The following is a 115343-nucleotide window of genomic DNA, read 5'->3' on the forward strand; positions in this document are numbered from 1 at the left end:
ATCTCTTCTTCAGAACATGCTAGTACTCGGTGTGGATCAATCATCCTCAGAAAAAGAGGACAAGCCTCAGATCGTGAATGCCGTCACCCTGCTGGTATCACCACAACAGGGAAAGATTCTTACTCTGGCTGGAAAAGCAGGTGATTTAACGCTACTGCTCAGAAATGAGGCTGACGTCTCACTTTCCACTGATGGCAACCTGAGTACCTCTGATATCGACAAGATGGGGAAAAAAGCATCCTTAGCCAAATCCGGAAAAGGAACCGGTAATTATACCAACGTTCAAGTGATTCGTGGCCTTAGCACCAGGAACTATACGGTGAAACTGGCTACTCCGGTCAAAACTCCAACAAGCAATAATCCTGGGACTGTACAACAGGAAAGGGGTGGAAAATGATGACACCAACGACTGAAAAACATGGAACCAAAACAATAACCAGTTGTTTGCTACTTCTGATTTTTGCCTTGGTCGCTCTTCCGGCCAATGCCGCTGATGGGTTCAGCCTTGATCTTAATGATGCGATGAAAGCAGGCGAGTTGAATCTGGCGGTTGGAAAATCAAAGGTCATCAACTCACCTGTACATATCAAGGAGATTGTTATCGGCAGTGCTTCTATTGCTGATGTGAAACTACTAAACTCCAGAAAGGTACTGATTGTGGGTAAAGCCGCGGGGTATACAAACGTGGCATTCCGTGACCGCAACAAAAACCTGATCGCCCTGCTGGACGTCACTGTGGGTTACGATATTGAAGCAGTAAAATTCAAACTGCATCAACTGCTCCCTCATGAGAAGGACATTCAAGTGCGCAACGTGAATGGCTTGGTGATCCTATCAGGTAAAGTCAGCAATGCGCTGGCCATGGACACGGCGCTGGTTGTTGCCAGAAGCTTTGCACCGACCGGCGTAACTAATCTCCTGCAGGTAGATGGTAATGGCCAGCAGGTGATGCTGGAGGTGCGTATTGCCGAAGTTGAAAGGACCTCCCTCAAACAACTGGGTGTTAACGGAACACTTACCGGTAACATCGGCCCAACCAACCTTTCAAGTGCCCTCAATGGTGCTGTAGCCAATGCATTCGGAAGCCTTGGTGTGGTTTACCGTGGTCTTAACCTGACACTGTCAGCACTGGAGACTCAGGGATTGGCAAAGGTTCTGGCTGAACCGAACCTTGTAGCCCTTTCCGGTCATGAAGGAAGCTTCCTTGTTGGTGGTGAATTCCCCATAGACGTTGCTCAATCCGGCGCCGTTGCGGGAGCGATCACGGTTGAATACAAAGAGTTTGGTGTAGGTCTTAAATTTACACCAACTGTACTTGACAGCACCAAGATCAATCTGGAGTTGCAGGCTGAGGTCTCCTCTATCGCAGCTGCAGCAACATTGTCCAACGCCCCGACCCTGAGAACACGTCGTGCAAGCACTACGGTTGAAGTGGCGGATGGCCAAAGCTTCGCCATTGCTGGGCTGATCCAGAACGATGTGAACAATAACATCGATAAGGTTCCCGGCCTTGGTGACGTGCCAGTACTAGGTGCATTGTTCAGAAGCACCGACTTCCAGCGCAATGAAACCGAGCTGGTTATCATGATCACTCCACGTTTGGTTAAACCGATGGCTGCAGGGCCTGTCGCACTGCCGACAGATAACTTTGTACAGCCAAGTGATGTTGACCAGTACTTGATGGGTCGCCTGCAGGGTACGTCTGAACAGGCGCCTGCTGCTGAAGCTGCTCCATCAGGGCGAGCTTCTGAAGCCGCCCCAGGTGGCGTAGACGGTGCATTCGGTCACCAGTTATAAAAGGAGTCTTATTATGGCAATCAAACAATTATTTCTGATTACCGCCGCAATGGCTCTATTAGTTGCTGGCTGTGCACACACCGGGCCCGAGCCCATGCAGAGTGACTTTGGCAATTCAGTAAAAACGAATATTGCCAGACAGACCATCAATCCTGATGCAGGAAGAGAGCAGATGCCTCCCGCCACTCTGGATGGGCAGGCGGCTGAGAAGGCACTTCAAGCGACTCGGGAGAGTGCAGCTGAAGCATCCACCGAGAGCCTCCTTGATGACGTAGCACAATAGAGAACAGCCTATAAGGAGACTGATAATGTGCATGCAATCCAATAAAGAACGTGGCGCAGTACTTGTCATGGCCGCAATTTTCAGCGTGGTCCTTATTGGAATTGCTGCACTGGCTGTTGATGTGGGGCGTCTGTTTGTCCTCCATAGCGAAATGCATAATGCCGCTGATGCTGCTGCACTTGCTGGTGCAGCAGAACTGGATGGACAACCAGGGGCACAAGCAAGAGCCAGGGCAGCCGCCAGAACACTTTTATCCCATCAGGGAAGCTTTGCAACTAATCAAGAACTCCTTAACGACGCGACAGCCCTGCCAGACAGTGCAATCACATTTTACTGCGCCATCGGCAGTGAATACGACTTCGAATCAGGCGTGGCCTGTGCAGAAGATGCAGATCCTGCAGGCAGTCAATATTTCCCTGCTTCCGGGGATGCCGACTCCCACTACGTCAAGGTCACCTTGCAGAGTGATGATGCTGACACTTTCTACGTGATCGACCTCTTCTTCTTTCCCGTGCTCAGCCTGCTCCCCACTGTTGACGCCACACTCACGGCTTCTGCCCATGCCGAAGCCATTGCCGGCAAGCATGACATGATCTGCAACTACCCTCCCCTGATGATCTGTGATCCCTTTGAATTTAGTGGCGGATTTAAGAACGTCATGGTTCCAGGCCATATGATCCAGCTTAAACTGCAACAAAGTGGTGTCTGGTGGGCCCCTGGCGACTTCGGATTCCTCCAAACCTCAACAGGCCCTGGTGCAATGAATCTGGCCGATTACATCGCCGATGAACAACTTACGGGCTGCACCCCTGCAATTGTCACCTCAGAACCTGGTGGCAACACCGGCCCCACCACAAGGGCGATCAGCACCCGCTTCGATGAATATATCAACACATCCCATTACGACTGGCCCGAATACCCTCCAGCTCCGGTTGTCATCGACTACCCGCGTGATGCGGTCATCGTCGACAGGATTGGTGATGGCAACTGGGATAGAGCCACTTACTGGGCCAATTTCCACGCCAGCCAAGGGCATGGTGCCATGCCTGGCACTGAGACCCTCGAAGACGGCACCACCTTTGACTTTGCGAGTGCAACCAGGTGGCAGGTCTACAACTGGGAGATCGAGCAGACGCTGGCAGGCACTGATAGGCTGCCCTGCTATCATGGTTATCCATTCCTAGATAAATTTGGCAACCCTACCGGCGACACTCTGGACTGCACGGCAGATGACCCATCAGCATCGATTCCCTCAGATGCGAGGGTATGGATCGATGGAAGCATTTATAAATTAGATGATCATCATGGGCCCGTCGTGGACGGCAAACCTGATCCGACCCACCTGAATGCGGGTGCTTACCCGCCACCACGATCCATTCCAAAACGGCGCGAACTTCATATTGCCACCCTCAGCTGCGATGCACTTGGCATGAAGGGTAAGATGACAGTGCCCGTCACAACACCAGACGGCTTCGCCAAGATCTTCCTTACCGAACACACCGTGGGCCCACCAAGTGCGGATCTGACCGGTGAATATATCGGTTGGTCGAAAAACACGGATTCGGACTACTATGTTGAAATCCAACTCTACGAATGATCGCCGGCACGATCGCAGTCGCGGTGCCGTGATGGTGGAATTTGCCATCATTATGCCGTTTCTTATCCTGCTGTTTCTGGGTGTCACTGAGCTCGGTCGCTCTCTCTATCAGCAGAATATTCTGACACAGGCTGTTCAGGCCGGTGCCCGCTACATGACCAGAGCACAGGGTGTCATAGATACTGATGCCTGCGCTGCTGGTGCTGCGGTATGCTGCGTAACAGATGCGACTGCATGGGGTGCTGCTGAAGCCAAAGCAAAAGAGTTGGTCGTCTACGGCAACCAGGCTGCGGCTGCAGGCAATGAAATACTTCCCAACCTGACCACAAGCGACATCACCATTACCATCGCAGAGGACCCAAATGCAGCTTCGATTGACGCATGTGTTATCACAGTGAGCGCAGATGTTGATTTTGTAGGGATATTCGGATCTGAATATACCATCCCTCCTATCCCGTTTGTTGGTAGCCCCATCATAGGAGGAATCGATCTGTTAACACTGGGTGCCACCACGCAAGAGAGGTACATCGGTGAATAGGTTATTAATGAACAGGCCACATGAGCATGGCGCAGCGATGGTCGAAATGGCCATTGTATTAGCGATCTTTCTGGCACTGGTGTTTGCTATCCTTGAGTTCTCACTGCTGATATTTAACTGGTCTAGGGTTATCGAGAGTACACGGGCAGGCGCAAGGTATGCTATAGTAAATAGTGTAGAGACATACGGAGGATGTAATACAAATGTTGAGGCTTTATCTTGCCCTGGCACCGACTCTGTGACCTGCACACTTGATGATTCTGGTACAAATTCAGCAATCCTCACGGAGATGCGGACGAAGGTGCAACCTGGAGTGCTAACAGGAGGCTCTGTACCCCCAGGCAATGTAGAGATTACCTATGCCTGTGCTGAAGAGACAGAGCTTACTGAACGCGTTAACCCCCTACTGCGGGTAACAGTAACGGTTAGCGGCATTCAGTACCCCTTTGTTGTGCCGGGGCTACTGGGTATGAATGCGACTTTGGATATGCCTGACCATTCAACGACCCTTACAAGTGAAGACTTGTACACATATTCGCCGTGAATATAGTTTATAGAAAAGTTACTGAGTGAGGTAAGCTATGAACCTGAAAGTAATCGCTGAACTGATGAATGAAGAGGCCTCCGAGCAACTGAAAGCGGCTCTTTCTCACATCAAAGGTATCAGCCTGACCGTACGGTTACCAAGAATCGAGGCTGACCTGACAAGGATTGGCAAGGCTGAAATGCCTGATGTCCTGATCATCGAGATTACGGATAACTCACCGGAAGATATCGACAATATCGTGAAGGTGGTTACGTCCAATCAGGATCATATGGTTGTTTATGTCATTTATCGCGACTGTTCATCGGAAACAATGCGTCGCCTTGTCAAAGCCGGTGTAAAAGAGTTCATGCCACTGCCACTCCAAGCACAGGAACTTGCACTCAGCCTACTTGAAAACATCTCCGACAAACGCGTCAGGGTACAGGCTCACAAGGAGAGTGGTGGCGTAACAGCATTCATCAATGCCAAGGGCGGTGGCGGATCGACCCTTCTTGCAACCAATGTTGCGCACATGCTCGCCTCCGAATACAAGGTTTCAACAGCACTGATCGATTTTGACATCCAGTTTGGCACGGCCGCCATATATCTGGATCTGAATCCACGCAGCAACATTATGGATGCACTGGTCGATGTTGACCGTATTGACCCGGTATTTGTGCAAGCGTTGATGACCAAACACAAAAGCGGTCTTGATGTGCTCGCCTCACCTAGCGATATCGAACCAATCAACGGCATCATTACTATTGAGGGAGTGACCCGCCTTCTTGACGTGGTCACGGAGCTTTACGATTTTGTTATTCTCGATATTCCGCGCCTGTTCACGCCGTGGACGATTGAGGCATTGAAACATGCCAATCCAATCATGCTGGTCACTCACCACGACCTGACCACCATTCGTGATGCCAGACTTATTTTGGATGCGCTACCGAAAATGGATATTTCCACAAGCAGGGTTGAAATCATCAACAATCGTGCAATGACCAAGGTAGAAGAAACTTCCATCGATAGCCTGAAAGATACCTTGCACAAAGCTCAAATACACAGGGTACGCAATGACTACAAGACTGCCATACATGCCGAAGAGAACGGTGTGGCACTTTCAGAGATTTCCAGTCGTTCCGACTTAACAAAAGATGTTAAGGCTCTGGCGCATTATCTGGTCGAGAATCATCTTGGAAAACAGGAAAAAGAGAAAGGATTCTTAGGTTCCCTGTTTGGAAAAAAATGAGAAAAAAATGAGGTAAATGCTCATGACCACTATATCTGACTCTCCCCATGACCACTGGGATGAATATCATGCTTCCAGTGCTGATAGATCGACAGACCAGACGAAATTCCAGGCATTTAAACAGCGAGTCCACCGGCGTCTGCTGGAGAGAATGAACCTGAAAATCATTGATCAGGTCGATGAAGCCTCAGTTCGCAAACAGATTGCGCAGGAAGTTCGCGATATTATTGCAGAAGAGCCAACGCCTCTGAATGCTAAAGAACGCGCCCGCCTGGAGTCTGAAATTCAGGATGAAGTACTTGGTCTGGGCCCCTTGGAGACATTGCTGGCCGACCCCACCGTCAACGATATTCTGGTAAACACCTTTAACCAGATCTATGTCGAACGGCGAGGCATACTGGAAAGAACTGATATCCGGTTCCAGAACAATGAACACCTGCAACGCATCATCGATAAAATTGCCAGTAGTGTAGGCCGCCGAGTCGATGAATCATCTCCGATGGTTGATGCCCGTCTTGCAGATGGCTCCCGTGTCAATGCGATCATTCCCCCCGCAGCACTGGATGGCCCAATTCTCTCCATCCGTAAATTCAGCGTGGATCCCTTCCAGATCAGCGATCTGGTAGAGTTCAAGGCGATGACACCAAGAATGGCCACATTTCTGGCTGCAGCTGTGAAGGCCCGTATCAACATTCTCATCTCGGGCGGAACAGGTAGTGGTAAAACCACCCTTCTCAATGCCCTTTCCGGGTTTGTTCCTGAAAAAGAGCGAATTGTTACGATTGAAGACTCGGCCGAACTGCAACTGCAGCAGCCTCATGTTGTCAGGCTTGAGGTACGGCCACCCAATATCGAAGGCAAAGGCGAAATCACCCAGCGTGATCTAGTTCGCAACTGTCTGCGCATGCGTCCAGACCGCATCGTGGTCGGTGAGGTGCGTGGTGCCGAATCACTCGACATGCTTCAGGCCATGAATACAGGCCATGACGGATCTCTGACAACAATTCATGCCAACACCCCCAGGGATGCCCTGACAAGGCTTGAGCACATGGTAGGTATGAGTGGTGTTCCGATTCCTACCAATGTAGTACGGCAGCAGATTGCCGCTGCTATCAATCTGCTAATTTCTGCCGAACGCATGCTCGATGGCCGCCGTGTCGTTACCAGCATTCAGGAAATCACCGGTATGGAAGGCGAAATCGTCAATATGCAGGAGATATACAAGTTCGACCGTAAAACAGTGGACGAAAGTGGCCATGTAGTAGGCGAATTCAGGGCCACAGGAATCAGACCTCGAATGATCAGCAGGTTCATCGAGCGTGGCATCACCCTCAGTGATGACCTCTTTGATCCTAAATATGTTTATGAATAGGTGATAACATGATTGAATTTATCGTACCGCTAATCACATTTATCTCGATCGTATCGCTGGTAGCAGGAATATACTATTTGTGGGATATGATTGGTGAAACCGGTGCCTCGAAGGTTGAGCGAAGATTAAGAATTCTCTCAGCCGGTGGTGCGCATGGTGGCGATCTGATCAAGAGAAAACAGCTGAGTACCAACCCCGCTCTGGACAAAATCCTTCATGACATTCCCCGCGTTCATGCTATTGATCGCCTGCTCACTGAAGCAGACCTTGATCTTTCAGTGATGAAGTTCATTGGCCTGCAATTTGGCACCAGTATTATTTTCACCGCTATTCTGTACTTTAGTGCCGATCTGTTTCCTCTGCTGGTACTGATACTCGGAGTGACCGCCGGATTCATGGCCCCTTACATCTTTGTCTCAAAACGCGCCACTAAAAGACGCAAACGCTTTATTGAAATGCTGCCCGACACGCTCGACTTTATGGCTCGCAGCCTGCGCGCCGGCAATCCATATTTAGCCACACTGAAAATGGTTGCTGATGAAGTGCCCGATCCAATCGGAACAGAGTTCGGCATTGTATTCGATGAGATCAACTACGGCCTTGAGACCAAAGATGCACTGCTTAACTTCACCGATCGTATCCACTGTGAAGAGGTACAGTATTTCGCTGCAGCTGTGATTATTCAGAAGGTTACAGGTGGTAATCTGGCGGATGTACTCAATAAAATCGCAGAGGTAATGAGAGCGCGGGTTAACGCCTACCGGGAGATAGCGATTCAGGCCGCTGAGATGAAGCTCTCAGCCAATGTATTGATCGGGCTTCCGTTCTTTGTAGCAGGTGCTATCGCTCTCACCAATCCGACATATTTCGACCCTCTGTTTGAACATCCGCTTGGACAAGTAATTATCGCCCTTCAACTGTTCCTGATGGTCATCGGTTACTATGTAGTCAAACGCATGATCAGTTTCCGGGTATAGGAGAGTAAGATGAAAGAACTCACAGCAATCATCAGCTCTTTCTTCAATACAGCTAACGAGTTCACACTTCTTGGCTTGGTATTCATTGCAACGGCATTGCTCTTTTTTGGTCTTTTCACCTGGTTAATGGGCGGCATGACCCCCCTGCAGCGCCGTCTGAATGCGATTGAGCACCCTGAAGAGGTTGCTGCCCAAGAGGATCATGACCAGCGAGAGGGACGGTTTTTTGTTCGCATTGCTGAATCTGCTTCCAACATGGTGATTCCGGACCAGGGATGGGCCGACTCCGCAATGAAAATGAAACTGGTCAGAGCCGGATATTATGCTCCCAGAGCCATGCGCATCTTTATCGGCAACAAGGTCATTCTGGGGCTGCTGATTCCCGCAGTTATTATCATTGTCGCCATAATGGTCGGCTATTCACCCGCAGCAGGTAACCTTTATGTCATTATGCTGTTGGTTCTGGCCGCTATTCTGGGCTACTACCTTCCCGACTTTATTGTGATCAGAAGAATTAACAAGCGGCGGCTGGACTTTGCTGAAAGCTTCCCGGATGCCATGGATATGTTTGTCGTCTGTGTAGAGGCGGGCCTTGGGCTTGATGCTGCTATCCAGCGAGTCAGTGAGGAGCTCCGCCATAGCCATGCAGTGCTGGCAGGCGAATTCTCGGTTGTAAGTCTTGAATTGCGTTCAGGTAAAAGCCGTGAGGAAGCCCTTCGTGCTCTGGCGGAAAGAACCGGGCTTGATGAAGTGCATGAATTGGTCACCCTACTGGTTCAGGCTGATCATTTCGGCACCAGTATTGCCGAGGCGCTGAGAACACATGCAAAAGAGATGCGGCAATTGAGAATGCAGAGAGCCCGCGAACGGGCTGCCAAGCTGCCCGTTAAAATGATTTTCCCAATTATCCTGTTTATTTTCCCAGCCCTGTTCCTGGTTATTCTGGGTCCGGCATTTATCCGAATCCTTGAAGGGTTCAAAGGCATGGGCGGTGGCTGAGTCCACTATGTGAGAGGTGCATTATGTCAGTTAAATATTCCCGTCCACTAAAACAGGGGACCATGATGGTCTACTGCCTCTTACTTCTTGCAGGATGCACTACCAGCTATGCTATGCTCGACACTATCCGCCCAGTATTTCAGGTAGGTGGCGAAGCAACCCAGTCAAAAGCTGTGAACAATTATGAAAAAGGTAAGCAGTTATTTGCCGCTGGTAAATACGGCCTGGCACTGGAGGCCTTCCGCCAAGCAAATGCGGAAAGCCCAAACTCTGTCAATGCATTGAATGGAATTGCCGCCTGTTATGATCAGATTAAACGCCATGATCTTGCAACCAGCTACTACCACAAAGCATTGAACATTCAGCCGGATTCGGCAAAAACATTGAGTAATCTCGGTTACTCCTACATGATGCAGGGAAAATATGCCGACGCAGAGAAGGTTCTGCAGCTTGCACTAGTACATGATCCCAGTAACTCCCGGACTACACATAATCTAGAGATTACACATAACCGGCTAGCCGCAAATAAAGTAGAGCCAACAGTCAATGCCATCGTAATGGCTGAGCCTGCACCCGTAGCTTCTGCACCCGTAGCTTCTGCACCCGTAGCTTCTGCACCCGTAGCTTCTGCACCCGTAGCTTCTGCACCTGTAGCCGCTGCACCCGTAGCTTCTGCACCCGTAGCTTCTGCACCTGTAGCCGCTGCACCCGTAGCTTCTGCACCCGTAGCTTCTGCACCCGTAGCTTCTGCACCCGTAGCTTCTGCACCTGTAGCTTCTGCACCTGTAGCCGCTGCACCCGTAGCTTCTGCACCCGTAGCTTCTGCACCTGTAGCCGCTGCACCCGTAGCTTCTGCACCCGTAGCTTCTGCACCCGTAGCTTCTGCACCCGTAGCTCCTGCACCCGTAGCTTCTGCACCTGTAGCCGCTGCACCCGTAGCTTCTGCACCCGTAGCTCCTGCACCCGTAGCTTCTGCACCTGTAGCCGCTGCACCCGTAGCTTCTGCACCCGTAGCTCCTGCACCCGTAGCTTCTGCACCTGTAGCCGCTGCACCCGTAGCTTCTGCACCCGTAGCCGCTGCAGTACCTGCAAAAGTAGTTGAAGTAAAACCTACTCCTCAACAGCCAGTGAAGGTGGTTGTACTTTCCGTAGGTAACAGGATTGAAATCTCCAATGGTAATGGCCGCAATGGTATGGCCAAAGCACTGACCAACTTCCTGAAGAGCCGCAACGAATGGGTCTGGAAGATCAGTAACTCCCGTCCATTCAATCAGGAAAAGACCACTCTCTATTACCTGTCCGGAAGACAGATTGAAGCTGAACAGCTGGCCATTAAAGTTCCCGCCCCTGTAACCCTTAGGGAAACAGCCTCCAATAAAAACGACAGCGACCTTCGTCTCGTAATTGGTCACGATTTCATTTACAAGACTGAAAAAGAGATTCATATGATGGCCAAAGTACAGGATAAGGTTTCGATGCTTTCAGCACACTTCAGCAACGTCCTCATGCCTGCCCGCCTGGAAATCGCCAACGGTAATGGTCGTGAAGGCATGGCTCGACTAATGACAAGCGTTCTCGCTAGACATGGGCAGACCATCCGCCGGGTTACCAATGCGGATAACTTCGACTATTCATCATCAGTCATCTACTATATGCCAGAACGACGCCAGGATGCAGAGAAGATCGCGTCCATGCTTCCCGTTAAAGTGGAGATGAAAGAGATGGATATTACACACCGCAGAGTTGATATTCGCATCGTGATCGGTAAAGACCTGCTTGAAGCTGTAGATTATTTAACCCTCATCTCAACACTTGGGAATGCATAATATCAGGAACCTGTTATCTCTCCTGATCCCCTTGCTCTTAGCTGGGTTACTGTCTGGCTGCGCGTCAAATCCGGCAACTTCTCCTGCGAAACAACAGGAGCCTCTGGATAAACTTGAGCAACAGGCTGCTGCTGCTTTTGAACAGGGTAACAGCAGTGATGCTCTCTATTATTATCAGCAGGTTCTTTCTCGTTCACCGGACAATAGGCTTGCGCTGATCAGAAGTGGTCAACTTTATCTGAACAACGGTATTTACGAGCCAGCAGAAAAACATTTTGAAGAGGTGCTGAAACGAGATCCGCTTGATGTCGATGCCCTAGAAGGCGCAGCAATCAGCCAGGTTAACCTGAGAAAGTTCTCCTCGGCTAAAATACATTTTGAAAAAGTAGTCTCTCTGGATGAAAGTCGCTGGAATACATGGAATGGTTTAGGAGTCTTGGCTGACCTAGAAAGTGATTACGGTAAGGCTGTGAAATACTATCAGAAAGGATTGCAAATCCTTCCGAACTATCCGGTTCTCCTGAATAATCTCGGTTACTCGCTTATCATGGCACATCAATATTTCGAAGCGGAGAAGGTGTTGCGAAGCGCCCTTTCTCAGACCCCCTATTTCGATAATCGCCTGCGCAACAATCTTGGAATTGCGCTTGCCTGGCAGGGAAACTATCAAGAGGCTATTAACACCGTCGGTTCCATCTATAACGAGGCTATAGCATATAATAATATCGGTTATATCGCCCTGCTTAACGGGAAATATGAAACAGCTATCGAATATTTTGAGACTGCAATGAAATTAAGCCCTACCTATTACCAGCGGGCAGCAACAAACCTAGAAAAAGCTCAACAACTGTGGGCCTCGGAAGCAACCGAAACTAAATAATAGTTCATTAGAACAAACTCCAAGGGACAAAGAGCGTTGCGTTGTTGACAGAATATCATCAATGAGAAGACCCGCTAGTCATGTTACAATCTAAAAGAGAATCAGCTTAAGGTCACTGTTTGATCAGTCAGGAAAGGCGTCTGAGGCGCCTTGGAAGGAGGTTTCAAGATAATCGCCAATGATTAGGATCACCGCAATAGCTGCAATGGCGATGATCGAAACTAGGATTCCGTACTCAACAACAGTGGCACCACGTTCATTCTTATCCGAACGTTCAAATATGAAGCAAAAAATATACACATAAATCCATTGCATAGGCTGCTCCAAGCATCCATTCTAAGTATAGCAAATGAGTGTGATACTGCCAAGTCTTTAGTGCATTATGTGATTATATATAGCTGTTTATTAGCCAGTCTAATTGCCAACCTCATAGCATTTCACCGGCGCCCCTCTGTTTTTGACCTTGATCTCACCCTTGAGTTTCATAGGCACATATGCCTTACAGTATTGATAGGTCTTCTCTCCGACAACAATGCCATGTCCTTCTGACATCTGCTGCAGCCTGGAGGCAACATTCACGGTATCTCCAATTACGGTATAGTCCATCCTGTTTTTCGATCCCACATTACCCATCACCACATCACCGGTATTGATACCGATACCAATCTCAAACACAGGGTAGTTCTTCAAACGAAACTCAGACATCAGGCTTTTAACTCTGGCCTGCATGGCAACAGCCGCCTTCACGGCATTAAGAGGCCCATCTTCAGGCTCCCCAATGACACCGAAGGTAGCCATCAACTCATCGCCAATAAATTTATCGAGAATGCCTTGATGTTTAAAAATGATTTTCACCATGGCATCAAAGTATTCATTGAGCATACCGATCACATCTTCCGGAGCCATATGTTCGGAAATCGTTGTGAATGAACGGATATCGGCAAAAAACATCGTTGCTTCCTGCTTTGCATTTTGCAGGGGGATATCCTCATCGGAATTAACAATCTTCTCGATTAGGCTTTTATCCACATAACGGCTTAAGCGATTTCGGGAAACCCCCTCCTCCCTGAGCTTCTGCTGGTAACGCTCAATATCACGGGTATAGACCACCATCTGGGCTGTCATCTCCCGGAAATTTCGGGATGCCAGCTCAGAGTCCGCCAGAACCGCATTAAAATGCTGAACAATACCTACCAGTTCATCGGGTGTGTTGTCATGAATTTCAATAGCGTATTTATGTTCTGACATCGCCGCTTTACCGGTAATGTCTCGCACATTGGAAAGCTGCCTTCCAAACTTGCGAATGACTGAATAGCCAACCAGATGAGCAATCAACGCTATTAGCCCCATCAACAGTAGTTGCGGTGAAATCTCAACATCAAGGTGAAATACCAGATAGAATGCTAAAAGGTATGGAATAAAACCTATCAGACTGTAACTTGCCTGCTCAATATCTCTGAATCGAAGTGGCTTTTTTTTCTTCATCAGTTTCCAAGCTCGATTTCAGGGTTTTCAGATGGCCGCTGACGACTCTCAAATTTCATCTCGCTAATCAGGGATACGCCTATCAATGCCGCTTCAGCTTCAAACTCTGAAGGCTCAATCGAGCGCACCCATTCGACGACCACTTCACACAGCATAAACGCGTCCATTTTATCCAAGCTGGGCAGCTTGATTTGCAGATTAAGTTGTTGATCACATTTATAATGATCGGGATTATTTGTTAGGAAACCAACCCCACCACCGGAAATATCCCTTAACACACCTCGGTCACAGAATGGTTCGCATGCCTGAGAGAAGCCACTAACCTCCACCTCAAAATCAATTGGCTGGCGATCAAACCCTCTCAATTCACTGAAATTTTCATCAGGCATTTGCGATTTCGCCTCTTAGCATATCCGTCATGCGTTCATCTCCTCCATGGGGACAATCAGATTAGACACTCAATGGCTGAATAATTCAAACACCCAAGTAGCCATAGAGTTCAACAGTTTGAACAACTATGCAATCTTATCTTATCGGCCGGCGTATCCCCTGTTCGCCGATTATTAGGTCGGGAACACCCTGAAGGTTATATTTGTTATAAGGAAAACACTATCCCTGCATATAAACGCATGATTGATGGGGGGCCATCAAACTTTCATCACCCCCACCCTGCATAAAGGCTGCAGAAAAAACCTTTATGCCCGACTCCATATATTCAGTTAATATACTGTGTAATCCCCCTACATATTACAGTAATTGGAACGGTATCGCATTCATAGCCCACACCTGCAATAAGACATTGAATATGATGCTTAGCATAGAGGTCAACCTGAAATCTCCCGAAAACAAATACACTCTTTTCACTAAGGGGAAACAGGCGTAGAATATTCGCGTTCGGCGTAAGCCAATTCTGACTTGCCCAATACACATAAAAACCATAGACACTCAAAGTGCTTCGTGGACTTCAGGGAAAGTAATAATGACTAATGAGCAAAAGAAATACGTCTACTCCTTTACAGAGGGAGATGGCAAAGCGAGACAACTTTTAGGCGGTAAAGGCGCCAACCTGTGTGAGATGACACAGATTGGCCTGAACGTCCCTCCGGGCTTCACCATTACAACTGAGGCATGCCTAAGCTACCTGGGAAATAACAATACCTATCCCGATGGTCTCATGCAGGAAGTAAAGGAGCAGATGACAGCGCTTGAAAAACTGACAGGCAAGGGATTCGGCGATGCGCATAATCCTTTACTGGTATCGGTTCGCTCAGGCTCAGCCATGTCGATGCCCGGCATGATGGATACCATTCTCAATCTCGGCATGAACAGCGAGACGCTGCAGGGCGAAATCGAGCAGACTGGCGACGAGCGTTTTGCTTATGATGCCTACCGCCGGTTCATTCAGCTGTTCGGAAAAGTAGCTCTTGGCATTGAAGATGAGTACTTTGATGAACCATTCGAAGCCATCAAAAAACGCGAAGGAGTCAAAGAAGATGTTGGTCTCTCCGCTGAAAACCTGAAAGAGATTGCCACACTTTTCCTTGAGGTCGTACATGCCCAGACAGGGCGCGCCTTCCCTGAAGACCCATATGAACAACTGGACCTGGCAATTAAGGCTGTACTCGGCTCATGGTCGGGAAAACGTGCAGTGGACTACCGTCGTGAATTCAATATCACACCGGATCAGGCCAACGGTACTGCTGTAAACATCTGCACCATGGTATTCGGCAATCGCGGCGATGATTGCGCAACAGGCGTGGCCTTTACTCGCAATCCAGGCACTGGTGAAAATATCTTTTACGGTGAATATCTAGTTAATGCTCAGGGCGAAGATGTGGTTGCAGGTATTCGCACACCCAAACCGATTGCCCAGATGGCCGATGAAATGCCGGACCTCTATCGTCAGCTTGAAGAACTGCGTAGCAAACTTGAAACCCACTACTCCGAAATTCAGGATTTTGAGTTCACCATTGAGAAGGGCATTCTCTACTGCCTGCAGACCCGTAATGGCAAGATGAACACGCAGGCTATGGTTCGCACCTCGGTTGAGCTGGTAGCAGAAGGCTTGATCACCAAAGAGCAGGCCCTGATGCGTATCGCACCTGAATCACTTGAGCAGATGCTCTTCCCCCGCCTTGACCCCAACGCCAAAGTAACGGCTTTGGCAACCGGCCTCCCTGCCAGTCCGGGAGCGGCATGCGGCCACGTTGTCTTTGATGCTGATCGGGCCGTAGCACAGAAAGCCGCGCATGATCGGCCTCTGATCCTGCTGCGTGAAGAGACCAAACCGGAAGATATCCACGGCTTCTTTGTATCTGAGGCGATCCTGACCAGCCGTGGTGGCAAAACCAGCCATGCAGCAGTTGTGGCACGCGGCATGGGAAAACCGTGCGTGGCCGGTGCTGATGGCATTGAAGTGGATGTTATGTCCCGTCGCGCCCATATCGGTGATGTTGTGATCAAAGAAGGTGACCTGATCACCATCGACGGCACATCAGGCAATGTTTATCTAGGCGCGGTTGCAACCGTTGAGGCAGAGTTCTCCGAAGAGCTTAAAACCTTGCTGTCATGGGCTGATGAACGCGCACGTCTGAAGGTAATGGCCAATGCCGATATCCCGGAAGATGCAAAACGGGCACTGAAATATGGTGCTATGGGTATCGGACTGTGCCGTACAGAGCGCATGTTTAATGCTGCAGAGCGTCTGCCTATCGTACTGGAGATGATTGTCTCTGAGACACTCGAGCAGCGCCAGGCAGCCCTTGACAGGCTGTTGCCTATCCAACGTCAGGATTTCGTTGAACTATTCACAACTATGTCGCCAAATCCTGTGACTGTGCGTCTGCTTGACCCGCCAATTCATGAGTTCCTGCCATCAGAGAACCAACTGATTGATGATCTGGTACAGCTGAAACATCTGAAAGATACCATGCGTGGTTCAGAGGTACTGACGGCAACACTGAGTCTGCTCTCCACCCGTAATGGTGCTCTGGCTCCTATACAGCAGTTAGCTGACTCATCTCTGGTAGATGAGGCGATTGAGAAGAAAGAGGCAATCCTTAAAAAAGTTCGCGCCCTGTTTGAAGTCAACCCGATGCTTGGTCATCGCGGTGTACGTCTGGGCATCACCTTCCCGGAAATCTACGCCATGCAGATTCGTGCGGTACTTGAAGCAGCCTGCGTATGCCAGAAAGCAGGCACCGAAGTTCATCCTGAGATTATGATTCCTCAGGTATGTACCTCTGCAGAGCTCATCGCGATCAAGGAAATCGTTGAAACCGTTAGGAAAGAAGTTGAAGAGTCACAAGGTATCGCACCAATCTTCAAATTCGGCACCATGATGGAGGTCGTTCGAGCTTGCATGCGTGCTGAACAACTGGCCGAGGAGGCCGACTTCTTCAGCTTTGGCACCAATGATCTGACTCAGGCAACATTCTCCTTCTCACGCGAGGATGCAGAGAACAAATTCCTGCCAATGTATAACGAAGCAGGAATCCTTCAGGACAATCCATTTGAAGTGCTCGATGCCAACGGTGTCGGCAAACTGATGGAGCTGGCTGTGAACTGGGGTCGTGGTGTTAAACCTGGCATGAAGATCGGTATCTGTGGTGAACATGGTGGCCATCCAGCCTCCATCCACTTCTGCCACAGCATCGGCCTGACCTATGTCTCATGTTCAGGCCCGCGTGTGCCGATTGCACGTCTTGCAGCTGCGCAGGCAGCACTGCTGGATTCCTGATTAGAAAAGGGTAAGAGCTAAAAAAAAGGGCAGCGAAATCGCTGCCCTTTTTCTTTGCCTGCAAACTTTATAAATACTCCGGCAACAGCGCACGAATCGCCTTTTCATCCTGCGCAACAAGGTTCTTATCAATACTGCCCTGCACAATGTGCTGTAAAGGAGATGAGAGATGCTCTCGTAATTGCCCTAGGAAGGCAGGAGATGCAATCAGATAAAGTTTTGTAAAGCTTCCAGCGTTACGCCCTGCCTCAAGGTAATCCACAACTCGCTTGGAAAATTTAATCGCTTCATGCTTTTTAGGGTCAACGGAAGCCCCCATAGCATGTCGACCCTCTCCTCCACTATCGAATGCCTTGCCCGGCAGGTCAGACGTCAACTCTTGTTCATGTAACCGCCCTTCGGGGTGCTCCAGCGAATCAATTTCCGAAAGCCCCATTCCCGGCTTTTCCGCCATTAGAATTCTCGCCTTGGAACTATCAGCAACCACCACCCAAGTTTTAGCCATATAAGCCTCCTGAAAATCCCTCGTCTTCACCTTCCCCTATATACATTTTATAGCCTAAAACCCCCTGTTTCACAACCAACACCAACAGCTTATTCATTATCGGAGTCTGCAGTCAGTGCCGCTATTACTGCTATAATAACAGTGAAGAGCAACCACATTGAGAGGATATAAAACTAAATGCCTGAACCTATCGAGCTTAAAAGGATCATTACCCTGCCGATGATTACGCTCTACGGCCTGGGAACCATTATCGGTGCAGGCATCTTTGTGCTTATAGGGAAGGTTGCCGGCATTGCAGGCGTCCATGCTCCACTTGCCTTCCTAGCCGCATCTATCATTGCGGGTTTCACTGCCCTCTCTTATGCGGAACTCTCCTCCCGCTTTCCAAAAAGCGCCGGTGAAGCGGTCTACCTTGAAGAGACATTTCATCGTCACTGGCTCTCCACCAGCACAGGTATCGCTGGGGTCGCCATTGGAACCATTTCAGCCGCCACAATCACCAACGGTTCGGTAGGTTATATCCAGATGTTTGTTGATCTCCCCTCTTGGCTGATCATCACCCTTCTTGTCACAGCACTTGCACTGCTCGCAGGCTGGGGTATCAGCGAATCGGTTGGCGTCGCAGCACTTACGACTATTGTTAGCATCATCGGCCTTATCGTGATTGTAGCAATCAATGCAAGCAATCTGGCCACCCTGCCGGAACGACTGCCGGAGATGATACCTCCGAATCTGGAGGTCTGGGGACTCATTGTGGCCGGTGCCTTTGTGGCCTTTTACGCATTTGTTGGTTTTGAGGACATGATCAATATCGCAGAGGAGGTGAATGACCCGCAACGCAACATGCCGCGCGCCATCATTCTGGCCCTAGTGATTACCACTCTACTCTATGCTCTGATCTCCCTTGTAGCCGTACTGACACTTCCAATCGAAACTCTGGCCGCAAGCGATGCTCCGCTAGCTGACCTAATCGGAGATAATAGGCCGGTGATCAAATCAACAGTCGGTATCGTAAGCATCATCGCCATTGCCGATGGCACACTCATCCAGATCATCAAAACTGCCCGCATCCTGTATGGAATGGGCAGCCAGAGACTCATCCCATCGCTTTTTTCTACTGTTCACTCGGGTACAAGAACACCGATTATTGCCACTATTACAGTTGCAATCACAATACTAATTCTCGCACTCTCCTTTCCCCTGCTTACGCTGGCGCAGTTTACGAGCTTCATTACGCTTGTAGTTTTTGCTGCCATTAATTTTTCACTTTGGCGCCTGAAGGTTCGCTCGGACACCCTGAAAAATGAAGCTTTCAACCTGCCTGCCTGGGTTCCGTTGGTGGGGTTCATGCTATGTTCGTTGTTTACCCTGATACAATTCACACAAGGATAAAAAAAAGGCCCCCGCTTTCGCGGAGGCCTTTTCATTTTGTCGACTGTGAAGTCGGAGCTTATTTATGAGCGCCGATTTTTTCACGCCAGTCAGCGCCGTAGATCTTGTCAGCGTCGGCTGGGAATGAATCGAATGCACGTGCGAACTCGTTATGAGTCTTAGCGTATTCGATTGGGTCAGTACCAGTAGTCCAGCACTCGTATGCCTGGCTAAGAGACTTAGCACCAGCAGCAGGGCTGTCGATGTGGCCGAATGAACCACCACCACAAGTGTTGATCACGTTGCCATGGCCAAGGTTCTCGAAGAAACCTGGCAGACGCAGTGCGTTCATACCACCTGAGATGATTGGAGCAGTAGGCTTCATGCCATACCATTTCTGGTTGAAGTAGTGACCCATGCACTCGTCACGCTCAAGCATGTATGCAAGAACAGTCTCGTTGCCGTGGCCTTCCATCTTACCGTAGCCCATGGTACCAGTGTGGATACCTGAAGCGCCGGAGAGACGAGAGATTTTCATGTAGCAGAGTGGATCCATACCCATTGGCGATTTGTAAGAAGTCAGAGCGCCATGACCAGCACGATGGAAGTGCAGGAATGTGTCTGGGAATGCGCGACGTGCAGTGGTAACACCAGCAGGACCAGTTACAAAGCCATCAATCAGGAATGCAACATGCTTTTCGTTACCGTATTTAGCGAATGATTCAAGAATGAAGTCACCACGTTTGATGCACTCAGTATGCCAGTCAGCTGTAGCATTTGCAGAGAAGATCTTGGCCTGGCCAGTCTCCTGCTGTACGCGATCCATGGTCTCAGCAACCATAGGAATAACAGTTTCCATTGGGCAGAACGGCTGGTTAGCCTGAGGCTCATCATTCTTGATGAAGTCGCCACCAAGCCAGAACTGGTAACATGCCTTAACAAATGGCTCAGGACGCAGACCAAGCTTAGGCTTGATGATGGTACCGGAGATGTAACCACCGTTCTCACGTGGACGACCCAGAACTTCCCACATATCAGCAATGCCGGTACTTGGACCATCGAATTTCTTGATCATTACTTCTGGAACCATGAAGTCGAGCATACGCAGACCGTTGTGGTCACCCATGCCCTGGTTATTACCCAGAATCAGAGACCACATGTGTGAAACATTGAAGTGACCATCAGTCAGGTTCGGATCGAACAGGGGAACAGGGTATGCAATCTTCATCAAACCGCCACCAGTGACCGGATGATCACCAAATGCGGTTTCGTCAATTTCATATACCAGTGCATCTACGCCACGGGTAAAGTCATCAGTAGTAGAAACCTCAACGTTTGTACCTGTTGAAGATTCAGCTGCAACGTGAGCAGCCACTTCCAGGAAGCCATAGCCTTCGGCTGGAATAAGTTTATAAGCAACAAGCAGATGCTGGCCGCCTGCGATCAGATCTTCTTCTTTAAGACTTAGATCGGCGTAACGATTCGATTGATCCATTAGAGTGTACCCTCCAAAATTTTAGTAAAAAGGAAGCTTGCGCCCCCCTCCTTCGCGGTAGAGCACTTTAGTCCTCTTTGGCGACGATGTGAAGTATAGAAGTGGGTTCCATAATGTAAAATCAAAGGTTATGATGTGCTCCATAAATTTTACTTATAGGCAGGCTTTATGAATATCACCCTGAAGCAGTTGAAAATTCTCGAAGCTGTTGTCGAATTTAACAGTTACACCGACGCCGCCAAAGCACTTTTCATGACCCAGCCCGCAGTCTCAATGCAGATCAAACAAATGGAGATGCAGATCGGACTACCGCTGTTTGAGCGTGAAGGAAAACAGATCAGCCTCGCGGAAGCGGGCAGCGAACTTCTCCACTACGCTCGCAATATTCGTCAGCAACTAGAGGAAGCAGCGCTGATGATTGAGGAGCTTAAGGGGCTCAAGCGCGGCAAACTGCATTTAACCATGGCTTCCACAGCTAACTATTTTGCACCACAACTGATCGCCGCATTCCACCATGAATATCCGGGTGCTCAAGTCACCCTTGATGTTGCCAACCGCACCGGGTTACTGGATGCGCTGGACAACAACACCACTGACATGGTGATTATGGGCAAGCCACCCAAAGGTCACAACGTAACTGCCATCCGCTTCATGGACAATCCACTGGTTGTGATTGCGTCTCCGTCCCACCCGCTGGCCACGCAAAAGAGGCTCATCCCTCTCAAGCAACTTGCCGATGAACCATTTATTGTACGTGAACGTGCTTCAGGAACACGTATTGCAGCTGAGAAATTTTTTGCTGTACACAATCTACAGTTAACAACGGGCATGGAGATGAACCGCTCTGAAGCGATCAAGCAGGCTGTTATGGCTGAACTTGGTCTGGGAATTGTTTCACTGCACACGATTGAGATGGAGTTGGCACTAAAGCGCCTAGTGGTGCTCAAAATCGAAGATTTCCCCATCATGCGTCAGTGGCATATAGTTCACCGCAACGGCAAGCGTTTTGCGGCGATCCCTGAAGCCTTCAAGAATTATGTACTTGAACACGCTGAGTCATTAATCAATATCGTGCCACTTGAAATCAACCATAAGGACACCCCATGAGAAACTCTATAAAGGCCAGTCTAGAGTTCGACTTTCGCGGCGAGCGGTTCTCTCCCTGCGTTACTGTTGACCTAGACACACTCATGATTCGGCAGGATCACTTGGATAGACTTTATGACATGCTAGCCACATCTATCGGTCTGGATGTTTACCGCTATGAATACGATGTCATGATTTTGGAAGAGATCACCTTTTCAGAGCCCACAGGCATTGCCTGCGAATTTACATGTGATGGCAAATTTGATTTCGATGGCTTTTTAGTAAAATTGACGCGACAACATATCATAGAGTCCATCCAACCGATTGCAGAAAAACACATGAACATATCAGACATTTCAAAACATCCGGATATTCAAGAGGCACTGATCGAGTGCTTCCAGAAGGGACAGAAAACCCGCTCATAAGTACAGATTCAAACCTTTGTTGAACCTTCGGGCTCTTCCAACCCGTCGGCTTGGGCCTCTGCATCATCCTGAATGACCTCAGAAACTTCGCCCTGAACAATATTTTTACCTTCCGGTTGATGCCCATCAATCGTCTGGTGGGCAAACATCTGCAAACTTGACTGCCCCTTAACGCAGTGCGTGACCAACCGCTCAATATTTTTCATTAGTTCGATCAATGCCACCATATGTCTGGCACTTAATTTGCCTGTCGTTCCTGCCCTAAGGAGCTGCGATTTGATTACATTATAATTATGCGATAGTGCCTCGATTGCCCCTGACTCCCTGACTAGCACCTCTTCACTTTCGAAACAGTGCTTCTTCACATCTTCCAGAATGGCAATTGCCTGTCGCCTCATATCAACCAGTGCCAGCTCCAGCTCTTCATATACACCGATCACCTCTTTACTCTGAAGGTTGTCGATCTCTTCAGCTAACTCGGCAACATCAATAAAGTATCTGGTTGAAGCCAGTGCCACAGGCAAGGCATTAGCCACATCTTCCGGCAGGTTACTTTTACGCAGCTTGGAACTGAATTCACCAACGGCATCGGCCAGTTTATGCAGAACATTCATTTCCACCTTCAATCGAGGACTGATGCTTGCCTCCGTACTGATCGCATCTTCTGCCATACGAATCGAAATTTCCTGCATACGCTCTATCTCTCTTATTAACGCTTTGGTCGCAAGTTCTGGCGTTCCTATCAAGGTGTGATCTAGGTATTTCGGCAGAGCCTCATTCTCCTCAGCCGCAACAAAGCGAAGCTTGAGGAAGGCGACCAGACGCCCTGTAAATGGCCAAAGCAGGGCTATGCCAAGCAGATTGAAAACAGTATGGAACAACGCCAGAAATGTTGCCGGGCCACCCTCCATACCACTCAGGTTCTGGAATGACTCAATGCTGAATAAAAGAAAGGGCAGTAGTAACAGGGCAGCAATCCCTGTCACCACATTAAAGATCACGTGGCCCGCAGCCATTCTTCGCGCATTCGGTGTTGCACCAATGGCAGCGACCACTGCCGTTGAGGTGGTTCCAACATTAGCCCCAATCACCATGCAGGCGGCTGAAGGAAGTGCAATCACACCGCCCGCTGCCGCAGTCAGTGTCATGGCTATCGCCGCACTGGAGGATTGCATGAGTACCGTCATAATAAAACCAACACCAGCAAATATCACTAGGCTGACCAAGCCGCCCTCCTCAATCGCATCCAGTGAGATAACGCCTTCCAACCCTTCAAACCCTGACCTCATCATATCAATACCGAGGAAAAAAAGGCCAAATCCCGCAATCACCTTGCCGACTGCGGGGTAGCGTCCGTGCTTGATCAACAGTGCCATGAGCATACCGATACCAATGGCTGGTAGAGCAAATGCTTTCAGGTTGACGTTAAACCCTACAATGGCGACCAGCCAGCCGGTCATTGTCGTGCCCAGGTTGCTTCCATAAACAACCCGAATTGCATCCTTAAGCTTCATCAACCCCGCATTGACAAAGCCGATTGTAGCAACAGTTACTGCTCCAGAAGCCTGAACCAGCGAAGTAATCAGTGCACCAGAGAGAACGCCCCGAAGCGGGGTTTTAGTTGATTTTTTGAGAATACGCTGCAGAGATTTACCGGCGGAAAGCTTCAGCCCATCAGTCATCAACTCCATTCCGAGAAGAAAGAGGCCGATACCACCAGTCAGTCCTGTAATAATCTGCCAGCTCAATAGCCACTCCTGCTTTCGATGCTTAGACTACCCTAGTTTAGCACGACTCCGCACAGCATGCACAACTGGTGAGAGTGAACTATGCAGGTGCAAGTAAATCAGCGTTTTTTAGATGCTTTCTATACTGAACCAGGTACAGGAAGCAAAACCAGATTGGAGAAGAGGTATTTAAACTAGCGCATGTTTTGCAATCACGATGCCATCCTCATCGGCATAGAGATAATCTCCGGGGTTAAAATTCACATCGGCAAAATGAAGAGGAATATCGATCACGCCCTGATTACGCTTGATGGTTTTGCGCGGTATAGTGGCCAATGCTTTGACTCCAATATTTACCTTGGCCACATCGGCAGAGTCGCGAATGCAGCCGTTAATCACCACTCCTTCCCAACCATTGGATGCGCCCAGTGCCGCCATCACATCACCCATCATCGCACAACGCATAGAGCCTGCGCCATCGACCACCAGCACTTTACCTCTGCCATCACTCTCGAATGAGGCTTTGAGATAGCTATTATCCTCCAGCGCTTTGAGTGTCACAATCTGTCCGCAGAACCTCTGCCTTCCACCATAGTCCCTGAATATCGGGGCCGCCACCTGCACCGCCTCCAGATATTCGTCATACAGATCCGTCGTTTTAAACATTCTCTCCCCTTGCATCATCGTATTGATATTCATTTATTCTGAAACATTAGTCGATTCCACAGTTTTTTGAATACTTCAGGGCCATGATCTTTCACAGCGCCAAACACCTTTTAATAATTCAATACATTCCCGTAACTTTCAAATTGGATATTTCAAAAGTGGCATGCCTACGCGTTTTGACATAGTATATGCTGTTTTTTATAAACGATTTTTGCCTCAAGAATGACGGGAGTATTGTTAGTGATGAATGAACTATTGGCGGAAGGCCTTCAGTTAATGGGTGTGGGAATGGGAGTTGTTTTCCTTTTCCTTGGATTGCTAGTTGCCGTGATCACACTGGTTTCGCGTATCATTCAGAGTTTCGAAACAAAAGCAGCGGGTGCTGCTGTTACAACTACAAGTAATGACGAAGATTTGATCGAAGTGGTTACCGAAGCCATTAAGCGCTATCGCGCTGACCATAACTGATCAACCGAATAGGATACTTAGGAGAAGTTTTCAGATGAACAAACCGCTGGGAATCACAGAGCTCGTCCTGCGTGACGGCCATCAGTCACTGCTTGCAACACGCATGCGAATCGAAGATATGCTACCGATTGCAGAAAAACTGGATCGGGTCGGCTTCTGGTCGCTGGAAATGTGGGGCGGTGCCACCTTTGACTCCTGCATCCGTTTTCTCGGTGAGGATCCATGGGAACGCCTTCGACTGCTGAGCAAGGCCATGCCAAATACCCGCAAGCAGATGCTGCTGCGTGGTCAGAATATCCTTGGTTATCGACACTATGCTGACGATGTCGTCAACGCATTTGTCGAACGCGCCGCCAAAAATGGTATGGATGTATTCCGTATTTTTGATGCCATGAACGATATGCGAAATCTTGAGACAGCGGTGAAGGCAACGCTGAATGTAGGCAAGCATGCACAGGGAACCATCTCCTACACCGTCAGCCCGGTACATACACCTGACATGTGGATTGATATGGGCAAACAGCTTGAAGACATGGGCTGCCATTCGATCTGCATCAAAGACATGGCGGGGCTTCTCAAGCCATACGTAGCTGAGGAGATGGTCACCAGATTGAAGCAATCTGTTTCCATCCCGATTGCTATGCAATGCCATGCCACCACAGGCATGAGTACGGCAGCCATTGTGAAAGCCGTAGAGGCTGGTCTTGATATCGCTGACACCAGCATCTCATCCATGAGCCACACCTACGGTCACTCGGCTACAGAGTCAGTCGTTGCCATCCTAGAGGATGAAAAACGCGCAACAGGACTGGACCTGAAACTGCTTGAAGAGATCGCCGCCTACTTTCGTGAAGTACGCAAAAAATATGAGAAATTTGAAGGCTCGCTGCGCGGCATTGACTCGCGTATTCTGGTCGCACAAGTGCCCGGTGGCATGCTGACCAACCTTGAAAGCCAGCTGCAGCAACAAAATGCCACAGACCGCTTTGATGAGGTTCTTAAAGAGATCCCCAAGGTGCGCGAGGATCTCGGCTTCCTGCCACTGGTTACCCCTACCTCGCAGATTGTCGGCACTCAGGCAGTATTCAATGTGCTTACCGGCGAACGTTACTCAACCATTACGAAGGAAACAGCAGGCGTTCTCAAGGGTGAATACGGCAAGACACCGGCAGATGTAAACAAAGAGTTGCAGATCCGGGTGCTTGATGGCGGCAAACCCATCACCTGTCGCCCCGCTGACCTGATCGAAGATGAAATGGATAAGCTGACCGTAGAACTGTGCGGCATTGCCAATGAAAAAGGCTTTGAGCTCTCCGACAAACTAATTGAAGATGTACTTATCTATGCACTGTTCCCTCAGGTTGGCCTGAAATATTTACGTAACCGTGATAATCCCGATGCTTTTGAAACAGCGCCATGGTTGGAAGTAGAGGAATCAAAGCCTGCGGCTCCTGTAGTTTCTGAGCGCTACAACATTAGTGTCAACGGCAAAGATTACGATGTTGTGGTTTCACCTGAAGGTGCCGTAACCTCAATGAGTCCGGCAACGGCCGGAGCAGCACCTGTTGCGCATGCGGCACCAGCTGCCACACCAGCTGTAAACACCCCAGCCACCTCAGTTGGTGCTCCTATGGCCGGTACCATCTTCAAGGTCAACGTCACACCAAACCAGCAGGTCAAAGATGGCGACGTTATCCTGATCATGGAAGCCATGAAGATGGAAACTGAAGTGCGCTCCACCCATAGCGGCACCATCGTCAGTATCGAGGTCAGAGAAGGCGATACCGTAGATGTTGGCCAGGCTCTGGTCACAATTGCCTGATAACTTTCCGATAAGCGAGATAAGAAGCCACTATGCAGAATGAACTGTTAGACAAACTCTGGGTTACTACAGGTATTGCCAATTTCGAGTGGGGGCAAGCGCTGATGATCGGCGTAGGCCTTTTGCTACTCTACCTTGCCATTGTCAAAAAATTCGAACCACTTCTGCTGGTTCCAATAGGCTTTGGTGCCATCCTGAGCAACATTCCGGTCGCCGCAATTTCCGGCCCTGAGGGCATGCTTGGCATGATTTACCATGTCGGCATTGAAACCGGCATCTTCCCGCTGTTGATTTTCATGGGTGTAGGTGCCCTCACCGATTTTGGTGCACTTATCGCTATGCCGAGAACACTGATGCTTGGTGCTGCGGCCCAGTTTGGCATCTTCACCACACTGCTCGGTGCACTGGCACTGAATATGGTCCCGGGCTTTGAGTTCAGCCTCGCAGATGCTGCTGCCATCGGCATTATCGGTGGCGCGGATGGCCCTACAGCCATCTTCCTAGCCTCAAGGCTTGCCCCTGACCTACTGGGTGCGATTGCTGTTGCTGCCTACTCCTACATGGCACTGGTGCCACTTATTCAGCCACCAATCATGAAACTTCTGACCACTGAAAAAGAGCGCAAGATTAAAATGACACAGTTGCGCCATGTCAGCCGCACAGAAAAGATCATTTTCCCGCTCACCGTTCTGCTGCTCTGCGTCATCTTCCTTCCGACTGCAGCACCGCTGATCGGCATGCTCACCTTCGGCAACCTGCTTCGTGAATGTGGCGTTGTGGACCGTCTCTCCAACGCCTCGCAGAACGAGATCATTAACATCACCACCATTTTCCTTGGTCTTGCCGTAGGCTCAAAACTCTCGGCCGAGAAGTTCCTCAATGTCGAAACACTGGGCATTCTGGTACTAGGCATGCTGGCCTTTGCTGTAGGCACCGCTGCAGGCCTGCTGATGGGTAAACTGATGTGTCGCTTAAGTGGCGGTAAAATCAATCCACTAATCGGTGCTGCAGGTGTATCCGCTGTACCAATGGCAGCACGTGTAGTAAATAAGGTGGGGCTGGAAGCAGATCATCACAACTTCCTGCTTATGCATGCCATGGGCCCGAATGTGGCAGGAGTAATTGGTTCGGCTGTTGCAGCAGGTATCCTGCTCGCCATCGTCGGCGGCTAACACCTTCGCGTTAACATGCAGGTATCCGCAAACAAAGTTGTATCGATTCACTATACGCTAACGCGCCCGGGTGGTGACATTATCGAATCCTCCCGCAATGGAGACGCCCTCACCTACATCCACGGTACCGATGCACTGGTTCCTGGACTAGAGAAAGAGATTGAGGGTAAATCTGCTGGGGACCGGATCAGTGTCAGCGTAAAACCTGAAGAGGGTTACGGCCTCCGCAGTGATGAACTGATCCAGTCCGTACCACGGTCCATTTTCCATTTTGACGGCGAGATTGAACCCGGCATGCGTTTTCAGGCCGATACTGGCAGGGGCATTGAACTGGTGACTGTTGTTCAGGTGACTGAGGAGAATGTTGTCGTTGATGCCAACCACCCGATGGCCGGTGAAACACTTAACTTTGATGTCGATGTAATAGCCGTTCGCGAGGCATCTGAGGAAGAACTTCCGCACGTTTAAGTCAAAATCCGGTTGCGAAAAACAGCCTGTTCTGGTATAAATAATCCTGCTTGGAGAGCACATCTCACAAAAAGGAGAACGCTTATGCTAGGTAGACACCAACGCACCTCACCTAAGGAGACCACACTGATCACTTTAGCGTGGAGACAGCTCCACCAGTGGCACACTCAGGAAAAAAGACGCTTAAAGAGAGCCATGAATAAGCGTATGAGGCGTGATGATAAGCTAGAGGTCAGGCAGGATCTCCTCCTAACATCCACATCCAGTTTACTTAACCGCTAAAAAAGAAAGCCCTCCACTCGGAGGGCTTTCGCTTGATACTTAAACTAATTGACGTGAAACCTTTATCTCTTGCGTTCGAAACAGTGAACCCAGACCTTAGCATCGCCCTTCCACTCCATGCCTTTGTGCATGTTGAGGATCACTGATTTATAAGCTTCCATTGATGCATAACCTTCGGCCTGAGCATCCACATCACTCATATCACCGATATTTTGGCGTTTCAGTGCAGTCACGATAAACACTACTCCATCGAGCTCAAACTCTTCGTCCGGATAGGCATAAATGCCATCACGGCGCTGTTCGGTTTTATTACCCTCAAGGGCAGCAGAAACCAGCTTTGGGTGCCTAACAAGCCGGCTGATGTCACATGTTTTTTCAGGAAAGTTATTCATATTACCGCCATGCTGTGAGATTGAATGTCGATTCATCAGCCGCTGTATCCGGAATATCTTCAAACAATTATTTATGCCATTTCCGTAGAGTCGAATACTCCGCTTAACGGTTCCTAGTTTTAATCAGACTGATCGGAAATAGCAGCCGTCTCCACCAGGTGGTTAGGCAACTCTTTCTTGGTTTTTCCAGCCAACTTGCCAAGGTCATGGATCTGATTGATAACATTACCGCGACCGGATGAGATACGATTGTGTGCAGTGCCATAGGCGGACTGTGCCTGATCAAGGCGCTGTCCCACCTCTTCAAACGCTGATACAAAATCAACCATCTTGTCATGCAGCTTGCTGGCACGGTCAACCAACTTGACCACATTCTCGCTTTGCCGCTCATACCGCCAGAGCTGCTCAATTAGCTTCAGCGTAGCGTAAAGTGTTGAAGGCGTAACAACAGCCACGCGCTGCTCGAAAGCGCTTTCAAAGACACTCTGATCAGCTTCTATAGCCATAAGGTATGCACCCTCAATCGGCAGGAACATCAAAACATAGTCCGGCGTATTTACATTAGGGAGGTGATCATAACGTTTGGATGAGAGAGCTTTGATATGCTCCTTCAGGCTGCGAAGATGCGCCTTAACGGCTATGTCACGAGTCACATCATCATCTGCGGCAATCGCCCGCTCATAATCAACCAGTGCAACCTTGGAGTCGACAATCACCTGCTTGTTGCCTGGCATATAGATCACCACATCAGGTCTGAAGCGCTTGCCATCTTCATCAGTGAACGACTGCTCACGCACAAACTCCTGGCCTTCGCGAAGACCGGATGACTCCAACAACCTCTCCAGAATCATTTCACCCCAGTTACCCTGTGCTTTGTTCTCACCCTTGAGCGCCTGCGTCAGGTTAATCGCATCTTCTGACATTTGACGATTGAGGTTTTCCAGCTGTGCAAGGTGCTCGCGCAGGCCCGCACGGTCCTTTGAATCGCTGAGGTGCACTTCATCAACTCGTTTGCGGAAATCGCCCAGTTGCTCGCGCATAGGCTTCAATACTTCATCGAGACTGCTGCGATTCTGTTCGGAAAAGGCCTTTCCCTTCTCCTCAAAAATCTGATTCGCCAGCAGTTTGAACTCACTCGCCAGTTTATGCTTTGCATCTTCCAGCAGTGCCAACTTCTCTGCTGTTGCCTGCCGCTCTTTATCCAGTGTGGTTTCGAGCTCTGAAATGAGTGAAAGGTGTTTAAGTTTCTCCGCATTGGCCTGAGCAACTTCGCGCTCCCTCTCCAAAAGATGGGCCTGACAATCCATCATCTGGATTTTCATCTGCTCGATACGTTCTGTCAGTGTTGCGACTTCGATTTGTCTTTCTGTAAAGTAACCTTCAAGATCATGAAAAGAGGCCTTGAGTTCCCCATTTTCAATTTCCAGCGTTTCTATCGCCTGGTTCTGGTTGTGGAAGCTGATCAGCCAGCCGAGAAGCAGGAGAACAGCCAGCGCCATCAAGCCGACAGCAACTGGCTGAGTCAGTACAGATATATCCACCAACTACCCTTGAATTAGAGCAGCAACAGAGTCCAGCGCCACCTTCAGCTTATCAGGTTCCGTACCACCGGCCATGGCCATATCAGGCTTACCGCCACCTTTGCCACCACAGATGATCGCCACTTCACGTACGATATTGCCAGCATTGTACTTACCGACAAGATCGGAAGTGACACCGGCAACAAGCTGTACTTTCGGGCCGCTCTTCATGCCGAACACCAGAACACCCGATTTCATCTTACCTTTGGCTTTATCCATGAAGTCGCGCATATCCTTCACGCCGGATACTTCAGCAGTCAGCAGCTTCACACCGTTCACATCGATCGCATTTTTGATCAGATCATCCAGCAGGCCGGTTGACTGCTTGGCACGCAGACTGGTCAGCTCTTTTTCTGTTTCTTTCAATTTTGATTGAAGGTTTGATACTGCATCTGCTGCCTCAAATGGGCGCACTTTCAATGAACCGGCTGTCTCATTCAGTGTATCTATATCAGCGATGAAACTCTGGTAAGCAGCCGGACCTGTGACCGCTTCAATACGACGAACACCTGCTGCAATTCCTGTCTCCGCTGTGATACGGAACGGACCGATATCGCCGGTACGGCTCACATGGGTACCACCACAAAGCTCTGTGGAGAACCCTGCAGAGACCACACGCACCTCATCTCCATACTTCTCACCAAACAGTGCCATGGCACCGGATGCAACCGCTTCATCCTGTGTCATCAGCTTGGTATCAACCGGATCATTGGCCCAGACTGCCGCATTCACTGCAGCCTCAATCTTCTGCAGCTCCTCCTTTGTAACCGGCTGAAAGTGATTGAAATCAAAACGAAGTCTCTCAGGATTAACAAGAGAGCCTGCCTGTTTTACATGGTCGCCAAGCACATCACGCAATACCGAGTGCATCAGATGGGTAGCGGTATGATTGCGACGGATCGCATCACGACGTTCGCCACCTACCGACAGGTTGGCGATACCCTGAACATTTAAGGTTCCCCGCTTTACCTTGCCTACATGCACAAACAGATCGGAGAGAAGTTTCTTGGTATCGCTAACCACGAACTCAGCATCACCGGAGGTGATCAGACCCGTATCGCCAACCTGACCACCGGACTCGCCATAGAATGGAGTCTGGTTACAGATCAGCCACGCCTCATCTCCTTCACTCAGAGACTCAACAGCTTCGCCATCCTTGATCAGGCCGGTGATAACACCTTCAGCATTGATTGTTGTATAACCCAGGAATTCGGTCGGGCCATGTTTTTCGCGCAACTCGAACAGCGCTTTGGGAAGACTTGCCTCTCCGCTTCCACCCCAGGCAGCACGCGCACGTGTGCGCTGCTCTTGCATGCAAATCTCGAAGCCGTCCATGTCCAGCCCGATGTTCGTACCTTTGAGAATATCAGCAGTCAGATCGGTCGGGAAACCGAAGGTATCATAAAGCGTGAACAGGGTTTTACCCGGAATAACACCACCCTCGCCTGCTTCAGCTGCAGCCTGCTCCACCAGTTTCAGTCCCTTATCCAGCGTTTTAATGAAACGCTCTTCCTCAATACGGATCACCTGCTCGATATTGGCCTGCGCCTCACGCAACTCGACAAAATGACTGCCCATCTCGGTCACCAGTGCATCGACAAGCTTGTAGATAAATGCCTCTTCGTTACCCAGCAGGCGGCCATGACGACAAGCACGGCGCAGAATTCGCCTCAGAACGAAGCCACGACCCTCATTGCTTGGCAGTACGCCATCTGCCAGCAAAAACGCCACAGAACGCAGATGATCGGCCAGAACACGCAAGGAAACATCCTGCTCTGCATTATCACCGAACTGGATGCCGGTTTCCCTGCAGGCAGCTGCAATGAGGTTTTTAAACAGATCAATATCGTAGTTGTTGTGTACGCCCTGCATCACCGCAGTAATGCGCTCCAAGCCCATGCCGGTATCAACAGACGGTTTAGGCAGCGGTGTCAGTTCACCCTCTTCATTGCGGTTGTACTGCATGAACACAAGATTCCAGATCTCGACAAAGCGATCCCCGTCCTCTTCAGGGGTTCCCGGAGGGCCACCCCAGACATCTGCGCCATGATCAAAAAAGATCTCTGAGCATGGGCCGCACGGGCCAGTATCGCCCATCGACCAGAAGTTGTCCTTGGCGCCAATACGGGCGATTTTGTCAACAGGGATGCCGATCTCTTTGGTCCAGATATCGTAGGCCTCATCATCCTCTTCAAAAACGGTAACAAACAGGAGATTGGGATCGAGTTTCATCTCTATAGTGAGAAATTCCCATGCGTAACGGATCGCATCATGCTTGAAATAATCCCCGAAGGAGAAGTTACCCAGCATTTCGAAAAAGGTGTGGTGGCGGGCGGTGTGCCCAACATTTTCCAAGTCGTTGTGTTTGCCGCCGGCGCGCACGCACTTCTGACTCGATGTTGCAGTCACATAGGGACGGGATTCATTACCAAGGAAGACATGTTTGAACGGCACCATGCCCGCATTGGTAAACATCAGGGTTGGATCACCATGCGGAACCAGTGAACTGGAAGCCACGACTTCGTGTCCTTTACCTGCAAAGTAATCTAAAAATTTCTGTCGAATCTCGGACGTTTTCACCGGGAATCCTCCACCTTTTTCAATAACAGCCCGTGTAAAAGCCTAAGGCTCCCCATCATCGCTGTTTTAGTACGCGCAGAATCGTAGCACTGTTATGCCCCTTATTCCGCAAAAAACGGGCCTGACGCTGCCAGACCCGCTCCTCATCAAATCTCAAACCACAGGGATCACGTTGATCTAGCAGTTCACGACAGACCTGCTCATCATCGTAATCCTCGCTTACCTCAGCAAGAACTGCATGCAAGACTGAGGATTCAGCGCCCTTCTGCATGGCCTTTTGTGCTGCCAGCCATGGGGCTTCACCTCTCTTCATGCGTGAGCGCAGGAAAGCTTCAGCATAACGTTGCTCACTCAGGTAGTTATCACGTTTAAGCTGCTTGAGCACCACTTCAATGGTCTCTTCACCATACTCCCGGCCCGCCAGACGCTCTGACATCTCTCGCGTGTTAAATTCACGCCCGGACAGCAGACGGACAGCATAGGTGTAAGCTGCCAGCTCTTCTTTATTCAGCGCTTGCAGCCTCTTTAATCAAACCCAGCTCAGTGCGCACCTTGGTTTCAATCTCGGCCAGCATCTCCGGATTAGCTTTCAGGAAGTTGATCGTGTTGTCCCTGCCCTGGCCGATCTTCTCATTATCCTTGGCATACCAAGCACCGCTTTTATTCACAAAGCCGAACTGCACGCCCATATCGAGAACTTCACCCGCATGGGATACACCCTCACCATACATAATAGAAAACTCTGCCTTTTTGAATGGTGGTGCCATTTTGTTTTTCACTACCTTCACGCGGGTCTCATTACCAAGGATCTCTTCACCCTTTTTAATCGAGCCGGTACGGCGAACGTCCAGTCGCACAGAAGCATAAAATTTCAGCGCATTACCACCGGTGGTGGTTTCCGGATTGCCGAACATCACACCGATCTTCATGCGAATCTGGTTGATAAATATGATCGTTGTTTTGGAGCGTGAAATCGAGCCGGTAAGTTTACGCAATGCCTGGCTCATAAGGCGCGCATGCAGCCCCATGTGCGAATCGCCCATGTCACCTTCGAGCTCTGATTTTGGTGTCAGTGCGGCAACCGAATCCACCACGATCACATCCAGCGCTCCGGAGCGGGTCAGCATATCCACCACTTCAAGCGCCTGTTCGCCGGAATCCGGCTGTGAAACCAGCAGGTTATCAACATCCACACCCAGCTTTTCAGCATAACTTGGATCAAGCGCATGCTCGGCATCGACAAAGGCAGCTGACCCACCCATACGCTGGGCTTCCGCAATTGCGTGCAGTGCCATCGTGGTCTTACCGGATGATTCGGGGCCATAAATTTCAATCACGCGGCCACGCGGATATCCTCCGACACCGAGTGCGACATCCAGTGCCAGTGAACCACTGGGGATCACCTCTACAGGTACCTTGGCATTATCACCAAGACGCATCACAGTACCTTTACCAAACTGGCGCTCGATCTGGCTTAACGCGGATTCCAGTGCTTTCGATTTATCAGACATATTTTCCCCTCGTTCGATAGCTCGAACCGTTCAATTCAAATGTTTCCAGTCGCCGGTACTGCGGACCTTCCGGCCTTAAAATGGACTGGTACAGGTTTATCCTGTCCACACGCCACTCAAGCTCGGGCACATCAGCCATCATCTGCAACCGTTCCATGTTCATCATTCCCGCATGGGCTCTGATTCTGGCTACGGTAATATGTGCTTGAAAAGCCGCCTCTCTGGCAGTGCGTTTGCGAACCGTATCATGCCCTGCCCTTCTGCAACAACGGGCAAGATGCTTCAGCTTGCTGTCACCCGATGCTTCACGAACACCGGCCCAGAATACTCGTGGTTTTGATGGTTTGGGAAACAGACCATAACCGCCTGTTTTCAGGGTCATGGCAACAGCACTACGTGCGCATTCTGCCAGCTCTTCAGAGAGATCATCTACCTCACCACCTGAGACATCACCATAAAACGCCAGCGTCATATGCCACAAGTGCGGTGCAACCGGCCTCCAGTGATCAGGATCGAGGTGACCTCTGACCTCCTCCCACCAGAGGCTTATCTGATCTTTTACAGGTGGAGGAATCTCAATACCGACAAACAGACGCATGCCGGGATCATATTGCATTTGGAAATATAATTCTCCACGAAATAAGCAGGAACATTCACTCCAACAGCGATCATAACAATGGGGCAATCAACTGAAGAGCGATTAGAATTCGCTACTGAGAACAGCCCTATCTACCAACCTCTCGGTCAAGCTGACCATTGCGCAAACGAATCCGGTAATCCTTAAGCGCATCGCCCACCTTGCCCTGCAGTAGATAGAGGGCAAGGAAGTTCGGGAATGCCATGGCAAGCAGCAGAAGATCGCTGAAATCGAGGATATTGCCGGCGCTCACCAACGAGGCCAGCACAATAAACATCAGGAACATCAACCGGTAAAGCATCGAAAAGCGTTCGCCGAAGACATAGGTCCAGCAACGCTCACCGTAATATGACCATGATATCATCGTGGAGTAGGCAAACAGCACCACCGAAATGGAGAGAATCACCGGAAACCATGAGATGACCGAACCAAAGGCCACGGCAGTAAGTGCAGCGCCCTTACTGGCCTCAACCAGTGCAGCATGCTCCGGCGCGTTGTAGACACCTGTCAGAATGATCACCAACGCTGTCATCGTGCAGATCACCACGGTATCGATAAATGGCTCATAGAGTGCAACAAAACCCTGCCGGACAGGGTACTTCACCGATGCAGCAGAGTGTGCGATGGCCGCCGAACCGATGCCCGCCTCACTGGAGAATGCTGCACGTTTAAAGCCCTGCACAATGACTCCGATCATGCCACCGGCAACAGCGGTCGGTGCAAACGCCTCAGTCACGATCAGGCTGATAGCAGCCGGCACGTCAGTGATATGTGTAAGAATAATCCACAGGCATGCTGTGAGATAGATAAAGACCATCGTTGGCACCAGCGCCTCGGCTGCATGGGCGATACGTTTGATGCCCCCAATAATCACAATCCCCACAGCCGTGGCCATAAAGACACCGAACACCCATGGATACTCCTTGAAAAAGGTAAGTTCGTTCTGAACCGCACCCAGCGCCTGCGACACCTGAAATGCATTGCCACCGCCCAGGGATGCGGCAACACAGAGGATTGCAAACAACACCGCCAGCTTCTTACCAATACCGGGCATCCCCTTCTCAGCAAACCCCTTGGAGAGGTACTGCATCGCCCCACCCATAACGTGCCCATCGGGCCGGAACTCACGGTACATCTGAGCCAGCGTCACTTCAGTAAACTTGGCGGTCATGCCGAAGAAACCTGCTACAATCATCCAGAAGGTTGCACCGGGGCCACCGATACTGACTGCAATCGCGACGCCCGCGATGTTGCCAAGTCCCACCGTAGCCGAAAGCGCAGTAGTCAGTGCCTGGAAGGGAGAAACCTCACCCTGATCATCGGATGAACGATATTTCCCTCGCAGAATCTGCAGCGCATGGCCCATCATGCGCAGGTTAACAAACCCGAATCGGATCGTGAGATAGACAGCACCGATAATCAGCCATGCGACGATAAACGGAATTGCCCCCTCACCCGGCATCACATCATAAAAGAGTACAGATGCCAGATACCCGTTCAGGGTGCCGAAAAAGGCATCCACACCTGCTGCTTCACCCTCTGCATAGGCGAGTTGTGCCGGCAACAGCATCGAAACCAACAGAAAAACCTTTATCAATGACCGCTTCATAACGACCCTCCCAGGTAGCTGAAACTCTGCCGAAAGAAGCAGATAATAAAAGCTTTGGCTAACGCGATGATTAGAGCCACCCCATGGCTCTAATCATCTTGTTCATAGAACCAGCGGACTTCAGAGAGGTCATCTTTAATCGGAGCCGGAGGCAGATTCCTGGCCACCTCGCGGCCATACCCTTTCACATACAACCTAGAGTCGAGCAACGCCATTACACCGCGATCGTGAACCGAGCGTATTAATCGCCCTGCCCCCTGCCTCAGCGTGGCAATGGCTTCGGGCAACTGAATATCACTGAAACCGCTACCGCCCAGCTCCTCACAACGTTTGATACGCGCCTTAAGAAGCGGGTCATTAAATGGTGCAAACGGCATTTTATCAATGATCACCAGGCTCAATGCTTCACCCGGCACATCCACCCCCTCCCAGAAACTACGCGTACCACAAAGCACCGAATGGGTATCACTACGAAAGGTGTCGAGAATTGCATCCCGGCTACCGGACTCCCCCTGAATCAACACATTCCACGGCAGCCGCCGCGCAAGCTCAGGCCCAACCTGAGTAAGCGCCTGCCATGAGGTAAAGAGTACAAATGCGCGACCCTGCGAGGCTCGGATCAGTGTCTCCATCTCATCAGTGATTGCACTTAACCCCTGATCAGAGCGCGGGTCGGGCAAACTGCGTGGCAGGTAGATCATCGCCTGCCTGCTGTAATCAAATGGTGAGGCATGGTAACTCTCAGATGCCTCCTCAAAACCTAGCCTGTTCTTCGTATAAGCAAATGAACCGGAGACCCGCAACGTCGCCGAAAGCAGGATAAATGCAGCAGGCCGCTCCCATAGATGCTGTTTAAGCACCGGCCCGGTCTCCACAGGCGCGACTACATAACGCCGGTTATCCGCATCACCCTCACTCCAGCCAACGAAACCCTCGGCTGGCTTCCTGACCATACCTATTTCAGCGATGATCTGCTCGGCCCGGTCAGCCAGACGCGCCAAATCTTCACTGCGTTCGCGCCGGGAATCGGCAAGTTTAAACATCTCACGCCAATACTGCTCAACCAGCTCCAGATCGGCCTTTTGCCATGCATCGAGCAGGTCCCGTCCGAGCAGAACAATATCCTTTTTCAGAGCCGCCTCATCGCCTAGTTCATCCAGCAGCGCCTGCATATCATTGAGCCACTGGATCAAGGTAAGGCGGGTCAACTGTATTCCGAAATGCTGGCATGCTAGCTCTGGCAGTGAATGCGCCTCATCGATAACATAGACATCAAAACTGGGCAAAATCTCCCCGTACTCACCCGATTTCAGCGCCGCATCGGCAAGCAGCAGGCTGTGGTTGGTCACCACGATATCGGCCACCTGCGCCTTAAGGCGCGCCTTCATCAAAGGGCACTCTTCAAAATCACCGCACCGGGAGCCAAGACACTGATCGGCCGTAGCCGTCACCATAGGGCCAATGCCTTTGGCAAATACGTCAAAGTCCAGACCTGAAAGGTCACCATCCTTACTGGTTTCCGACCACTCAAGCACTTTAAGCAACGACTTTCTCTGCCAGATCTCCAGCTGTGCAGAACTGACAGAACGGCGCAGGTGCTGCGGGCAGAGGTAGTTGCTACGCCCTTTAAGAAGCGCGACCCTGCGTCTGGCACCCAGTGCCTTCTGCACAGCAGGAAGATCGCGGTGCACCAGCTGATCCTGCAGGGAACGCGTGTGGGTTGAGATTAGAATTTTATCCGCGGAACGTAGTGCGGGAAGCAGGTAAGCCAGCGTCTTTCCTGTACCTGTTTCAGCTTCAGCCAGCAGCATCCCTTTCTGATCAAAGGTCTCGGCAATTTCTCCAGCCAGCTTGATCTGCTCTTCGCGACGGGCATAACCCGGCAAACCTTCAACCAGCGCCGACTCATCATCGAAATCACGCCGGACCAAACCGGCCAAATCACTCATCTACAGAAATATTCAATGGATGTAGGCAGGCAAAACCTTGCGGATTGAGTATTGCATCGAATGCTGCGCAATCCTCCTGCGCATAATGGCAGCGGTTTCTAAAAGGACAGCCTTTTTCCGCAACCCTTTCATCAGTAGCGACCACGCTTTCAACACCATCCCGCTCGTCAGGATGCGCAATGGGCCGGGCCTTGAGCAAGGCCTCGGTATAGGGGTGATGGCAGGAGCCGAAGACATCCACCACACTCCCCTGCTCAACTACATGGCCGGCAAACATCACAGCTGCCTCGTCGGCAATATGGCGCACAACCGACAGGTCATGAGAAATAAAGAGGTAGGCAAGCCCTTTAGCCTGCTGCAGATCCTTCAGGAGGTTCAATATCTGGGCCTGTACCGACACATCAAGCGCAGAAACCGGCTCATCGAGAACCAGCACCTTCGGCTCGACAATCAAGGCTCTGGCAATACCGATACGCTGTCGCTGACCACCTGAAAACTGATGTGGATAGCGATCCATACCGCTCTCATCCAGTCCGCACTGACTCAACACCTCGGCCACACGATCACGCCGCTGACTACGATTAAGCTCCGGCTGATGTACACGCAGCCCCTCAGCCACACTCTCCCACACCTTCATGCGTGGATTGAGACTGGCAAAGGGATCCTGGAATACCATCTGGATATGACGGCGACGACTTCTGAGCGCCCTGCCACGCAGATGTGTCACCTCTTCATCACCCCAATAAATCTGCCCGGCATCAGCAGCAAGTAGCTGCATTGCCATACGTGCCACAGTCGATTTTCCGCTTCCTGATTCACCCACGATTGCCAGTGTCTGACCGGCCTTCAGGTCAAATGAGACGTCGACCACAGCCTTTTTATCCGCACCGATGGCCCGGAACATGCCTCCGGCCGCAAAGGTTTTATTGAGCCCTGAGACCCTGAGTACGCTGCTCATTTGGACCCCACGTGAACACAGCGTGCGATATGCGAATGATCACGCCAGACATCAGCAGCAACGGTAGCGCTACAGAGCTCATCAGCACCACTGCAACGCGGTGCGAAATGGCAACCGCAAGGCCACTGCCCAGGCGGCGGTACCTGGCCTGCAATTACGGCAAGTGCGCCTCCGGTTTCAGAAACCTCCGGCCTGCACCCCATCAATGCACGCGTATAGGGGTGGGCAGGATGATCGAAGATCTCTTTGACCGGCCCTGATTCAACAATCTGACCGGCATACATGACGGCGACATCGTCACACATCTCCGCCACCAGACCGAAATCGTGGGTCACCAGCAGCAAACCCAGTCCTCTTTTTTTCTGCAGGTTGAGCAGCAGTGCGATAATTCGCTTCTGTACCGACACATCGAGTGCAGTCGTCGGTTCATCGGCAATGATATAATCAGGATCAGCAGCCATCGCCATGGCGATCAGCACACGCTGGCGCATGCCTCCGGAGAGTGAGTCGGGATATTGCTTGAGTATCTGCTCAGCATCCTGCATGCCGACATCAAGCAGCAGATCAATCGCCCGCTGCCGTGCCTGCTGTTTATCCATATCTAGGTGAAGGCGGATTACTTCAATGATCTGGCTGCCAATCGAAAAAACCGGGTTCAGGGCTGTCATCGGCTCCTGGAATATCATGGCAATTCGGCCACCGCGTGTGCGTCTCAGCCGTTCATCACTCATGGTAAACAGGCTTTCGCCATCAATCAGGATATCGCCACTGCTCTTTGCCACGCCCTGAAACTCGCCAAGGCGCAATATCGCCTGTGCCGTCAGCGATTTACCGCAGCCGGACTCGCCGACCAGCCCCAGTACACGCCCCGCCTCCAGCGCCAGTGACACCCCGGATACAGCATCGACCCGGTTCCCCTGAATCGAAACCGATAGCGATAAATTGAGGACTTCAAGCATGGCGGCAGTGTGACGGATGCACAGCTCGCTTTCCAGTCGGAACCATTATTGCGAAAACTTCTGCTATCTTAGGCGTGCGGAGCCAGCATCGAGGCCGGGTCAAGAAGGCTGTCCAATTCAGCCTCGGGCAGTACGCCCTCCTCCATACAGATCTGGCGAACCGTTTTACCTTCGCTGACCGCCTGTTTGGCGATCTTGGAGGCGCGATCATAACCGATTACTGGTGCAAGTGAGGTCACCATGCTCATGCTCCACTCAATCTGATCGGCACAGCGCTCACGGTTGGCGGCAAGCCCTGCGATACATTTATCGGCAAACATGCGGCTCGCACTTGCCAGCAACCGCTCCGACTCCAGCAGATTGTGCGCCATCATCGGCAGCATCACATTTAGATCGAGCAAACCTGATGCACCACCGAATGCAATCGCAGCATCGTTGCCGATCACCTGTGCGCAAACCTGAGCCAGTGATTCGGCAATCACCGGATTCACCTTGCCCGGCATAATCGATGAGCCCGGCTGAACGGCAGGCACGGTAATTTCACCGATACCGCAACGCGGTCCCGCATTGAGCAGGCGCACATCGTTGGCAATTTTCACCAGTGATACAGCTACCGTTTTAAGCTGGCCGGAGAGTTCAACGGCTGCATCCTGTGCTGCCTGTGCCTCGAAGTGGTTGGCTGCCTCACAAAATTCAATGCCGTAACTTTTCGAAAGCTCTACAGCAATCAACCGGCCGAAATCGGGATGGGTGTTCAGTCCTGTACCAACCGCTGTGCCTCCCTGGGCCAGCTCTATTATTCTTGGCAGCGTGGACTCCAACCGTTTGATGCCCAGTTCAATCTGTCGCGCCCAGCCGGAGATCTCCTGCCCCAGCGTAATGGGTGTTGCATCCATCAGGTGGGTACGGCCGATCTTCACTGCATCCATAGTCTCCCCAGCCTTGGCCTCAATCTCCTTCAGCAGGTGGCGCAAAGCAGGCAGAAGCTCATGCACAAGAAGATCTGCTGCAGCCAGGTGAATGGCAGTAGGGATCACATCGTTGGAGGATTGCCCCATATTCACATGATCGTTGGGATGAACAGTGATACTGCTGTCGACCAGAGCACAGCGATGCGCAATCACCTCGTTGGCATTCATATTGGTTGAGGTGCCGGAACCGGTCTGGAAGATATCGACCACGAATTCGTCGTCCCATCGACCATCAGCCACCTCGGTTGCCACCTGTGCAATCAATTCAGCCTGGTCTGCCCCAAGCTTTCCAAGTGAGCTGTTTACCGTAGCCGCAGCCTGTTTAATGCGACCGAGCGCACGGATAAATTCTCGCGAAAAGCGGAGATCCGAAACCGGGAAATTCTCTACGGCACGCGCCGTCGATGCGCCGTACATCGCATACTCGGGCACCTGCATCTCGCCCATTGAATCCGTTTCAATTCTCATTCACTACTCCCGTCTTACGCACAACAGCGTCAAATCGTCATCCAGTTCATTGCGTCCATAATTATTCAACTCTTCCAGCAACAGCGTCGGATATTGATCAAGCGGATCAGCAATGTGGTTTGCAAGCCACTTTCTCAGCCTTGCCTCACCAAACAACTCCTTACCGACACGGCTGGATGACTCAGTCACACCATCGGTATAGATCAACAGGGTATCACCCTGCTTAAAGTCGGTTCGCCCGACCTCGTAAGTGATTCCTTTCACCAGCCCGAGCGGCGGCGCTGATGCCTCCAGTGGCCTGATCCCCTCACTGTTTGCAAGCAGTGGCGGCACATGACCAGCATTTACCCACATCATCGAATGGCTCTCCGGCTGCAACTTACCCATAAACAGTGTCACAAAACGGCCGGCTGCCAGCGAGTCGCAGAGTGCCCCGTTCAGGTAGTCCGCTGCCACCTCAATCGGCCAATCCACCATCGCCAATCCCCGCAACATGGCCTGCAAATTTGCCATCGTCAATGCAGCCGGGTAGCCCTTGCCTGAAACATCAGCTACCACCAGCCAGACACGTCCATCTTCGAGTGCGATATAATCGAAGTAGTCGCCGCCCACTGAATAACAGGTCTGCTGGAACCCCTCCAGTTTATAGAACGGAATCACCGGCGCATGCTTGGGCAGCAGCCCCTGCTGAATTTCAGCAGCAATGGCCAGCGAATCCTTGAGATCCTCACGCTCCTGCAGGCCGTGCATGGCGGTATTCAATCCCCTCGCCAGCTCTCCGAATTCATCATCGATCAGAACCGGCACACGCCCCGTAAAATGGCCTTCAGCCAGGTGATGCAGCCCTTTTTTCAGCGAGCGCGTCACCTGCTTCAGGGTGTGGCTAAGAAACCAGACCAGAATCATGCCCCCGCAAATACTCATCGACACCAGCACCATGGCCTGTGAGAGAATAAAGTACTCCTCTGCCACCTCCCCCGCCTGCGCCAGATAAACAAACAGGCCGAGAATCAATATCGGTAAAAAACCGGTGGATAGAAAGATCAGCCACGGGCGGTACTGTGAGGAGATAAGGTAGCGCTCAACACGTTTACTGCTGCTGAGCTCAGAAACAAACAATCCCTGCAGTGCGAACTTTGAGCGCAGGCGTGTGCTGTAGACAATCGAACTGGATACCGCCAGTGCCGGGGCCAGAACACCAGCCCCGAAGCAGAAATTCAGGGTCAGGGCGAGAAACATGCGCCAGGTGAAGAGATGCTCACCCATCAAAGCCACCGAACTGATGACGATGATCAGGTAGATGGCAAATATCCATCCTGCAATGGTATAACCTTTCAGCGTCCGCCAGGGAAAATCAGCCATCACCGATTCGATAAGGCGACGATGTTTCTCAGGGTGATCCGGCGTCATCAACAGCGCCTTCAGTGGCCGGAATGACCACCAGGCAGCCCCGCAGAACAGCACAATAAAAACAACGGCATCCATGATCGAAACCGCAGATGTGATACCGAGGTTCGTTGCATTGCCATTGGCCCGCATGACCACCTGGCCAAGCAGAAAAATGACAGGCAGCGGCCAGAGGTAGACGAGGTAATGGCGGAAGTTTTTGTCAGCTATTCCCATCCCGTGACCCTATCCCGTTTTATTCGCAAGTTCACGTTTCGTTTTGCTCCTGCATCCGGGAGAAGGGCCAACTAATCGCGCCCTGAGAGTTCATTCTCAATCCATCCGGACCCCCTGAAAATGGATGGACGGTGGTGAGTTTTTTTTGTATGGTTTAGTGAAATCGAAACCAGAAACAACCGGGCCAATACCGCCCTGTTGATCAACCGCACAAGGTGCAGAGGATAGGGTTGTTTTTTGTTTCCCTCATCAAGCCGGGAGGGTGTCTTGAATAAGCTCAGCAGCTCACAAATCAGAAATATTGCATTGCTCGATCATGAAGGCGCAGGTGAAACCACGCTGCTGGAGTCGATGCTGCACATTGCGGGCGCAACAAACCGCATGGGACATATCGATGCCCACAACACCATCAGCGATTTTGATCCTGATGAGAAGGAGCATGAGAAGTCTCTCTACTGCTCCACTCTGTCGTTCAATTACCGGAACCTTCATTTCAACTGCCTTGATGTGCCGGGTTCACCGGATGCTATCGCTGAGGCGATGACCGCCCTGCATGCGGCAGAGTGTGCACTGATCTGCATCGATGCCACCGATGGCATCAAGGTCAATACACGCAAGGTATGGCGACTGGCCAGCCAGCGCGGCATCCCCCGCATCATCGCCATGACCAAACTCGACTCGGAGAATACGGACTTTTCTTTAGCGCTTGAAGCGATCAAGGCTGAATTTGGCAATCGCTGTATTCCGCTCTACATCCCCAATGCCTCATCCTCCACATTTAGCGAGGTCTATTCGGCACTGCACAACAAAGATGCCAATGATGAAACAGCTGCTGCCTATGAGCAGATTGTAGAAGCCATTGTCGAAACCGACGATGACCTGATGGAGCGCTACCTTGAGGGCGCAGAGATCAGTGAAAAGGAGCTTGTAGCAGCCCTGAAAGAGGCACTGATCCACGGCAATCTCTTTCCTGTCATACCTACTGCCGGAGAGCATGAAGTGGGCACTAGGGAGCTTCTGGAGCTATTGAGTGAATTGGCACCGGCACCGGGTGAAATTGAGCGTATCGTCTATCAGAATGAGGAACCGGTTTCGATAGCAGATGTCAAAGGCTTCTCTGCCTACGTCTACCACACCGAGTCAGACGAGTTTGTCGGACGCATTTCCTATCTGCGCGTACTATCCGGTTCGATCGCAGCTCATGGCAGCTTCATTAACCGCCGTTCCGGAAAAGAGGAGAAAGCCGGTCACATCTTCCGCGTAATCGGCAAGCAGCAGCAGGATATCAGCAAGGCTATTGCCGGAGATCTTGTGGCGATCCCGAGGGTTGCTGATATGCATGCCTGTGACGTCATCACTGATGCATCGACGGATATCGCCCTGGATGAACTGAGGTTCCCAACCCCGATGGTGTCACTGGCCGTCCGTCCGAAAACCAACAAAGATGACCAGAAACTGGGAACGGTTCTGCATGAGTTCGAGAATGATGATCGCACATTCCATGTTCACAGCGACCCGCAGACCCACGACATGATCATCAGCGGCATGTCCGACCTGCATCTGCGCCTGATCCTCAATAAACTGAAACGCCGCTATAAGGTGAATGTAACAACCTCTACACCACGTGTAGCCTACATGGAGACCATCACCACCAACATCAACCATGTCGAATACACGCACAAGAAACAGTCCGGCGGTGCAGGCCAGTTCGGCCGGGTGGTGATCAACATGGAGCCGCTGGGACGGGGTGAAGGTTACGAGTTTGTCGATAAAATCCATGGCGGCGTCATTGATGGCGTATTCCGCGCCTCTGTCGACAAGGGCGTTCAATCAGCAATGCAGGAGGGTGTGATGGCCGGATATCCGGTCACCGATGTTCGCGTCACCCTTATTGATGGCAAGACCCACACGGTCGATTCCAAGGATATCGCTTTCCAGATCGCCGGGCAGAAGGCTTTCAAAAAAGCTTTTGAGCAGTGCAGGCCGGTACTACTGGAACCGATTGTGAGCATGGAGATCACCGTGCCACAGAACCATATCGGCGATATCATGGGGGATCTCAATGCACGACGGGCCCAGATCCTCTCAACCGATATAAAAAGCAGCAAAGCGATCATTGAAGCCCGGGCCCCCATGGCTGAAATTCAGTCCTATCAGGCGCAACTCAAGGCGATGACAGGCGGTGAAGGCAGCTACACGATCGAATTCGATCACTACGATGTCGTTCCGCCGACGATCCAGAAACGGATTCTGGAAGAGTCAGCCAGCAACTGATCGAGAAATAATATCCCGGCTGATAGCAATATCGGCCGGGAGTTCCCTGCACGCTAAATCAAACCTTTTGTTCCTTATTGAAGAAACAGATATAAACAACAATTGTGATAGTGAATGAAAGGATCACACCGATAAAAAGGTCGTTCACACCAAACTTCAGGAAGTGCATAACAACACCTGTTGTTATTGATAATATCCATGCACTTAACATATGAACCCCTCTCCCCGATTCCCTCCCTGGAACAGACGTTATATTTATTGTTAATAGTTTAGTTTATAGACCAATTTCGGATCAAGTCAAAGCAGCCCCCCTGAAGGAACACTTACTAGCGTTACTCTTTTACAACGCGGGAAGATTGAGCACCATTAATTCGAACCTAGGATTTAATGAAACAGTGCTCTGGTCTCTTTACCAAACAGATAAATCAGAATAAGAAGTGCAAAGAAAATGCCAACCAGTTGCAACATGAGATTTGCTACTGAACCATCTAAACTCATGGCTAACAAACTCAGTAGAATCGATACTATATAAATAGCTATTGTCAGGTAGCAACCCCACTTATGTAACTTCCATAGGCCGTATGCTCCGACCAAGGTCAAAATACCAATGGCCAGCACGACCCAGTTTACCATCACCACGTCCAATGAAAACAGATCAAACAATATTGATGGCACGCCAAACACCAGGCAGAGCACCCCGCCAAACGCGGTATACATCGCAATAACTACAAGCCATCGCGGTTTATCATCTGTAGTAACATTATTCATATCCTTCTCCTGCCTAGCTTAGTATAGACAAGAAAATGAATTTTGAGACATCGCACAATTTTGATAGGAAAAGAATATAGCTTGTTCAGGTTCTTTTGACGCAGGCCTAACGCAAAAGAGCCGCATGACACTTAGTCCTGCGGCTCTTTTTAGTTGGTGGCGCTTCAGGGACTCGAACGCTAAGTGACTGTTTTTCAAGAGAAAACCCAGACCTACTCAGACCACTCCAGACCAATGACCCCAACGGTTTAGCCCTCCCCCCTACTTTCGACCAACCAGTCCAGACCAACCCAGACCAGCCCTTAGAATGTCACAAATCGGTCACAACTTGCCCCCTCTGTGGAGCTGAGTTGCAGGAGGGTAGCGCACCCCCCGCCCCATGGACGGAGGGAGCGCATTCCGACTGTAACGAAGACGACGAGGCACACCGTGTCTGTTGATACATTCGTTGCCTCGCATCTGAAGGTGAAGCACAACTCTGCCGGAGAGGTCAGCATCACCCTGCCGACCAATCCCAATCTTCACCGCCCTCCTCCACCTGATAATTCTGGTTCAAGAATCACTACCTGTTTATCTAGGCGTGGAGCAAAAAGTATCCGTGGTGCTGTTTATCTTGCAGGTAGAGATCACGGAGGCATGGGAACTTTTATTACGGTCACGTTCGATTTAGAGGCTAGAGAACGCTTGGCATCTGGAGAAACAACCATAGGAGCCGAAATAAGCCGCTTTCTTGATGCTTGGCGCAGTAGGTATCGGAAGAAAGGTAAAAAGCAGCCTCTGTTCATCTGGGTGGCTGAGAACCCCAACGATTCAAATCCTCATGTCCATATTTTGACCAATGATAAGGTTGAGTATCGGCATTTCAGGATGTGGGCACGTGGGCTGGAGAAGCTCTGGGGCAACGGCATGGTGCATCTGGAGAAGATCAAATATGCGAAAGCGGCTGGTCGTTATTTAATGAAGGCCGTCGGTTACCTTGCAAAGGGAACCGATGGCAACCAAGGCTCCGTGGTAGGTCAACGCTATGGCGTTAGCCGTGATCTCAAACCTAAAGAACATATCGACTATGTTCATGTCGGAATCGAAGGCGTCATTGCCTATCGCAAAATGATTACTGAATCATCCGGGAAAAAGTTTAATGACATCTACGTACATGAACATGGGGTTTGGACTCCCCCAGGTCATGGAGTTAACCAAACCCTGATCATGATTCTAAACTTATTACACATTCCTGAAACTCAGAAAATTAGGACAATGTTTCAATCAAACTCTCCTCAAAGCTTTATATAGAAAAGGATCTATTTTCATATCACAGTCATTTGCTATGCGGGCTTTTAGCTGTTCAAAAGATGAATGATAAGCAAATTCTCTGGTCAGCAGCAAATGAATGAAAGGTAAGATATAATCTTTTCCTGAAAGTACGCACACTAAGTCCAAGTCATACTTTCTTAAGTGCTTAACAACAATTTTTTTCTCTTTTTGATACTGCTCATCGCCAAGAATTAACTTCAATTGAGTAATTATCACTCTCATTCTTCCTAATATTAGGGGTTTTAAAACATTGGGGCTCCCACCGTCCAAAAAACGATGTATATTATAAGAAACTGTTTTCACTCCAATTTTCTTTTTATGATTCCTGTGGCAAATTGCATACAACACAAAAAGTGGAAGAAATGATTTCTCCAGACTTTTTATCTGAGCGTCAAAATTTAGCCTTGAGCAAACATCGACTTTAGTGCTGTTATAGTCACTCTCATGAGCTATGGTTTCCAATGTTTTTCTACATAACAATAAGTTTTCTGAGCAATAAACTCTCAAAGAGTAAAAATATTTTAGTTTTAAAGGCCTTGTCCCACATATTAAATTCAAATCCCCATCAACTATATAAATCTTTTTTCTGGTCGAGTTACTCTGGTCTGCTTTACAGGCATCAATAACTTCTTTCCTTCCGCCAAGCTGAAATATGCGAACTACTTTTGCTTTACCTTCCAAGATTCTCGAAAACAATTTTTCATACACCGCTCGGTTTGCTTTATCTTCAACAAATATATCTATTTCATTAAATGGTCTATACAAAAAAGAATATGCTTTTTTTGCAATGCTGGAGTATTCTAATATACCCATGTCAACCCTTACTCAGATCAATACAAGCTTCTTCTCTGTCTAAAATAATGGATGGGGAGTGTGTAGCAAAAATCAGCTGCAAGTCAGGGTTTGCTTCTTGAATTGCTCCAACAAACATTTCTTGCCACATAATATGCAATGACAATTCTGGCTCATCTACAATTAATGAGACCGTCTCATCGCGGCTTCGATTGAAGTAAAGGTTGGACAACATAACAAAAAGGTGCGCCTCCCCAGATGATAATCCAGTTAAAGATCTCACATTGCCGTTCACCTCGAGTTGAATTTGACCTGCCTCTGAAAAACAAATTTTCTTTCCACCATGTTCTAGGAATGCGTTGATTCCATATAGATATTTATCAACCTTAGAATATGCTTCGTTTTTCTTTTTATTAAATTTTTCAACTAGTTTAATTAATGTGTTGATATTGGCTTCTTGAGGAAGAAATGATGTCCAGCTAAAGAACTCCATCATTTGATCGGGTTTCAATTTTTCAAAAATGTCATCAAATGCTTTAATGTCATACTTGTTAAACTGTTCATACATAACTTCAATGTAGCGAAAAAATGGAGAAACATGACTATCAATATCCTTTTCTTCCACTCCAATGTTTATAAGGGTCTGCTTAACTAGCACATGCTTCTTTTTCATTTGAGCTACATATCTTGCATCAGGGATTTTTGGCTTAATTTTTTCATCTTGTGCTTTGTCATCCTTGATGTGGAATGAACACAGAACCATGTCTCTCATCAACCTATTAGCCAGAGTCTTTTGTTCTGAAGAAATCGTTCGATAATAGTCCTCGACCATTTCCCTAGTTTCAATCATCCCTTCTTTCAAGCTTCCAGCAAAGACCTCTCGAAAATGTCTATTTCTAATCCTTGGTCGGATATTTTTATCGGACAAATCACCACTTACTTTTCTTTCAAGGCCAATAAACATTGGCGATGGTAAAGATTTAATGCTCTTAATTACTGGATGTGAAAAGGCGATTGTCTCTGCCTCTTTGTAAAATTCTACTCGCCTTTCTTCATACCTATATGAAGATTCATAAGGATCTCTTTTAATTAATGATAATTTATAAGAATCTTTCACATTACTATGCAAGATGGTCAATTCATCTTCTGAGGATTTCGCTGTGATAGAATGTGTCTTTCCATCAATATTATATTCAACTTTCATCTCAGAGAAATCTACATCAACCAAATACAGTAAAGATGGTTGAAGCAATGCAACCATCCCCCTTACAACTGAAGTTTTTCCGCTTCCATTGATCCCAGTCAGAAATGACAATTCTTCATTAAACTTCACTGAAATATCTAAGTAACCATGAATTTTTTTGCCTGTAAATTTAGTAATCTTCATTAATCATCCCCATAAACAGCTAACGTGAATTTCCATAGGCTTGTCTAATATACCAAAAAGTCGAACCATTATTATTTTTCAACTCCATCCCTTCTTCCAGCTTCATACATTTGCCTCATCTCAATTTCTTTAACCTTTTCATCGCTTCGCATAATTTCAAAAACAGACCAAATCAAGCCAAACACCATCAGATAAAATAAGATATCAATCTTAGCTGCCATACTCAGGTTGAACATCTTGCCATCGTATAACCAGATTAGAGATGTGAATGTTGCTGCTGATATAATTCCCCAAATCATTTCTTTTTCTCCTAAAACAATATATTGATGGCCTTGCTCGGCTTAACAGGCCTAAACTCATTATCTGTTAACAAATGCCTCATCCAATTGCTTATACATATTCAGTGACTTTTCAGATTCTAATTTAATATTTTCATAAAGACTGTTCGCAATCACACGAATTGCATGCCTCTCTTTTTCGTCTAAGTCCGGATATTTTTCAGCTGTAATATGATTAATTATTTTGTTCTTTCTTTGCTCGAATAGGTAAGATTCATTTCTTCTCTCACATACAACCTGAAGGTGTTCTTCCCAAGATGTGTATGTTTTACCTTCCTTTCTTTCTCGCTTGTTACAAGGCTTACAGCATGGAGCAATATTCCCAGGGTGGTGAAGTCCATATTCGGTTCTGTTGAACATCAATAAATGTTCAATTTGCAGCACTGCGTGCGCTTCTCCGCAGTAACAACACGTTCCGCTGAAAACATCATCTCTAATCCGGGCCCAAGTCGCTTTCCCTTTGCCTGAACCGGTATTGAATGAATGGCCTAGATAATACTCTCCAACTTTAGTTAAGAAACTTCGGACAGCTGTATTAGCAGCATCAGATGAAGTGTTATATGTTGTCATTGCTTGTTATATTGACCGTAGCCACTGCTGTTCACAGTACCCAAACTTTTTGAAGGCTTCGCTGATTTTGGTTTTGCTTTTGAGTAATTAATCGCAGTAACAACCCCTCGTGCAACCATTACAACAGGAACTTCTGAGTAATTGTAATATACGAGCCGCTCTGACCTTTCCTGGGCCGTCATCGAGACAAGCGTTTTACTTGGAACACCCCAAGACTTAATGACATCTTTTTTGCTCATGCCGATTTTTATCTTTTTCAATCGGATCAATTGGTTTGCTTGAGTAGCGGTAAGCTCACCATGACCTTTTTTTGAAGCATTCTCTCTTGAGTAATCTCGCATCCTCTTGCGGCTAAGTTCCTTTCCGCTTTCACATGGAGAATCCTGCCAGCTAATAGAACCACTGGGACTTTCGCATTTATATGTTATGCCCGCATAAGAAACTGGAATAGCCATGAATACAGCAACGGCCACAATCAATAATTGTTTCAAGATAAATCCCTCTCTCAATGAAGGTTATAGATCATCACAACATATTTCACAACCTAGATATATATAGGGGCTTGCAAATTACCCCCCTCATAGACAACCTTTCGTTCAGATTCTCAATTGCGAGGCTCCTCATGGATAACGATAAATTCATTTCTATCATCGACAATGCCACAGAAAAGTTTCGTGGCGACATCACTCATTTAAGCCGTGCAATAGGCATGCTTGCCGTTGGGCGCCGCTTAGGATGGCGAGTGACCTATCTCATTTATAGTCGAGCAACTGTTCGTAAGTACGAGAAACTTCTTTATGTAAGCATTCAAGATGTATTGCCTGAGAAAGGAGATTTGGCTGAAAAATCTCTTGCAGGAAAAGCTCTTAAGAAAGTCGACAACTTTTGGAAGGCCGTAAAGGGAGAAATCCCAGGTATTCGATCAACTATGACCACCCAGGACTAGTGTCTATTGACACGCCCCTAGGGGAACTGTAACTTGCACCTATTCCACGCTGGAGGTGCAAAGATGAAATGGATTACAATAAAAAAACTTAGTGACCTAACCGGGTACTCTGAGGATGCAATCCGAGCCAAAATTAGAAAAGGTGTTTGGTTAATGGGACTTCATTGGATCAAGGCTCCAGACGGTCGGGTTTTGTTTAATCCTCAAGCCATTAATTCTTGGGTCGAAGGCCATTAATCATGGGGGCCAAGTTAAGAGGGAAAAGCATACAGGTTGATTTTTCATATCAAGGCCAGCGATGCCGTGAAACCTTGAAACTTGAACCAACAAAAGCACACCTTCTATTCGCAGAGCGAAAGCATGCAACAATTCTACATGAAATTGCCATAGGAACATTCGATTACAGAAAGCACTTCCCAAATAGTAAACGCGCACTTCAATTTTCTGGCAGTCAATCCGGCACTCAATTAGTTAAAGATGCCCTCCTCTCTTACCTGGCCGATAAAAAGATAAGAATAGCAAACTCCACTTACGGCTCTTATGAAACTGCTGTTAGATGCCACTTAATACCAGCATTTGGGCAGATGAGAGTAGAAGATTTGTCTACACAGGTAATCCGCCATTGGCTTGGTGGACTTACCACTATTAAAAACAAACGAATAAATAATGTCTTAATTCCCCTGCGCGCCATTCTAGATGATGCTTTCGCAGATGGTTCTATAGACCGGAATCCGATGGATAGAATAAAAAACCTAAAAGTCAGAACACGTGAGCCAGAGCCTTTCGATGATGTTGAGCAGTTAGCAATTGTTAGTGCAGCTTCAGATCAAGGCATTGCTAACGCAATCCAGTTTGGTTTCTGGACAGGGCTACGAATCGGCGAATTGATTGCTTTGCGGTGGAGCGATATTGATTGGAGATCAGATACAGTTCACATAAGACACAACAATGTTCGTGGCCTAGAAAAAGGAACTAAGACAGAGGCGGGCAATCGAAGCATTGACCTACTTCTACCAGCATTAAAGGCACTTCAATGCCAAAAGAAAATCACTTTCAATCAAAACGATTATGTATTTCACAACCCTAATACCAACCGCAATTGGAATGATGATATCAAGTTCAGGAAAATTGCCTGGGAACCAACAGTAAAGCGAGCAAAGATACATTATAGAGAACCAAAGCAGATGAGACACACATATGCTTCTATGATGCTAACAGCAGGTGAAAATATCGCATGGGTATCTCAACAGCTAGGTCACACCTCGATTCAAACCACATTGAAAAGGTATGCTCGATGGATTCCAAAAATGAATAACGGGTCAGGAACTAAGGCAGTAGCGATGTTTTCTAAATCTACTCAGAACGACACAATTTTGGCACAAAAAAAAACGGAAGCCCGTAAGCTCCCGTCTTTATTACACTTATATGGTGGCGCTTCAGGGACTCGAACCCCGGACACATGGATTATGATTCCACCGCTCTAACCAACTGAGCTAAAGCGCCGTTGAATGTGGCGCGAAGTATAGGAAGCCGATTCGCTTTGGCAAGACTCATTTCCTATCTTTTTTTATCAGCTAGATCGCCATTGTCTAACATGCGATGAGCATTGTATTCATGTGTGCCCGGCTTATTTATGGGCTGCCTTGAACATATCCCTGGTAACAATCTTTTTCTGCAGCCATGAGGCCCACTTCTCAGCCGCGGCTTTCACTGCAAAGCAGCCGCACTGGTGGGAGTGATTACTAAACCATACATGTGCCTCATAGTGGCAATCGCTGTTCTCTTTCTGATCTTTGATGAATACCATGGCCTCTGCCTCCGGATAAATGTAAGTATATTATTATTTGATAATATGTCAAGTGGCAGATTGTCGCAGTTAACCAGCATCCCTCGTCTTTCGCCTGATACGAAAGAGGCCTGAGAACACCCATTGTTACAATGGCCTTGCTGCTTTGCTATCTTTCGCAAAGAAGTTTGAATGATTGAAGGCGGCTGAGGGAATCGGCACTTCAATTTAACGAGGGGAAACGATTGAGCACTTCCGAAACGCCACAGAATAAACCGAAACGCATTCTTTCCGGCATGCGCCCTACAGGCAAACTGCATCTGGGCCACTATAAAGGTGTACTTGAAAACTGGCTGAAGCTGCAGGATGAGCATCAATGCTTCTTCTTCGCTGCAGACTGGCATGCCCTGACAACAGACTACGCCAACCCGTCCATCGTCAAGGATACGATCTGGGATATGCTGATCGACTGGCTGGCTGTGGGCGTAGACCCGGAAAAGGCGGTTGTCTTTATCCAGTCAGAGGTGCCTGAACATGCAGAGCTGCACCTGCTCTTCTCGTTTATGACCCCCCTCTCCTGGCTGGAGCGCGTACCAACCTACAAGGATCAGATCGAGCAGCTTCGTGAAAAAGATCTCGGCACCTACGGCTTCCTCGGTTATCCGCTGCTGCAGGCGGCTGATATCCTGATCTATCGCGCTGATGGCGTACCGGTCGGTGAGGATCAGGTACCGCATGTGGAGCTGACCCGCGAGGTAGCCCGCCGCTTTAACCACCTCTACCGTCAGGGCATCCCTCCCCTCTTTCCCGAACCCGCATCGATGTTGATGCCTGCCGCCAAGTTACCGGGGCTCGATGGCCGCAAGATGAGCAAATCCTACGGCAATACCATTGAGCTGGGTGAAGAATGGAAGGTGACTGAGAAGAAGGTTAAAACCATGCCTACCGACCCGGCCCGCGTGCGTCGTGATGATCCGGGTAATCCCGAGAACTGTCCGGTATGGGACTTCCACAAGGTCTACTCCACCGAAGAGGAGCGTCAGTGGGTTAAGGAAGGGTGTACCACCGCAGGTATCGGTTGTATCGACTGCAAGATGTGCATGCTCAAACACCTTGAAGAGGAGCTGCAACCAATCCGTGAGCGGCGCATCGAGATCGCTTCCCGACCGGACGATCTCAGGGATATCGTACGTGCCGGCAATGAACGGGCCCGCCATGAGGCCTCCCGCACCATGGAGAAGGTGCGTAAAACGCTGAAGATGGGCTATCGCGTATGACAGGAGCAGTGCAGGCGCCTCTGATCCACCATGAGGAAGTAGAGCAGCGTGCACTGCCACCGGTCCAGCTGGATAAGTTCGAGGGACCACTGGATGTTCTTCTGCATCTGATCCGCAGTCAGGAGCTTGATGTTTTCGATATTCCGCTGGCCATGATCACCAAGCAGTATCTGGGTATTCTTGAGGCTCAGGAGGAGCTTGATCTGGAGATCGCCGGTGATTATCTGGTGATGGCCAGTACCCTGATGCAATTGAAATCGCGTATGCTGTTGCCGCGCCCTGAAATGGATGAAGAGGGTAACCAGATCGATCCGCGCGCTGAGCTTGCAGCGCAGCTGATTGCATACGAACAGTATCGCATGCTTGCTGAGGAGCTGAACGAGCGGCCACGCATGGGCCGCGATCTATTTGTCCGCTCCATCTTCCCTGAAGCTGATGAGGTAGAGCGGCCATTGCCCGATGGCGATCTCGATGCCCTTCTGCTGGCCTTCCGAGCAGTACTCAAACGTGTCGGTGGCGAGGTTCGCCATCAGATTTTCTCTGAAACCATGAGTGTGCGCGAACGCATGGGAATCGTGCTAGAACGACTGCAAAGCGGCGGCATGCAGCTGGATGAGTTGCTTACCGGTGAGCCCGGGCGTGAAGCGCTGGTCACCACGGTACTGGCCATTCTCGAACTGTGGCGCCAACAGACAATCACCGTAATCCAAAGTGAAAATTTCGGCTCCATCACCTTGCTTCTGAAGGAGAAAATGCAATGAACAACGCAACACAGCTCTGTTCCCAACTTGAGGCAGTCATACTGGCAAGTGATGAGCCGATCACCCTGGCAAAGCTGCGCAGCCTGCTTGACGAAGAAATTAACTCCTCTGATATCCGCGAAGCACTCAGCGAACTCGAGGCGCACTATCAGGATCGCGGCATCAGGCTGGAAAAAGCAGCCGGTGGCTGGCAGTTCCGCACAGCACCTGAACATGCCGAGATTATTCACACCATGTGGGAGATAAAACCGCAGAGGTTGTCACGTTCATCACTGGAGACCCTGGCAATCATCGCTTATCGCCAGCCGACCACACGTGCTGAGATTGAAGCATTAAGGGGTGTTAAGGTATCGAGCCAGATGATCGCCACGCTGCAAGAGCGCGGCTGGATTAAGGTACTGGGGCGCAAGGATGTTCCGGGGCGGCCTCACCTCTACGGCACCGGCAAACAGTTCCTCATCGACTTTGGACTGGAATCACTGAAGGATCTGCCGGAATCGGCACAGTTAATGGATGAGGATGAGATCCAGCAACTGGTGATGGAAAATATTGAACAACCCACGGAAGAAAATGAAACAGACGAAGAAACCAACCAGGCAGCCTGAACAGAAGCGTAACACCAGAGCCTCCAAACCAACGGAACAGAAGGGCAAGAGCAGGGTCTCTAAGCCATCTGAACAGCATGGTAAGGGTAGAGTCCCTAAAGCAACTGAACTGCGAGGTAAAGGCCGCCCTCAGGGCAAATATCAGAACAAATCCAAGCCAGCAAAAAATCTGGACCCGGTTGTTGTCGACCTCAGTTCCGGCGAGCGCATCAATCGCTACCTCTCCAGCTGTGGCCTCTGCTCCCGACGCGAGGCTGATCGCTGGGTAGAGGCAGGTCGTGTGTCGGTAAACAATGAGATCTGCAAAGAGCCCGGCATTAAGATCCAGCCCGGCGATATTGTCTGTGTCGATGGTGAACCTGTTCTGCAGCAGACCAACTTCACCTATCTTCTGTTGAACAAACCCAAAGGGCAGCTCTGCTCACGTCGCGATGATAAGGGACGCCCCCTGATTTACGACACGCTCGATGTTGCACCTAATGTGCAGTCAATTGGCAGGCTCGACATGGATACTGAAGGGCTGCTGATACTCACCGATGACGGCAATCTAACACGCGCACTGACCCATCCCGGTGCCAAGGTGCCTCGTGAATACCGTGTGCGTGTGGCCGGTCAGGTTTCGCTGGAGACGCTGGAGAAACTGCGCCGTGGCGGTTTCGACATTGGTGAAGGTGATAAGTGTGACGGCTGGGAGGTATCGGTAAATTCCGAAACCAAGGGGCACACATGGCTGACTGTGGTAATTCTTCGTGGTCGCTGGCGCGAAGTGCGCCGAACCTTTGAGGCGGTCGGTCACCCGGTTCGCAGGTTGATGCGCATTCGTTTTGGCACAGTTAAACTCGAAGAGGGGATGCCACTTGGCAGCACCCGAAAACTTAACAAGAACGAGATCAAACGACTGCGCACCAGCTATATTAAAGACGATCAGGACACAGAGTAGCGTTGAGAAAACCCTCCCCACTTCAGATCTATCAGCTGCTATACAAGGTGTACGGACCACAGTACTGGTGGCCTGCTGACAAACCATTTGAGGTGATGGTGGGTGCAATTCTCACCCAGAACACAAGCTGGACCAATGTCGAGATGGCAATTAATAACCTGAAAGCGAAAAAGATGCTTCATTACGCTTCGATTGCCAGCAGCAATCACGAGCAGCTTGCTGAGGTTATTCGCCCCTCCGGCTTCTTCAATCAGAAGTCCGACCTACTGCAGCGCTTCTCCCTCTTCTATATGAATCAGGGTAAAACATCCGGCCTGAAAAAGTGGCCGAAAAGCACCCTGCGCAAGCAGCTTATTGATATATCTGGCATTGGGCCCGAAACGGCTGATTCCATTCTTCTCTATGCACTGGATAAACCGGTATTTGTCGTGGATGCCTACACCCGGCGAATTTTTACTCGCCTTGGGCTGCTACCTGACAAGATCGATTACGATGGAATCCAAAACTATTTCCAGCAACGACTGGCGCCTTCTCTGTTAATGTTTCAGGAGTACCATGCGCTTATCGTCGAACACGCCAAACGCCACTGCCGTCCAAAACCGGTCTGTGATAACTGTCCGCTACACACGATCTGTGCAACTGCACGGCAAGACAGCATGCCATCGGAAAACTCACTGACCGCGTAAAAGAGTAGATCATCCGTTTAAAGTTTGACGCCAATGCTGGTGGCAAAGGGAACCACAGGAGATAGGCTGCCGTCATGTGGTTTGAGCCCCCTCTCCCTCTATCTTCGCTGCCAAGTGAGCCCGGTGTTTACCGCATGCTCGATGGTGAGCGCAAAGTGCTCTATGTCGGTAAGGCACGAAATCTGCGAAAGCGGGTTTCAAGCTATTTCCAGCAAATGCCTGATTCACCACGCACGCAGGCGATGGTTCAGCAGATTCGTGACCTTAACTTCACCGTTACCGCGTCAGAGGCTGAGGCGCTGGTACTCGAACATAATCTGATCAAGCAACTCAAGCCACGTTACAACGTGCTGATGAAGGATTCAAAGTCCTACCCCTACATCCTGCTTACCGATGAAGCCTATCCCAAACTGCACCTCTATCGCGGTAAACGAACGCTTTCCGGCGAGTACTTCGGCCCCTTCCCCAATGCCGGGGCAGTGCATCAGACACTGCATGTCATGCAGTCGATTTTCCGCATCCGCGATTGCGAGAACGGGGTATTTAACAACCGCTCGCGCCCCTGCATGCAGCATCAGATAGGTCGCTGTTCTGCCCCCTGCTGTGATCTGGTCAGCCAGGATGAATATGGATCGCAGGTGGGTGAAGTTCGCCGCTTTCTCAAGGGCGAGGATGAGGCGCTATTAAAATCATGGGAGTCGGAGATGCAGCAGGCTTCCGATGTCATGGCGTTTGAAAAGGCGAGCTTGCTGCGCGATCGAATTCGGGCACTGCGCTCCATTCTTGCCGGGTCTGAGCAGAGCACCCTGCCCGATAGTGCCGATGTGATCACGCTAATCCGTCACGCATCCGGTGTACTGGCCAGCATCGGAGTGCGTCGCTCCGGTCACGATCTGGGCACCCATACCCTGCGCATCGCACAGGCAGCGGATGCAGAAGATGCCGAAATCCTGCAAAGCCTTCTGATCGAGCGCTACAGGGATGATCTGCCACCGAACGAGATTCTTGTGACCTGCTTGGACGCCGAATGCCGTGAACTGCAACGGCTGCTGCGACTGCTGCATCCAAAATGCAAATCGAATGTGAATCACCCCCAGCGTGGCGGAAGAAAACAGTGGCTAGAGCAGGTGCTGCATTCGGGGCGCCAGATGCTCTCAAGCCGCAGAAGTGAAGACCAGCAGCCAGCCTTTCAGGCTCTGGCCGAGCTACTCTCGGTTGATTCACCTGAACGCATTGCAGCTGTAGATAACGCTCATCTGGGTGGTAAACAGATGGTTGCTGCTATCACCTTTGCCGGATGGCAGGGGCCTGAGAAAGAGCTCTACCGCCGTTACAAGCTCGATGGTATCTCCGCCACCGCTGATGTTGGAGAAGGTGATGACTATGCGGCCATGGAAGCCGTGCTTACCCGTTTCTTCCGTGCCATCAATGAGGAGGCCATTCCCTGCCCCGACCTGATGCTGATCGATGGTGGCCGCGGTCAACTGGGCATAGCGATGCAGTGCGCTGCCAGTGCAGGCCTTCACGATCTGAAATTGCTCGCAGTCACCAAGGGGGATGGGCGCAAGCTCGGTGAAGAGACACTCTGGCCCGGCTGGCTGGAGAGCGGAGAAGGCGGCATTGGCAAACCCCTGAAGCCGGGTCGCCACTCCCCCGCACTGCTTCTGATTGCCAGGGTACGCGACGAGGCACACCGCTTTGCCGGCGCCTATATGCGCAAACGCAAAAAGAAGAGCATGTTCACCTCGGCACTCGATACCATACCCGGCATCGGGCCTGCCAAACGCACCGCACTGCTCAAACATTTCGGTGGTATCGAAGGGGTAAAAATGGCCGGACGGGCGCAGCTGGCCCAAGCACCCGGCATCTCCGACGGGCTTGCCGAACGCATCTTTATCGCGCTACATAAATAATTGCAGCGAACTACGAAAGCACCATAAAAAGCCTGATGTAAAAACAGTTCTGAACGCCTATACTCGCAAGCCTATCATTGGACATCTCGGGAGCAGCTATGAACAGCACAGGCAGTAAAACCATTCAAATCTCGGCGTTAATGGAGAGCAGCGGTGTTAAATTCGGCACCAGTGGCGCCCGTGGCCTTGCCGATGACATGACCGACTACGTCTGTTACGCCTACAGCCTGGCCTTCTTGCAGTACCTTCTTGAAAGCCACCAGATCAGCACAGGAGACAGGGTAGCCATTGCCGGCGACTATCGCCCCAGCAGTCCGCGCATTATGGCTGCAGTTGCCAAGGCCGTTGTTGATGTCGACTGCGAGCCAATCAACTGTGGTTTTATTCCTACACCTGCCGTTGCCTGTTATGCGATGAACCTGAATCTTGCCAGTATCATGGTAACCGGCAGTCATATTCCGGATGACCGCAACGGCATCAAGTTTTACAAGCCAGCAGGTGAAATCCTCAAGGCGGATGAACAGCTCATGTGCAGCCGTGAAGTGGAGATCAAAGAGGGGCTTTTCGACTTGCACGGCAATGCATTAGCAACCTCACTTCCTACAGAACAAGCGAACGCCTACCGCGATTACGTGCAGCGCTACCTCGACTTTTTCCCAGGCGATTGCCTGCAAGGATACAAAATCGGCGTTTACGAGCACTCCAGCGTGGCCCGCGATATCCTTGGTGAAGTCATTGAGGGGCTGGGAGCCGAGGTGGTACGCCTGAACCGCTCCAAGAAATTTATACCTGTCGATACCGAAGCAATACGTCCTGAAGATGTGGCTCTCGCACTTGAGTGGTCACGGGAGTATGAGCTCGACTGCATTGTCTCTGCCGATGGTGACGGTGACCGTCCACTGGTATCGGATGAGAATGGTGAATGGTTACGCGGCGATGTCGCAGGCATCCTCTGTGCCCGCTTCCTCGGGGCAAAACATGTGGCAACGCCGGTCTCCTGTAACAGTGCCGTTGAGAAGTGTGGCTGGTTCAATCAGGTTGATCGCACCCGTATCGGCTCCCCATTTGTTATCGCAGCCATGGATGAGGCTGTAGCAGCAGGATCTGAAAACGTAGTGGGTTATGAGGCCAACGGTGGCTTCCTGACCGCCTCCGATATCGAGCTGAACGGCAAAAACCTGACTGCACTGCCAACCCGCGATGCAGTGATTGTGCCGCTGGCGATTCTGATGCTCGCCAAAGAGTACAACGTATCCATCACAGGTCTGCTGAAACAACTTCCCCAGCGTTTCACCAGCAGTGATCGCCTGAAAGCGTTCCCTACTGAACTCAGCCATCAGCGTCTGAATCCGCTCAGCAGCGAGAATAACGAAAACAACAAACGCGAGGCAGAGGCCATACTCGGCGATCTGTTTGGTGAAGTAGTCGCCATCGATAATACCGATGGCGTACGCATTACCTTCGCCAGTAATGAAGTGGTCCACTTGAGACCCTCTGGCAACGCACCTGAACTACGCTGCTACAATGAGGCGGATTCTGAACAGCGGGCAGTTGAGATGAATAAAGTCTGCCTGGCTCTTCTCGAAAGCTGGAGGAAATAGCAGAAAGCTTCTCTCTTCGCTGAAGGTGGCCGGCAAGGTAGTGTTCGCCGGTGCCTGACATCATCCTTACCACACTCAATGCCCGCTATACCCATAGCTCCATCGGCCTGCGCTATCTCTTTGCCAACCTTGGTGACCTGCAAAGCCGGGCATCAATCATGGAGTTCGTCATCAATGACAATGTGCAGGATATCGCCGAAAAGCTTCTGGTACGGAAACCCTCCATTATCGGCATCGGCGTCTATATCTGGAATGCGAACCAGTGCCGCGAACTTCTGGAGACCATCAAGAAGGTATCACCACAAACTATCGTAGTACTCGGTGGCCCGGAGGTGAGCTACACCCCGTTTCGTGTCAACTTCGATGCAGCCGACTATATCATTCAGGGTGAAGGCGATCTCGCTTTCGGCGCACTCTGCAGGATGACTCTGAATAACAATAACCCTGTTGAGCGCATCATCAAAGCGACACCTGTCAATCTGGACGAGATCGAACTCCCCTATCGCTATTACAGTGATGAGGATGTGGCCAACCGTTACATCTATGTAGAGGCATCACGTGGCTGCCCATTCCTCTGTGAATTCTGTCTCTCCTCAATTGATAAAAAGGTGCGCCCCATCTTTCTCGACAAGTTGCTGGATGAGTTCGAACTGCTATGGCAACGCGGTGTGCGCAGCTTCAAATTTATCGACCGCACCTTTAACCTCAACGTTACTGTCGCCAACCGACTGCTCGATTTCTTTCTCGACAAAGAGGCGCCTTACTTCGTCCACTTCGAGGTAATTCCGGATCATTTCCCTGGAAGCGTCAGGGAGCGTATCACCCGTTTTCCTGCGGCCTCGCTGCAGCTGGAGATCGGTATCCAGACGCTCAACCTTGAGGTGGCACGTAATATCAAACGCAACCTGAAGCTTGATAAGGTTGAGGAGAATATCCGTTTTCTTGAAACCGAGACCAGCGCCCACATGCATCTCGACCTGATCGTGGGACTACCCGGTGAGAGCATTGAAAGCTTCGGCAATAACCTGAATCAGCTCTGCGCCATGACCCATTCAGAGATTCAGATTGGTATCCTGAAAAAACTCTCGGGCACTTCCCTTTCCCGCCATGATGAGATCTTCGGCATGGTCTACAGCGACAGGCCGCCTTACGATATCCTGAAGAACAACGAGCTCAGCTTTGATGATATCCAGCGCATGAAACGCTTCGCCCGCTTCTGGGATCTCTTTTACAACAGCGGCAACTTCAAACAGAGCATTTCACTGCTCTGGCCGGAGGGTAAGGTATTCGAGGGCTTCTACGCCTTCTCGCTCTGGGTTTATGGTGAAACTGCATCCACCTGGAAAATCTCACTCGACCGACTTGCCCTGCTTCTCTTCCGTTATCTCACCGAGCAGTGCGCTCACGAAGCAGAATCACTGGCTAAGCTTTTGATCGGCGACCTGATGAAGATTGAGGGTCGCAATATGCCGAATTTTCTTAAACCCTACCGTCAATCCACCCCCGAAGTGAAACAGGTTCTCTCTGCCCACAACAAACGGCAGCTCCGACATGTTTAGGTGAATATGCTTCTAAAACAAGACCGTAGTTACCATTACAGCTTAAAGCACGGGGTTGTACATTTCTGCTCAAGTTGGTGAGTAATCTGCTCAATCTGACTTTTGCTTAATGGGGTATTGGCGCGCGCGCTTTCAATGAACTCCAGGTCAGCACCATTCGTAATACCGATTTCATCTGATTTAACCTGATGATCGATATGCCATCCGGGAACAACGAGCAGGGGATGAACATGAACCTCTTCACCTAGGGCATCGATTAGCCACTGCTTGAACCACTGAGCCTGTTGTGTTGCCTCATCGATAGCCTTTGCGTCTGTATGATCAGGGAAAATCAGTTGATTGCCATCAAACACCACCTCTGAGTCTGCAGTTTCGGCACCTCGATCCAGTTTGCTGCATGCTTTGGTTTTAACGGTGAAAACGCCGGAGGGGCCGATCAGGATATGGTCTATATAGAACCCCTTGGCCTGAACATCGTGATAAATGTAGAACCCTTTCCGCTTCAACGGATCAAGCAGTTGTCCTGCTGAAATTTCACCATCCAGGGCAAGCCGAACATTATGTCTCTGTGCTGCAAGTCTCATCAGTTTCACTATGGCGAAAATGATCATCAAGGCACCTAAAGTCGTTGAAAAGCCAGTTCTAAATACTGTCTCTTCCAGCCCGGAAAAATATGACAGCGTGATGTGGGCTGCAAAAAAGTACATCGGCACACCAGTTATCAGTATGATGAATCCCATAAAGCTTTCATCGATCTGCTCTAGCTGTAGCCGTAAGCTGTAGCCGGGTTCTCTGAGGCAGTTCTGGGTAAAGGGGCTCCGCACCTTATTCTTTTTGAGTTTGTAATAGGCAAAGAGCAGTGCCGCTATTAACAAAGCCGGTAAAAGTATCGCTGCAAGAATCGGTAACAGTGTAGTCATGCTCGCAACCTACAACCATAAAACATTGGTTTACCTACCAGGGAGTTGAGCCCACTCCTGCAACTCATACAATAGTCCCAAGATCTCATTCCCGGTCCATGCGATGTAAAGGAATGTTAGAAATATAAATACCAAAAATGCATAAATAATCCACTTGTCATACGTTATGATTTCCTTAAAGCTCATATCACTCACCTCACATTTGAGGGTGCATACCTCTAAAAAGCGTTTACCAATAATATTATAGATCATATTTCTGGTGTTTGTAGAACATTCATAGCCAAAGCGGTCATTTAGCTCATCAGTTTATGCCGATCATTTCCACTATTATGATTGACGGATTTAAAACCATCACACGCAGGCTGTTGTTTGGATAGTCTAAGGAGGTCTGGTTTGCTTCAGGAAACTCCTAGCGCCAGACACTGCCGGGGGAGTCGAAACTTCCCAGCACCTTGATATAGTTGGAACGTTCAAATGCAGCAGGATCAGTGGCATTGCCATGGCTGACACTTCCCTTGAGCTGAGTGACAGATGAATACTCCTTCTCCTCCATCCACTGCTCGATCCCCTTCAAGACCTCACCGAGATATTCAGGGCCATGATGCAGCAGTGCCGAGCACATATGTGTTACATCGGCTCCGGCCAGCAGCAGCTTGATGGCATCCTCTGATGTGTGAATGCCGCTGGTGGCGGCAAGCGTGAGATTGACGCGGCCGTAAAGCATGGCGATCCAGCGCATGGCTAGGCGTGACTCGACGGGCGTCGAAAGCTGAAGGCTGGGAATAACCTGCAGGGATTCCAGATCAATATCGGGCAGGTAATAGCGGTTAAAAAGCGACACACCATCAGCTCCTGCCTTTTCAAGTTTTTTGACAAAATTGCCGACCGAACTGAACTGTGGCGAAAGCTTCATGATAACCGGAATGCGGATATGCATCTTCAGTTCGATCAGTGTTTCGATGTACCGAGCTTCGACAATATCTGCCGACTGCTCCATATCAGCAGGCATGTAGTAAACATTCAGCTCCAGCGCATCGGCCCCTGTTTCCTGCAACTGTCTGGCATGGGAGATCCAGCCGCTGGGGGTAGTTCCGTTCAAGCTGGCAATCACGGGAATCTCAAGCGAACGCTTCAACCCCTCCAGCTGCTCCAGATAGGACTCCAGATGCGTTTTGTAACTATCCCCAGATGGCAGGTAACTGGCCGCCTCGAAGTGGCCGATATCCTGATGATGCATCAGATGATCAAGCCGCTCCTCATCCGCATTCACCTCCTCCTCAAACAGCGAATTCATCACGATCGCTGCAGCACCGGCATCTTCTAGTCGTTTGGCAGCACTGAGGTCTTTCGCAAAGGGAGAAGCTGAAGGTACGAGAGGGTTTTTCAGCTTCATGCCAAGGTATTCTGTAGAGAGATCAATCATGACTTTTCTCCTTCGTTCTCTGCGTCATATGAGAGGCTAGCCAGCTGCTCGTAGTGATGGAATCGCTCCATTACTCCCTCCTGTGCCCTCTGCATCAGCGCTTCGGCTGCTTCCGGGTGGGTGCGCCATAGCATTGAGAAACGCGCCTCAGTCTGTGCGAACTCTTTGTATGGAATGCTCGGTCTCTTCGAATCGAGCTGCAGCGGATTCTTACCCTCTGCGATACGTCGTGGGTCAAAGCGAAGCAGGTTCATGTGGCCGCTATTCACCACCAGTTCCTGCTGCCGCAGGTTGTGTGATAGATCGACACCATGGGCAATGCAGGGACTGTAGGCGATAATCAGTGACGGGCCATCATAACTCTCTGCCTCAATAAATGTTTTCAGCGTCTGCAGATCCTTGGCTCCGAAGGCGACATGGCCGACATAAACATGTTCGTAAGCCATGGCGATCATCGAGAGGTCCTTCTTGGCGACTGCTTTACCTCCGGCGGCAAACTTGGCTACCGCGCCGATCGGCGTGGACTTGGACATTTGACCACCGGTATTGGAATAGACCTCGGTATCAAGCACGAGAATATTCACGTTGCGGCCACTGGCCATGACGTGATCCAGTCCGCCAAAGCCGATATCATAAGCCCAGCCGTCACCACCAATCGTCCAGACACTCTTCTTCACAAGGTAGTCGGCCACCGATTCAAGGTTACGGGCAGTCTCGCCCTCAATTTCCACAAGCTGCTCTTTCAGCAGCTCAACACGGCAGCGCTGCTCATAAATGCCTGGTTCGTCACTCTGGTCGGCCCGCCTGATCGCATCGACCAGCTCTCCGTCGAGATTCAGCCCTGACTCCTGCAGCAGTTGCAGGGCAAAATCACGATGGGCATCAATCGCCAGCCGGAAACCGAGCCCGAACTCGGCATTGTCCTCAAACAGGGAGTTGGACCATGCAGGCCCCCTGCCCTCAGTATTGGTTGTATACGGAGTGGTTGGCAGGTTGCCGCCATAGATCGATGAACAGCCTGTGGCATTAGCAATCACCATACGGTCACCAAAGAGCTGGGTGGCCAGCTTGATGTATGGCGTCTCGCCACAGCCCACACAGGCACCGGAGAACTCAAACAGCGGTTGCGCCAGCATCGCCCCCTTCATGCCGTTCCAGCGTATCTGCTGGCGGTCGTATTCAGGCAGGCCAAGGAAGAAGTCCCAGTTTTTCCGCTCCTGCTCACTAATCGCTGGCTGGGGGGCCATGTTCAGCGCCTTGCGGCTGACATTGCTCTTATCCTTCACCGGGCAAACCTCTACACAGAGACCACAACCGGTGCAGTCTTCAGGGGCAACCTGATAGGAGATACGACTGCCCGGTTCAAATTCGCGTCCTTTGACCGCCACATGTTTGAAGCTCTCCGGTGCATCTGCTGTCGCCTCTTCACTGAACACCTTGGAGCGAATCGCTGCATGCGGACAGACAAACGGGCATTTGCCGCAATGAATACAAATATCCTCATCCCAAACTGGAATTTCCAGCGCAAGGTTACGCTTCTCGTAGGCGGCAGTACCCAGCGGCCAAGTGCCATCGTTCGGCATAAAGCTGACTGGGATAGCATCACCACGTCCGGCAATAATTTCACCGGTGATGTTTTTGACGAATTCGGGAACATTGCTTGCAACCGGCGGGCGCATGACCGATTCACTGGTAACCTTGGATGGCACTTCAACCCTGTGCAGGTGCTCAAGAGAGGCATCAATAGCGGCAAAGTTGCGCTCGACAATCTTCGCCCCCTTGCGACCGTAGGTTTTCTCGACAGCCTCTTTTATCTTGGCAATCGCCTCATCCTTCTCAAGAACACCTGAGATGGCGAAGAAACAGGTCTGCATCACAGTATTGATACGACGCCCCATGCCGGACGCCGAGGCCACTTTATATGCATCAATGACATAAAATTTCAGCTTCTTTTCGATAATCTGCTGCTGCATCTTCTCCGTCAAATCATGCCATACAGCATCTGCAGCATGCGGTGAGTTCAGCAGGAACACCGCGCCTTCTGCAGCGTGGACCAGCATATCGTAGCGCTGAAGGAATACAGGCTGGTGGCAGGCGATAAAGTGAGCCTCATTGTTACCAATCAGATAGGTGGAACGGATCGGATCGGGGCCGAAACGCAGATGGGATACCGTCACCGCCCCCGCCTTCTTCGAGTCGTAAACGAAAAATCCCTGCGCATGCAGATCGGTACCCTCGCCGATCATCTTGATTGAGTTCTTGTTAGCTGAAACCGTCCCGTCAGAGCCTAGGCCATAGAACATGCAACGGGTGACATTGGCATTGGCATCAAGCGATATCTCGGTCCACTCAAGGCTGGAGTGCGTAAGGTCGTCATGAATGCCGATGGTAAAATGATTCTTCGGCGTATCCTTAGCCGTCTGATCGAACACAGCTTTAATCATGCCCGGCGTAAACTCTTTGGAGGAGAGGCCGTAGCGGCCACCAATCACCCGCGGCATGCCAGTGAAGCGCTCTCCGCCACTACCGACATATTCGGCCAATGCGGTCACGACATCCTTATACAGCGGCTCGCCATCTGCTCCCGGCTCCTTGGTGCGGTCCAGCACGGCAATCTTTTTCACGCTGGCAGGCATAGCATCAATCAGGTGGACAGCAGAGAGTGGACGGTAGAGACGGACCTTAAGCACGCCCACCTTTTCACCACGGGCTACCATATCTTCCACAGTTTCAATCGCCGCCTCGGCTCCCGATCCCATTAATACGATCAGTCGCTCTGCATCGGGTGCCCCGTGATACTCAAAAAGCTGATACTGCCTGCCAGTCAGTGAGGCAAACTGATCGAAACACTCCTGAACAATGGACGGCATCGCATCATAATAGGGGTTCACCGATTCGCGCCCCTGAAAATAGACATCGGGATTCTGGCTACTGCCTCGCAACACAGGTGCATCGGGGGTCAAAGCCCGTTGGCGATGCGCCCGAACCAGCGCATCGGGAAGCATGGCCCGCAATATTTCATCCGACGGTACATGGACCTCATTCACCTCGTGCGAGGTACGGAAGCCATCAAAAAAGTGAACCATAGGAATGCGTGATTTCAGTGTCACCGACTGGGCGATCAGGGCAAAATCCATCACCTCCTGTACCGAGTTGGAGGAGAGCATGGCAAAACCGGTCTGGCGCACGGCCATAACATCGGAGTGGTCACCAAAGATAGAAAGAGCCTGGGCGGCAAGGGAGCGTGCTGCCACATGAAACACTGCGCTGGTCAACTCACCGGCAATTTTGTACATGTTAGGAATCATCAGCAGAAGGCCCTGCGACGATGTGAAGGTGGTAGTCAGCGCGCCGCTCTGCAGGGAGCCGTGCACCGTGCCCGCAGCGCCTGCCTCGCTCTGCATCTCGATCACTTCGGGAACTGCCCCCCAGAGGTTTTTGCGCCCCTGATTGGACCAGGCATCGCTCATCTCACCCATGCCTGATGAGGGGGTGATCGGGTAGATGGCGATCACCTCATTAGTACGGTGAGCCATGTAGGCCGCAGCCTCGTTGCCCTCGATGGTCAGTTTATGCTTATCCGCCATACCCACCTCCTGAGACATACCAGACTCGAGTTTAACGGATATTAAGGATATTGCATGTGTCCATTGAAGTCATTGCTTCAACTGAGAGTCGAGACGCTATGAGGGATCAGGGTGTTACGGCGAGCTTCAGCAGGCTATAGCATCGCTATCTAGAAGCTTGCATCCGCTCTAGGTTTTTGCGCATGGCAGCCATGAAGTCTTCTGCCTCTTCTTTGGCCTCTTCGCTGTCTGTATCACGATCTACCCAGCGCATCACAGATTGATCAGGCTCTTTGAGAAACGGCGAAGGTGCACACTTTTCCTTCTGTCCAAAACGCTTGCGCACACGCGTATAACTGAGAGTCAGAAAATAGCGGGCTCGTGTCATCGCCACATACATCAGGCGACGCTCCTCCTCCATGCGATTTTCCTCCAGCGCGCTCTGGTGGGGAAACATGCCATCCTCCACGCCAACCACATAGACATTATCGAACTCGAGTCCTTTGGAGCCATGTACCGTCATCAGGCGCACCTGCCCGGAGGGATCGTCATCCTTTTTATCAGCCATCAGGAAAATATCCTGCAAAAAGCTGGCAAGGTCACCACCCTTCTCTGCATGCATGATCCACCAGCGACGCAACTCCATGAGGTTACCCATGCGCATCTCTGCCTTCTCCTCATCCTCAGCCTCGGCCCGAATCGCAGCCTCAAGGTGTGTCATATCAAGTGCCGCATCAAAGGCCTCATCAGCCTCCCCATGCTTGAACTGGAACTCCAGTGCCACAATCAGATCACCGAACTCATGTAGGCTATGCGCTCTTTTATGCTCAAGTTCCTCGTGCAGACAGGCAGAAAGCAGGGATATGCCATGTGCCATAGCAAACAGTCCCAGCTCACCGAGTGCCACATCACCAATGCCGCGACGAGGCCTGGCAATGGCACGCATGAAGGCAAGGTCATCATCGAAATTGGCGATCAGCCGCAGGTAAGCGAGAAGGTCCTGAATCTCAGCGCGATCAAAAAATGAGAGGCCGCCGGTAATATGGTAGGGGATTTTCTCCCTGCGCATCGCCAACTCGATTTCACGCGCCTGGTAGGAGGCACGATAGAGTACGCAGAAGTGATCCCAGTTGCTGCCGGACTTGCCATCATCGGCAGCCATACGCCTGCCTTTGATATCCGAAGCTACCCGCTGCGCCTCCTCCTCCGGATTCGGAGACTCCCATACACGCACCGGCTTCCCCATTCCGAGGTTGGAGCGCAGGGTTTTACCGAGCCTCTCTGAATTTTTTGAAATCAGTGAATTAGATGCTTCAAGAATGGATCCTGTAGAGCGGTAGTTCTCCTCCAGCTTGATGACAGTAAGCGTCGGATAGTCGCGATCCAGCAGAAAGAGGTTTTTCACCTCCGCCCCTCTCCAGCCGTAGATCGATTGATCATCATCACCCACCACAGTCAGGTTACCCTTCTCAGGCACCAGCAGTCGCACCCACTCATACTGGACACGACTGGAGTCCTGATACTCATCAACAAGGAAATGGCGGGCACGTGAGCGCCACAAGGCTCGCACTTCATCATTCTCACCAAGCAGCGTAATCGGCAGTACAATCAGGTCATCGAAATCAACTGCATTCATCCGCTCCAGAAGCTGATCATAGCGTTCGCGAATGGCGGAAAGCTGGTTGTCATGGGCTTCAATCAACCCGTTTTTCAGTGATGAGAGGCGCGAAAGAAGCCTGTCCACCTGATCAGCATCAGCAGGCAGCTTCATATCGGAAAGTACCGATTTAAGTGCCGACTTCTGCTCGGCTCCGGCAAACACAGAGACATTGGCTCGACGATTCAACAGCTTGGCATGTTCACGCACAATCGCCAGCCCCAGAGCATGGAAGGTACAGATACGCAGCTTATCGGCTTTTTTACCCAAACGCATCTGCAGGCGCTCGCGCATCTCTTTTGCCGCCTTATTGGTAAAGGTCACGGCAGTAATCGCATCTTCCGGCACATCGCGTTCAACGAGCGTGGCTATACGCTCGGTAATCACACGTGTTTTTCCTGAGCCGGCACCGGCCAGAACCAGCAGTGGCCCGCCACGGTGATGCACGGCACGATACTGTTCTTCATTAAGCTGATTACTAGACATAGGTGGCGCAGCATAAGGGGGAGCAGGCACTTCGCAAGTGCAAGTTCCATCATTGGGGATTAGTCTTTTCAGGTCTTGGGAGGGATTGCTTTTTGAATAACGATTTTCCGCATCATGTGTTCCGCGAATATGATATTCGAGGCATAGCAGGAACCGACATCACCGAGGATTTGGCCTACCGGCTTGGCAAAGCCTATGCGGCCATGCTGCCTGCAGGCGAGTCCAGAGCTGTCATTGTCGGCCGCGATGTTCGCCTCTCAGGAATGGCCCTACAGTCAGCCCTGATCAAAGGCCTGACTGACGCGGGGGTCAATGTAATCGATATCGGCATTGTCCCCACTCCGCTTGCCTATTTTGCAGTTTATAAATTCGATGCCGCTGGAAGCGTTCAGGTGACAGCAAGCCACAACCCGGGTGAATATAACGGTTTCAAGATGATGATCGGAAAATCGAGCCTGTACGGCGATGACATTCAACAGATCAAGAAACTGATACAGACGGAGTTTCCTGATGCCGATATACTCGGTAACTGCAGACAGAGCTGCATCATCGACTACTATACTGACTTTGTTGTAAGCGACTGCCCATTAGCCTATCCGCTCAAGGTGGTGATCGACGCAGGCAACGGTCCTTCGGGCATCATAGCAGCCCCGCTCTACCGACAACTGGGCTGCGAGGTGGTCGAACTCTACTGCGAACCGGATGGAACCTTTCCCAACCACCATCCCGACCCGACCATTGAAGCAAATATGGTTGACCTTGCTGAGGCCGTTAGTCGGGAAAAAGCCGATCTCGGCATCGCCTTCGATGGTGATGGCGACCGCATCGGTATCGTCGATGCCAATGGTGAAATGGTCTGGAGTGACATGCTGCTGTTACTGCTGTCGAGGCACCTGCTGAAGACACACCCGGGCGCCACGATCATCTCCGAAGTTAAGTGTTCACAGCATATGTATGACGGCATTATCGAGGCCGGTGGCAAGCCTGTAATGTGGCGCACGGGCCACTCACCGATCAAAGCGAAAATGAAGGAGACCGGCGCACTTCTGGCAGGCGAGATGAGCGGACATATGTTTTTCGCTGACCGCTTCTTTGGTTTCGATGATGCGGCCTATGCCGGCGCACGCGTGATGCAGATGCTCACCGACTGCAAAGCAACCTTTGCCGAGCTCTTAACCGGCATTCCTGAATCGGTATCGACCCCCGAGCTGCGTATAGAGTGCAGTGATGAACGGAAATTCGCGCTGGTCGAAGAGGCAATCACCCACTTCAGGGCAAAGGGTTATGATATCATCGATATCGACGGCATGCGTATCCAGTTCGATGATGGCTGGGCTCTGCTGCGAGCATCCAACACCCAGCCTGCGCTAGTATTACGCTTTGAAGCCCCTGCTGAAGATCGACTGCAGGAGATGCGTGATCTCATCGAAAGCTGGCTTAAAAAGAACCGTTAAAAAACCACCTTCCCTATAAGATCTTACTGACGATACCCCCGCCCAGTAGCTCATCGCCAGAATAAAATGCGGCCACCTGACCGGGGGCGGTCGGCTTTTGCTGCTCTTTGAATTGCACATGGAGGCATTCACCCTCCTCGATTAACTCGCAGGCGGCGGGCTGCATCTGGTAACGCACCTTGGCGGTAACAGTTTCACCGGCATGCGGCTTGCGAATCCAGCTGATATCACCCACTTCAACCTCGCGAATCACCGCATCCTCAGGGTGTGCCACCACCACACGCGCTGTTATGCCATCCAGCCCAACCACATGCCACGGCCCGTTCGGCAGCCCTAAGCCTTTGCGCTGGCCCAGCGTGTAGTGGGCAATACCCTGATGGCGTCCCAGATTGTTGCCTAGGACGTCGACTATATCACCTTCGACAAAACCGGCTGATGCCCCTTCTCGCTTCAGGAATGCGATACGATCACCTGCCGGGATAAAACAGATGTCCTGACTCTCATGTTTCTCAGCCGTAGGTAGCTGATAATGGCGGGCAAGCTTGCGCGTATCGTCTTTCTCCAGCCCACCGACCGGAAAGAGGATACGGGCTGCCTGCTCACGATTCGTTGTTGCCAGGAAATAACTCTGATCCTTCTTGGCATCGTTACCCTTTAATAGGTGAATACCGCTCTGATCATCAAGCCGTTGTACATAGTGGCCGGTCGCCACATATTTAGCTTCCAGCTGGTCAGCAGCTTTCAGCAGCGCACCGAACTTCACGAATCGGTTGCAGCGCTCACAGGGATTGGGGGTGCGCCCGCTTTCGTAATCGGCCACAAACGGATCGATCACATCGCGACGGAACTCCTCGCGCATATCCATGGCATAAAATGGAATACCGACGCTATCTGCAACACGGCGGGCATCATAAGAGTCCTCAAGCGAGCAGCAGGAGCCATGACGGTTCACATCCTCACGCGAATAGTCCCATACATTGAGGAACACCCCGACCACATCCAACCCCGCCTCTTTGAGCAGTGCAGCCATCACCGAGCTATCCACTCCACCGCTCATCGCAGCAATCACCCGCACACCTTTAAGGTGCTTTAAGCCACTTACAACTTCGGCAATTATCTCTTCAACACTTCGATCCATGCCCGAAGCTTAACAGCCATTAGTGAATTGTCCTGCTGTTCAATATGAGAGGAAGTTTTGATTACATCGACTCATTTATTCTGTGGTAACCTGCCCAGCCCTTCACTTAGCAGCGCGTGATGCTTATGGCTTGAGCTGATGAGGCCGTGGCGGAGCAGGAAATCGATAATGACCAGATTGCAGTTGGGCTTAAACTCATCACTGTGGCGCACAATTTCAGCCACCTTTTCAATGGGCATCAGTTCAAAGCTACCAACTTCGCCATCGGTGCAATTTGGAATAAACGCTTCCGGCAGTAACAAGTCGTAACAGAAGATCGTATCGTTCCTCAGCCCTCGCTCCACCTCACAGCAATAGCTGATGGCTCCCACCGCTTTAGCGGCAGCCGCCAGTTGCTGCGGCATATCAGCTTCTTCCCTGCACTCCTTGGCCAGATTCTCAGATAATGATATAGCGTGCGGTAGGCCGCCTGCCACCAAATGATCCAGGCGATCCGGAAACGCTCTGCGGTCCGATGCCCTGCGGGCGATCCACATCATCAAACCATCGCCTGTTTGCACATAACCGTTGAGATGCTGACCGAAAGCGCGGATGCCGAATTGCGAAACAACAGCCCGGTCAATCTGAAGTGCGGCCGCTTTTCCAAACTCCGAGAGTACTGGAAACATTTCCCCTAGAAGGGGCCGAACCGCACCGGATTCTGCCAAACGCTCCAGCACAGCAGCCACTGCCTCAGAGCGCGATTCAAATCCCTTAAGTTCGGGGTTAAGCAACACCTGTCTGGATGAGGTGATAAAGCAGTCGGGAAAATCACCCAGTTGACTGGCGAAACGGTGGCGAATCCAGCCCATGCGAGTGCCATCAACTACAAACGGAAGAAAGTTTTCAGGATTCCAGCAGTTCAACGCCCGGATGTGATCAATATATGTCATGCATGGAAGTTTAAACCTCTGGTTATCAGAGACAACGGCGAATACCGTCAGCCAAAAGTGAACCCAGTCCAATTGCATTGGTCGGATGCAAGATGCTATCGGTACTCCATAGGTGATCAATACCGGTGGTGCGAATTAACGCTTCGGCATCACCGATAAAAAGCGCATGCGTGACAATCAGTGAAACTGAAGAAGGTCTTCCGGTCAGAACCGATTTGGCCGCAGCCACCATGGTTCGTCCGGTACTGGCCATATCATCTACAATCACAACATCTCGACCAGCCAGAGAGATACTCTCCGGCAACCGGATAGATACATTGCGATCACCAAACCGCTGCTTATCCCCAATAACGAAATCAAAACACCTGCCTTGGGCAATCGCTGAGACCCACTGCAGTGATTCGGCATCCGGACCAACTAATAACGGCTTATCGAAACGGTCGGCAATAAATTCGGCGATAGGCAGCGTTGCGGTCAGGCTAATAGCCTGCGAACAGCTTACAGCCTGCTCCAGCCGTTCAATCCGGTGCAGGTGCGGGTCTACTGTCACCACGGCATCGAACGCGCTTCCCAGTAACGTACCAATTGTCTGCTGACTCACCGCCTCACCAGGATGAAATGCCTTGTCCTGACGCATGTAACAGAGGTAAGGGGCAACCAGCGTAAGCTTGATGGCACCGTTATCACGTGCTGCCCCAGCGGCCAGAAGCAGTTCGATCAGCTTCTCGTTAGGATGATCTAGACTCAGACAGATGATGACATGTTGGGGCAGCTCCGCCGGCACAGACACCCTGCTCTCGCCGTCCGGAAACCTGTGCACCTCGATCTCACCGCTTGCCACTGCAAGCAATTCTGCCAGCTCACCTGCAAGGTTTCGGCTATCTGCAAAGCCAAGCACCACCATATTACTGCTCATAACGGCGGAAAGTAGCGTGGTGCAGGCGGATTATCGCCGATCCTGAAACCGATATCCTTTTTGGTCTGCTCTACCGCGAAATCGAAATCGGACGGGAACTCGGCGTAAATAAGATAAAGCACCTCACCAGCCTCAACCTTATCACCCATCTTCTTCAGCAGATCGACACCCGCCCCCTTATCCATCGGCGCCCCGGCCATGCGGGCAATCCGGGCCATTTGCAGGTTGTTGATCTCAACCACAAAACCCGACTCAGGCGCTACGACCTCCATGACCAAGGCACCCCGCACATACGGTTCTTCATTTACCCCCTGTGCACCAATAATCGCCTGCATCTTGGCCATGGCGCGGCCGGTTTCGAGAATGTCGCGGGCAATGGCATAACCTTGACCACCGCGCACATCCGGATCGAATTCAAGAATACGGCCGGCAAGCCGCAGCGACTTCTCGCGAAGGTCGGATGGTGCATCTGGATCATTTTCCAGCACCTTGATCACATCGCGTGCCTCAAGTGCCGGCCCAATCCCGCGACCGATTGGCTGTTCACCATTGGTAATCACCACCTCAAGATGTAGACCCAGACGATCGCCAACATACTCAAACAGTTTACGGAGGCGCAAAGCATCGTTCATCCGACGCACCTTGGCCGTAGGACCAACCGGGATATCTATTAATAGATGAGTGGCGCCTGCTGCCACCTTTTTGGAGAGGATCGAAGAGACCATCTGCCCGGGAGAATCAAGTGACAGCGGTCGCTCCACCGAAATCAGGATATCATCAGCTGGGGCAAGTTTTGCCCTCCCGCCCCATGCCAGACAACCACGTTCGCGGCGAACGATATCATGCAGATCTTTCAGATCGAGATCGACGCGAGCCAGCGTTTCCATCGTATCTGCCGTGCCGGACGGTGAGGTGATCGCCCGGCTTGAGGTCTTGGGGATCAGCATGCCGTGGGCGGCTACAATCGGCACAACCAGCATCGTCGTGCGGTTACCCGGAATACCGCCAATACAGTGTTTATCGGCTACCAGCGGTTCTCCCCAGTCCAGCTTTTCACCGGTTTCAACCATCGCCTCGGTAAGATAGAGCAACTCCTCACGCTCCATGCCGCTCTCACTGCAGGCGACCAGAAATGCGGACATCTCCATACGTGAATAGCGATTACCAACCACATCTTTGATAATGGAGAGGTAATCAGAGGCATGGAGGCACTCACCGGCAATCTTTCGGTGAACTGCATCCAGCGACTCAGGCGGAGTGGCATGGGCAATACAGACCATATTGCCATCTTTCAGACCAAGCTGTTCGAATGCCTGTTCACTTAAACCCAGCTCATCAATCGCCATAATCCCGCCATCGTTAACGACATTGAGAACCGCCAGCACCTGCTGATGATTTTTCACACTGTTGACCTCAACCTTGGCCAGCGCCTGAAACCCCTCGGTATGGTAAACAGGACAGTCGCGATGCAGATAGGCGACATTCTCCTTGAATGTGTCGATACCGATGCGGCGAAGTTTTAGATGAATGCCGGGCCTGTTCATATCGCTCCTCCAGAGAGACGGAATTGCAACACCCTCTTACTGTATTTATAGCCGTAATAGCCCGAAAAGTCGATACAGGACTACAGGTTCCTATCATCCTGCGCGACTTCAAGAAGTATGCCGCTGGGGTCCTTGATAAAGAAATATTTGATACCGGTTTTGCCCTGCACAAGCTCGATACCCTCAGCAAGACCATGCTCCTGCAGAGCTGCTCTGGCAGCCTGGATATCGGCGACTTTGATGCCAAAATGCTTGATACCGATTCTGGGCAGGTCGGTGGCCAACTGCTGTGATGACTCTGGCGCTGCAACAGCATTCTCAAAACAGAACAACTCCAAAAGCGTCTGCCCCTGCTTGAGATGCACGATGGAAAGCATTTTATCGGCCGCCTGCCAGCGGAACACAGGCTCAAACTCGAACAGGCTGTAGAACTCAACCGAGCTCTCAATATCCCGAACACTTAATGCGACGTGATGAAAGCTGAACACATCAATCCTCCTCAGTTGCAAAAGAGATATTCATCAGCCCGCGAAGGTTGCCATCAGGCATCGGTTCAAACCCCTGAATGCGTGCTCCGGAAACGGCAATCACTGGATCATACCAGAGCGGAATATAGACCATATCCTTCAGCATCTGCTGCTGAACCCTGGCATAGAGTGCCTTACGTTCTGACTGGCTCTCTCCGGCAGCGGCAGCTTCTAGCCAGCCGTCCACTTCCGGATTGCTGTAGCGGCCACGGTTTGCCCCCTTCGGTGGCCACATCTCTGTGTGCAGAATCCAGCGATAGATATCTGGATCGGCGATTCCTACCCAGGAAAGAGAAAAAACCTGGAAATCGCCGCGCTTAATACGCGCATAAAACCCGCCCCACTCCAGCGACTCAATCGAAACCTTTATGCCCGCCATCTCCCACATCCCGGCAATTGCTGTTGCCAGCCGCAGTCGGGTCGGATCTGTGCTGGTACGATAGTTCAACGTGAAGCGAATACCGTTTTCACCCCGCGGAAATCCCGCTGCATCAAGAAGTCGCTCCGCTTCATTCAGGTTAAAAGCAACTGCAGGCAGCTGACTGGAAGCCCAATGGCTCGTAGTCAGCACGGTTTCAGCAAGCACGGGAAGATCGGAGAATAGTGCTGACTTGAGTTTTTCCCGATCCAGCGCCAGCGCCAGCGCTCTACGAACCCGAACATCATCCAGCATTTTATCCTGCAGATTCAAGCCGATATAGGCGAATGTGGTGGAGGGACGTGTTTGAACCGTCAGCTGTTTTTGATCCCGGATATAGGGCAGCAGGTGCGGAGGAAGATCATTCTGCACAAAATCGAGTTCGCCGCGTGTCAGTTTCAGCACCCGCGTTACCGGATCCTTCACGCTGCTGAAGCGAATCCTAGCCACAGATTCCGCTTCTTCCCTGCGCTCAAGCGTAATACCGTTTTCGTTCCAGAGAGCCAGCTTGTAGGCGCCGCAGCCGTTGGTCTGATGGGCATTGTGAGGCGCGCCTGCAATTGATGCAGGAAGAATGCCGAGATTCAGGCGTGAAAGCAGTGATGCATCAGCTCTGGAAAGGTGAATCGACAGGCTATAATCGTCATCCACATCAATATGATCGATAGCAGCAAAACCCGCTTTGAGCGGACTGACCAGTGCAGGGTTGATCACCGCACGCAGCGTTGCCGCCACATCCCCAGCAGTCACCTGACTCCCATCACTGAAGGTCACGCCTTGCCTGAGCCTGAATCGCCACAGCAGAGGCCTGGGATGTTCCCAGCTCTCTGCCAGATCGCCCTCGACATTGAACGATGCATCGAGCTTCAACAGACCGCGATGCAGAAAATCCTGCACGCGTACCGAGGCGGCATCGGTAGCAAAGCGGGGGTCGATCGTAATCGGCATCTGCGCCAGCCCCACACGCAACAGATCGCGATCTGCATCAGCTGACTGGCATCCAGCCAGAATCAACATGCAACAAAACAACTTGAGAAAATTTATTTTCATCACAACAGAGAATGCTTCAATTCTGTGTTATGGCAAGCAGAGTTAGCTGCGCTGCCACAGGCTCATTGCTTCCACATGCCCCGCTCCCGGAAACAGATCCAGCGCCCGAAGCGCTTTCAGGCGATAGCCATGCTCCTTGAGCAAAGCTCCATCACGGGAACCTGCCGCCGCATCACATGAGATCATGATAATTTTATCCGGAAGCAACCGGGACATCTGGCTGCATATCCGTTTTGCCCCGCGCCTTGGCGGATCGAGGATTAGCAGGTCTGCCCCGATATAGGGCTCCAGATCAAAGACTTCGAAGAGGTTGGCTACTGCAAATGTGGATGTAATCCCAATCGCTTTCGCATTGGCCGTTGCTGCCCTTACACTGGCTGCATTCAACTCAGCACCAATTACCTCCGCGCCAGTAGCAGCAGCAAGTGGCAATGAAAGGTTGCCGATTCCGCAAAAAAGATCGGCGATACGCCGAACCTTACCGGCCCACTGTTGAATCTGTGCAATCAATTCGCGGTTACCCTCCATCTGCCCCTGCACAAAGCCATCCGGACCTACTGTAAGCGCCACATCACAATCTCCTGCGGGAAGAAGATCGTGAAAGTTTTCGACAGGCTTTTGCATTGGACGGGTAATCCCGTTGCTGTCGCGCCACCACCACTGCAGTGGCATTGATTCAATATTTGTAGCTTCCATTTCCGCAGTGGGCTTGCACTCCGTCTCCAGTATCACATGTACGCCGTCGGAAAGGTGTACAGCCTGAACTGACCCGATGCCGTTAAGGCTTACATTTTTTTCGATCAGGGTTCGCAGTGCATTCAGTTCAGGTGTCAGAACCATACATTCACGGTGCCGAACCGGCTGGTGACTGGCCTGCGCATAAAAGCCAAGGAAGAGTCCTTTCCGATCACTTCCGACAAACCAGCGCACCCGCCGCCGACAGTGATCGGCATGAAACTGTACGGGCATCCACTCGGTTCCAGCATCGACCAACGGTTCAAATGCAGCTTTTACCCACCCCGACTTCAGTTCGGACTGAGCTTGTCCTGATATAGACTGCAGCGCGCATCCACCACATGCATTACCAACCGGACAAGGTGGTTCAATTCGCGTTTTGGAGGGTTCAATCACCTCGACTATTTCCCCACGAAAAACGCCGCGCCGTTTCGCAGAGATATGAACTGCCAGCAGATCACCGGGCACAGCATTGGCCACCAACACTGTAGTACCATTCACGTTAACGGCAGCTTCACCGCCTGGAAGGATCGGGCCAACGATGCCCTCTACGGTATGACCGATCATTTCAGCAAATGATCCAGATGATCGAACTGCTTCAGATAATCGGGGCGCTCGCCCTGCAAGCCTTTCGACTGGATAAGAAGCTTGAACACCTCCCCCATGCCGAAGGGCATCAACACCCGCTTGGCGTGGGCCATCAGGTGCATGCTCATAGCATCGTTCTGCACTGCCAGCGACTGCACAAATGAATGTACCGAAGGTGACTGCGCCAGCCAGCCACCCTGCGACATCCAGAGTAGTGGCGAAAGCCCGACCCTGTTTCCGGCCTGAACCAGCGCTGTAAAATCAACATGGGCGGTAATATCGCGACTGCCGGGATCGCTGAGAACATCTTCGCTGGTCTTTTGACCGATATGGGCCATGAGCGAGCCCTCTACCCTGCCTTCGCGGTAATACTCCTGCTGCGAATAGCCGTAATCAACGGTAAACACAAAACCGCGTCCTACGATATTCGAGAGCTGTTGCTGCCACGGCTCCAGTCCCGGATTCCATTCGCTGACATAGCCATCTTGCCACCGGTTAACCAATTCAGGTGCTATCTCCGGCCCGCGTTCAACCGCGGCTTCACCATCTTTCCACTCAAACCGATCGCCGGAGAGTGCAACACCGCGCTCAAAGAACTGACCATCCCGATGGCGGAAACAGCGAACCGGAAATGCATCGGGCAGTTCATTACTGAAAATGATGATATTTTCCCGGGGCGACAGCTCATCAAGTGATGCAACAACCTTGACCTCAAAACCACGCTCGGCAAACAGTGCCGCCTGCCGCTCTCGCAGCTGCTCACTGTGCTCAACTGAAATCACGGCAGTCGGAGCCTGCATCGAAAACTGGGAGATCAGATCTAGGGTAGAGGCCAGCAGCTTACCGGAGCCGGACCCCTGCTCCAGCAGTGTCCATTCACCAGGTTCATCCAACTCCTTCCACGCCCAGAACAGCAGATCTGCAAAGCCGAGTGAAAGCCAGGGACCCAGTTCGGGGGCTGTAACGAAATCCCCTTTTTCTCCAAATACTGTTTTCGACTCGTAATAACCGAGGCCCGGTTCGTATAGTGCTGCCTGCATAAATCGGTCAAAAGAGAGGAAACCGCCTGCCTCTTCGATTGATCTGCGGATGACCTTCTCAAGCTGTTGATGATCGGACATGGTTGACGCTCTTACCCCCCAGGACTAACGTTTCGTGCATTCCAAATCAAAGAGGAAAGCAAATGTCTTCAGATTTAATTATTCATGTCAGCGACGAAAGTTTTGATGCCGATGTTCTAAAAGCAACTGGCCCTGTCGTCGTAGACTTCTGGGCTCCATGGTGCGGCCCGTGCAAACAGATTGCCCCGATTCTGGACGAAGTTGCAGGCGAGAAGCAAGGCCAGGTGACTATTGCCAAGATCAACATCGATGATAACCCGAACACTCCTGGGAAATATGGCGTTCGTGGCATCCCTACCCTGATGTTGTTTCGTGATGGCAACGTACAGGGAACCAAGGTTGGTGCAGTGAACAAGGCCAAGCTGACCGAGTTCATCGACGAACATCTGGACTGATTCACATATATCAATTGAAAAAGGCAGGGGATAACCCTGCCTTTTTTCGTTTAATACACTTCTACAATTTACCGAACATCTATACGTAGATAAAACTAACGTTTATTTGCGACCATTCATCCAGAATTCATTTACCAGAATCTGGATGCAGATGGATCTGGTGACTCATCGTTCACAACGTCATCTGCGACCGACTCAGTCGTCTCAACCTCAGGCACTTCTCCCTCAGGCGTGTCACTCCGCTTCTCCAGCTTACGCAGACGCTTCTCTTCATTTTTCTTCTGCTTGGCGATCTCTTTCTGACGTTTCTCATATTTAAAATTCGGTCTAGCCAACTAGGCACCTCCAATCACTTCAAGTGTCCGGCCAATGCAAGCGGGATCTCCGCTGCTGGTGCCATTGAAACCGACAAACGCCAACTCTGCCAATCTTTCACGCTGCCGTCCCGATAATAGTCACCTAAGCGTAGTCGAAGCCTTTTGAATCCAGATTAAGCAAGGTCGAAACTCACCCTCTAAGTTTCACCTTACCTAGTATATTTCATGGAATTGAACTATAACAACAATGCATGCATGTACCTTCGCAAGGAGGCTGAAGGATGAAAGATCTAAATTCCTTTTGTAACCATAGGCTTACCTCCTCTCTCCATTCTAACGAACAAGGTGTGAGTACCGTTGAGTATGCGATTATTATTTCCTCACTCTCAATTGCCGCCACCATAATTCTCGTGTTCCTCGGAGCCCAGATTGAGGGTAGTTTCAATAATTTAGCAGACACCTTTGGAAGCGCTATGGATGCTGGAGGAGACTCTGGAAGAGACGGAGGGGGCAAGGACGGTGGCGGGAGCAAGGATCATTAGTTTAGTTCCAGCTTATTTATAAATGCATAATTTTTAATTATACATTGTGGTTAACAATAGTCATTCATATTGCATAGAGACGCATCCTGCGTAAGCCTGCAGGCACATGAATACTCCCCTGCACATAGTTCTTGTAGAACCAGAGATTCCACCGAACACTGGCAACATCGCGAGACTGTGTGGCTGCACTGGTTGCACTCTGCATCTGGTACACCCACTCGGATTTGATGTGGATGAGAAAGCAGTGCGCCGAGCCGGGCTCGATTACTGGCAACATCTGGATGTCCATCACCATCAAAACTGGCAGGAGGCACGTCAGTTTATCGGTGAAAACCGTAACTGGTACGGACTCAGCTCTAAAGTCAAAACAAGCTTCTGGGACGTTCAATACAGCCCCGGAGACGTACTGGTTTTTGGCCCGGAAACAAGAGGGCTAAGCGAAGAGATTTTAAATGACATCAATCCAGTCACTATCCCGATGCGGGATGATGCAGCAGTGCGCTCTCTCAATTTATCTAACGCCTGCTCGATTGCTCTGTTTGAGGCACTAAGGCAGCTAAAAACAGCGCAATAACAATGAACTATCCACTGCTGGAATGCCTCCATTAAGACTTTTTTATAATTACTTCAACAACTTAAATTCCACTTTATCTAATGATATGTAAATTATTAAAAATAAAGTCTTTTATTATATGCCTAATAATTAGGCGGAACATCGACAGTGTAAGTAAAGGCATACCAACTATAAAAGAGCGTCATTTTATCCACCAAGTTATCCACAGGATCTGTGGATTGTGCGCGCAAACCCTTTTGTACCAAGGAGCACAGCGAAACAGAGTTGCGAATGAAAACAAGCAGGCTATTTACTGACTATCAATAAGAATGAATTTCTACACTCTTCTGTGTTGTAAAACCGGCATCGATTTACGTATCCGATTCAGCTTCTCCATGGAGAGATCGGCAATGATCACGCCCTCACCTTCAGGTAGTTCCGCAACAATCTCCCCCCACGGATCAATCACCATACTGTGCCCCCACGTCTCTCTACCATCGGCATGTTTCCCGAACTGTGCAGAAGCAATCAGATAGCACTGGTTTTCGATTGCCCGGGCACGCAACAGCGGTTCCCAATGCGCAGAACCAGTGACTGCAGTGAAGGCGGCAACATTGCAGAGTATCCTGCATCCGGCACGCGCGTGAAGCCGGTATAACTCAGGAAAGCGAAGATCATAGCAGATGCTTAAACCGATGCGCCAAGCATCAAGGTCTATCGTTAACGGCTGCGAACCCGGCTCAATCAAGCCCGACTCATGATAGCTCTGCCCCAGATAATCCATATCAAAAAGATGGATCTTGTCGTACACAGCAAGCAACTTACCACTGGCATTAAATACTGGAGAGCTATTGCGAAGCAGTCCGTGATTACCCTTGAGTAGCAAACTGCCACCAATAATCGCCATATCATGTTTTACAGCCTGATCTGAGAGAAACCTTAAAATCGGTGAATTCTGCTCATCCTCGGCAGCCTCTCGTTTCTCCTGCTCATCGCCACCCATATGGGCGAAGTTCTCAGGCAGCACAGCAAGCTCCACTCCCTCACCCGCAGCCTCAGCCAGAAGCTCTCCGACCTTCATTAAATTCTTACTGACGTCGCGAACGGAATTAAGCTGGATGGCGGCGACCCGCATTGAATCAGACATAACGCTTACTCAGTCGCAAAGCGCCCAATCCCCTTTAAAACACCCAGGTTGGCCTGACTACTGAGCACCGGCACCAGCTTTTCATCACAGGCACTCATCAATGTCATCATTCCCGGCCCATGGCCTCCCAGCGGGGAGTCAGAATGAATCACCACGCCAATTGTGACCGCTCCCTTACGGTAGGTACGCCCGTAACGATTATCGTGATCAAGCACTGCAACAAAATCACCGAAACGAATTCTATTCATGCCGTTCTCGTTCACTGTATCCTCATCATGGCAGAGGATGTCGTAATCACCGGTAGTCACCGAAAGCGCACCAATACCCGAGCCCATCGCATGCCCCGGAACAATCACATTCACCGGCACTTCAATCTTGCCATCTTCACGTTCAACAAGCCCCCACCCCTCCAGCACATCGGGATCCAGACTGTAGATATAGACATCAGGATGATCGATGAGCTTCAATCCCTGGCCATAGCCCTTAACCAGAAACTTGTCGTCACAGGTCAGCTTATCCAGCGTAACATCGGGGAAATCGAGCATCAGGTGCTCAACACCGCCATGGTGACCGAGCACCGTTCCCTTCGCGCCCTTCGCTGCACCGGAAATCACGGTCGCCTCGTTGCCACAGCAGGCCAGAAACTGGTATCCTGACTCACATTTTCTGTTTTTATGGCTCATCGTCGTGGAGACGCCCGGCTCGATATGCTCTCCGGCCCAGCCGAATACCGAATCACCGATCTTCACGTTATAGGTAATGCCGCCTGTCGACGGCCAGGCGAAAACTTCACCTGCCGCCCCCACCTCGAACGGCGCCCACTGATGCGCCGGAGCAACAGCCCCCTGCACTGCGGTTTTGACTAACTGTTCACGATTGTTTTTCAGGCTCATAAATTTCCCTTTGGTACAAACTAAATCCTATTATTAACGAAATATCTGTTTTTAATCAATCACCGTCGGCTTTAATTAACTGCAGAAACTGCAGAAACTGCAGCCGCGAAATCTCGCGCGCACCGAGACTTTGTAAATGCGCGGTGTGAAATTGGCAGTCAATCAGCTTCCAGCCATCGCGCAACGCCTGGCCACACAGCGCTGCCAATGCAATCTTAGAGGCATCTATCTTGCGGCTAAACATCGACTCGGCAAAAAAGACACTGTTGCACAACACGCCGTAAAGACCACCGACCAGCTCATCGCCATCCCACACCTCCACCGAATGCGCATGCTTCTCTTCAAACATCCTACGATAGGCTTCCATCATCTCAGGCAGAATCCAGGTCCCGTCCCCTCCCTTACGCTGGATTTCGGCACACAGCTTGATAACATCGGTGAATGCCTCATCGAGTGTAACAGTATACAACCCCTGCCGCATTCGGCGCGCCAGCCTTTTCGAGCAGTGAAACTCAGCGGGAAAGAGAACCATACGCGGATCTGGCGACCACCATAGAATCGGCTGATTCTCGGAATACCACGGAAATATACCCTTCGCATATGCCGCCAGCAGCGTGTCCGGTTCAAGGTTGCCACCGGCAGCCAGCAACCCATCTTCATCGGCCTGTGATGGATCAGGAAACTCAATCATAGTCTCGAACCTATATCAGACGTTGATTTCACCGCCACCTTTACCGCTTTGCCACGTTCTGAGTGAAAAGATTCAGACATAACAATCGAAGGCCACACCAACCTCAATATGTACGGTTTATAGTGCGAACAACTATCCTGCTTCCTTGGCATCAAGGATCTGCCTGATCAGTTGCGATAAACTTTCGACAGTAAATGGTTTGTTGATAATTTCTTGGCCGGACAGATCTTGCTTCTCATCAAGGAAGGAGCCTCTGTCATACCCTGTGGCAAAAACAATTGGAAGGTGCCCACCCAGCTGCTTGATCCTCTTGGCTGCATCAATTCCACCCAGAACAGGCATGACAACATCAAGAATTACCAAGGCGAGCTCATTCATGTTGTGTTCAAACAAGCGCACAGCCTCTTCACCATTTCGGGCGGCAACAACTCGGTAGCCGAGCTCATTCAAAACGCTTTCGTACATTTCCAAAACCAACGCTTCGTCATCAGCAACCAGAATCAACTCGTTTTGACCTGCTGCTACCTGTTGTGGTCGAACTCGCTCCGCCTCTGTTGCGGACTCAACAAGAGGCAGGTAGATGGTAAATGTCGTTCCTCCACCGGGAACACTATCTACTTCTATCGCGCCCTTGTGCCCCTCAATGGCACCATAAACCATCGCCAGTCCAAGCCCGGTCCCTTTGCCAACTCCTTTGGTGGTAAAAAATGGGTCGAATATCTTAGATACCAGCACTTCAGGGATGCCTTCGCCATTATCACTCACCATCAGGCAGGCGAACCGTTTTCCTTTGCAGTCAGGATGTCGCTGCCTGAAGGAAGCATCGCTGATGTATGGCTTGAGAGTACAGGATATTTTCCCGCCCTTGATACCCTCCAGTGCATCTTTTGCATTGTTGATGAGGTTCATTATGACCTGCTGCAACTGGGTTGGGTCGCCATGGATGTAGAGCTCTTCAGATGGCGTCTCACAGCTTCTTTCAATGTTTTCCGGAACAGCTGTTGAAGCCAGCTTCGCGGCCTCCTTCAGAAATGGTGTTAATGGGAAATCACTCATTTCCACCTGTTCTTTGCGGGCAAAGGTCAACAGCTGTTTGATCATTCCTGCGGCACGCATACTGATCCTGTCGATAGATTCGATATTCGCCAATAGCTTTTGGTCACCTTTAATGCGGGACTTGGCCATATAGGCATTGCCCACAATGCCTGCAAGCATGTTATTAAAATCATGGGCAATGCCGCCCACAAGCACACCAATGGCTTCCATCTTCTGCGACTGAAGGAACTGCTCCTCAAGCCTCTTGTATTCGCTCATATCCTGCTGCAGCGAGACAAAATGTGTGATATTACCGCTATCGTCATGAATTGGCGCCACAGTCAACAGTGCCGGGTAGAAACTGCCATCTTTACGGCGGTCAATCAGCGTCCCCTGCCAGACCTCTCCACGTAGAATCGTATCCCATAGATCCTTGTAGAATGCCGGGTCCTGAGCTGAACTTTTGAGAATGGCCGGGGTTTTTCCTATAACCTCTTTTACACTGTAGCCTGTGATCGCCGCAAAGGCTGGATTTGCATATTCGATGATGGCATCCCTGTCTGTGATCACTGCAGCCTCACCTGCATGCTCCATAGCCTGAAATAACATCTTGAGTCGTTTTTCGGCCTCTTTTCGCTCAGTGATATCGCTAACCACGCCACTCCACAGGCTTCCAGATTCGTCCATTGTTGTGAGGTCGGATTCAATCTGTATCCAGCGTGTTTTTCCGCAGACGATAAAACGGCCTTCCCAGCGAAAAGGCTTATTACTTACCTTTGCTTCGTTGTTGGCTCGGATCAGGTTATCTAGGTCATCATGGTGAGCGGCGGAAAAGGCGATGCTGGCATCATGCAGTACCGCATCTGCATCAAGACCAAGTATCTTACAAAACACAGGACTAATATACTCAAAACCCATCGAATCATCGGCATGGAAGCGGAAGAGATAGACACCAACTGGAATGGATTTCACCAGATTGTCATAGCGGGACATGCTCTCGCCCAGCTTGATCTTTTCGGAATGAAGCTCAGCGGTTCGCTGTTCTACCATCTCTGCAATTTCCGTTGTTTTTCGAGACGAAATCCAGAGGTATCCTGCCAGCATACACGACAGCAACAACACAAGCCCCACACTTTGCAGGGCAGTAAAACTCTGATGTTGCTTCAGGAAGGCAGGTGCAGCTTCGAATCGGACATGCCACTTGTGTTCGCCAGCCACGATGATCTTCTCTGTGCTGATCCCTGTTTTCAGGGCCTGATCCTTTCCGGAACGCGTACGTGACAAATGGAAGTAAAAAGGCATTTTTTGAGGGTCTGATGCATCTCTCAGATAATAATCGACTGCAGCAGTAGGCATGTTTCTGAGTGACTCATCAATTAAAGGTGCCACATTCCATTCACTAACGACAAAACCAAGCAGGGCATCTCTTCGTCCTGCCGGGTTATCGACTTCACTGTTTTTATATACAGGCGAGAAGATAATCAGCACATGGTGGTCATCACCTTCAGGATAGATATCTACCCGGTGATGCCCAGTATCCATGGCCATCAGCATATGCTGCCAACGACTTGGAATTGGGAGAAGCTCCGGCTTGAACCAGTTCTCTCTTTTTTGGTCAGCCATCAACAGTTGATAATCAAAATCACGGTATTTAGGTGCACGATGATTGTTTGAATCTGCTGACTCCAAACGGGGAAGCCATGCCAACAGTCGCACTTCTGGATTTTTCGGGTCAGAGACTCCTGCTAAAGCACCAATTTCAGCACTTGCCAGTTCATCGACTTGTTCAACCACCAGCTCATGGCGAACAACTGCAACAACATGATCCGCAGTTTCAAACACATGATCCAGTACGTTCTTGATTGCCGATGTTCTGGTGTCTGCCCGATATTCAAACGTTTGTTGAAAGTGGGCATTCTCCCAGCTTTTAACCTGATCAAACACCAGAAGCGATAGAATCGCCCCTATCACCAATGGCCAAATGAGTGCCTGAAACTTCACAAATCTTCCCATAATATCCAATTTAGCACTGAGATAGAAGATATGCCAGCGAATGAGTGCTTATGCCCCGTTGGCAACCATTCAATACTGGGCCTTATCGGGAACAGCTTTCCTCCTAGCAAGAGAACCATCCCGTGAGAGAGGCGAAACCTACAACTGCTTCAAAAACAAAATAAATAGCGCCCCATCATCCGAATTATTATATTAGACTATTCGAATGCTTTAATGATAGAGTTGTCATTCTTGAATCTCCCCGGAGGATATTATGGCCGATCTAAATAACGTCAGCCCACATGAACAATTCAAACAAGAGGATTCAGAAGTCCGCCAAAAGATAGCTAAAGCACATCGCAATCAAACCATTACGTGGACGCTAAGTGTGCTTCTGGCAGCAATACTCTTTGGGGGGCTGGCTTTCGCCCACTTAAAGCATCTGGCAACCCTTACAGGGATGGCAGATGACCTATCGCTGATCCTGATGACTGTAACGATTCTGGTTACAACCGGTTATGTTGTCTTTATCTTCTTCTATTTTGGTACCGTACGCAGAATTTACCATGCACACAGCGTCATCCATCAGCGCTTGAAAGATCAGGTACATCCTGATGAACATCCCAAATTCTCATGGCACAGTTATTTCAGAAAAGAAGGTACTGAATCCCGCAACAGTGGCTTTGGCGTTATCTTTGCCATCACCACGAAGGTTGCCATCCTTTTTGCGGCCATTCTCATTCTCCAATTCGGCTGGATGCACATGATGGCCGTCAGTGGGCATGAACTACAAACCGAACATTACGCCTACCTTGGTCTTATTGACCTGACCCTGTTTTCCAGCCTTGTCCTATTTATTGTCGTCCTGCTTGCCGTGCGAATTGGTGCGCTGGGAAAGAGAGGCGAAGAACATAAGTTTGCCAAAGAGCATCATCCGCCGGAGGATCCGAACAGAGCCAGATAAAGCTTCAGCCTTGCTGTAACAAACCTCGGATATAGTCTTCTGACTTCAAAACAAGCCATACAGCAGGCTGGACGAGGTTTTAATGAACGAAGCTACGATTTCCACTGAACATGAGCAGTTTCTCGAAGAGCACACGCAGATCCGGGAAAAGGTGCTCCGCCTGAAGCGGATAAAAAACGTCATCTGGCTCATGCTCTGGTTGCCGTCCATCGCTCTGGCTTCATTCATAGCCTACAACCACACCACGATGGAGCCTCAGTCCCTAGCAGAATTCGCCATCCCGCTGTTGAAGTGGGGTGGCTTGGTCTGCACGATCATCTATCTTGCCTATATCGTGCTGCACGTCCCCGTGGTTCGCGCCATATATCAGGCTAAAAGTGTTGTTTTCCCTCGTTACAATTCAGCAGTGACAGAGAAAGAGAAAAAATCATTCCAGTGGCACTCCTACTTCTCCAGGAAGGAAAGCAATATCCCAAGTGGTATAAGTGTTGCATTTATTCTGGGTGCAAAAGTCACGACCCTCTTCCTGCTAATCATCTTTTATCAATTCTCATGGATCCACGCACTTGGCCAAATTGGTGAAGAGTTAAATAATGAGCACTACTCGTTCATGGGTTTTATTGACTTTGCCCTCTTTTCATCTCTGGTTCTTTTCGCCGTTGTACTGATATTCACCCGCGTTTCCTCACTGGCAGGAAAAAAAGGGTGAACTCCTTGCTGCAATGATGTGCAGGCGGCAGTCTGCGCCGCCATGTCATCGCTCTCATTTGAAATTGTCGCCAACGACGAAAATGGCTATGCCCGTGCAGGCCGTATGCAACTGCCACATGGCCTTGTGGAAACCCCTGTTTTCATGCCGGTCGGAACTCAGGCAACCGTAAAAAGCCTCACACCTGCAGACCTTACCGACGATATTCAGGCCAGTATCATTCTGGGAAACACCTACCACCTGATGCTGCGCCCCGGTGCTGACCTGGTGGAGAAGATGGGTGGACTGCATAAATTCATGGCGTGGAATAGACCGATCCTTACCGACTCAGGTGGTTTTCAGGTCTGGTCGCTTGGTGAGCTGCGTAAGATAGAGGCGCATGGCGTACGCTTCCGCTCCCATATCGATGGCCGCGAAGTGTTTCTCGGGCCCAAAGAGAGCATGGATATCCAGCGAAAACTCGGCAGTGATATTGTTATGGCTTTCGATGAGTGCACCCCCTACCCGGCCACATTCAAGGAGGCTAACGACTCCATGCAGCTCTCCATGCGCTGGGCATCTGAATGCCGCGAGCACCTGCCCGTAAACGACACACAGGCGCTTTTTGGCATTGTGCAGGGGGGCATGTACCCTGAACTGCGCCTGGAGAGCTTAAAGGCGATTTCAGAGATCGATTTTGAGGGCATTGCTATTGGTGGTCTTTCGGTCGGCGAGCCTAAAGAGGAGATGATGGCGATGATGGATGCACTGGCTCCACACTTGCCGAAAGAGAAGCCACATTATGTCATGGGCGTTGGCACACCCGATGACCTGATTGAAGGCATCGACCGCGGCATCGACATGTTCGACTGCGTTATGCCGACCAGAAATGCACGCAACGGCACCCTTTTTACCGATGACGGCAAGATCAACATCAAAAACCTCAAACATGCCGAGGATAAGCGTCCGATCATGGAATCGTGTAACTGCTACACCTGCAAGAACTTTTCACGCGCCTACCTGCGCCATCTCTATATGGCCAAGGAGATTTTAAGTTCGAGGTTGAATACCTTGCACAATCTTCACTACTATTGCGATCTCATGTCTCGGGCTAGAAATGCATTGGTTGAGGGGAATTGGCCCGAATTCCGTGACAATTTTTTACAACGCTACCGCAGTGAAGCATAATCACTGCCGATTTAACTCAGGAGTTACAGCATCATGAAAACAGTTTTTTCTCTCTCTTTCGCATCCATTGCAGCTGCGATGGGCATCATTACCCCGGCTTTTGCTGAAGCAGGCACTGCGGAGGGCGGCTTTGCCTCGTTGATTCCACTGCTGCTGATCATGGTGATTTTCTATTTCCTGCTGATCCGTCCGCAGCAGAAGAAGCTAAAAGAGCACCGCGGCATGGTCGATTCGCTTAGTAAGGGCGACAAGGTCATGACCGGTGGTGGTGTTTATGGCAAGGTTACTGCCGTAAAGGATGACACCCTGAAAGTGGAGATCGCCGAGGGCGTGGTTATTACAGTCAAACGTGACACTGTCGCCGGACTTGCTGAAACAGCACCCGCAAAAGAAAAATCTGATAAAGCATAAGGATCTGATTCATGCATAGCTTTCCACGCTGGAAATACGGGCTCATTTTAACCGTACTTGTAGTCTCCCTGATGGGAGCCCTACCCAACTTCACCACACCTCCGTCCTGGTGGCCATCTGCTCTGAGCAATCCTATGTCCCTGGGCCTTGACCTGAAAGGCGGCATACATTTAGTTCTGGATGTTGATGTGGATAAAGCCGTCTCGCACAGTGTTGAAGGGGATATCGACACGGCCAGACAGGTCCTGCGCAAGGATCGTATCCGTTACTCCAAGCTGGCCAGCGATGGCAGCAGCTTGACCATCGTCATCAAGGAAGCTGCGGATGCGGATGCAGCAGCTAAAATTCTGGCAGAGAACTTCTCTACCTATGACATCACCAATCCAGCCGCCGACACCTTTGTTCTGAATCTAAAACCGGCAAGTGACAAAGAGATTCGAAAATTCGCCGTTGATCAGTCAATTGAAGTCATTCGTGGCCGCATTGATGCACTGGGCACGACAGAGCCGGTTATCGTCAAGCAGGGTGAACGTCGAATTCTGGTCCAGATTCCAGGTTATGAAGACACAACCCATGCCAAGCAGTTGATCGGCCGTACCGCCCAGTTGGAATTCAAACTGGTCGATGAGAAGGGTGACCTCGAAAAAGCGCTCTCCGGTCGTATTCCACCGGGTGATATCATCATGTATGCCCCGGAGCAGACCCGGAATGGTAAGAGCTTCCGCCAGCCATACCTGCTGAAAAAGCATACCGAGCTTTCCGGCAATGAGATTGCCGATGCACGCGTCTCCATCGACTCACGTTTCAATGAGTATGCTGTCACACTAAAATTCAACAGCAAGGGAGCACGGAAATTCGACAAGCTGACAGCAGCACATGTCGGTGAACGTTTTGCCATCATTCTTGAAGGAACCGTCAACTCCGCACCTGTGATCCGCGAACGCATCGCCGGTGGCTCAGCCCAGATTACCGGCAGCTTCTCACCTGAAGAGGCACGCGATCTGGCTATTGTACTGCGTGCAGGTGCCCTGCCCGCTCCTGTAAAGGTCGTGGAGGAACGCTCCATCGGCCCGAGCCTCGGTCAGGACTCAATCGACCAGGGGTTGAACTCTATTATTATTGGCTCGATTCTGGTGCTCATCTTCATGGGGATTTACTATCGTATGTTCGGTATGGTTGCCAACGTAGCACTGGCATTCAATATGCTGCTGATCCTAGCTGCCATGAGCATTATCGGTGGCACGATGACCCTGCCGGGTATTGCCGGCATCGTACTGACAATCGGCATGGCCGTAGACGCCAATGTACTGATCTTCGAGCGTATTCGTGAAGAACTGGCTCTTGGTAAAACACCGCTGGCAGCCATTGACGGCGGTTACGACAAGGCTTTCTCAACCATTGTTGATGCTAACATCACCACCCTGATCGCCGCGATCGTGCTGTTCCAGTTTGGATCCGGCCCCGTGAAGGGATTCGCCGTGACCCTCTCTGTTGGTATTCTGGCATCCATGTTCACCGCCATAACCGTTACACGCGCCATTATTGCACTCTCGACCGCCAAGCGCGCTCGTCTCGAAAAGCTGAGCATCTGAGGTTATTGATATGCAACTTATTCCTTCCAGCCTCCACATCGACTTTATCGGCAAGCGCAAATTTGCCCTGATCATATCAGCTGTCATGATCCTTGTTTCTCTGGGAGCTCTGGCTACCAAGGGACTGAATTTCGGCATCGACTTTACCGGCGGCACGCTGGTCGAGGTGAAATTCGACAAGCCTCCAGCCATTGTCGATGTGCGTGAAGCAATCTCACCAAAAGGTTTCGGAAATGCCGTAATCCAGGAGTTCGGTTCTCCTGAAGAGATCATGATCCGCGTTCAGAACAAGGATGCGGAAAACTCATCGGTTATCAGCTCTGCGATTCTTGATAGCCTGAGCGAAAAGTTCGGTGCCGATGCCATTGAGATGCGCCGTATCGAGTTCGTAGGCCCACAGGTAGGTGAAGAACTGACCCGAGCTGGCATTATGGCAGTATTGATCTCGATGCTGGCCATCCTGATCTACGTCACCTTCCGTTTTGAGTTCCGCTTTGCGCTCGGTGCCGATGCCGCCCTACTTCACGATATCACTATCGTTCTTGGCCTGTTCGCCCTCACCGGCAAGGAGTTCTCGTTGCCGGTCATTGCAGCCCTGCTGACTGTGATCGGTTACTCGCTGAATGATACAATTGTGGTTTTCGACCGCATCCGCGAAAACTTTGCCGCCAACCGCAAACGCAAGAATCCGAATGAAGAGAACGGTGTTGTGAACGACTCGATCAACCAGACACTATCCCGCACCCTGATGACCTCGGTTACCACCCTGCTGGTGGTGCTGGCCCTCTTTTTCTTGGGTGGCGAAGTGATTCATGATTTCGCCTTTGCGCTGATTGCAGGCATCTTCGTGGGCACCTACTCCTCTATCTATGTCGCCTCACCGGTAATGCTGTCGCTCTCAGGCCGCTTTAAATCCAATGAAGACGAAATAAAAGAGATGGAGGCAAGACCCTGATTGCCTGTTTCGATTGCTGCGACGGTAAGGAAGGGGTTCTGATCCATGAAAGGTGATATTTCGCCTCAACTTCCAGGTGGAACCCTGCTATTCACCGGCTATGAAAACGATCAGATCAGCATCAATCGCAAGCCTTACCAGAGTGGCCTCTACATTCATGACAATGTGGTCACTGCTCCATGGGGTCCTGCACGCTTAAGTGAACTCACAGCAGATCAGCTCTCACCGCTTCTGGAGCCTGCGCCAGAGGTACTGATACTTGGAACCGGTCGTCAAACCGCATTCCCTTCTGCCGAAATCATGGAGTTTGTCAGCAGTAGAAAAATCGGCCTTGAGTGCATGGATAGCCGTTCGGCTGCTCGCACCTATAATATCCTGATCGAGGAAGGACGCACCGTTTCAGCAGCCCTGCTGCTTCCCAATGCCCGGAGATAAGATGGCAACCTTTGAACTCTCAATCCAGACCCATTTTTCCGCAGCTCACAGCCTGCGCGACTATCCTGGTGACTGTGCGCGCCTGCATGGCCATAACTGGCATGTAAAACTCTACGTGGAATGTGAAGAGCTTGATGAGCTGGGACTGGGTATTGATTACAAAATAATGAAAACAGAACTGAAAGCGGCTCTGGAACCATGGGATCACTACAACCTGAATGATGTAGCGCCGTTTGATAGCATCAACCCATCCAGCGAAAATGTAGCACGCGAACTCTACAATGAGATGAGCGCCCGCCTTGATGATGATCGCGTTCGGGTTTCACGCGTCGAAATCTCTGAAACCTGCACTGCTAAGGTTACCTACCGTCCATAAGCAAAACGTGGGCCACAATGGACCCACGTTTATTGTTTCAAAAATGTACTGGCTGAGTTAAGCCTGGCACTCACTACGGTACAGGCATGGCGTGACCGCGCAGTTTGAAATGCGAGTGAAGCAATCTGTGTTGCCTTCAGCGATCTGGATGGCGTGAATCAGTTCAGGTTTACGAAGCTTAGCGCCCCCTTTCAAGCCGATCTCCGCAGCTTTCTCAAGCAGATCTTTTTTGGTTATTGTTTTCTTTGCAGACATGTTTTTTACATCCTAATTTTATATTTGAATTGGCGCGAACCATAGCGACGGCAAAGTTTCTGGCAAGTAAAACACACAACTTCTCTATATATTTCAAGAAAATAGTGCGCTTAAGACACACTACAGAGATCTGTCAGATGTTAAGGTGCCCCACATGAATATTTTGACCCCACAAGCTGGAGGTCAATGTATCGCTCATGGTGCCACTACTCCAGAACTCAACCGACCCGAGATGAGTATCCTCAACAAGCGCGGCACGCTCATGTAGCTGACGTCTAAGCTGCCTGGCAATGGCATCCCCGGCATCGATAATGGTAATGGATTCGCCGACAATCTTGCGGATCAGTGGCAATACAAACGTATAGTGGGTACAACCAAGGACCAGTGTGTCCATTCCGCGCTCCAATAGCGGCTGCAGGTAACCATCCAGCAGATGCCTTATCTGCCCTCCATCGAGCTCTCCCGCCTCAATATGTTCAACCAGCCCCGGGCATGGTTGGACGATAAGCTCAGCCTGGTCGGCATACCTCAGTTTGAGCTGATTGAACTTCTCACTGCCCAGCGTACCGCTGGTAGCCAGTACACCTACAACACCGCTTATACTGCCGCCAACTGCCGGCTTGACGGCTGGCTCAATTCCAATCACCGGAACATCATATCTAGCCCGGAGTTCATGCACTGCCACTGCAGTAGCCGTATTACATGCGACCACAATCGCTTTAACACCCTTTTTGACGAGAAAATCTGATATCTTCAGAGAGCGATCTAGGACCTCTTCAGGTTTTTTGCAGCCATAGGGGATATATGCGGAGTCGGCAACATAGATGAGCTCTTCAGCTGGAAGTAAGTGATGAATATACGCGAGTACGGAGAGTCCCCCTACACCGGAATCAAATACGCCAACTGCTGCTCTCTGCATCCTCTATTATCCCTTCTTACACTAATCTAGAGTGGTAAATCTAGCCGAAAAAGCGCTCAGGCGAAGCGAATATATCACCATAGCAAACCATGGTTGATGGCAGCAAATCTTCTGTCAGAGTGATCAGATGGACTCAGACCCGCACCAGTGGATCAATGAACATGGCGATTATCTCTATCGCTATGCGATCTTACGCCTTCACAACGAGGAGCAAGCAGCCGACCTGCTGCAGGATACACTGCTGGCTGCATGGAAAGGCCACAGCAGTTTTGCCGGTCAATCTTCGATCCGCACATGGCTGGTCGGTATCCTCAAACACAAAATTATCGACCATATCCGCAAAGAGATCAGAAATCGGAATCTGGCTGAAAGTGTGGAGAACGATCCAACCTCAGCATATTTCAACAGCAACGGCAGTTGGAGCGAAGCTCCACAGGTCTGGAAAGAGAACCCGGAAGAACTCTGTCGAAACATGCAATTCAAGTCAGTTCTCGATTCTTGCGCTGGAAAATTACCTGAAAAACAAAGGATGGTTTTCCGGTTACGCGATATCCTTGGAGAGGAGACGGACACTGTCTGTAAGAGTTGTGACATTACTCCGACTCACCTGCATGTGCTGCTGCACCGGGCACGCCTTGGTCTGCGCAAATGCCTAGAGCTGCACTGGCTCGGACAGGGAGAGAAACGATGAAACACGCATGCATGCGTGCTACGCGCCTGGCATCTGACAGCATAGATCGGAAGTTAACCCTGTGGGAGAGGTTGCGGTTTCACTTGCATCTTGCCATGTGTAGAAACTGCAGAAACTGTGAGCATACACTCAGACTGATTCGACGAACAACTGAACTCATGCGTGAGACCCAGTATGGTAACATTAAACTCACTGATTTGCAGCGTGAGCGTCTTCACGCTGCGATCAATGGCAACAACCAAAACTAAAGAGTTAAGCTTTTCAGGCTTATTGTTGTTATTCGACTCTGGCAGGAAGCGGAACACTCCAGATATGGAATCCGTTAGTGCTGCCTGAGATGTTATGTAGGTCTCTTGAGTGCTTGTCTGCCTTGCGATCCGAATGAAAGTATACCCTACCGTCCGATCCGATCGCAGGTGCCCCATCCCGTGCCGAATCAAATGTCAGGCGGGTCAAATGCTGACCATCACGTCGAATCATCCAGACGTCCCAGTTTTCCTTTCTCGAGTTTGCGTCGGCATCACCGCGGTTGGAGGTAAATGCAATCCATTTTCCATTTGGGCTCCATGTCGGCTGCACATCTGTACTTCTAGAGTTAGTCAATTGAATCAGATTCGAGCCATCCACATCCATCATAAACAGGTGCCAGCTACGTCCTGTCTGCATTGAAAAAACGATATTATTCCCATCAGGAGAAAGGGATGGATTTACGCCCGCAGTCAGGCTGCTCTCGACGCCTTCCTCACTAATATACAATAAACGGGGCTCATTTCCCGCAATACTCCAGTTACTGAAATCCAGCTTGCCTACTTTGCTTGATTTTGCTGATCGTTTACCCGAAGTCGAGAGTAGACGCACAGCAATTAAACCACCCTCACCCAGAACAATTGGATCAACAAACTCTCCGGTCAGACGATAAAGCCGACGAACTGCTCCGTGTCCATCAGCAGCCATCTGCCAGACACCCAAATCGCCTCCACGATCGGAGAGAAATATGGCATGTTCAGGGCCATTCCAGTTTGTCGAACTGATTGCACGCACATCATCAGTCACCACATTCAAAGGGTCACCGTTTTCTAATAAGCGGCGGGTTACACTGTTTTTATTGCGCTTTCCTGAAACCACCAGCAGATGCTTGCCATCCGGGGAGATTCTCGGGTACATCTCTGACTCTCCCGACTCCAGAGTCAGCAACTTTGCTTCAACAGTCGGCACATCGCTGGATGAGGTAGTATTAGAATGCTTCTCAGTCACTTCCTCCAGCCAATCCAGAAGGTCATCAGCACAAGCTAATGGAGAGAGAGCAATCATAGCGAGAACCGCCAGAGAAAAGCGAATCATGTCACCTCCTCTTCTCGCGACATCATTACTTAATATCCAGTTTCCAGATATTCCAGTCGGAGCTTGTACCGCCATTGGCATTGGTCAGACTACGATTGGAGTGGAATACGATACTGTTGCTGTCCAGCCAGGCTGGCCCACCATCGGTTGCCTTTGGCGAGTTGGTCAAGCGAGTTTCACGATTGCTTGATATTTCCAGCATATAGATCGAAGTCTTATGTACATCACCCCCCGAATCGCGATTAGAGACAAACAACAGCATTTTGCCATCTGAGCTCCATGCAGGCTCAAAATCGCCATATTCAGAGTTGGTCAGCTGTACTAGGTCACTTCCATCGACATCCTGCATCCAGATATCGTAGTTGCCGTTAGTCTCCCTCACAAATGCGACACTCTTACCATCAGGTGAGACAGCGCCATCAAACGCATTTGGAACCATCACTAACTGACTGTTCTGGCGCGAAAAAACATATAGAACAGGCGCATCGAACTTGTTCTTCTTACCTGCCTTTGTTGCAAGGTACCCCGTTTTGATCCGGAAGTTGTCTGAATCGTAGGTGCGCCACTGCTGCCCAACCAATTCATGGTGCGGAAAATGGCTAAACTCATTCAACATCTGATTATAGCGCTGTTTCTCGAATGTTGTATCAAAACACCACACCTTGCCGTCACTAGATGCATTGAGGTTGTATGGAGCTAGCCCCCCCCTAAAGGTTGCCAGCGAGCCTATGGCTACCTGACCATCACCTTTACCCTGCCACATCCATGCAGAAGTCGGGCCAACACGGTTACTTACATAACCGATCGACCCATCTTTAATGGCAACACCAAAACGCATATTGTCAATTTTCGCAAGTGGCTTCAATTGATAACGACTGCTGCTTGGAGAGGACTTGGATACACGATTAACTGTATACTCGTCACCTTTACTACGTTGACCAAAAACAAGGAACTGCCCGGCCACAGAAGGATAAACACTTTCAACGCCCTTATCGACAATATAGGGAGCAACCGGATAGAGAGGCGCAGGTGATGCCTCCATGCTTCGACTCAAAGCAATCGATGGCTGAACCAGCATAGCTGCAACTGCGAGTCCTGATAGCAGATGTCTTGTTTTCATATAGTGATCCCCTAAATACAGATTCATTCTGTTTCGTGAAGACGCTTAACAATAATCTGGTCCCCACCAAAAGCCGAGACGAATTATGCGTCCGCACCCTCTAATAAACTTGTGATTTCAATCACATATTAATACCTTTTAATACAGCATTAACCCGCGATCTTCCACGACATATTCAATCGTCAAAAACAATTTCAGAGTAGAGCTACTCTTTCCTATGCTCTTTATAATAGTTTATCAAGCCATTGGTAGATGAATCGTGGCTGGTTGTATCTTCAAAATCATCCAGCTCCGGCAAAATCTTGCGCGCCAGCTGTTTACCCAACTCTACACCCCACTGGTCATAAGCATTCACATCCCAGATTACACTCTGCACAAAAATCTTTTGCTCATACATGGCAATCAACTCACCCAGCGTTTTCGGAGTCAGTTTCTGAAACAGGATTGAGTTGGTGGGTTTATTGCCAGGAAAGACTTTATGCGGCACCAGCGCTTCCAGTTCTTCACCGCTCAACCCTTCCGTGGCAAGTTCTGCGCGCACTTCAGCTTCATTTTTTCCACACATCAGCGCTTCGGTCTGAGCAAAGAAATTCGATAGCAGCATCGGATGATGACGACCCACCGGATTCTTTGTCTCAACCGGCGCCATAAAATCACACGGAATCAGCTTTGTACCCTGATGAATCAGCTGATAGAACGCATGCTGGCCGTTGGTACCCGGCTCTCCCCAAACAATTGGTCCTGTGGAGTAGTCAACTGGCTTGCCGTCACGGGTGACGCTTTTGCCATTACTCTCCATATCACCCTGTTGGAAGTAGGCGGAAAAGCGGTGCATATACTGATCATATGGTAACATGGCATATGAATCAGCATCGAAAAAATTATTATACCAGACACCCAGCATCGCAAGAATAACTGGGATGTTTTCTTCCAGCGGCGCATTACGGAAATGCTCATCCATCTCATGCGCACCTTCGAGCAACTCTTCGAAATGATCCATGCCAAGATAGAGTGCAATGGAGAGACCTACCGCACTCCATAATGAATAGCGTCCACCAACCCAATCCCAGAACTCGAACATATTGGCCGTATCGATACCAAAGGCAGAGACCGCCTTGGCGTTAGTAGAGACTGCCACAAAATGCTGGGCAACCGCAGTTTTACTACCACCACGAGTCAGGAACCAGTCACGTGCCGTGCGCGCATTGGTGATGGTCTCCTGCGTTGTAAATGTTTTTGAAACGATCACAAACAGTGTCGTTTCGCGAGAGAGATGCCTGAGCGTTTCAACCATATGCGTTCCATCCACATTAGAGACGAAATGCATATGCAGTTTATCTCGACCGAATGGCGTTAATGCCTCGGTCACCATTACCGGACCAAGATCAGAGCCTCCAATGCCGATATTAACTACATCGGTAATGGGTTTGCCTGTACTACCCAACCACTCACCGGAACGTACCGACTCAGTAAAACTGCGCATCTGCTGCAGCACCCTGTTCACATCGGGCATCACATCATGCCCATCAACCATCACCGGCGTATTGGAACGGTTACGCAGTGCGGTATGCAGTACAGCGCGGTTTTCTGTATTGTTGATCTTCTCACCATTGAACATGCGCTGTGTCCAACCGCTAACATCACGTTCACGAGCAAGCTCCATAAGCATCGTCATGGTATCTTCGGTGACAATGTTTTTGGAGTAATCAACAAGTATATCATTGAAGTGGGTGGAGAATTTATCAAAGCGCTGCGTATCATCAGCAAAGAGATCACGCATGTGCACCTTTTTCATCTCTTCGGCATGCGCCGCTAATTTTTTCCATGCTGCTGTTTGCGTCAGTTCAGACACGTCCCCTCCCTATGCCACCGATCTACTGAACACCGGAAGCGAAAAAACTCCACTTTTGCACAGACTAAACCTTGTATGATCAGGATTCAAATCATCTGGTTTCTCATCAGCAACTGTTTGTTGCAGGCCACGCACATGGTAGTATGCCGTTGTTGTTCAATGGGGAGAGGGCGAATGGCTAAGCTGAATATCGTATTTATCGCATCAGAAGCATCACCACTTGCGAAAACAGGCGGCTTAGCCGACGTAACCGGGTCACTGCCGCACGCGCTGCAGCATATCGGGCACACGGTAACAGTGATCCTCCCCTTCTTCCGCAATCAACTAGACAAGAACGGCATCGATACAACGCCGATGAATGTCACCATCGACATGTGGGCTGACGGCATACAGCGCCTCTGTCCGCTGCATGAGGCCAACATCAATGGATTACGCTTCATCCTTGTTGAACAGGATGACCTTTATGATCGCGAAGGGATCTATGGCCCCGCCGGCGGCGCCTATGAAGACAACCTGCTGCGCTTTGTGCTCTTCGATCGTGTGGCGCTGGAAGCTGCAGCCCAGCTGAGTAAAAAGGTGGATATTATCCACTGCCATGACTGGCAGACCGGCATGATTCCCGTGTTGTTAAAAACGCAGTACCAGCACCATCCTATGATTGCGCATGCCAAGACAGTCTACACCATTCATAACCTCGCCTATCAGGGGAACTTCTCAGCCGAGTGGATTCATCGCTTAGGGCTCCCCAGCCATCACTACCACCCTGATGATTTCGAGTTCCACAACCAGATCAACTGCATGAAGGGCGGCATTGCTTCAGCTGACGCCGTCACCACGGTCAGCCCCTCCTATGCCGAAGAGATCATGACTCCCGAATACGGCTGCCAGTTGGAAGGCTTTCTGCTTAACCATGCAGACAAACTATCCGGTATCGTCAATGGCCTCGATATCGTAGATCTCGATCCTGCAACCGATGATGCACTTCCAGCCAACTTCAAAGCAGGCAAGACGGCGGGCAAAAAAATATGTAAGGCAAAATTACAGGAGTCGTGCGGACTTGAGGTCTCTGAAGAGATTCCATTGATGGTTCTGATCTCAAGGCTTGCCGAGCAGAAGGGCATCGACCTGCTCCTGGCAAATCTACAACGCTGGATTGATCGCGGTTACCAGGTCATCGTTCTTGGATCAGGCGACCCGCACAGTGAACAGGCACTGCACCATATTGCCGATCACAATCGCACACAGTTCCATTTCTGGCGCGGATTTAATGAGAAACTAGCTCGCCAGATCTATGCAGGCGGCGATATATTCCTGATGCCTTCACGCTTTGAACCATGTGGCTTGGGTCAGTTGATGGCCATGCGTTACGGCACCGTGCCCGTCGTACGTGCTACTGGCGGCCTAAGGGATACCGTTACCGATCACAAAGTGCACAAAAGCACTGCGACCGGCGTTCATTTTAGCGACGCCACACCGGAGGCCTTCGATGAAGCGGTGGAAGATGCCATTTCACTATTCAGAAACAGAACCATCTGGGCACGGATGCGCAGCAACGCCCTGAAGCGCGACTCGTCATGGGAAGCCTCGGCAAGCGCTTACGCCGAACTTTACGAGAAACTACTCAACTGATGGGGCAAGTGCTTGCCGCTGATATCGGGGGCACCAACCTTCGCCTCGCACTGATCGACGATAATGGCCAGATTATTGATGAGTGCAGGGTTGAGGCAAAGCTCAGTCGTCACAATCAAAGTACCCGTGAAGATGCAGAAAGTTATGTCATTGATGCCCTATGCAATGCAATCTCACCCTTCCTGAAGCTGCATCCTGTCAGCGATATTGGCATCGGTTTCCCCGGCTTTTTCCATGGCACAAGCGGCATCCTGGCTGGCTCCCCCAACCTTCCACTACTGCAAGACTTCGCGCTGGGGAAACACCTGTCAGAAAGACTGGGCATCCGTGTTGCAGTGCAAAATGATGCCCTCTGTGCAGCTATTGGCGAACAGCGTTTCGGTGCGGGTCAAGGTCACGCGAATCTTCTTCATATCACGCTCGGCACAGGCGTGGGTGGCGGCCTGATTCTGAATGACTCCCCCTATGCCGGAGAGCGAGGCATGGCCATGGAGTTCGGCCATCTTCGGGTAGTACACAACAATGGGCGGGTTTGTGGCTGCGGCAATTCAGGATGTCTTGAGGCCTATGCATCAGCGACTGCTGTTAGCCGTCGCTTTACCGAAAAGACCGGCATTGATGCAGATGCCCGAATGGTTTACGAACAGGCCTGTGACGGCAACAAGGATGCCGTTTTAATCCTGAAGGAGACTGGCCTCTATCTGGGGCAGGCCATTGCCGAAGCAATCAAGCTTCTCGATATTGAAACAGTGACAATCAGTGGCGGCTTAAGCCATGCCTGGCAGCACATTCACCCGCCCCTGATGGCAGAATTGAATGATAATCTCATTCCGCCATTGCGGGGCAAAGTCAGCGTTATTCACTCTACGCTGGATGATAACGCAGGCCTTCTCGGAGCTGCCGCCATCGCCTCTCTCCACTAGGCACCAACTGTCATTTCGCTTTGCGTTCATCATACAATATTCCGGCTGAACATATCTGCGTAGAGCAGGAGATCAAACGCAGTCGTTTCGTCACCGATATCGCTCATGCAGAATCGAAAACCGATGCGCTTGCCTTTATAGAGATGATAAAACTGCAACAGCCGGAAGCACGCCACCACTGCTGGGCTTATATCGCAGGTCATCCTGACTCATCAATCGAACGCGGCTGCTCCGATGCAGGAGAGCCACAGGGAACAGCTGGAAAACCGATGCTCAATGTGCTTCAACACAAAAATATCGGTGAGATTGTCGTTGTCGTCAGCCGCTATTTCGGCGGCATCAAGCTCGGTGCCGGAGGGCTTGTGCGAGCCTACACAAGCGCGGTACAGCAGGCTGTTGATGCCCTGCCCCTTACACGACACATTGATACTACAGACGCCACTCTTCACGCCCCTTTTGCACTGGAGAGCAGCCTGCGTCGACTGCTGGATAAACTGGGCATCGAGATCAAAGAGACGATATACCGGGACGATGTTGCCTTTCACATCGCAGTTGAGTCCATCAAAGCGGAGGAGCTAGAAGAGGCGATTACCAATTCCAGCCACGGAACAGCCAGTCTCACCTTCTCCGATCCATAAAAAAAGCGCAGAGCCAAAACTCCACGCTTTTTTCATTCAGGAATAGCTGGTTAAATAATCAACTGCACTTCGACGGAATCGGCGTCAGCTTCCAGATATCACGATTGTAATCCTGCATGGTACGGTCAGTAGAAAATTTCCCACTGTAGGCTGTATTCAACACACTCATCTTCTGCCAGCGATTCTGATCGAGAAACGCCTCGGCTGCCAGTTGCTGTGCATCAACATAGGCGCGGAAGTCCGCCGCAACCAGCCACGGATCGTGTGGACTACGAATAGCATGGAAGATCGCTGAAAAAAGGCCCGGCTCGAACTGGCTGAAGTGGCCACACTCCAGCAACTCCATCACACGGGAAAAATCCGCATCGTCAGCAATGATCGCATCCGGATTGTAATGCCCACGTGTTGCCTCCACCTCTTCAGCAGTCAGCCCGAATAGGAAGAAGTTCTCATCGCCCACCTCTTCGCGTATTTCAATGTTTGCGCCATCCAGCGTACCGATGGTCATCGCACCGTTCATCATGAACTTCATGTTGCCCGTGCCCGAAGCCTCTTTACCGGCCGTTGAGATCTGCTCGGAAAGGTCGGCTGCAGGAGCAATCACCTCCATCGCAGAAACGCGGTAGTTCGGGAAGAATACAACTTTAAGTTTATCACCCACTTCAGGGTCGTTATTGACCACCTCGGCTACGTTATTCACCAGTTTGATGATCTGCTTGGCGATATAGTAGCCCGGAGCCGCTTTGCCACCGATCAACACACAACGTGGCGTCCAGTTATCGGTATCGCCACGTTTAATACGATCATAGAGATGGATCACGTGCAGAACATTAAGGAGCTGGCGCTTATATTCATGGATACGCTTCACCTGAATATCGAACATCGCATCGGGATTGAAGGTAACACCACACTCAGCTTCGACGATGGCCGCCAGACGCTCCTTGTTCTGATGCTTACAGGCCGCCCACTGCTTGCGGAACTCGGCATCGTCTGCGTAAGGTACAAGCTTGCGCAGTTCACCAAGATCGGTAACCCAATCTCCACCGATGGTGTCGGTAATCAGCTCCGACATCGGCTTGTTACACCATGCCATCCAACGGCGCTGAGTCACACCATTGGTCTTATTGTTAAACTTCTCAGGCCACATGGCATAGAAGTCGGCAAAAAGTCCCTCAACCAGAAGGTCGGAATGCAGCTGTGCCACACCGTTGACCGAGAAGCTGCCAACCAGTGCAAGGTAGGCCATGCGAACCTGCTGAACAGGTCCCTCCTCGATAATTGACATGCGACTCTGACGCTCGACATCGCCAGGCCAGCGGTTGGCCACCTCAGAGAGGAAACGGGCATTGATCTCGTAAATAATCTCAAGAAGACGTGGCAGCAGGCGGCCAAACAGATAAACAGGCCAACGCTCCAACGCTTCCGGCAGTAGTGTATGGTTGGTATAGGCCATGGTCTGGCTGGTGATAGCCCACGCCGCATCCCACTCAAGAGCGTAATCATCCATCAGAATACGCATCAGTTCAGCAACCGATACGGTTGGATGGGTATCATTGAGCTGGAATACGTTCTTCTCGGCGAATTCGGAGAAGTCGTTGCCATGCACCTCGACCCACTGCCTGAGCACATCCTTGATACTTGCCGATGCCAGGAAATACTGCTGGCGCAGACGCAGCTCTTTACCGTTCTCGCTGGCATCATTCGGGTAGAGCACCATCGATATGTGTTCCGCCTCATTCTTGGAAGCCACGGATTCAGGATAACTGCCGGCATTGAACTCACCGAGATTGAATTCGTCGGTCGCTGCTGACTTCCAGAGACGTAGCGTGTTCACTGTACCATTTTTGTACCCAGGAATCGGGGTATCATATGGAACTGCCAGCACATCCTCAGTATCAACCCACCGTGTACGCAGTGTCCCCTTCGCATCATGATAGGACTCGGAGCGGCCGCCGAAATGAACACACTGGGTGTGCTCCGGACGCTCAAGCTCCCAGATATTACCATTCCTCAACCAGTGATCCGGCTCTTCAACCTGATTGCCATCGACAATCTGCTGACGGAACATGCCATATTCATAACGGATACCGTAACCGACCACAGGCAACTGCAGAGTCGCGCAGCTGTCGACAAAACAGGCTGCCAGCCGGCCAAGGCCACCATTGCCCAGGCCTGCATCCGACTCTTGATCAATAATCTCTTCCACATCCAGACCAAGCTTGTGCAGTGCTTCTTCAGTCTGCTCATCCAGCCCCAGATTCAGCACGGCATTACCAAGCGCACGCCCCATCAGAAATTCAAGTGAAAGATAGTAGGCGCGTTTCTTATCCTGCTCTTCATGCGCCTCTTTGGTATTTTTCCAGCACTCCATCAGTCGATCCCTGATCGTGCAGGCCAGTGCCTTATACTTATAATCAACGGAATTGTTTGGTTTGTGCTGCCCAAAGGTGCGCAGATAGTGGCGCTGTATGCCATTAACCAGGTCGTCGCTGGTTTTCCCAACCGGCGGCACATCTCTAATATCACGAATTTCTTTGATCTCTTTTGTCATCAAATACACCTTGAGAACGCCGTCCGAACTATGGCTTTTATTGTTTATCTTGCGGGCGGCGCAGCCTGTCGAAACAGCCCTTTCAAGTCAATGTAAGCCCATCGAATCCAGCTTTCGGAAAATAAAAAGGGCCGCCTATCGGCAGCCCTTCCATCGCTTACTCAGCTATATTTAATTCTCGCGAACCAGACGGAATCCGAGATATGGCAAACGGTAGCGCGGATGATAAACGCGACGGTCGCCTGATCGCAGTCCTTTGGGAAAGAAGTACCAGGCCCCACCACGAACCGAACGGTTATCGTTTGATTTCTTGTCGGAGTACTTCAACTCCGTGCCATCGAACTCCTCACTGTAAAAGGAACCAGTCCACTCCCACACATTACCGTGCATGTCGTAGAGCCCCCACGGATTGGGCTTCTTCTCTCCAACAGGGTGGGTTTTCTTATCCGCATTGGTGCTGTTCCAGGCGTATTCAGGGAAGTCGGCCGGGTTATCACCCCAGGAAAATGCCGTCGTGGTGCCTGCACGGGCGGCGTATTCCCACTCCGCTTCAGTCGGCAGGCGATATTTATAACCGCTGCGTTTGGAGAGCCAGTCGGCATACATCTGTGCATCATGCCATTTCACGTGGATCACCGGGCGATTACCACGGCCCCAGTGTTCATCCCTTGCCTTGGAGTTTCCGGTCTTCTTACAAAAATAGTCGTATTGATCGAAGGTGACTTCGTACTTACCCATCCAGAAACCTTTTTTGATCTCCACTTCGTGCTGTACTTCATCCGGATAACGACCCGGTTCTGCCTCAGGCGTACCCATGACAAATTTCCCAGGGCCGATATAAATAAATTCGATACCATGCTCATCGGTCATGATATCGCCGTGTTTTGGTTCAGCTGCTTCTTCAATTGCAGGCGTGGCAGAAGCATCAACCACAGATACCTCTTCAACTGAAAGCGCCTGCAGAGGGTTCAGCAGCAGAATCAATGACAGGATGGTGCCGAACAGGCCAGTTTTCCGAATATTCATATGGTCGCTCCCGAAACCCTTATTTCCACTTAATCTTGATACGCTCGAAAATATCGAGGATATGCTTATGACCCAGAATCAGGTGGTATATCACCATGGAGACATGACAGGCCAGGAAGGTCCAGATCACGATGCCAAACGTTTCATGCATTTCAAACATGAACAGCATATCCTGTGTCATCGTACCGTCGGAACGCACCCCGTTCATCACATAGGCGCCGGTAAGGCCGAGCGCTATCAGGGTCAGGAATCCGAGGCCGTGCATGGCTCCAGCCAGTGCTGTGCGATTTTCAGGCGGTGCAAGGTTGCCAGTGAACACACCTGGAAGCTCCTCTTTTGCAGACTTGAAGAATGCCGCACGATGTTTTTTAGAGAACCATGGTACAAGGCGCCCCCAGGCATCCTTTTCCGCAAATCGAGTCATGGCATAAATACTACTGATCAGGAAAGCACCCCAACCAAAAAGCATGATATGAAGCGAGAAAAGAACCGTTTCATACGTCACCAGTTTTCCGGGCTCAGGCACAAACATCAGCAACGAACTGATAAGCTGGAATGCAACCGTAATGATCATCGACATATGAAGTACGCGAGTAACTGTATTAATACGCATGTAACCTCCACCAAGGTAGTAAAATTGGCTGCGAATCATAGATTAAATAATTATATTATCAACAGCTAATATAACGCAGGTATCTGAACGAGGGAATAACCCCGTCCCGAGGGATGCGCAGCCTGCTCCTTTTACCTGCTAATTCAAGTGACCTGCTTGCTTCCCCTGCCCTTGAAGAAAAGGTAGACAATCAAACTGAGGATAGCCGCAAAGAAACACCATACCGAGAAGAATGCGGCTGTGTAGAACAGGTAAGCAATAACAAACAGCACTATCGCCAGGGCACCGAAAACCCGGATCAACCTGTGGCTGGAGAAGAGTGAGACCAGACATGTGGCTGCAATATAGAGCAGCATCATCGGCCATTCGTAAAGGCTGGGTGAGATATAAATAATATGGTGATCTGCCACTGCCGTTAGCGGCTGCAGGGTAATCAGCAGTAGCAAATGAATACTTACCGAAACACCGATAAGGCGGAATATCCACATCGCCTTCAACCGCCATCTTTCCGTTTCCAACAACCCTACCGCAAATGGCACATAGATAGGCCACAGCACATGTGAAAACATCGTAAACAGATAGGTCATCACTGTTTTGAGTTGCGGCATATCATAATGGAACGAGAGCCAGAGAGTCCCTTCGATGATTTGCTGAATACCAAACAGCAGAGGAATCAAGGCAAAGCCCAGCTCACGCTTCTCTTTCGCCAGCTTCAGCGTCAATGCGCCAACCGAGATCAATGATCCACCAACGATGAAACTGGCTGTCGCTGAAAAACACATAACGCCTGCTACTCTTCAACCGCAACCAGAGCAATTGATAGTTTCAAGTGTAAGCGCTCAGTCGCAATAACCTATGCATCACTTAGAAATAAAACACACTATGGATTTATCCTGTTTAAGGTCATGATAGCGGTCATGGACAAGTTCAATCTTAAGATCCCTCCGATTCCCCTCGCTCTCATCTGCGGGTTGATGATCTGGTCACTGGCTGAGCTACTCGGCACGCACTCGATGGGAATCGAGATTCGACGTGCTGTAGCTGTCCTCTTGTTGACCGTAGCTGCGGCGATAGACCTCACCGCGCTGATTACCTTCTTCAGGTCGAAAACCACTGTCGATCCCCGCTATCCGCACAAAACATCGAAAATGGTGACCAGCGGTATCTACCGTTTCAGCAGGAACCCGATGTATCTCGGGCTTGCCATCATGCTGGCATCACTGAGCCTCTGGCTGGGCGCCCGATTCGGTCTCTTCGTTGTTGTACTGTTCATCCTCTATATGAACCGTTTCCAGATCGAACCGGAAGAGCAGGCGTTGGAAAATCAGTTCGGCAAATCCTATCTGGAGTACAAGTCCAGCGTCCGCCGTTGGATTTAGTCAACTTGAACCATCACTATTAATGGCGCAGACACCAGTAACTGTGATTGCTATCACAGCTCGTCGGAGCCATCCAAATACCATTCGGGTGTTTATTTCACTATTGCATAAACTTTTAGCCAAAGGAGCCGATAGATGGGATTCTGCAACACCGGAATGCTGCTCCTGATGTGAAAAAACTCAGCAGCTGATATAGTTAGGTCTGTTATGACAGGGAGGTTGAACGATTTCACACTTAGACGCTGCTGTAAAAGAGGATGCAAGCAAACAGAATCAGGATCGCGACCTTCTTTCCAGAATTGAGAAACTGAACGCGATCGGCATTGCCCTATCGTCTGAGAAGGATATGCCTCGTCTTCTGGAGATGATCCTCGTCGGGGCAAAGCTTATTACCCGCGCCGATGGCGGCACGCTCTACACAGTCAATGATGACAAAAAGCTCTCCTTTGAAATCGTACGCACAACCTCGCTTGGCATCGCAATGGGGGGCACCAGTAATCGCCGGGTTCAATTCAAGGCGATCTCCCTCTATCACCGCGACGGCAGGCCCAACAACGAACGTGTCGTAGCCTACTCGGCCCTGAACAACGCAACAGTTAACCTGCCTGACGTTTATGACGATCAAGGCACAGAGTTCGATTTTACCGGCCCTCGCATGTTCGACCAGCGCATGAACTACCGCACACGCTCAATGCTCTCGGTACCTATGATTAACCATGATGGCAAAACGATCGGCGTGATTCAGTTGATTAACAAACAGGACAAACAGAATAGCGCTGTGATGGAGTTCGATAATAATGACGTACACCTGGTCAAATCGCTGGCCAGCCAGGCAGCCATCGCACTGACCAACAAACGGTTGGTCGATGATCTCAAAGAACTGTTTGACTCCTTTATTAAAACCATCGCAACAGGTATCGATGAAAAATCGCCCTATACCGGCGGTCACTGCAGGCGTGTGCCCGAACTGACCCTTGCACTGGCCGAAGCTGCCAGCCGGGATAACAACCGCATGAAGGCTTTCACATTAACCAACCAGAAGCGCTACACCCTCGAAGTTGCCTCATGGCTGCACGACTGTGGCAAGCTTTCGACGCCCGTACACGTAGTCGACAAGGCAACCAAGCTGGAGACAATCCATGATCGCATCCACCTCATCGACACCCGCTTTGAGGTACTTAAGCGCGATGCCGAAATCACCAAGCTGACAAAGCTGCTGGAGTCCGGCTCAGACAACCCGGAGGCTGAAGCGATCGAGAAGTGCTACACAGAAGAGATCCAAGCCCTGAATGAAGAACGTGATTTCATCCGCCACTGCAATGCGGGAGTAGAATCCATGGCGCATGAACTAAAGGATCGGGTGAAAAAAATTGCCACGCGCACCTGGCGCAATTGCGAAGGTCAGGTCGCCCCCTTCTTCTCCGAGGATGAGCTAAACAACCTTCTGATTCACTACGGCACCCTCAATGCCGAAGAACGAAAGATCGTCAACGACCACATCGTGGTCACTAATAAGATGCTGGAATCGATGAAGTTCCCGGAGAACATGAAAGAGGTCCCTGAATATGCCGGTGGTCATCACGAACGCATGGACGGCACAGGTTATCCACAGGGCCTAACGCGCGAGCAGATGAGTGTGCCAGCCAGAGTAATGGCCATTGCCGATGTTTTCGAGGCCTTAACTGCAGAAGATCGCCCCTACAAAGATGGCAAGAAGCTCTCCGAGGCACTATCCATCCTCGGCAGGATGAAGCTGCAGAACCATATCGATCCCGACCTTTTCGATATCTTTATCCACGAGAAGGTCTATCTCCCCTACGCCCGTGAGTACATGGATCCGAAGCTGATAGATATCGAAGAGCCTTTTGAGATTCCCGGCTATCCGTTCAAAATGCCATAAAAAAGGGCCACCAGTCGGCAGCCCTTTTTTTGCTTAAGATAAGATCGAGTTAAATCAGAAAAGCTTACCCATTTTCGGCATCTCGCCGACCAGCGGAGAAACATAATCAAGCCACGCCTGTGTGACGTCGTTACCAGCCTCATTGATATACTCATCCTTCATCTCGGTTGCCTCACGTGCCACACTTGAGAGCGGCGTGATAAAACATTCACTGGCATATGGTACACTGGAGATCCTGCGGATCGCGACAGAACCGGGTTCAGCGGTTGCCACCGCATGGTTAACACCGAAATCGCCAACCATACGTGCCTCGGAGGCATCCACTTCGGAGACTACCGCTGGAAAGCTGCGCTGCAGGTAACCGAAGGTATCCGCGCGTACGCGTACTGTTTCACCGGCATAAGCCTCTTTCACCTTACCGGAAAGGAAGTCACCGAGTGCACCGGTACCGGAGAGTTGAAGGTTGCCGTGGCTGTCACGTTCACCGGAAGTCATAACTGGCTCACCGGCAGCATTGGTAATGCCTTCGGATACAGCTACAACACAGCGACCATATTTGGCCACAACAGCTTTCACATCAGCCTGGAACTTTGCCACATCAAAGGTACGCTCCGGCACATAAATCAGATGCGGGCCATCGCCCTCATCCTGACGCGCCAATGCAGATGCAGCAGTAAGGAAACCTGCATCACGACCCATTACGATATTAATTTTGATGCCGGCAAGGGCGGCGTTGTCACGGTCATCGCCCATGAACGCCAGCGCAACAAACTTCGCTGCAGAGGCATAACCCGGGCAGTGATCAGTCACACGCAGATCGTTATCAATGGTTTTAGGAATATGGATGGTACAGAAATCGTAGTTGGCCTCTTTGGCCATCTCGGCGATGATATGGGCCGTCTCTGCAGAATCATTTCCCCCAATATAAAAGAAGTAACGTACATCATTCTTTTTGAACACTTCAAATACGCGCTCGCATTCGGCTTTGCCTGGCTTCAGGCGTACAGAGCCCAGTCCTGCTGCGGGCGTAGCAGCAAGCAACTCAAGCTCTTCATCACTCTGTGTCGTCAGATCAATGAAATCCTCTTTCATAATCCCTGCAATACCGTGGTGTGCGCCAAGAATGCCCGTAATATCGGCATGTTTCCTTGCTGCCAGCACCGCGCCTACCAGCGACTGATTAATGACTGCGGTCGGACCTCCGGACTGTCCTATCACCATCTTACCTTTCAAAGCCATGATTAGCCCTCCTATAATTGGAACGGCATAATAGCGTCTTCCAGGCCACATGACATCTCCAATCTGTACAGACAGGATATGCTGCCACATCAATCAAGGAATGAAGATCATGACGTTAGAGTCCAGACTGCAGCAGATATCCAGAATCCTGATCAGAGCTGGTCATGAGATCATCATACCCGCATACGAATCGGCAGTATTAACCATGCAGAAAGCAGACGGTTCTATCGTTACCAAGACCGATCTGGCCTGCCAGCACTATATTGAGAATGAACTGGCAAAGATTGATGGTGATATCGTCTTTCTTGGCGAAGAGATGAGTCTGGATGAGCAACTGGATTGCCTGAAGCAAAAGAGCGGTACTTTCTGGTGCCTTGATCCTCTCGACGGCACCACCAACTTTGCGACATCGTTCCCGGGCTTCGCCATTTCACTGGCCCTGATTAGAGAAGGCAAAGTAGAGCTGGCCTGTACGCACGATCCTGTTCGCGGAGAGACATTTACCGCAAGCGCTGGTGGTGGCGCATTCCTCAACGGCAGCAAGATTCACTGTTCAAAGGAGGACCAACTCTCCAACAGCGTCGGTTTTATTGATTTTAAACGACTGAACAGGGATACCGCATCCCGCTTTGCCACTGAAAAAATATTTCGCAGCCAGCGCAATGTCGGTAGCTGCGCACTGGAGTGGGCATGGCTGGCAGCTGGCCGTGGTCAGTTCATCATCCACGGTGGCGAGAAGTTATGGGACTATGCCGCCGGCAGCTTGCTGGTCGCTGAAGCAGGTGGCTGCGTTGGTGATTTTTCCGGCAACCCTCTCTTTCCAGCCGCATCACTCTCATCGCCCATTCTCTCCACGTGCACACACGCTGTTCAGAATGAACTAAAACAACAACTGGCATTCTGAATTCCTTTGAAAGTAAAGTGCTTTTCAAGCCACTCCATTCGGGGTCGCATTTTATGCACAAAACAGCTAGAGTGCGGTTGCTAAAATTTTAGCGTCTTTGTATTTTATGAGGGGGAAACATGGGAAGCGTTTGCGATCTTAAGATTGATTTGGTGGAAGTGTGTGAGGCAGCAGCCCGCGCTTGTGCCCCGTTTGTAGGTTCCGGTCA

The 115343-nt window shown here is 50.5% G+C and carries 107 protein-coding genes, 1 tRNA gene and 1 pseudogene (2 of these 109 running past the window's edge); 54 read left to right on the forward strand and 55 right to left on the reverse strand.

Annotation, left to right across the window (positions count from 1 at the left end; genetic code table 11):
• The 12 genes in view from cpaB to Ga0123461_RS07465 are tightly spaced (at most 37 nt apart) and all read left to right on the forward strand, a layout consistent with a single transcriptional unit that may run on beyond the window.
• Window positions 1-397: the 3' portion of a Flp pilus assembly protein CpaB gene (gene cpaB, locus Ga0123461_RS07410; protein WP_100277746.1), read on the forward strand. Its footprint begins 491 nt before the window's first position; 397 of the gene's 888 nt are visible here — the last part of the coding sequence; the start codon falls outside the window, past its left edge; the stop codon is at window positions 395-397.
• Window positions 394-1797 carry a type II and III secretion system protein family protein gene (locus tag Ga0123461_RS07415; protein ID WP_100277747.1) on the forward strand — a complete coding sequence of 468 codons (1404 nt, stop codon included), beginning with the start codon at window positions 394-396 and terminating at the stop codon, window positions 1795-1797. The genes cpaB and Ga0123461_RS07415 overlap by 4 nt, the downstream gene beginning before the upstream one ends.
• A gap of 13 nt (window positions 1798-1810) precedes the next feature.
• Complete coding sequence (locus Ga0123461_RS07420; protein WP_100277748.1) at window positions 1811-2080, forward strand: hypothetical protein; 270 nt, start codon at window positions 1811-1813, stop codon at window positions 2078-2080.
• Window positions 2081-2111: 31 nt separating this feature from the next.
• Window positions 2112-3677 carry a pilus assembly protein TadG-related protein gene (locus Ga0123461_RS07425; RefSeq protein ID WP_157819275.1) on the forward strand — a complete coding sequence of 522 codons (1566 nt, stop codon included), beginning with the start codon at window positions 2112-2114 and terminating at the stop codon, window positions 3675-3677.
• Complete coding sequence (locus Ga0123461_RS07430; RefSeq protein ID WP_100277750.1) at window positions 3652-4215, forward strand: TadE/TadG family type IV pilus assembly protein; 564 nt, start codon at window positions 3652-3654, stop codon at window positions 4213-4215. The genes Ga0123461_RS07425 and Ga0123461_RS07430 overlap by 26 nt, the downstream gene beginning before the upstream one ends.
• The gene (locus tag Ga0123461_RS07435; RefSeq protein ID WP_157819276.1) at window positions 4208-4759 is read left to right on the forward strand and encodes a TadE family protein; all 552 of its coding nucleotides are present in this window, start codon (window positions 4208-4210) and stop codon (window positions 4757-4759) included. The genes Ga0123461_RS07430 and Ga0123461_RS07435 overlap by 8 nt, the downstream gene beginning before the upstream one ends.
• A gap of 37 nt (window positions 4760-4796) precedes the next feature.
• The gene (locus tag Ga0123461_RS07440) at window positions 4797-5990 is read left to right on the forward strand and encodes a CpaE/TadZ family protein (protein WP_100277752.1); all 1194 of its coding nucleotides are present in this window, start codon (window positions 4797-4799) and stop codon (window positions 5988-5990) included.
• A gap of 16 nt (window positions 5991-6006) precedes the next feature.
• Entirely contained in the window at window positions 6007-7362 is a 1356-nt protein-coding gene (locus Ga0123461_RS07445) for a CpaF family protein (RefSeq protein ID WP_100277753.1), read from the forward strand.
• Window positions 7363-7370: 8 nt separating this feature from the next.
• Entirely contained in the window at window positions 7371-8339 is a 969-nt protein-coding gene (locus tag Ga0123461_RS07450) for a type II secretion system F family protein (RefSeq protein ID WP_100277754.1), read from the forward strand.
• A gap of 9 nt (window positions 8340-8348) precedes the next feature.
• Window positions 8349-9338, forward strand: a complete 990-nt coding sequence (locus Ga0123461_RS07455) for a type II secretion system F family protein (RefSeq protein ID WP_100277755.1) — start codon at window positions 8349-8351, stop codon at window positions 9336-9338.
• A gap of 23 nt (window positions 9339-9361) precedes the next feature.
• The gene (locus tag Ga0123461_RS07460) at window positions 9362-11164 is read left to right on the forward strand and encodes a LytR C-terminal domain-containing protein (protein WP_100277756.1); all 1803 of its coding nucleotides are present in this window, start codon (window positions 9362-9364) and stop codon (window positions 11162-11164) included.
• Complete coding sequence (locus Ga0123461_RS07465; RefSeq protein ID WP_100277757.1) at window positions 11157-12044, forward strand: tetratricopeptide repeat protein; 888 nt, start codon at window positions 11157-11159, stop codon at window positions 12042-12044. Before Ga0123461_RS07460 ends, Ga0123461_RS07465 begins: the two co-directional genes overlap by 8 nt.
• A 123-nt stretch (window positions 12045-12167) precedes the next feature.
• Here Ga0123461_RS07465 and Ga0123461_RS07470 read toward each other — a convergent pair whose 3' ends face one another.
• The 3 genes from Ga0123461_RS07470 to Ga0123461_RS07480 all read right to left on the reverse strand — a co-directional run bounded on the left by Ga0123461_RS07470 (window position 12168) and on the right by Ga0123461_RS07480 (window position 13918).
• Entirely contained in the window at window positions 12168-12371 is a 204-nt protein-coding gene (locus Ga0123461_RS07470) for a Flp family type IVb pilin (RefSeq protein WP_198507028.1), read from the reverse strand.
• Window positions 12372-12458: 87 nt separating this feature from the next.
• Window positions 12459-13529, reverse strand: a complete 1071-nt coding sequence (locus Ga0123461_RS07475; RefSeq protein WP_100277759.1) for an adenylate/guanylate cyclase domain-containing protein — start codon at window positions 13527-13529, stop codon at window positions 12459-12461.
• The gene (locus Ga0123461_RS07480) at window positions 13529-13918 is read right to left on the reverse strand and encodes a PilZ domain-containing protein (RefSeq protein WP_100277760.1); all 390 of its coding nucleotides are present in this window, start codon (window positions 13916-13918) and stop codon (window positions 13529-13531) included. Before Ga0123461_RS07480 ends, Ga0123461_RS07475 begins: the two co-directional genes overlap by 1 nt.
• 590 nt (window positions 13919-14508) lie before the next feature.
• On the opposite strand from Ga0123461_RS07480, the gene ppdK reads away from it, so the two are divergent.
• Window positions 14509-17268, forward strand: a complete 2760-nt coding sequence (gene ppdK, locus Ga0123461_RS07490) for a pyruvate, phosphate dikinase (protein ID WP_100277762.1) — start codon at window positions 14509-14511, stop codon at window positions 17266-17268.
• Between the two features lie 67 nt (window positions 17269-17335).
• Here ppdK and Ga0123461_RS07495 read toward each other — a convergent pair whose 3' ends face one another.
• On the reverse strand, window positions 17336-17773 hold the full coding sequence (locus Ga0123461_RS07495; protein ID WP_100277763.1) for a host attachment protein: 438 nt from the start codon (window positions 17771-17773) through the stop codon (window positions 17336-17338).
• Window positions 17774-17950: 177 nt separating this feature from the next.
• On the opposite strand from Ga0123461_RS07495, the gene Ga0123461_RS07500 reads away from it, so the two are divergent.
• The gene (locus tag Ga0123461_RS07500; RefSeq protein WP_100277764.1) at window positions 17951-19165 is read left to right on the forward strand and encodes an APC family permease; all 1215 of its coding nucleotides are present in this window, start codon (window positions 17951-17953) and stop codon (window positions 19163-19165) included.
• Window positions 19166-19223: 58 nt separating this feature from the next.
• Here Ga0123461_RS07500 and Ga0123461_RS07505 read toward each other — a convergent pair whose 3' ends face one another.
• Entirely contained in the window at window positions 19224-20639 is a 1416-nt protein-coding gene (locus tag Ga0123461_RS07505; RefSeq protein ID WP_100277765.1) for a ribulose-bisphosphate carboxylase, read from the reverse strand.
• Window positions 20640-20807: 168 nt separating this feature from the next.
• On the opposite strand from Ga0123461_RS07505, the gene Ga0123461_RS07510 reads away from it, so the two are divergent.
• A complete protein-coding gene (locus Ga0123461_RS07510; RefSeq protein WP_100277766.1) occupies window positions 20808-21746 on the forward strand; it encodes a LysR substrate-binding domain-containing protein in 939 nt (312 codons plus the stop codon).
• Entirely contained in the window at window positions 21743-22150 is a 408-nt protein-coding gene (locus tag Ga0123461_RS07515) for a hypothetical protein (protein WP_157819277.1), read from the forward strand. Before Ga0123461_RS07510 ends, Ga0123461_RS07515 begins: the two co-directional genes overlap by 4 nt.
• An 8-nt stretch (window positions 22151-22158) precedes the next feature.
• Here the strand turns inward: Ga0123461_RS07515 and Ga0123461_RS07520 are convergent, their stop codons facing one another.
• Window positions 22159-23898, reverse strand: a complete 1740-nt coding sequence (locus Ga0123461_RS07520) for a Na/Pi cotransporter family protein (RefSeq protein WP_232710087.1) — start codon at window positions 23896-23898, stop codon at window positions 22159-22161.
• A 168-nt stretch (window positions 23899-24066) separates the two neighbouring features.
• Window positions 24067-24543 (reverse strand): ribonuclease E activity regulator RraA, encoded by a 477-nt coding sequence (rraA, locus tag Ga0123461_RS07525; protein ID WP_100278740.1) that lies wholly within the window; start codon window positions 24541-24543, stop codon window positions 24067-24069.
• 243 nt (window positions 24544-24786) lie between these two features.
• Between rraA and Ga0123461_RS07530 the strand changes: the two genes are divergently transcribed.
• Genes Ga0123461_RS07530 through Ga0123461_RS07545 form a run of 4 tightly spaced genes read left to right on the forward strand, consistent with a single transcriptional unit; the run spans window position 24787 to window position 28473 of the window.
• Complete coding sequence (locus Ga0123461_RS07530) at window positions 24787-25011, forward strand: OadG family protein (RefSeq protein ID WP_157819278.1); 225 nt, start codon at window positions 24787-24789, stop codon at window positions 25009-25011.
• Between the two features lie 34 nt (window positions 25012-25045).
• Window positions 25046-26833, forward strand: coding sequence for a sodium-extruding oxaloacetate decarboxylase subunit alpha (gene oadA, locus Ga0123461_RS07535; protein WP_100277769.1), 1788 nt, complete (start codon window positions 25046-25048; stop codon window positions 26831-26833).
• 32 nt (window positions 26834-26865) lie between these two features.
• Window positions 26866-28005: a sodium ion-translocating decarboxylase subunit beta gene (locus tag Ga0123461_RS07540; RefSeq protein WP_100277770.1), complete on the forward strand. Its 1140-nt coding sequence runs from the start codon at window positions 26866-26868 to the stop codon at window positions 28003-28005.
• Window positions 28006-28020: 15 nt separating this feature from the next.
• A complete protein-coding gene (locus tag Ga0123461_RS07545) occupies window positions 28021-28473 on the forward strand; it encodes an FKBP-type peptidyl-prolyl cis-trans isomerase (protein WP_100277771.1) in 453 nt (150 codons plus the stop codon).
• 344 nt (window positions 28474-28817) lie between these two features.
• Here the strand turns inward: Ga0123461_RS07545 and Ga0123461_RS07555 are convergent, their stop codons facing one another.
• From Ga0123461_RS07555 to Ga0123461_RS07610, 12 genes are all read right to left on the reverse strand, one after another.
• Window positions 28818-29147 carry an ASCH domain-containing protein gene (locus tag Ga0123461_RS07555; RefSeq protein ID WP_100277773.1) on the reverse strand — a complete coding sequence of 110 codons (330 nt, stop codon included), beginning with the start codon at window positions 29145-29147 and terminating at the stop codon, window positions 28818-28820.
• A gap of 119 nt (window positions 29148-29266) precedes the next feature.
• Window positions 29267-30688, reverse strand: a complete 1422-nt coding sequence (locus tag Ga0123461_RS07560; RefSeq protein WP_232710090.1) for a DNA recombination protein RmuC — start codon at window positions 30686-30688, stop codon at window positions 29267-29269.
• Window positions 30689-30691: 3 nt separating this feature from the next.
• Window positions 30692-33307: an alanine--tRNA ligase gene (gene alaS, locus Ga0123461_RS07565; RefSeq protein ID WP_100277774.1), complete on the reverse strand. Its 2616-nt coding sequence runs from the start codon at window positions 33305-33307 to the stop codon at window positions 30692-30694.
• 55 nt (window positions 33308-33362) lie between these two features.
• Window positions 33363-33827: a regulatory protein RecX gene (locus Ga0123461_RS07570; protein WP_418289153.1), complete on the reverse strand. Its 465-nt coding sequence runs from the start codon at window positions 33825-33827 to the stop codon at window positions 33363-33365.
• The gene (recA, locus tag Ga0123461_RS07575) at window positions 33811-34818 is read right to left on the reverse strand and encodes a recombinase RecA (protein WP_100277776.1); all 1008 of its coding nucleotides are present in this window, start codon (window positions 34816-34818) and stop codon (window positions 33811-33813) included. Before recA ends, Ga0123461_RS07570 begins: the two co-directional genes overlap by 17 nt.
• Window positions 34811-35434 carry an RNA 2',3'-cyclic phosphodiesterase gene (thpR, locus tag Ga0123461_RS07580; RefSeq protein WP_232710091.1) on the reverse strand — a complete coding sequence of 208 codons (624 nt, stop codon included), beginning with the start codon at window positions 35432-35434 and terminating at the stop codon, window positions 34811-34813. The genes recA and thpR overlap by 8 nt, the downstream gene beginning before the upstream one ends.
• Before the next feature lie 109 nt (window positions 35435-35543).
• Window positions 35544-37025, reverse strand: a complete 1482-nt coding sequence (locus tag Ga0123461_RS07585; RefSeq protein WP_418289154.1) for an alanine/glycine:cation symporter family protein — start codon at window positions 37023-37025, stop codon at window positions 35544-35546.
• 128 nt (window positions 37026-37153) lie between these two features.
• Window positions 37154-39013, reverse strand: a complete 1860-nt coding sequence (locus tag Ga0123461_RS07590) for an ATP-dependent DNA helicase (protein ID WP_100277778.1) — start codon at window positions 39011-39013, stop codon at window positions 37154-37156.
• On the reverse strand, window positions 39006-39971 hold the full coding sequence (locus tag Ga0123461_RS07595; protein WP_100277779.1) for an oligopeptide/dipeptide ABC transporter ATP-binding protein: 966 nt from the start codon (window positions 39969-39971) through the stop codon (window positions 39006-39008). Before Ga0123461_RS07595 ends, Ga0123461_RS07590 begins: the two co-directional genes overlap by 8 nt.
• Window positions 39968-40930, reverse strand: coding sequence for an ABC transporter ATP-binding protein (locus Ga0123461_RS07600; protein ID WP_100277780.1), 963 nt, complete (start codon window positions 40928-40930; stop codon window positions 39968-39970). The genes Ga0123461_RS07595 and Ga0123461_RS07600 overlap by 4 nt, the downstream gene beginning before the upstream one ends.
• 68 nt (window positions 40931-40998) lie before the next feature.
• On the reverse strand, window positions 40999-42369 hold the full coding sequence (locus Ga0123461_RS07605; RefSeq protein WP_100277781.1) for a class II fumarate hydratase: 1371 nt from the start codon (window positions 42367-42369) through the stop codon (window positions 40999-41001).
• A gap of 3 nt (window positions 42370-42372) precedes the next feature.
• Window positions 42373-43992, reverse strand: coding sequence for a PP2C family protein-serine/threonine phosphatase (locus Ga0123461_RS07610; RefSeq protein WP_100277782.1), 1620 nt, complete (start codon window positions 43990-43992; stop codon window positions 42373-42375).
• Window positions 43993-44259: 267 nt separating this feature from the next.
• Here Ga0123461_RS07610 and fusA point away from each other — a divergent pair, with 267 nt between their 5' ends.
• Entirely contained in the window at window positions 44260-46266 is a 2007-nt protein-coding gene (fusA, locus tag Ga0123461_RS07615; RefSeq protein ID WP_157819279.1) for an elongation factor G, read from the forward strand.
• Window positions 46267-46650: 384 nt separating this feature from the next.
• On the opposite strand, the gene Ga0123461_RS07620 is transcribed toward fusA, so the two are convergent.
• Window positions 46651-47034 (reverse strand): hypothetical protein, encoded by a 384-nt coding sequence (locus tag Ga0123461_RS07620; protein WP_100277784.1) that lies wholly within the window; start codon window positions 47032-47034, stop codon window positions 46651-46653.
• Window positions 47035-47463: 429 nt separating this feature from the next.
• Between Ga0123461_RS07620 and Ga0123461_RS07625 the strand changes: the two genes are divergently transcribed.
• Complete coding sequence (locus Ga0123461_RS07625) at window positions 47464-48324, forward strand: rolling circle replication-associated protein (RefSeq protein ID WP_157819280.1); 861 nt, start codon at window positions 47464-47466, stop codon at window positions 48322-48324.
• On the opposite strand, the gene Ga0123461_RS07630 is transcribed toward Ga0123461_RS07625, so the two are convergent.
• The 5 genes from Ga0123461_RS07630 to Ga0123461_RS07650 form a co-directional block, all read right to left on the reverse strand.
• On the reverse strand, window positions 48298-49158 hold the full coding sequence (locus Ga0123461_RS07630; RefSeq protein WP_100277786.1) for a DUF4435 domain-containing protein: 861 nt from the start codon (window positions 49156-49158) through the stop codon (window positions 48298-48300). The two genes, Ga0123461_RS07625 and Ga0123461_RS07630, sit on opposite strands and share 27 nt — an antisense overlap.
• A gap of 1 nt (window position 49159) precedes the next feature.
• Window positions 49160-50524: an AAA family ATPase gene (locus Ga0123461_RS07635; protein WP_100277787.1), complete on the reverse strand. Its 1365-nt coding sequence runs from the start codon at window positions 50522-50524 to the stop codon at window positions 49160-49162.
• A gap of 71 nt (window positions 50525-50595) precedes the next feature.
• On the reverse strand, window positions 50596-50823 hold the full coding sequence (locus Ga0123461_RS07640; protein ID WP_100277788.1) for a hypothetical protein: 228 nt from the start codon (window positions 50821-50823) through the stop codon (window positions 50596-50598).
• A 60-nt stretch (window positions 50824-50883) separates the two neighbouring features.
• On the reverse strand, window positions 50884-51432 hold the full coding sequence (locus tag Ga0123461_RS07645) for an HNH endonuclease (RefSeq protein ID WP_100277789.1): 549 nt from the start codon (window positions 51430-51432) through the stop codon (window positions 50884-50886).
• A complete protein-coding gene (locus Ga0123461_RS07650; RefSeq protein ID WP_157819281.1) occupies window positions 51429-51923 on the reverse strand; it encodes a hypothetical protein in 495 nt (164 codons plus the stop codon). Before Ga0123461_RS07650 ends, Ga0123461_RS07645 begins: the two co-directional genes overlap by 4 nt.
• Before the next feature lie 131 nt (window positions 51924-52054).
• On the opposite strand from Ga0123461_RS07650, the gene Ga0123461_RS07655 reads away from it, so the two are divergent.
• The 3 genes and pseudogenes from Ga0123461_RS07655 to Ga0123461_RS12795 all read left to right on the forward strand — a co-directional run.
• On the forward strand, window positions 52055-52378 hold the full coding sequence (locus Ga0123461_RS07655) for a hypothetical protein (protein WP_100278743.1): 324 nt from the start codon (window positions 52055-52057) through the stop codon (window positions 52376-52378).
• Window positions 52379-52441: 63 nt separating this feature from the next.
• A complete protein-coding gene (gene xisR / locus Ga0123461_RS07660) occupies window positions 52442-52615 on the forward strand; it encodes an excisionase family protein (RefSeq protein WP_100277791.1) in 174 nt (57 codons plus the stop codon).
• A 2-nt stretch (window positions 52616-52617) separates the two neighbouring features.
• Window positions 52618-53661, forward strand: a pseudogene (locus Ga0123461_RS12795) (Arm DNA-binding domain-containing protein); the annotation flags it as partial.
• Between the two features lie 143 nt (window positions 53662-53804).
• Here Ga0123461_RS12795 and Ga0123461_RS07670 read toward each other — a convergent pair.
• Window positions 53805-53881, reverse strand: a tRNA-Met gene (locus Ga0123461_RS07670).
• A gap of 124 nt (window positions 53882-54005) precedes the next feature.
• Window positions 54006-54185 (reverse strand): hypothetical protein, encoded by a 180-nt coding sequence (locus Ga0123461_RS07675; protein ID WP_100277792.1) that lies wholly within the window; start codon window positions 54183-54185, stop codon window positions 54006-54008.
• Between the two features lie 224 nt (window positions 54186-54409).
• Between Ga0123461_RS07675 and trpS the strand changes: the two genes are divergently transcribed.
• The 8 genes from trpS (at window position 54410) to Ga0123461_RS07715 (ending at window position 63506) form a co-directional block, all read left to right on the forward strand.
• Complete coding sequence (gene trpS / locus Ga0123461_RS07680) at window positions 54410-55441, forward strand: tryptophan--tRNA ligase (RefSeq protein ID WP_100277793.1); 1032 nt, start codon at window positions 54410-54412, stop codon at window positions 55439-55441.
• The gene (locus Ga0123461_RS07685) at window positions 55438-56202 is read left to right on the forward strand and encodes a segregation and condensation protein A (RefSeq protein WP_100277794.1); all 765 of its coding nucleotides are present in this window, start codon (window positions 55438-55440) and stop codon (window positions 56200-56202) included. Before trpS ends, Ga0123461_RS07685 begins: the two co-directional genes overlap by 4 nt.
• Entirely contained in the window at window positions 56199-56807 is a 609-nt protein-coding gene (gene scpB, locus Ga0123461_RS07690; protein WP_100277795.1) for an SMC-Scp complex subunit ScpB, read from the forward strand. Before Ga0123461_RS07685 ends, scpB begins: the two co-directional genes overlap by 4 nt.
• The gene (locus tag Ga0123461_RS07695; protein WP_100277796.1) at window positions 56773-57747 is read left to right on the forward strand and encodes a pseudouridine synthase; all 975 of its coding nucleotides are present in this window, start codon (window positions 56773-56775) and stop codon (window positions 57745-57747) included. The genes scpB and Ga0123461_RS07695 overlap by 35 nt, the downstream gene beginning before the upstream one ends.
• A gap of 2 nt (window positions 57748-57749) precedes the next feature.
• Window positions 57750-58433: an endonuclease III domain-containing protein gene (locus Ga0123461_RS07700; protein WP_100277797.1), complete on the forward strand. Its 684-nt coding sequence runs from the start codon at window positions 57750-57752 to the stop codon at window positions 58431-58433.
• A gap of 74 nt (window positions 58434-58507) precedes the next feature.
• Entirely contained in the window at window positions 58508-60346 is a 1839-nt protein-coding gene (uvrC, locus tag Ga0123461_RS07705) for an excinuclease ABC subunit UvrC (protein ID WP_100277798.1), read from the forward strand.
• Window positions 60347-60444: 98 nt separating this feature from the next.
• Window positions 60445-61947 (forward strand): phosphomannomutase, encoded by a 1503-nt coding sequence (locus Ga0123461_RS07710; RefSeq protein ID WP_100277799.1) that lies wholly within the window; start codon window positions 60445-60447, stop codon window positions 61945-61947.
• Window positions 61948-61997: 50 nt separating this feature from the next.
• On the forward strand, window positions 61998-63506 hold the full coding sequence (locus Ga0123461_RS07715) for a B12-binding domain-containing radical SAM protein (RefSeq protein ID WP_100277800.1): 1509 nt from the start codon (window positions 61998-62000) through the stop codon (window positions 63504-63506).
• Between the two features lie 35 nt (window positions 63507-63541).
• Here the strand turns inward: Ga0123461_RS07715 and Ga0123461_RS07720 are convergent, their stop codons facing one another.
• The 4 genes from Ga0123461_RS07720 to Ga0123461_RS07735 all read right to left on the reverse strand — a co-directional run bounded on the left by Ga0123461_RS07720 (window position 63542) and on the right by Ga0123461_RS07735 (window position 71558).
• Complete coding sequence (locus Ga0123461_RS07720) at window positions 63542-64426, reverse strand: nuclease-related domain-containing protein (protein WP_100277801.1); 885 nt, start codon at window positions 64424-64426, stop codon at window positions 63542-63544.
• 409 nt (window positions 64427-64835) lie between these two features.
• Complete coding sequence (locus tag Ga0123461_RS07725; protein WP_100277802.1) at window positions 64836-65849, reverse strand: dihydroorotate dehydrogenase-like protein; 1014 nt, start codon at window positions 65847-65849, stop codon at window positions 64836-64838.
• Window positions 65846-69436, reverse strand: coding sequence for a pyruvate:ferredoxin (flavodoxin) oxidoreductase (nifJ, locus tag Ga0123461_RS07730; RefSeq protein ID WP_100277803.1), 3591 nt, complete (start codon window positions 69434-69436; stop codon window positions 65846-65848). Before nifJ ends, Ga0123461_RS07725 begins: the two co-directional genes overlap by 4 nt.
• Window positions 69437-69581: 145 nt before the next feature.
• Window positions 69582-71558, reverse strand: coding sequence for an ATP-dependent helicase (locus Ga0123461_RS07735; protein ID WP_100277804.1), 1977 nt, complete (start codon window positions 71556-71558; stop codon window positions 69582-69584).
• 92 nt (window positions 71559-71650) lie between these two features.
• Here Ga0123461_RS07735 and Ga0123461_RS07740 point away from each other — a divergent pair, with 92 nt between their 5' ends.
• Window positions 71651-73012, forward strand: coding sequence for a phosphomannomutase/phosphoglucomutase (locus tag Ga0123461_RS07740; RefSeq protein WP_100277805.1), 1362 nt, complete (start codon window positions 71651-71653; stop codon window positions 73010-73012).
• 13 nt (window positions 73013-73025) lie between these two features.
• Here Ga0123461_RS07740 and mnmA read toward each other — a convergent pair whose 3' ends face one another.
• The 8 genes from mnmA to Ga0123461_RS07780 form a co-directional block, all read right to left on the reverse strand.
• A complete protein-coding gene (mnmA, locus tag Ga0123461_RS07745) occupies window positions 73026-74150 on the reverse strand; it encodes a tRNA 2-thiouridine(34) synthase MnmA (RefSeq protein WP_100277806.1) in 1125 nt (374 codons plus the stop codon).
• 71 nt (window positions 74151-74221) lie between these two features.
• Window positions 74222-75082 carry a DUF4743 domain-containing protein gene (locus tag Ga0123461_RS07750; RefSeq protein WP_100277807.1) on the reverse strand — a complete coding sequence of 287 codons (861 nt, stop codon included), beginning with the start codon at window positions 75080-75082 and terminating at the stop codon, window positions 74222-74224.
• Between the two features lie 25 nt (window positions 75083-75107).
• A complete protein-coding gene (locus Ga0123461_RS07755) occupies window positions 75108-75998 on the reverse strand; it encodes a ribose-phosphate diphosphokinase (RefSeq protein WP_100277808.1) in 891 nt (296 codons plus the stop codon).
• Window positions 75995-77542, reverse strand: a complete 1548-nt coding sequence (locus Ga0123461_RS07760) for a thymidine phosphorylase family protein (protein WP_100277809.1) — start codon at window positions 77540-77542, stop codon at window positions 75995-75997. The genes Ga0123461_RS07755 and Ga0123461_RS07760 overlap by 4 nt, the downstream gene beginning before the upstream one ends.
• Before the next feature lie 80 nt (window positions 77543-77622).
• Window positions 77623-78030 (reverse strand): VOC family protein, encoded by a 408-nt coding sequence (locus tag Ga0123461_RS07765; RefSeq protein ID WP_157819282.1) that lies wholly within the window; start codon window positions 78028-78030, stop codon window positions 77623-77625.
• A 1-nt stretch (window position 78031) separates the two neighbouring features.
• Window positions 78032-79504 carry an ABC transporter substrate-binding protein gene (locus tag Ga0123461_RS07770; protein WP_232710092.1) on the reverse strand — a complete coding sequence of 491 codons (1473 nt, stop codon included), beginning with the start codon at window positions 79502-79504 and terminating at the stop codon, window positions 78032-78034.
• A 75-nt stretch (window positions 79505-79579) separates the two neighbouring features.
• Window positions 79580-80839 (reverse strand): class I SAM-dependent RNA methyltransferase, encoded by a 1260-nt coding sequence (locus tag Ga0123461_RS07775; RefSeq protein WP_100277812.1) that lies wholly within the window; start codon window positions 80837-80839, stop codon window positions 79580-79582.
• Window positions 80836-81981: a class I SAM-dependent methyltransferase gene (locus Ga0123461_RS07780; RefSeq protein WP_100277813.1), complete on the reverse strand. Its 1146-nt coding sequence runs from the start codon at window positions 81979-81981 to the stop codon at window positions 80836-80838. Before Ga0123461_RS07780 ends, Ga0123461_RS07775 begins: the two co-directional genes overlap by 4 nt.
• Before the next feature lie 62 nt (window positions 81982-82043).
• On the opposite strand from Ga0123461_RS07780, the gene trxA reads away from it, so the two are divergent.
• The gene (gene trxA / locus Ga0123461_RS07785; protein WP_100277814.1) at window positions 82044-82376 is read left to right on the forward strand and encodes a thioredoxin TrxA; all 333 of its coding nucleotides are present in this window, start codon (window positions 82044-82046) and stop codon (window positions 82374-82376) included.
• Between the two features lie 131 nt (window positions 82377-82507).
• Here trxA and Ga0123461_RS07790 read toward each other — a convergent pair whose 3' ends face one another.
• Entirely contained in the window at window positions 82508-82711 is a 204-nt protein-coding gene (locus Ga0123461_RS07790) for a hypothetical protein (protein WP_100277815.1), read from the reverse strand.
• A gap of 263 nt (window positions 82712-82974) precedes the next feature.
• Here Ga0123461_RS07790 and Ga0123461_RS07795 point away from each other — a divergent pair, with 263 nt between their 5' ends.
• A complete protein-coding gene (locus Ga0123461_RS07795; RefSeq protein ID WP_100277816.1) occupies window positions 82975-83235 on the forward strand; it encodes a Flp family type IVb pilin in 261 nt (86 codons plus the stop codon).
• A gap of 64 nt (window positions 83236-83299) precedes the next feature.
• Here Ga0123461_RS07795 and Ga0123461_RS12580 read toward each other — a convergent pair whose 3' ends face one another.
• Window positions 83300-83440, reverse strand: coding sequence for a hypothetical protein (locus tag Ga0123461_RS12580; RefSeq protein ID WP_232710463.1), 141 nt, complete (start codon window positions 83438-83440; stop codon window positions 83300-83302).
• Between Ga0123461_RS12580 and Ga0123461_RS07800 the strand changes: the two genes are divergently transcribed.
• A complete protein-coding gene (locus Ga0123461_RS07800; RefSeq protein ID WP_232710432.1) occupies window positions 83411-83809 on the forward strand; it encodes a tRNA (cytidine(34)-2'-O)-methyltransferase in 399 nt (132 codons plus the stop codon). The genes Ga0123461_RS12580 and Ga0123461_RS07800 overlap by 30 nt on opposite strands.
• Window positions 83810-84125: 316 nt before the next feature.
• Here Ga0123461_RS07800 and Ga0123461_RS07805 read toward each other — a convergent pair whose 3' ends face one another.
• The 4 genes from Ga0123461_RS07805 to Ga0123461_RS07820 form a co-directional block, all read right to left on the reverse strand.
• Window positions 84126-84935 carry a carbon-nitrogen hydrolase family protein gene (locus Ga0123461_RS07805; protein WP_198507029.1) on the reverse strand — a complete coding sequence of 270 codons (810 nt, stop codon included), beginning with the start codon at window positions 84933-84935 and terminating at the stop codon, window positions 84126-84128.
• Window positions 84936-84940: 5 nt separating this feature from the next.
• A complete protein-coding gene (locus Ga0123461_RS07810; RefSeq protein ID WP_100277818.1) occupies window positions 84941-85828 on the reverse strand; it encodes a DUF4438 domain-containing protein in 888 nt (295 codons plus the stop codon).
• 55 nt (window positions 85829-85883) lie between these two features.
• Complete coding sequence (gene aat / locus Ga0123461_RS07815) at window positions 85884-86519, reverse strand: leucyl/phenylalanyl-tRNA--protein transferase (RefSeq protein WP_100277819.1); 636 nt, start codon at window positions 86517-86519, stop codon at window positions 85884-85886.
• 132 nt (window positions 86520-86651) lie between these two features.
• Window positions 86652-89567, reverse strand: coding sequence for a PAS domain S-box protein (locus Ga0123461_RS07820; protein ID WP_100277820.1), 2916 nt, complete (start codon window positions 89565-89567; stop codon window positions 86652-86654).
• Between the two features lie 253 nt (window positions 89568-89820).
• Here Ga0123461_RS07820 and Ga0123461_RS07825 point away from each other — a divergent pair, with 253 nt between their 5' ends.
• From Ga0123461_RS07825 to queD, 8 genes are all read left to right on the forward strand, one after another.
• Entirely contained in the window at window positions 89821-90510 is a 690-nt protein-coding gene (locus Ga0123461_RS07825; protein ID WP_100277821.1) for a hypothetical protein, read from the forward strand.
• Window positions 90511-90592: 82 nt separating this feature from the next.
• Window positions 90593-91219: a hypothetical protein gene (locus Ga0123461_RS07830; protein ID WP_100277822.1), complete on the forward strand. Its 627-nt coding sequence runs from the start codon at window positions 90593-90595 to the stop codon at window positions 91217-91219.
• 42 nt (window positions 91220-91261) lie between these two features.
• Window positions 91262-92386, forward strand: coding sequence for a tRNA guanosine(34) transglycosylase Tgt (gene tgt, locus Ga0123461_RS07835; RefSeq protein WP_100277823.1), 1125 nt, complete (start codon window positions 91262-91264; stop codon window positions 92384-92386).
• Window positions 92387-92419: 33 nt separating this feature from the next.
• The gene (gene yajC / locus Ga0123461_RS07840; RefSeq protein WP_100277824.1) at window positions 92420-92797 is read left to right on the forward strand and encodes a preprotein translocase subunit YajC; all 378 of its coding nucleotides are present in this window, start codon (window positions 92420-92422) and stop codon (window positions 92795-92797) included.
• A gap of 11 nt (window positions 92798-92808) precedes the next feature.
• Window positions 92809-94389, forward strand: a complete 1581-nt coding sequence (secD, locus tag Ga0123461_RS07845; RefSeq protein WP_100277825.1) for a protein translocase subunit SecD — start codon at window positions 92809-92811, stop codon at window positions 94387-94389.
• A gap of 10 nt (window positions 94390-94399) precedes the next feature.
• Window positions 94400-95344: a protein translocase subunit SecF gene (secF, locus tag Ga0123461_RS07850; protein ID WP_100277826.1), complete on the forward strand. Its 945-nt coding sequence runs from the start codon at window positions 94400-94402 to the stop codon at window positions 95342-95344.
• Window positions 95345-95389: 45 nt separating this feature from the next.
• Window positions 95390-95779 (forward strand): Mth938-like domain-containing protein, encoded by a 390-nt coding sequence (locus Ga0123461_RS07855; protein WP_100277827.1) that lies wholly within the window; start codon window positions 95390-95392, stop codon window positions 95777-95779.
• 1 nt (window position 95780) lies between these two features.
• Window positions 95781-96155 (forward strand): 6-carboxytetrahydropterin synthase QueD, encoded by a 375-nt coding sequence (queD, locus tag Ga0123461_RS07860; RefSeq protein WP_100277828.1) that lies wholly within the window; start codon window positions 95781-95783, stop codon window positions 96153-96155.
• Between the two features lie 57 nt (window positions 96156-96212).
• On the opposite strand, the gene Ga0123461_RS07865 is transcribed toward queD, so the two are convergent.
• Together Ga0123461_RS07865 and murI are read right to left on the reverse strand one after the other, a co-directional pair.
• The gene (locus Ga0123461_RS07865) at window positions 96213-96410 is read right to left on the reverse strand and encodes a hypothetical protein (protein ID WP_100277829.1); all 198 of its coding nucleotides are present in this window, start codon (window positions 96408-96410) and stop codon (window positions 96213-96215) included.
• Between the two features lie 133 nt (window positions 96411-96543).
• On the reverse strand, window positions 96544-97329 hold the full coding sequence (gene murI, locus Ga0123461_RS07870; protein ID WP_100277830.1) for a glutamate racemase: 786 nt from the start codon (window positions 97327-97329) through the stop codon (window positions 96544-96546).
• Between the two features lie 127 nt (window positions 97330-97456).
• Here murI and Ga0123461_RS07875 point away from each other — a divergent pair, with 127 nt between their 5' ends.
• Both Ga0123461_RS07875 and Ga0123461_RS07880 read left to right on the forward strand, forming a co-directional pair.
• A complete protein-coding gene (locus tag Ga0123461_RS07875; protein ID WP_100277831.1) occupies window positions 97457-98020 on the forward strand; it encodes a sigma-70 family RNA polymerase sigma factor in 564 nt (187 codons plus the stop codon).
• A gap of 11 nt (window positions 98021-98031) precedes the next feature.
• On the forward strand, window positions 98032-98268 hold the full coding sequence (locus tag Ga0123461_RS07880) for a zf-HC2 domain-containing protein (protein ID WP_232710433.1): 237 nt from the start codon (window positions 98032-98034) through the stop codon (window positions 98266-98268).
• A 28-nt stretch (window positions 98269-98296) separates the two neighbouring features.
• On the opposite strand, the gene Ga0123461_RS07885 is transcribed toward Ga0123461_RS07880, so the two are convergent.
• The 3 genes from Ga0123461_RS07885 to pgi form a co-directional block, all read right to left on the reverse strand.
• Entirely contained in the window at window positions 98297-99361 is a 1065-nt protein-coding gene (locus Ga0123461_RS07885) for a TolB family protein (RefSeq protein ID WP_100277833.1), read from the reverse strand.
• A gap of 25 nt (window positions 99362-99386) precedes the next feature.
• Window positions 99387-100481, reverse strand: coding sequence for a TolB family protein (locus Ga0123461_RS07890; RefSeq protein ID WP_100277834.1), 1095 nt, complete (start codon window positions 100479-100481; stop codon window positions 99387-99389).
• A 205-nt stretch (window positions 100482-100686) separates the two neighbouring features.
• On the reverse strand, window positions 100687-102333 hold the full coding sequence (gene pgi / locus Ga0123461_RS07895; RefSeq protein WP_100277835.1) for a glucose-6-phosphate isomerase: 1647 nt from the start codon (window positions 102331-102333) through the stop codon (window positions 100687-100689).
• A 174-nt stretch (window positions 102334-102507) separates the two neighbouring features.
• Between pgi and glgA the strand changes: the two genes are divergently transcribed.
• The 3 genes from glgA to Ga0123461_RS07910 are packed head-to-tail and all read left to right on the forward strand — an operon-like array spanning window position 102508 to window position 105523.
• Window positions 102508-103962: a glycogen synthase GlgA gene (gene glgA, locus Ga0123461_RS07900; RefSeq protein ID WP_100277836.1), complete on the forward strand. Its 1455-nt coding sequence runs from the start codon at window positions 102508-102510 to the stop codon at window positions 103960-103962.
• A complete protein-coding gene (locus Ga0123461_RS07905; RefSeq protein WP_100277837.1) occupies window positions 103962-104885 on the forward strand; it encodes an ROK family protein in 924 nt (307 codons plus the stop codon). The genes glgA and Ga0123461_RS07905 overlap by 1 nt, the downstream gene beginning before the upstream one ends.
• A 20-nt stretch (window positions 104886-104905) precedes the next feature.
• Window positions 104906-105523: a YigZ family protein gene (locus tag Ga0123461_RS07910; protein ID WP_100277838.1), complete on the forward strand. Its 618-nt coding sequence runs from the start codon at window positions 104906-104908 to the stop codon at window positions 105521-105523.
• A 58-nt stretch (window positions 105524-105581) separates the two neighbouring features.
• On the opposite strand, the gene Ga0123461_RS07915 is transcribed toward Ga0123461_RS07910, so the two are convergent.
• The 4 genes from Ga0123461_RS07915 to Ga0123461_RS07930 all read right to left on the reverse strand — a co-directional run bounded on the left by Ga0123461_RS07915 (window position 105582) and on the right by Ga0123461_RS07930 (window position 110495).
• Window positions 105582-108074 carry a glycogen/starch/alpha-glucan phosphorylase gene (locus Ga0123461_RS07915; protein ID WP_100277839.1) on the reverse strand — a complete coding sequence of 831 codons (2493 nt, stop codon included), beginning with the start codon at window positions 108072-108074 and terminating at the stop codon, window positions 105582-105584.
• A 171-nt stretch (window positions 108075-108245) separates the two neighbouring features.
• Window positions 108246-109100: a formylglycine-generating enzyme family protein gene (locus Ga0123461_RS07920; RefSeq protein WP_100277840.1), complete on the reverse strand. Its 855-nt coding sequence runs from the start codon at window positions 109098-109100 to the stop codon at window positions 108246-108248.
• Between the two features lie 19 nt (window positions 109101-109119).
• Window positions 109120-109713 (reverse strand): cytochrome b/b6 domain-containing protein, encoded by a 594-nt coding sequence (locus tag Ga0123461_RS07925; RefSeq protein ID WP_157819283.1) that lies wholly within the window; start codon window positions 109711-109713, stop codon window positions 109120-109122.
• A gap of 143 nt (window positions 109714-109856) precedes the next feature.
• Window positions 109857-110495, reverse strand: a complete 639-nt coding sequence (locus Ga0123461_RS07930; RefSeq protein ID WP_100277842.1) for a DUF6629 family protein — start codon at window positions 110493-110495, stop codon at window positions 109857-109859.
• Window positions 110496-110630: 135 nt separating this feature from the next.
• Between Ga0123461_RS07930 and Ga0123461_RS07935 the strand changes: the two genes are divergently transcribed.
• Together Ga0123461_RS07935 and Ga0123461_RS07940 are read left to right on the forward strand one after the other, a co-directional pair.
• A complete protein-coding gene (locus tag Ga0123461_RS07935; RefSeq protein WP_100277843.1) occupies window positions 110631-111092 on the forward strand; it encodes a methyltransferase family protein in 462 nt (153 codons plus the stop codon).
• Window positions 111093-111438: 346 nt separating this feature from the next.
• On the forward strand, window positions 111439-112992 hold the full coding sequence (locus Ga0123461_RS07940) for a GAF and HD-GYP domain-containing protein (RefSeq protein ID WP_100277844.1): 1554 nt from the start codon (window positions 111439-111441) through the stop codon (window positions 112990-112992).
• A 54-nt stretch (window positions 112993-113046) separates the two neighbouring features.
• Here the strand turns inward: Ga0123461_RS07940 and Ga0123461_RS07945 are convergent, their stop codons facing one another.
• Complete coding sequence (locus Ga0123461_RS07945) at window positions 113047-114231, reverse strand: 6-phosphofructokinase (protein ID WP_100277845.1); 1185 nt, start codon at window positions 114229-114231, stop codon at window positions 113047-113049.
• Between the two features lie 100 nt (window positions 114232-114331).
• Between Ga0123461_RS07945 and Ga0123461_RS07950 the strand changes: the two genes are divergently transcribed.
• Together Ga0123461_RS07950 and glpX are read left to right on the forward strand one after the other, a co-directional pair.
• The gene (locus Ga0123461_RS07950; protein WP_232710093.1) at window positions 114332-115135 is read left to right on the forward strand and encodes an inositol monophosphatase family protein; all 804 of its coding nucleotides are present in this window, start codon (window positions 114332-114334) and stop codon (window positions 115133-115135) included.
• Between the two features lie 119 nt (window positions 115136-115254).
• Window positions 115255-115343 carry the 5' end (the start) of a class II fructose-bisphosphatase gene (gene glpX / locus Ga0123461_RS07955; protein ID WP_100277846.1) on the forward strand. It continues 865 nt past the right edge of the window, so only the first 89 of its 954 coding nucleotides appear in the window; the start codon lies at window positions 115255-115257; its stop codon lies beyond the right edge, outside the window.

Source organism: Mariprofundus aestuarium, from assembly GCF_002795805.1.
Taxonomy (GTDB): Bacteria; Pseudomonadota; Zetaproteobacteria; order Mariprofundales; family Mariprofundaceae; genus Mariprofundus; species Mariprofundus aestuarium.

Excerpts from the sequence above, each read along its gene's own strand:
- Ga0123461_RS07440 (WP_100277752.1), top strand. The coding sequence starts at position 4,797 with ATGAACCTGAAAGTAATCGCTGAACTGATGAATGAAGAGGCCTCCGAG.
- Ga0123461_RS07495 (WP_100277763.1), bottom strand. The coding sequence starts at position 17,773 with ATGGCTAAAACTTGGGTGGTGGTTGCTGATAGTTCCAAGGCGAGAATT.
- Ga0123461_RS07695 (WP_100277796.1), top strand. The coding sequence starts at position 56,773 with ATGAAACAGACGAAGAAACCAACCAGGCAGCCTGAACAGAAGCGTAAC.
- Ga0123461_RS07425 (WP_157819275.1), top strand. The coding sequence starts at position 2,112 with ATGCAATCCAATAAAGAACGTGGCGCAGTACTTGTCATGGCCGCAATT.
- Ga0123461_RS07825 (WP_100277821.1), top strand. The coding sequence starts at position 89,821 with ATGGCCGATCTAAATAACGTCAGCCCACATGAACAATTCAAACAAGAG.
- Ga0123461_RS07890 (WP_100277834.1), bottom strand. The coding sequence starts at position 100,481 with ATGAAAACAAGACATCTGCTATCAGGACTCGCAGTTGCAGCTATGCTG.
- Ga0123461_RS07605 (WP_100277781.1), bottom strand. The coding sequence starts at position 42,369 with ATGAGAATTGAAACGGATTCAATGGGCGAGATGCAGGTGCCCGAGTAT.
- Ga0123461_RS07635 (WP_100277787.1), bottom strand. The coding sequence starts at position 50,524 with ATGAAGATTACTAAATTTACAGGCAAAAAAATTCATGGTTACTTAGAT.
- glgA (WP_100277836.1), top strand. The coding sequence starts at position 102,508 with ATGGCTAAGCTGAATATCGTATTTATCGCATCAGAAGCATCACCACTT.
- Ga0123461_RS07540 (WP_100277770.1), top strand. The coding sequence starts at position 26,866 with ATGCAGAATGAACTGTTAGACAAACTCTGGGTTACTACAGGTATTGCC.
- recA (WP_100277776.1), bottom strand. The coding sequence starts at position 34,818 with ATGTCTGATAAATCGAAAGCACTGGAATCCGCGTTAAGCCAGATCGAG.
- Ga0123461_RS07865 (WP_100277829.1), bottom strand. The coding sequence starts at position 96,410 with ATGTCTGCAAAGAAAACAATAACCAAAAAAGATCTGCTTGAGAAAGCT.
- Ga0123461_RS07655 (WP_100278743.1), top strand. The coding sequence starts at position 52,055 with ATGGATAACGATAAATTCATTTCTATCATCGACAATGCCACAGAAAAG.
- Ga0123461_RS07920 (WP_100277840.1), bottom strand. The coding sequence starts at position 109,100 with ATGAATATTCGGAAAACTGGCCTGTTCGGCACCATCCTGTCATTGATT.
- Ga0123461_RS07450 (WP_100277754.1), top strand. The coding sequence starts at position 7,371 with ATGATTGAATTTATCGTACCGCTAATCACATTTATCTCGATCGTATCG.
- Ga0123461_RS07885 (WP_100277833.1), bottom strand. The coding sequence starts at position 99,361 with ATGATTCGCTTTTCTCTGGCGGTTCTCGCTATGATTGCTCTCTCTCCA.
- Ga0123461_RS07600 (WP_100277780.1), bottom strand. The coding sequence starts at position 40,930 with ATGCTTGAAGTCCTCAATTTATCGCTATCGGTTTCGATTCAGGGGAAC.
- Ga0123461_RS07940 (WP_100277844.1), top strand. The coding sequence starts at position 111,439 with ATGCCTCGTCTTCTGGAGATGATCCTCGTCGGGGCAAAGCTTATTACC.
- Ga0123461_RS07510 (WP_100277766.1), top strand. The coding sequence starts at position 20,808 with ATGAATATCACCCTGAAGCAGTTGAAAATTCTCGAAGCTGTTGTCGAA.
- Ga0123461_RS07475 (WP_100277759.1), bottom strand. The coding sequence starts at position 13,529 with ATGAAGAAAAAAAAGCCACTTCGATTCAGAGATATTGAGCAGGCAAGT.
- Ga0123461_RS07755 (WP_100277808.1), bottom strand. The coding sequence starts at position 75,998 with ATGAGCAGTAATATGGTGGTGCTTGGCTTTGCAGATAGCCGAAACCTT.
- Ga0123461_RS07465 (WP_100277757.1), top strand. The coding sequence starts at position 11,157 with ATGCATAATATCAGGAACCTGTTATCTCTCCTGATCCCCTTGCTCTTA.
- Ga0123461_RS07585 (WP_418289154.1), bottom strand. The coding sequence starts at position 37,025 with ATGCTGTTGCCGGCACAACTCGCCTATGCAGAGGGTGAAGCAGCAGGT.
- Ga0123461_RS07445 (WP_100277753.1), top strand. The coding sequence starts at position 6,007 with ATGCTCATGACCACTATATCTGACTCTCCCCATGACCACTGGGATGAA.
- Ga0123461_RS07930 (WP_100277842.1), bottom strand. The coding sequence starts at position 110,495 with ATGTGTTTTTCAGCGACAGCCAGTTTCATCGTTGGTGGATCATTGATC.
- Ga0123461_RS07810 (WP_100277818.1), bottom strand. The coding sequence starts at position 85,828 with ATGAGCCTGAAAAACAATCGTGAACAGTTAGTCAAAACCGCAGTGCAG.
- rraA (WP_100278740.1), bottom strand. The coding sequence starts at position 24,543 with ATGTTTAAAACGACGGATCTGTATGACGAATATCTGGAGGCGGTGCAG.
- Ga0123461_RS07415 (WP_100277747.1), top strand. The coding sequence starts at position 394 with ATGATGACACCAACGACTGAAAAACATGGAACCAAAACAATAACCAGT.
- nifJ (WP_100277803.1), bottom strand. The coding sequence starts at position 69,436 with ATGGCGGATAAGCATAAACTGACCATCGAGGGCAACGAGGCTGCGGCC.
- Ga0123461_RS07545 (WP_100277771.1), top strand. The coding sequence starts at position 28,021 with ATGCAGGTATCCGCAAACAAAGTTGTATCGATTCACTATACGCTAACG.
- Ga0123461_RS07675 (WP_100277792.1), bottom strand. The coding sequence starts at position 54,185 with ATGGTATTCATCAAAGATCAGAAAGAGAACAGCGATTGCCACTATGAG.
- Ga0123461_RS07905 (WP_100277837.1), top strand. The coding sequence starts at position 103,962 with ATGGGGCAAGTGCTTGCCGCTGATATCGGGGGCACCAACCTTCGCCTC.
- Ga0123461_RS07555 (WP_100277773.1), bottom strand. The coding sequence starts at position 29,147 with ATGAATAACTTTCCTGAAAAAACATGTGACATCAGCCGGCTTGTTAGG.
- Ga0123461_RS07915 (WP_100277839.1), bottom strand. The coding sequence starts at position 108,074 with ATGACAAAAGAGATCAAAGAAATTCGTGATATTAGAGATGTGCCGCCG.
- Ga0123461_RS07620 (WP_100277784.1), bottom strand. The coding sequence starts at position 47,034 with ATGAATAATGTTACTACAGATGATAAACCGCGATGGCTTGTAGTTATT.
- Ga0123461_RS07830 (WP_100277822.1), top strand. The coding sequence starts at position 90,593 with ATGAACGAAGCTACGATTTCCACTGAACATGAGCAGTTTCTCGAAGAG.
- aat (WP_100277819.1), bottom strand. The coding sequence starts at position 86,519 with ATGATTGAGTTTCCTGATCCATCACAGGCCGATGAAGATGGGTTGCTG.
- Ga0123461_RS07595 (WP_100277779.1), bottom strand. The coding sequence starts at position 39,971 with ATGAGCAGCGTACTCAGGGTCTCAGGGCTCAATAAAACCTTTGCGGCC.
- Ga0123461_RS07795 (WP_100277816.1), top strand. The coding sequence starts at position 82,975 with ATGAAAGATCTAAATTCCTTTTGTAACCATAGGCTTACCTCCTCTCTC.
- ppdK (WP_100277762.1), top strand. The coding sequence starts at position 14,509 with ATGACTAATGAGCAAAAGAAATACGTCTACTCCTTTACAGAGGGAGAT.
- Ga0123461_RS07530 (WP_157819278.1), top strand. The coding sequence starts at position 24,787 with ATGAATGAACTATTGGCGGAAGGCCTTCAGTTAATGGGTGTGGGAATG.
- Ga0123461_RS07735 (WP_100277804.1), bottom strand. The coding sequence starts at position 71,558 with ATGTCTAGTAATCAGCTTAATGAAGAACAGTATCGTGCCGTGCATCAC.
- Ga0123461_RS07855 (WP_100277827.1), top strand. The coding sequence starts at position 95,390 with ATGAAAGGTGATATTTCGCCTCAACTTCCAGGTGGAACCCTGCTATTC.
- Ga0123461_RS12580 (WP_232710463.1), bottom strand. The coding sequence starts at position 83,440 with ATGCAGAGTGCAACCAGTGCAGCCACACAGTCTCGCGATGTTGCCAGT.
- Ga0123461_RS07805 (WP_198507029.1), bottom strand. The coding sequence starts at position 84,935 with ATGTCTGATTCAATGCGGGTCGCCGCCATCCAGCTTAATTCCGTTCGC.
- Ga0123461_RS07780 (WP_100277813.1), bottom strand. The coding sequence starts at position 81,981 with ATGTCCGATCATCAACAGCTTGAGAAGGTCATCCGCAGATCAATCGAA.
- Ga0123461_RS07590 (WP_100277778.1), bottom strand. The coding sequence starts at position 39,013 with ATGAGTGATTTGGCCGGTTTGGTCCGGCGTGATTTCGATGATGAGTCG.
- Ga0123461_RS07945 (WP_100277845.1), bottom strand. The coding sequence starts at position 114,231 with ATGGCTTTGAAAGGTAAGATGGTGATAGGACAGTCCGGAGGTCCGACC.
- Ga0123461_RS07515 (WP_157819277.1), top strand. The coding sequence starts at position 21,743 with ATGAGAAACTCTATAAAGGCCAGTCTAGAGTTCGACTTTCGCGGCGAG.
- Ga0123461_RS07775 (WP_100277812.1), bottom strand. The coding sequence starts at position 80,839 with ATGATCGGTCATACCGTAGAGGGCATCGTTGGCCCGATCCTTCCAGGC.
- Ga0123461_RS07760 (WP_100277809.1), bottom strand. The coding sequence starts at position 77,542 with ATGAACAGGCCCGGCATTCATCTAAAACTTCGCCGCATCGGTATCGAC.
- Ga0123461_RS07925 (WP_157819283.1), bottom strand. The coding sequence starts at position 109,713 with ATGCGTATTAATACAGTTACTCGCGTACTTCATATGTCGATGATCATT.
- Ga0123461_RS07880 (WP_232710433.1), top strand. The coding sequence starts at position 98,032 with ATGCGTGCTACGCGCCTGGCATCTGACAGCATAGATCGGAAGTTAACC.
- tgt (WP_100277823.1), top strand. The coding sequence starts at position 91,262 with ATGTCATCGCTCTCATTTGAAATTGTCGCCAACGACGAAAATGGCTAT.
- murI (WP_100277830.1), bottom strand. The coding sequence starts at position 97,329 with ATGCAGAGAGCAGCAGTTGGCGTATTTGATTCCGGTGTAGGGGGACTC.
- uvrC (WP_100277798.1), top strand. The coding sequence starts at position 58,508 with ATGTGGTTTGAGCCCCCTCTCCCTCTATCTTCGCTGCCAAGTGAGCCC.
- Ga0123461_RS07750 (WP_100277807.1), bottom strand. The coding sequence starts at position 75,082 with ATGACATATATTGATCACATCCGGGCGTTGAACTGCTGGAATCCTGAA.
- Ga0123461_RS07420 (WP_100277748.1), top strand. The coding sequence starts at position 1,811 with ATGGCAATCAAACAATTATTTCTGATTACCGCCGCAATGGCTCTATTA.
- Ga0123461_RS07460 (WP_100277756.1), top strand. The coding sequence starts at position 9,362 with ATGTCAGTTAAATATTCCCGTCCACTAAAACAGGGGACCATGATGGTC.
- Ga0123461_RS07710 (WP_100277799.1), top strand. The coding sequence starts at position 60,445 with ATGAACAGCACAGGCAGTAAAACCATTCAAATCTCGGCGTTAATGGAG.
- Ga0123461_RS07950 (WP_232710093.1), top strand. The coding sequence starts at position 114,332 with ATGAAGATCATGACGTTAGAGTCCAGACTGCAGCAGATATCCAGAATC.
- Ga0123461_RS07610 (WP_100277782.1), bottom strand. The coding sequence starts at position 43,992 with ATGGGAATAGCTGACAAAAACTTCCGCCATTACCTCGTCTACCTCTGG.
- Ga0123461_RS07505 (WP_100277765.1), bottom strand. The coding sequence starts at position 20,639 with ATGGATCAATCGAATCGTTACGCCGATCTAAGTCTTAAAGAAGAAGAT.
- Ga0123461_RS07770 (WP_232710092.1), bottom strand. The coding sequence starts at position 79,504 with ATGTTGATTCTGGCTGGATGCCAGTCAGCTGATGCAGATCGCGATCTG.
- Ga0123461_RS07935 (WP_100277843.1), top strand. The coding sequence starts at position 110,631 with ATGGACAAGTTCAATCTTAAGATCCCTCCGATTCCCCTCGCTCTCATC.
- Ga0123461_RS07685 (WP_100277794.1), top strand. The coding sequence starts at position 55,438 with ATGACAGGAGCAGTGCAGGCGCCTCTGATCCACCATGAGGAAGTAGAG.
- Ga0123461_RS07640 (WP_100277788.1), bottom strand. The coding sequence starts at position 50,823 with ATGATTTGGGGAATTATATCAGCAGCAACATTCACATCTCTAATCTGG.
- yajC (WP_100277824.1), top strand. The coding sequence starts at position 92,420 with ATGAAAACAGTTTTTTCTCTCTCTTTCGCATCCATTGCAGCTGCGATG.
- oadA (WP_100277769.1), top strand. The coding sequence starts at position 25,046 with ATGAACAAACCGCTGGGAATCACAGAGCTCGTCCTGCGTGACGGCCAT.
- Ga0123461_RS07630 (WP_100277786.1), bottom strand. The coding sequence starts at position 49,158 with ATGGGTATATTAGAATACTCCAGCATTGCAAAAAAAGCATATTCTTTT.
- Ga0123461_RS07500 (WP_100277764.1), top strand. The coding sequence starts at position 17,951 with ATGCCTGAACCTATCGAGCTTAAAAGGATCATTACCCTGCCGATGATT.
- Ga0123461_RS07725 (WP_100277802.1), bottom strand. The coding sequence starts at position 65,849 with ATGATTGATCTCTCTACAGAATACCTTGGCATGAAGCTGAAAAACCCT.
- xisR (WP_100277791.1), top strand. The coding sequence starts at position 52,442 with ATGAAATGGATTACAATAAAAAAACTTAGTGACCTAACCGGGTACTCT.
- Ga0123461_RS07480 (WP_100277760.1), bottom strand. The coding sequence starts at position 13,918 with ATGCCTGATGAAAATTTCAGTGAATTGAGAGGGTTTGATCGCCAGCCA.
- thpR (WP_232710091.1), bottom strand. The coding sequence starts at position 35,434 with ATGCAATATGATCCCGGCATGCGTCTGTTTGTCGGTATTGAGATTCCT.
- Ga0123461_RS07430 (WP_100277750.1), top strand. The coding sequence starts at position 3,652 with ATGTTGAAATCCAACTCTACGAATGATCGCCGGCACGATCGCAGTCGC.
- Ga0123461_RS07645 (WP_100277789.1), bottom strand. The coding sequence starts at position 51,432 with ATGACAACATATAACACTTCATCTGATGCTGCTAATACAGCTGTCCGA.
- queD (WP_100277828.1), top strand. The coding sequence starts at position 95,781 with ATGGCAACCTTTGAACTCTCAATCCAGACCCATTTTTCCGCAGCTCAC.
- Ga0123461_RS07455 (WP_100277755.1), top strand. The coding sequence starts at position 8,349 with ATGAAAGAACTCACAGCAATCATCAGCTCTTTCTTCAATACAGCTAAC.
- secF (WP_100277826.1), top strand. The coding sequence starts at position 94,400 with ATGCAACTTATTCCTTCCAGCCTCCACATCGACTTTATCGGCAAGCGC.
- Ga0123461_RS07875 (WP_100277831.1), top strand. The coding sequence starts at position 97,457 with ATGGACTCAGACCCGCACCAGTGGATCAATGAACATGGCGATTATCTC.
- secD (WP_100277825.1), top strand. The coding sequence starts at position 92,809 with ATGCATAGCTTTCCACGCTGGAAATACGGGCTCATTTTAACCGTACTT.
- trxA (WP_100277814.1), top strand. The coding sequence starts at position 82,044 with ATGTCTTCAGATTTAATTATTCATGTCAGCGACGAAAGTTTTGATGCC.
- Ga0123461_RS07720 (WP_100277801.1), bottom strand. The coding sequence starts at position 64,426 with ATGACTACACTGTTACCGATTCTTGCAGCGATACTTTTACCGGCTTTG.
- scpB (WP_100277795.1), top strand. The coding sequence starts at position 56,199 with ATGAACAACGCAACACAGCTCTGTTCCCAACTTGAGGCAGTCATACTG.
- mnmA (WP_100277806.1), bottom strand. The coding sequence starts at position 74,150 with ATGGATCGAAGTGTTGAAGAGATAATTGCCGAAGTTGTAAGTGGCTTA.
- Ga0123461_RS07820 (WP_100277820.1), bottom strand. The coding sequence starts at position 89,567 with ATGGGAAGATTTGTGAAGTTTCAGGCACTCATTTGGCCATTGGTGATA.